Source organism: Domibacillus sp. 8LH (genome assembly GCF_038806185.1).
Lineage (GTDB): Bacteria > Bacillota > Bacilli > Bacillales > Domibacillaceae > Domibacillus > Domibacillus indicus_A.
Window position 1 is genome coordinate 1 of record NZ_JAVJNG010000006.1, and the last position, 115,343, is coordinate 115,343.

General features: G+C 41.6%; 99 protein-coding genes, 2 pseudogenes and 1 riboswitch (1 of these 102 running past the window's edge). Of the genes and pseudogenes, 63 read left to right on the top strand and 38 right to left on the bottom strand.

What is annotated here, in order from left to right:
* Positions 1–660: 660 nt before the first annotated feature.
* From RG959_RS10175 to RG959_RS10195, 5 genes are all read right to left on the bottom strand, one after another.
* The gene (locus RG959_RS10175) at positions 661–924 is read right to left on the bottom strand and encodes a DUF1292 domain-containing protein (protein WP_342797019.1); all 264 of its coding nucleotides are present in this window, start codon (positions 922–924) and stop codon (positions 661–663) included.
* A 145-nt stretch (positions 925–1,069) separates the two neighbouring features.
* A complete protein-coding gene (locus tag RG959_RS10180) occupies positions 1,070–1,324 on the bottom strand; it encodes a YczF family membrane protein (protein ID WP_342797020.1) in 255 nt (84 codons plus the stop codon).
* A gap of 25 nt (positions 1,325–1,349) precedes the next feature.
* Complete coding sequence (locus RG959_RS10185; protein WP_342797021.1) at positions 1,350–2,462, bottom strand: GerAB/ArcD/ProY family transporter; 1,113 nt, start codon at positions 2,460–2,462, stop codon at positions 1,350–1,352.
* A 17-nt stretch (positions 2,463–2,479) separates the two neighbouring features.
* Complete coding sequence (locus tag RG959_RS10190; RefSeq protein WP_342797022.1) at positions 2,480–3,709, bottom strand: Ger(x)C family spore germination protein; 1,230 nt, start codon at positions 3,707–3,709, stop codon at positions 2,480–2,482.
* Positions 3,699–5,309, bottom strand: coding sequence for a spore germination protein (locus RG959_RS10195; protein WP_483298874.1), 1,611 nt, complete (start codon positions 5,307–5,309; stop codon positions 3,699–3,701). Before RG959_RS10195 ends, RG959_RS10190 begins: the two co-directional genes overlap by 11 nt.
* A 751-nt stretch (positions 5,310–6,060) precedes the next feature.
* Between RG959_RS10195 and RG959_RS10200 the strand changes: the two genes are divergently transcribed.
* Positions 6,061–7,467, top strand: a complete 1,407-nt coding sequence (locus tag RG959_RS10200; protein WP_342797023.1) for an alanine/glycine:cation symporter family protein — start codon at positions 6,061–6,063, stop codon at positions 7,465–7,467.
* An 89-nt stretch (positions 7,468–7,556) separates the two neighbouring features.
* On the opposite strand, the gene ggt is transcribed toward RG959_RS10200, so the two are convergent.
* A complete protein-coding gene (ggt, locus tag RG959_RS10205; protein WP_342797024.1) occupies positions 7,557–9,212 on the bottom strand; it encodes a gamma-glutamyltransferase in 1,656 nt (551 codons plus the stop codon).
* A 288-nt stretch (positions 9,213–9,500) separates the two neighbouring features.
* Complete coding sequence (locus RG959_RS10210) at positions 9,501–10,124, bottom strand: GntR family transcriptional regulator (RefSeq protein ID WP_342797125.1); 624 nt, start codon at positions 10,122–10,124, stop codon at positions 9,501–9,503.
* 422 nt (positions 10,125–10,546) lie between these two features.
* On the opposite strand from RG959_RS10210, the gene RG959_RS10215 reads away from it, so the two are divergent.
* On the top strand, positions 10,547–11,086 hold the full coding sequence (locus RG959_RS10215; RefSeq protein ID WP_342797025.1) for a tyrosine-type recombinase/integrase: 540 nt from the start codon (positions 10,547–10,549) through the stop codon (positions 11,084–11,086).
* A 62-nt stretch (positions 11,087–11,148) separates the two neighbouring features.
* Here RG959_RS10215 and RG959_RS10220 read toward each other — a convergent pair whose 3' ends face one another.
* A complete protein-coding gene (locus RG959_RS10220) occupies positions 11,149–11,835 on the bottom strand; it encodes a universal stress protein (protein ID WP_342797026.1) in 687 nt (228 codons plus the stop codon).
* Between the two features lie 225 nt (positions 11,836–12,060).
* Between RG959_RS10220 and RG959_RS10225 the strand changes: the two genes are divergently transcribed.
* From RG959_RS10225 to RG959_RS10255, 7 genes are read left to right on the top strand one after another with little or no spacing between them, the layout of a single operon-like run.
* Positions 12,061–14,475, top strand: a complete 2,415-nt coding sequence (locus RG959_RS10225) for a Na+/H+ antiporter subunit A (RefSeq protein ID WP_342797027.1) — start codon at positions 12,061–12,063, stop codon at positions 14,473–14,475.
* The gene (locus tag RG959_RS10230) at positions 14,462–14,884 is read left to right on the top strand and encodes a Na(+)/H(+) antiporter subunit B (RefSeq protein ID WP_315691763.1); all 423 of its coding nucleotides are present in this window, start codon (positions 14,462–14,464) and stop codon (positions 14,882–14,884) included. Before RG959_RS10225 ends, RG959_RS10230 begins: the two co-directional genes overlap by 14 nt.
* A 1-nt stretch (position 14,885) precedes the next feature.
* A complete protein-coding gene (locus RG959_RS10235) occupies positions 14,886–15,224 on the top strand; it encodes a Na(+)/H(+) antiporter subunit C (RefSeq protein WP_342797028.1) in 339 nt (112 codons plus the stop codon).
* On the top strand, positions 15,217–16,698 hold the full coding sequence (locus RG959_RS10240; protein ID WP_342797029.1) for a Na+/H+ antiporter subunit D: 1,482 nt from the start codon (positions 15,217–15,219) through the stop codon (positions 16,696–16,698). Before RG959_RS10235 ends, RG959_RS10240 begins: the two co-directional genes overlap by 8 nt.
* A gap of 30 nt (positions 16,699–16,728) precedes the next feature.
* Entirely contained in the window at positions 16,729–17,214 is a 486-nt protein-coding gene (locus RG959_RS10245) for a Na+/H+ antiporter subunit E (protein ID WP_342797030.1), read from the top strand.
* Complete coding sequence (locus tag RG959_RS10250) at positions 17,211–17,495, top strand: Na(+)/H(+) antiporter subunit F1 (protein ID WP_242237562.1); 285 nt, start codon at positions 17,211–17,213, stop codon at positions 17,493–17,495. The genes RG959_RS10245 and RG959_RS10250 overlap by 4 nt, the downstream gene beginning before the upstream one ends.
* Positions 17,473–17,844 (top strand): Na+/H+ antiporter subunit G, encoded by a 372-nt coding sequence (locus RG959_RS10255; protein ID WP_315691758.1) that lies wholly within the window; start codon positions 17,473–17,475, stop codon positions 17,842–17,844. The genes RG959_RS10250 and RG959_RS10255 overlap by 23 nt, the downstream gene beginning before the upstream one ends.
* Positions 17,845–18,005: 161 nt before the next feature.
* Here RG959_RS10255 and RG959_RS10260 read toward each other — a convergent pair whose 3' ends face one another.
* From RG959_RS10260 to RG959_RS10315, 12 genes are all read right to left on the bottom strand, one after another.
* Positions 18,006–19,004 (bottom strand): carbohydrate kinase family protein, encoded by a 999-nt coding sequence (locus tag RG959_RS10260; RefSeq protein ID WP_342797031.1) that lies wholly within the window; start codon positions 19,002–19,004, stop codon positions 18,006–18,008.
* A 15-nt stretch (positions 19,005–19,019) separates the two neighbouring features.
* Positions 19,020–20,006 (bottom strand): LacI family DNA-binding transcriptional regulator, encoded by a 987-nt coding sequence (locus RG959_RS10265; protein WP_342797032.1) that lies wholly within the window; start codon positions 20,004–20,006, stop codon positions 19,020–19,022.
* 71 nt (positions 20,007–20,077) lie between these two features.
* Positions 20,078–21,697, bottom strand: a complete 1,620-nt coding sequence (locus tag RG959_RS10270) for an ABC transporter substrate-binding protein (RefSeq protein WP_342797033.1) — start codon at positions 21,695–21,697, stop codon at positions 20,078–20,080.
* A gap of 17 nt (positions 21,698–21,714) precedes the next feature.
* A complete protein-coding gene (locus RG959_RS10275; protein ID WP_342797034.1) occupies positions 21,715–22,596 on the bottom strand; it encodes a carbohydrate ABC transporter permease in 882 nt (293 codons plus the stop codon).
* A gap of 13 nt (positions 22,597–22,609) precedes the next feature.
* A complete protein-coding gene (locus tag RG959_RS10280) occupies positions 22,610–23,491 on the bottom strand; it encodes an ABC transporter permease (RefSeq protein ID WP_342797126.1) in 882 nt (293 codons plus the stop codon).
* Between the two features lie 162 nt (positions 23,492–23,653).
* Complete coding sequence (locus tag RG959_RS10285; RefSeq protein ID WP_342797035.1) at positions 23,654–25,147, bottom strand: glycoside hydrolase family 32 protein; 1,494 nt, start codon at positions 25,145–25,147, stop codon at positions 23,654–23,656.
* A gap of 267 nt (positions 25,148–25,414) precedes the next feature.
* Positions 25,415–26,389 (bottom strand): LacI family DNA-binding transcriptional regulator, encoded by a 975-nt coding sequence (locus tag RG959_RS10290; protein ID WP_342797036.1) that lies wholly within the window; start codon positions 26,387–26,389, stop codon positions 25,415–25,417.
* A 160-nt stretch (positions 26,390–26,549) separates the two neighbouring features.
* Positions 26,550–27,908, bottom strand: coding sequence for a GntT/GntP/DsdX family permease (locus tag RG959_RS10295; RefSeq protein ID WP_342797037.1), 1,359 nt, complete (start codon positions 27,906–27,908; stop codon positions 26,550–26,552).
* 110 nt (positions 27,909–28,018) lie between these two features.
* Positions 28,019–29,458 carry a four-carbon acid sugar kinase family protein gene (locus RG959_RS10300; protein ID WP_342797038.1) on the bottom strand — a complete coding sequence of 480 codons (1,440 nt, stop codon included), beginning with the start codon at positions 29,456–29,458 and terminating at the stop codon, positions 28,019–28,021.
* Positions 29,459–29,464: 6 nt separating this feature from the next.
* The gene (gene garR / locus RG959_RS10305; RefSeq protein WP_342797039.1) at positions 29,465–30,355 is read right to left on the bottom strand and encodes a 2-hydroxy-3-oxopropionate reductase; all 891 of its coding nucleotides are present in this window, start codon (positions 30,353–30,355) and stop codon (positions 29,465–29,467) included.
* A gap of 229 nt (positions 30,356–30,584) precedes the next feature.
* The gene (locus RG959_RS10310) at positions 30,585–31,196 is read right to left on the bottom strand and encodes a GntR family transcriptional regulator (RefSeq protein ID WP_342797040.1); all 612 of its coding nucleotides are present in this window, start codon (positions 31,194–31,196) and stop codon (positions 30,585–30,587) included.
* Positions 31,197–31,376: 180 nt separating this feature from the next.
* The gene (locus RG959_RS10315) at positions 31,377–33,104 is read right to left on the bottom strand and encodes a methyl-accepting chemotaxis protein (RefSeq protein WP_342797041.1); all 1,728 of its coding nucleotides are present in this window, start codon (positions 33,102–33,104) and stop codon (positions 31,377–31,379) included.
* A gap of 454 nt (positions 33,105–33,558) precedes the next feature.
* Here RG959_RS10315 and RG959_RS10320 point away from each other — a divergent pair, with 454 nt between their 5' ends.
* On the top strand, positions 33,559–34,245 hold the full coding sequence (locus RG959_RS10320; RefSeq protein WP_342797042.1) for a C40 family peptidase: 687 nt from the start codon (positions 33,559–33,561) through the stop codon (positions 34,243–34,245).
* A gap of 276 nt (positions 34,246–34,521) precedes the next feature.
* Here RG959_RS10320 and RG959_RS10325 read toward each other — a convergent pair whose 3' ends face one another.
* From RG959_RS10325 to RG959_RS10355, 7 genes and pseudogenes are all read right to left on the bottom strand, one after another.
* The gene (locus RG959_RS10325; RefSeq protein WP_342797043.1) at positions 34,522–34,743 is read right to left on the bottom strand and encodes a hypothetical protein; all 222 of its coding nucleotides are present in this window, start codon (positions 34,741–34,743) and stop codon (positions 34,522–34,524) included.
* A gap of 1,451 nt (positions 34,744–36,194) precedes the next feature.
* On the bottom strand, positions 36,195–37,295 hold the full coding sequence (locus RG959_RS10330; RefSeq protein WP_342797044.1) for a tartrate dehydrogenase: 1,101 nt from the start codon (positions 37,293–37,295) through the stop codon (positions 36,195–36,197).
* Between the two features lie 177 nt (positions 37,296–37,472).
* Positions 37,473–38,135, bottom strand: a complete 663-nt coding sequence (locus RG959_RS10335) for a GntR family transcriptional regulator (protein WP_342797045.1) — start codon at positions 38,133–38,135, stop codon at positions 37,473–37,475.
* Between the two features lie 22 nt (positions 38,136–38,157).
* Positions 38,158–38,484 carry a GNAT family N-acetyltransferase gene (locus RG959_RS10340; RefSeq protein ID WP_342797127.1) on the bottom strand — a complete coding sequence of 109 codons (327 nt, stop codon included), beginning with the start codon at positions 38,482–38,484 and terminating at the stop codon, positions 38,158–38,160.
* Between the two features lie 228 nt (positions 38,485–38,712).
* Positions 38,713–40,155 (bottom strand): annotated as a pseudogene (locus tag RG959_RS10345) (MBOAT family O-acyltransferase).
* A 273-nt stretch (positions 40,156–40,428) separates the two neighbouring features.
* Complete coding sequence (locus RG959_RS10350) at positions 40,429–40,776, bottom strand: hypothetical protein (protein WP_342797046.1); 348 nt, start codon at positions 40,774–40,776, stop codon at positions 40,429–40,431.
* Positions 40,760–41,548, bottom strand: coding sequence for a ParA family protein (locus tag RG959_RS10355; RefSeq protein WP_315691739.1), 789 nt, complete (start codon positions 41,546–41,548; stop codon positions 40,760–40,762). Before RG959_RS10355 ends, RG959_RS10350 begins: the two co-directional genes overlap by 17 nt.
* A 1,120-nt stretch (positions 41,549–42,668) precedes the next feature.
* Between RG959_RS10355 and RG959_RS10360 the strand changes: the two genes are divergently transcribed.
* The 14 genes from RG959_RS10360 (at position 42,669) to RG959_RS10425 (ending at position 57,430) form a co-directional block, all read left to right on the top strand.
* A complete protein-coding gene (locus RG959_RS10360; RefSeq protein WP_342797047.1) occupies positions 42,669–42,953 on the top strand; it encodes a helix-turn-helix domain-containing protein in 285 nt (94 codons plus the stop codon).
* On the top strand, positions 42,932–43,102 hold the full coding sequence (locus tag RG959_RS10365) for a hypothetical protein (protein ID WP_342797048.1): 171 nt from the start codon (positions 42,932–42,934) through the stop codon (positions 43,100–43,102). Before RG959_RS10360 ends, RG959_RS10365 begins: the two co-directional genes overlap by 22 nt.
* 2,591 nt (positions 43,103–45,693) lie before the next feature.
* Entirely contained in the window at positions 45,694–46,521 is an 828-nt protein-coding gene (locus RG959_RS10370) for a ParA family protein (protein ID WP_251272584.1), read from the top strand.
* A complete protein-coding gene (locus RG959_RS10375) occupies positions 46,514–46,876 on the top strand; it encodes a DUF5388 domain-containing protein (protein ID WP_315691734.1) in 363 nt (120 codons plus the stop codon). The genes RG959_RS10370 and RG959_RS10375 overlap by 8 nt, the downstream gene beginning before the upstream one ends.
* A 677-nt stretch (positions 46,877–47,553) precedes the next feature.
* A complete protein-coding gene (locus tag RG959_RS10380) occupies positions 47,554–48,549 on the top strand; it encodes a transcriptional regulator (RefSeq protein ID WP_342797049.1) in 996 nt (331 codons plus the stop codon).
* 1,554 nt (positions 48,550–50,103) lie between these two features.
* Entirely contained in the window at positions 50,104–51,117 is a 1,014-nt protein-coding gene (locus tag RG959_RS10385; protein ID WP_342797050.1) for an SIS domain-containing protein, read from the top strand.
* A gap of 60 nt (positions 51,118–51,177) precedes the next feature.
* Positions 51,178–51,972 carry a substrate-binding periplasmic protein gene (locus RG959_RS10390; RefSeq protein ID WP_342797051.1) on the top strand — a complete coding sequence of 265 codons (795 nt, stop codon included), beginning with the start codon at positions 51,178–51,180 and terminating at the stop codon, positions 51,970–51,972.
* 89 nt (positions 51,973–52,061) lie between these two features.
* Positions 52,062–52,736, top strand: coding sequence for an amino acid ABC transporter permease (locus RG959_RS10395; protein ID WP_242234328.1), 675 nt, complete (start codon positions 52,062–52,064; stop codon positions 52,734–52,736).
* Entirely contained in the window at positions 52,714–53,481 is a 768-nt protein-coding gene (locus RG959_RS10400; RefSeq protein WP_342797052.1) for an amino acid ABC transporter ATP-binding protein, read from the top strand. Before RG959_RS10395 ends, RG959_RS10400 begins: the two co-directional genes overlap by 23 nt.
* A 47-nt stretch (positions 53,482–53,528) precedes the next feature.
* Positions 53,529–54,365, top strand: a complete 837-nt coding sequence (locus RG959_RS10405; RefSeq protein WP_342797053.1) for a PfkB family carbohydrate kinase — start codon at positions 53,529–53,531, stop codon at positions 54,363–54,365.
* A gap of 56 nt (positions 54,366–54,421) precedes the next feature.
* Positions 54,422–55,150: a GntR family transcriptional regulator gene (locus tag RG959_RS10410; protein ID WP_342797054.1), complete on the top strand. Its 729-nt coding sequence runs from the start codon at positions 54,422–54,424 to the stop codon at positions 55,148–55,150.
* 113 nt (positions 55,151–55,263) lie between these two features.
* Positions 55,264–56,046, top strand: a complete 783-nt coding sequence (locus RG959_RS10415; RefSeq protein ID WP_342797128.1) for a YitT family protein — start codon at positions 55,264–55,266, stop codon at positions 56,044–56,046.
* A gap of 180 nt (positions 56,047–56,226) precedes the next feature.
* A complete protein-coding gene (locus tag RG959_RS10420) occupies positions 56,227–56,961 on the top strand; it encodes a GntR family transcriptional regulator (protein WP_342797055.1) in 735 nt (244 codons plus the stop codon).
* A 268-nt stretch (positions 56,962–57,229) separates the two neighbouring features.
* Positions 57,230–57,430: a hypothetical protein gene (locus RG959_RS10425; protein WP_342797056.1), complete on the top strand. Its 201-nt coding sequence runs from the start codon at positions 57,230–57,232 to the stop codon at positions 57,428–57,430.
* A 1,161-nt stretch (positions 57,431–58,591) separates the two neighbouring features.
* Here RG959_RS10425 and sda read toward each other — a convergent pair.
* Positions 58,592–58,765 (bottom strand): sporulation histidine kinase inhibitor Sda, encoded by a 174-nt coding sequence (sda, locus tag RG959_RS10430; RefSeq protein ID WP_251272573.1) that lies wholly within the window; start codon positions 58,763–58,765, stop codon positions 58,592–58,594.
* A 25-nt stretch (positions 58,766–58,790) separates the two neighbouring features.
* A riboswitch (cyclic di-GMP riboswitch) is annotated at positions 58,791–58,875 on the bottom strand.
* Between the two features lie 187 nt (positions 58,876–59,062).
* On the opposite strand from sda, the gene RG959_RS10435 reads away from it, so the two are divergent.
* From RG959_RS10435 to RG959_RS10445, 3 genes are all read left to right on the top strand, one after another.
* Positions 59,063–59,302 carry an alpha/beta fold hydrolase gene (locus RG959_RS10435; protein ID WP_342797057.1) on the top strand — a complete coding sequence of 80 codons (240 nt, stop codon included), beginning with the start codon at positions 59,063–59,065 and terminating at the stop codon, positions 59,300–59,302.
* A 5-nt stretch (positions 59,303–59,307) separates the two neighbouring features.
* Positions 59,308–59,952 carry an alpha/beta fold hydrolase gene (locus RG959_RS10440; protein ID WP_342797129.1) on the top strand — a complete coding sequence of 215 codons (645 nt, stop codon included), beginning with the start codon at positions 59,308–59,310 and terminating at the stop codon, positions 59,950–59,952.
* A gap of 638 nt (positions 59,953–60,590) precedes the next feature.
* Complete coding sequence (locus tag RG959_RS10445) at positions 60,591–61,919, top strand: GntT/GntP/DsdX family permease (RefSeq protein WP_342797058.1); 1,329 nt, start codon at positions 60,591–60,593, stop codon at positions 61,917–61,919.
* A gap of 82 nt (positions 61,920–62,001) precedes the next feature.
* Here the strand turns inward: RG959_RS10445 and RG959_RS10450 are convergent, their stop codons facing one another.
* On the bottom strand, positions 62,002–62,553 hold the full coding sequence (locus tag RG959_RS10450; protein WP_342797059.1) for a ClpX C4-type zinc finger protein: 552 nt from the start codon (positions 62,551–62,553) through the stop codon (positions 62,002–62,004).
* A gap of 333 nt (positions 62,554–62,886) precedes the next feature.
* Positions 62,887–63,732: a MurR/RpiR family transcriptional regulator gene (locus RG959_RS10455; RefSeq protein ID WP_251272567.1), complete on the bottom strand. Its 846-nt coding sequence runs from the start codon at positions 63,730–63,732 to the stop codon at positions 62,887–62,889.
* A 149-nt stretch (positions 63,733–63,881) separates the two neighbouring features.
* Between RG959_RS10455 and gnd the strand changes: the two genes are divergently transcribed.
* The 5 genes from gnd (at position 63,882) to tatC (ending at position 68,289) form a co-directional block, all read left to right on the top strand.
* A complete protein-coding gene (gnd, locus tag RG959_RS10460; RefSeq protein ID WP_315691720.1) occupies positions 63,882–64,781 on the top strand; it encodes a phosphogluconate dehydrogenase (NAD(+)-dependent, decarboxylating) in 900 nt (299 codons plus the stop codon).
* A gap of 266 nt (positions 64,782–65,047) precedes the next feature.
* On the top strand, positions 65,048–66,670 hold the full coding sequence (locus RG959_RS10465) for a flavin monoamine oxidase family protein (RefSeq protein WP_342797060.1): 1,623 nt from the start codon (positions 65,048–65,050) through the stop codon (positions 66,668–66,670).
* A gap of 47 nt (positions 66,671–66,717) precedes the next feature.
* Positions 66,718–67,260 (top strand): RidA family protein, encoded by a 543-nt coding sequence (locus RG959_RS10470; RefSeq protein WP_342797061.1) that lies wholly within the window; start codon positions 66,718–66,720, stop codon positions 67,258–67,260.
* 28 nt (positions 67,261–67,288) lie between these two features.
* Positions 67,289–67,501 (top strand): twin-arginine translocase TatA/TatE family subunit, encoded by a 213-nt coding sequence (locus RG959_RS10475; RefSeq protein ID WP_050183140.1) that lies wholly within the window; start codon positions 67,289–67,291, stop codon positions 67,499–67,501.
* 62 nt (positions 67,502–67,563) lie between these two features.
* The gene (gene tatC, locus RG959_RS10480) at positions 67,564–68,289 is read left to right on the top strand and encodes a twin-arginine translocase subunit TatC (protein ID WP_342797062.1); all 726 of its coding nucleotides are present in this window, start codon (positions 67,564–67,566) and stop codon (positions 68,287–68,289) included.
* A gap of 73 nt (positions 68,290–68,362) precedes the next feature.
* On the opposite strand, the gene gntK is transcribed toward tatC, so the two are convergent.
* On the bottom strand, positions 68,363–69,907 hold the full coding sequence (gntK, locus tag RG959_RS10485; RefSeq protein WP_342797063.1) for a gluconokinase: 1,545 nt from the start codon (positions 69,905–69,907) through the stop codon (positions 68,363–68,365).
* Between the two features lie 500 nt (positions 69,908–70,407).
* On the opposite strand from gntK, the gene RG959_RS10490 reads away from it, so the two are divergent.
* The 9 genes from RG959_RS10490 to RG959_RS10530 all read left to right on the top strand — a co-directional run bounded on the left by RG959_RS10490 (position 70,408) and on the right by RG959_RS10530 (position 81,470).
* Positions 70,408–72,018: an ATP-binding protein gene (locus RG959_RS10490; protein ID WP_342797064.1), complete on the top strand. Its 1,611-nt coding sequence runs from the start codon at positions 70,408–70,410 to the stop codon at positions 72,016–72,018.
* Positions 72,005–72,694, top strand: coding sequence for a response regulator (locus tag RG959_RS10495; RefSeq protein ID WP_342797065.1), 690 nt, complete (start codon positions 72,005–72,007; stop codon positions 72,692–72,694). Before RG959_RS10490 ends, RG959_RS10495 begins: the two co-directional genes overlap by 14 nt.
* A gap of 170 nt (positions 72,695–72,864) precedes the next feature.
* Entirely contained in the window at positions 72,865–74,169 is a 1,305-nt protein-coding gene (locus RG959_RS10500; RefSeq protein ID WP_342797066.1) for a CitMHS family transporter, read from the top strand.
* Positions 74,170–74,447: 278 nt separating this feature from the next.
* The gene (locus RG959_RS10505; RefSeq protein WP_342797067.1) at positions 74,448–75,422 is read left to right on the top strand and encodes a sugar-binding protein; all 975 of its coding nucleotides are present in this window, start codon (positions 74,448–74,450) and stop codon (positions 75,420–75,422) included.
* Positions 75,419–76,852: a sensor histidine kinase gene (locus tag RG959_RS10510; protein ID WP_342797068.1), complete on the top strand. Its 1,434-nt coding sequence runs from the start codon at positions 75,419–75,421 to the stop codon at positions 76,850–76,852. Before RG959_RS10505 ends, RG959_RS10510 begins: the two co-directional genes overlap by 4 nt.
* A complete protein-coding gene (locus RG959_RS10515; RefSeq protein ID WP_342797069.1) occupies positions 76,849–78,216 on the top strand; it encodes a response regulator transcription factor in 1,368 nt (455 codons plus the stop codon). The genes RG959_RS10510 and RG959_RS10515 overlap by 4 nt, the downstream gene beginning before the upstream one ends.
* 132 nt (positions 78,217–78,348) lie before the next feature.
* Complete coding sequence (locus RG959_RS10520; protein ID WP_342797070.1) at positions 78,349–79,641, top strand: ABC transporter substrate-binding protein; 1,293 nt, start codon at positions 78,349–78,351, stop codon at positions 79,639–79,641.
* Positions 79,642–79,762: 121 nt separating this feature from the next.
* Entirely contained in the window at positions 79,763–80,647 is an 885-nt protein-coding gene (locus RG959_RS10525) for a carbohydrate ABC transporter permease (RefSeq protein WP_483298875.1), read from the top strand.
* Between the two features lies 1 nt (position 80,648).
* The gene (locus RG959_RS10530; protein ID WP_251272552.1) at positions 80,649–81,470 is read left to right on the top strand and encodes a carbohydrate ABC transporter permease; all 822 of its coding nucleotides are present in this window, start codon (positions 80,649–80,651) and stop codon (positions 81,468–81,470) included.
* A 659-nt stretch (positions 81,471–82,129) separates the two neighbouring features.
* Here the strand turns inward: RG959_RS10530 and RG959_RS10535 are convergent.
* Positions 82,130–83,461 (bottom strand): prolyl oligopeptidase family serine peptidase, encoded by a 1,332-nt coding sequence (locus tag RG959_RS10535; protein ID WP_342797072.1) that lies wholly within the window; start codon positions 83,459–83,461, stop codon positions 82,130–82,132.
* Between the two features lie 88 nt (positions 83,462–83,549).
* On the bottom strand, positions 83,550–85,937 hold the full coding sequence (locus RG959_RS10540; protein ID WP_342797073.1) for a glycoside hydrolase family 3 N-terminal domain-containing protein: 2,388 nt from the start codon (positions 85,935–85,937) through the stop codon (positions 83,550–83,552).
* Between the two features lie 446 nt (positions 85,938–86,383).
* Between RG959_RS10540 and RG959_RS10545 the strand changes: the two genes are divergently transcribed.
* From RG959_RS10545 to RG959_RS10560, 4 genes are all read left to right on the top strand, one after another.
* Positions 86,384–86,962: a TetR/AcrR family transcriptional regulator gene (locus tag RG959_RS10545; RefSeq protein ID WP_342797074.1), complete on the top strand. Its 579-nt coding sequence runs from the start codon at positions 86,384–86,386 to the stop codon at positions 86,960–86,962.
* 39 nt (positions 86,963–87,001) lie between these two features.
* Positions 87,002–88,450 (top strand): DHA2 family efflux MFS transporter permease subunit, encoded by a 1,449-nt coding sequence (locus tag RG959_RS10550; protein ID WP_342797075.1) that lies wholly within the window; start codon positions 87,002–87,004, stop codon positions 88,448–88,450.
* 371 nt (positions 88,451–88,821) lie between these two features.
* Positions 88,822–89,463, top strand: coding sequence for an NAD(P)-dependent oxidoreductase (locus tag RG959_RS10555; protein WP_342797076.1), 642 nt, complete (start codon positions 88,822–88,824; stop codon positions 89,461–89,463).
* Positions 89,464–90,002: 539 nt separating this feature from the next.
* Positions 90,003–90,962 carry an aldolase catalytic domain-containing protein gene (locus tag RG959_RS10560; protein WP_251272546.1) on the top strand — a complete coding sequence of 320 codons (960 nt, stop codon included), beginning with the start codon at positions 90,003–90,005 and terminating at the stop codon, positions 90,960–90,962.
* A 240-nt stretch (positions 90,963–91,202) separates the two neighbouring features.
* Here the strand turns inward: RG959_RS10560 and RG959_RS10565 are convergent.
* Positions 91,203–91,397: pseudogene (locus RG959_RS10565) on the bottom strand (MFS transporter); the annotation flags it as partial.
* Between the two features lie 336 nt (positions 91,398–91,733).
* Between RG959_RS10565 and RG959_RS10570 the strand changes: the two are divergent.
* The 4 genes from RG959_RS10570 (at position 91,734) to RG959_RS10585 (ending at position 96,298) form a co-directional block, all read left to right on the top strand.
* Entirely contained in the window at positions 91,734–93,734 is a 2,001-nt protein-coding gene (locus tag RG959_RS10570; protein ID WP_342797077.1) for a TRAP transporter permease, read from the top strand.
* Between the two features lie 142 nt (positions 93,735–93,876).
* A complete protein-coding gene (locus RG959_RS10575; RefSeq protein WP_342797078.1) occupies positions 93,877–94,881 on the top strand; it encodes a TAXI family TRAP transporter solute-binding subunit in 1,005 nt (334 codons plus the stop codon).
* Positions 94,882–94,946: 65 nt separating this feature from the next.
* Positions 94,947–95,456 carry a DUF1850 domain-containing protein gene (locus RG959_RS10580; protein ID WP_342797079.1) on the top strand — a complete coding sequence of 170 codons (510 nt, stop codon included), beginning with the start codon at positions 94,947–94,949 and terminating at the stop codon, positions 95,454–95,456.
* 80 nt (positions 95,457–95,536) lie between these two features.
* Entirely contained in the window at positions 95,537–96,298 is a 762-nt protein-coding gene (locus tag RG959_RS10585; protein WP_342797080.1) for an SDR family NAD(P)-dependent oxidoreductase, read from the top strand.
* Positions 96,299–96,332: 34 nt separating this feature from the next.
* On the opposite strand, the gene RG959_RS10590 is transcribed toward RG959_RS10585, so the two are convergent.
* The gene (locus RG959_RS10590) at positions 96,333–96,482 is read right to left on the bottom strand and encodes a hypothetical protein (RefSeq protein WP_251272541.1); all 150 of its coding nucleotides are present in this window, start codon (positions 96,480–96,482) and stop codon (positions 96,333–96,335) included.
* 203 nt (positions 96,483–96,685) lie between these two features.
* On the opposite strand from RG959_RS10590, the gene RG959_RS10595 reads away from it, so the two are divergent.
* The 9 genes from RG959_RS10595 (at position 96,686) to RG959_RS10635 (ending at position 105,586) form a co-directional block, all read left to right on the top strand.
* On the top strand, positions 96,686–97,492 hold the full coding sequence (locus RG959_RS10595; RefSeq protein WP_342797081.1) for a carbonic anhydrase: 807 nt from the start codon (positions 96,686–96,688) through the stop codon (positions 97,490–97,492).
* A gap of 330 nt (positions 97,493–97,822) precedes the next feature.
* A complete protein-coding gene (locus RG959_RS10600; RefSeq protein WP_342797082.1) occupies positions 97,823–98,557 on the top strand; it encodes a UTRA domain-containing protein in 735 nt (244 codons plus the stop codon).
* Between the two features lie 380 nt (positions 98,558–98,937).
* On the top strand, positions 98,938–99,813 hold the full coding sequence (locus tag RG959_RS10605) for a PfkB family carbohydrate kinase (RefSeq protein ID WP_342797083.1): 876 nt from the start codon (positions 98,938–98,940) through the stop codon (positions 99,811–99,813).
* Positions 99,814–100,061: 248 nt separating this feature from the next.
* Positions 100,062–100,931, top strand: a complete 870-nt coding sequence (locus tag RG959_RS10610) for a transporter substrate-binding domain-containing protein (RefSeq protein ID WP_342797084.1) — start codon at positions 100,062–100,064, stop codon at positions 100,929–100,931.
* Between the two features lie 22 nt (positions 100,932–100,953).
* Positions 100,954–101,697, top strand: coding sequence for an amino acid ABC transporter ATP-binding protein (locus RG959_RS10615; protein ID WP_342797085.1), 744 nt, complete (start codon positions 100,954–100,956; stop codon positions 101,695–101,697).
* A 24-nt stretch (positions 101,698–101,721) separates the two neighbouring features.
* Positions 101,722–102,453 carry an amino acid ABC transporter permease gene (locus RG959_RS10620; RefSeq protein WP_342797086.1) on the top strand — a complete coding sequence of 244 codons (732 nt, stop codon included), beginning with the start codon at positions 101,722–101,724 and terminating at the stop codon, positions 102,451–102,453.
* Positions 102,401–103,042, top strand: coding sequence for an amino acid ABC transporter permease (locus RG959_RS10625; RefSeq protein WP_342797087.1), 642 nt, complete (start codon positions 102,401–102,403; stop codon positions 103,040–103,042). The genes RG959_RS10620 and RG959_RS10625 overlap by 53 nt, the downstream gene beginning before the upstream one ends.
* A gap of 263 nt (positions 103,043–103,305) precedes the next feature.
* Entirely contained in the window at positions 103,306–104,310 is a 1,005-nt protein-coding gene (locus tag RG959_RS10630) for an SIS domain-containing protein (protein ID WP_342797088.1), read from the top strand.
* Positions 104,311–104,476: 166 nt separating this feature from the next.
* Positions 104,477–105,586, top strand: a complete 1,110-nt coding sequence (locus RG959_RS10635) for a type II asparaginase (protein ID WP_342797089.1) — start codon at positions 104,477–104,479, stop codon at positions 105,584–105,586.
* 77 nt (positions 105,587–105,663) lie between these two features.
* Here RG959_RS10635 and RG959_RS10640 read toward each other — a convergent pair whose 3' ends face one another.
* Complete coding sequence (locus RG959_RS10640) at positions 105,664–107,961, bottom strand: glycoside hydrolase family 3 C-terminal domain-containing protein (RefSeq protein ID WP_342797090.1); 2,298 nt, start codon at positions 107,959–107,961, stop codon at positions 105,664–105,666.
* A 99-nt stretch (positions 107,962–108,060) separates the two neighbouring features.
* Here RG959_RS10640 and RG959_RS10645 point away from each other — a divergent pair, with 99 nt between their 5' ends.
* Complete coding sequence (locus RG959_RS10645) at positions 108,061–109,245, top strand: AraC family transcriptional regulator (protein ID WP_342797091.1); 1,185 nt, start codon at positions 108,061–108,063, stop codon at positions 109,243–109,245.
* Between the two features lie 44 nt (positions 109,246–109,289).
* On the opposite strand, the gene RG959_RS10650 is transcribed toward RG959_RS10645, so the two are convergent.
* The gene (locus tag RG959_RS10650; RefSeq protein WP_342797092.1) at positions 109,290–109,925 is read right to left on the bottom strand and encodes an FMN-dependent NADH-azoreductase; all 636 of its coding nucleotides are present in this window, start codon (positions 109,923–109,925) and stop codon (positions 109,290–109,292) included.
* Between the two features lie 409 nt (positions 109,926–110,334).
* Here RG959_RS10650 and RG959_RS10655 point away from each other — a divergent pair, with 409 nt between their 5' ends.
* Genes RG959_RS10655 through RG959_RS10665 form a run of 3 tightly spaced genes read left to right on the top strand, consistent with a single transcriptional unit; the run spans position 110,335 to position 112,644 of the window.
* On the top strand, positions 110,335–111,141 hold the full coding sequence (locus RG959_RS10655; protein WP_342797093.1) for a carbon-nitrogen hydrolase family protein: 807 nt from the start codon (positions 110,335–110,337) through the stop codon (positions 111,139–111,141).
* Complete coding sequence (locus tag RG959_RS10660; protein ID WP_342797094.1) at positions 111,142–111,963, top strand: sodium:solute symporter family transporter; 822 nt, start codon at positions 111,142–111,144, stop codon at positions 111,961–111,963.
* 6 nt (positions 111,964–111,969) lie between these two features.
* Positions 111,970–112,644 carry an SLC5/6 family protein gene (locus RG959_RS10665; protein ID WP_342797095.1) on the top strand — a complete coding sequence of 225 codons (675 nt, stop codon included), beginning with the start codon at positions 111,970–111,972 and terminating at the stop codon, positions 112,642–112,644.
* 226 nt (positions 112,645–112,870) lie between these two features.
* On the opposite strand, the gene RG959_RS10670 is transcribed toward RG959_RS10665, so the two are convergent.
* The gene (locus RG959_RS10670) at positions 112,871–114,508 is read right to left on the bottom strand and encodes a PucR family transcriptional regulator (RefSeq protein WP_342797096.1); all 1,638 of its coding nucleotides are present in this window, start codon (positions 114,506–114,508) and stop codon (positions 112,871–112,873) included.
* Between the two features lie 223 nt (positions 114,509–114,731).
* On the opposite strand from RG959_RS10670, the gene RG959_RS10675 reads away from it, so the two are divergent.
* Positions 114,732–115,343, top strand: the beginning of a protein-coding gene (locus tag RG959_RS10675; protein ID WP_342797097.1) for an aspartate aminotransferase family protein. Its footprint extends 744 nt past the window's final position; only the first 612 of its 1,356 coding nucleotides appear in the window; the start codon lies at positions 114,732–114,734; the stop codon falls past the right edge of the window.

The following is a 115,343-nucleotide window of genomic DNA, read 5'->3' on the forward strand; positions in this document are numbered from 1 at the left end:
CTGAGCCAGGATCAAACTCTCCAAAAAGTGTTTGATTGCTCATTTGTTTCCATTAAAACACGGGGTGTTTTTAATGGTAGATAAAAAATTAAAACGTTGACGTTTTTATTGATTTTGTTCAGTTTTCAATGTTCAATTCGTTCAAGCCGTCTCTGCGACAACTAAAAAATCATATCATTAAATCTAATTCTTTGTCAACGTTTTTTTATACGTTGGTCTTAGAACTCTTCTGCTTTCATATTTTCAAAAGCTAATGGACTTTTATGATCTACAATGTATTAAGCAAATGTTGAAGATTTGCCCGCCGTTTCAGCGACGAATAATAATATAACACGCATTTAACACCATTACAATATGTTTTTTTGTTTTTCTTTTATTTTTTTCGATATGCAATACTATTCCATTTTGAATAGCGATTTTCATGCAGATTAAAAAATAATGATTTCTTTAAACAGCACCTGTTTTTTCCTGTTTCTTCTATAGTATTTGTTAATCTTCCTGCCCTGGCATGAAGCTGCTTAGCCGCTCTACATGTTTATTCGAATAGCGATCTTGCTGTAATGAACAAAAAACAAGCGCTATTCTTTTTTAGAAAAGAATAGCGCTTGTTATGTAGTTCTTACAAAACAAATGTATGATCATAGGAAGCCATTCCGTTGATCAGCCTTGCTCAGCCTCTTGAAACGCAGCGGCTACTTTTTCAAATTCCTCATCATCTTCAATAACGGTTAACTGATCAACACTTTCGCCTTTCAAAAAGAACACATTGATGTCTTCGTCTGAGGCTTCGTCAAGCTCTTCCACCAAACTAACAGCTGCATATTGAGTTCCGTCAATCTTCAATGTCCCAAGCACTTCAATTTCCTCTTCTTGGTCATTTTCATCTGCCAATGTAAAGATATCGCCTACTTGAATCTCTTCCATACTAATTCCTCCTCTGTTTCTGTTAGTGGGTTCGTTCCCTCAAATAGTATCTCCACAAGGTCATTGTTTATTTCTCCCCATTTGTTCCAACATACGCAAAACAAACCGGTACCACATGTCTATACCTCTTTTTCAAAAGAGAATCTTACTTTTCATCCGTATTTTCTTCTGCTTTTTTCGCTTGTGAAAGCACCTTCCAATAGTAGACAATCAACAAAACAGAAAGCAGAGCGAAAATAAACCCTTCAGCAGGTCTCATAATCGAAAACGGATTAAGTATGTGGTTTATAGAATGTTTCATGCTATACCCTTGAATGATATCCAGCAGCAGCATTAAGCCAAATAACATCGCCGCCACTAATACCGGAACACCAATCATTTTTAAAGCAACGCTCTTCATTGTTATTCACCCAGCCTCTCGATTGTTATTTCGTTGCCGGTTGCTTTTTTTGTTTCTTCCTATTTACTAAAACGGCACTCACCAGCAAAAGAAGCGGAAAAATCACTTGAAACGGCAAATGCAGATAGAGCGGCACAATGTCCAGTCCTTCCCGAATATGCTCCGGAAAATTGCTCGCTATTCCTACAGATAGAAACAGCGTAATAAACCCTAGAGGAAAAACAAGATGAGACGATTCTTTTACCTTGAATAAACTCGCTGCCCCCATAATGGCTACATAAACGAAAATCGTGATTTTAAAGAACCCGCCAATGATAACACCTATCATAAAAAATACATCTAAACGCTCAATGAATTCTGCAATCTCGATTGTTTGTATAGTGGAGAGCAGCGGAAATTGGGAACGTGAAAGCAGGCTGAAACCGAGGACGCTTAAATTGACTGCCATCGATACGGATAGAACGAGCCCGCTAACCAGCAAAGCATAAATGCCTACACGCTTTGCTTTGTTTAATTGATTTAAGTATGGATAAATCATTGTGAAGACAACGATTTCGCCGAAAGGAAAAAACACAGATTCTCCCATTGCTTTTAGCACCGTGACGGTTCCCTCCTCAAAGAGGGGCTGCAAATTCTTTGTATCAATAGAGCCATTAAATATAAGGAGCATCAAAGAAGTAACCGCAAGGATTAGCACAACGACAAAAAGAATTTCGCCTGTTCTTGCCATCGTCTCGATACCTTTTCTAATCGTATAAACAACCAAAACCATCCACAATAAGTTAATAATGAATAAAGGGGTTTCCGGATATGCGAACATAACAAGCATTTCTCCAAAGTCCCGCAGTACCCGTGCAGCAAGGTAGAACAGATACAGAACATATAAAAAGGCAAAAATCTTTCCAAAGAAAGGACCCCAGAGTTTCGGCATATATTCTGTCGGTACAAGTCCCGGATAGTAAGAGCCAACCTTATAGTAGAGTAAAAATAAAAGTAATCCTCCCACCATGCCGCCTAGAATGGCCAGCCAGGCGTCCTGTTTTGCTGTTAATCCGACCGGAATGATAATCGAACTTCCGAGTTGAAATAATATAATAAGCACAAACAGCTGGCGGGGACTGATTTTTGCTTTCTCCATTGCCCTTCACTTCCTTTTTATTCCTTTCCTTTTTTCATTTCTGATAGGTAGGAATTATTTCTTAGACCTGTTCGGCGGATATAGGATTCCACTGATACATCTACAGCCAGATTGGGGAAGACCTCATCCTCCCACTTCTTTTCAATCTTTTTCCATTCTTTTGGTTCAGCGCGGTGAAATACCTCTCCAAATCCAAAGATATCTGTTTTCCTCTTTTTTGTATGACGGATAGATGTTTCAATTTCCTTCTTTAGCTGTTTGCTTATATCGTTCTCTATTTTATCCAGCGTCTCTGGATCTTTCAGGTTAACAGGCACCGTTACTTCTCCAATATCGCCTTCCATATGAACAGCAACAGAAACATGCGGTTTTCCGTTTTTCATATCTGCCGATACATTTGTTTTTTGACGAACCACACGATAAGAAATAGCGTCTTTTTGACCTGCCCATGCTGTCGTGATAGTCGTGCTCTGAATCCGGTCCAAAACCCAAAGGGCGCTTCTCGCATCTATGCCCTCAATCCAGCCCACTAACTTTCCATTTTTAAAGATGGCATTACCATCTGCCTCAATAGACGTTGGTATCTCGGTTGCTTGAAGGCTCTCCTGCTTAGTTCCTGCTTTTGGATCACCTTTTAACGTAAAGCCGCTAATTATCGGCTCTCGGCCAGGCGATACAAGTGCGGTAATGGTTTCTTGTAAGTCAATGTTTATATTCTCACCCAGTGCTTTTTCTGTTGATTCCAATGTCTGCATGATTTTTTGGGAGGGGACTTTATCCAGAGCGGCTAGCGTTGTGACGAGATCCTTTGCCTTTACACCATGGGCAATTACGACAGACGTCGTTACGCGGAATTGGGAACCTCTGTCAAATGCCTCTAATGCAGGCGCAATGCCTTCTTTTTTGGCTACCTCTTCGCCAATCACCACAAGATTGGTGTGGGAATAATATGGTTCCCGTGAAATTTTCCTTGACATATTCCCATGGACTTCCATAATCGTATCACCTGTAGCCGTATAAACAGCAACAGGCGGACTTTGGCCTCCGCCTCCTCCCTGCAGACCGCCGGCAATATTCCCCGGGTTAAAGAATTGGTACGAAGCCTCATATTGCCCTTCTTCGTTTAGGTCAATTGCTACAGCAGCCACCATCGCTATATCGGTCAACTGCCTTTCACTCCAGCAGCCTGATGTAAAAACAGATAAACTAGCCAGTATCCCAAACAGAAAAGTGCGTTTACGATTCATTTTGATTCCCCTTTTCTGTGCTTTCGTTTTTAATCGTTCTCGGCTGAGGAGGAGCTGGCATTTGATTTTTCCCCTCACGCTTAACGTTGCCAGGACTGAAAAGGCTCGGACGCTTTTTCGTTGCCCACCATGGTGTGCGAATAAGAGTATCGCCATTTTCAACAGCTCTGAATGGACCGAGTGGCGCCATATATGGAACACCAAATGAGCGTAAGCTGCATAAATGAACAGTCAGCATAATTAAGCCAATGATAATACCGTAGAAGCCAAATGTAGCAGCAAGCCCCATAAAAATAAATCGAAGCAGGCGTACAGAGATCGCAATGGAGAATGAAGGCGTGGCAAAACTCGCGATCGCTGTAATGGCTACAACAATAACCATTGGCGGCGAGACAATACCAGCCTGTACGGCAGCCTGGCCAATAACAAGACCTCCGACAATAGATACGGTTGATCCAATCGCTTTAGGCAGCCTTAAACCAGCTTCCCGCAAAACTTCAAAGGCCAGCTCCATAATTAACGCTTCAACAACAGCCGGAAAAGGCACCGTCTCCCGCTGGGCAGCTATGATCAGGACTAACTGTGTCGGTATCATTTCTTGATGAAACGTGGTAGCGGCAATATACACGGCTGGCCCGATAAGGGAGATAAAAAAAATAAAAATCCGTAAAAAGCGGGTGAATGTCGCAATATCAAAGCGGAAATAATAATCATCAGGAGTTTGGAAAAATTGTATAAAAACAACTGGTACCAATAGAACAAACGGTGTACCATTTACAAAAATAGCCACACGTCCTTCCAGCAAGTTTCCAGCGATTACATCTGGCTTTTCCGTATGATAAATTTGTGGAAATGGACTGGCCGGCTGGTCTTCAATTAACTGTTCAATATAGCCCGATTCCAAAATGCTGTCGATTTTTATTTTCTTTAATCTTTTTTTGACCTCTTTAACAACATCGTGATCGACGACGTTATTTAGATACATAATTGAAACATTTGTATTGGTCTGGGTGCCTATTTTCATCGATTCTACCCATAAATCCGGCGTTCTAATGATTCTGCGGACCATCGAAATGTTTGTGGAAATGTTTTCGGTGAAGGCTTCTTTTGATCCCCGGATTACGTTTTGAGTAGTTGGCTCTGAAATCGAACGGCCTTCGCCGCCCTGTGTACTTGCGACAGTAAATGCTTTGTCCGTTCCATCAATAAAAATGAGTGTTGCCCCGACCAATAAAGATTCGAGCAGCTTACTCCATTCTGTTTGTTTTTTTACACCACCCATAGGGATTACCAGGTCGTATATGTTATCCAGCATTTCCGGCTTTGTTTCATTCTGTGAAGAAGATTGATACTGCATCAACGATTCGATCAAAAAGTCGTTTAATAATTGGTTATCCACCAATCCCTGTACGTAAATCACAGCCGCCTTAGCTTTTGAAGAACCGATTTTTATTTCGCGGATGATAATATCAGGACTGTTTCCGAATTTTTGCTTCACTAAAGAGAGATTGTCCTGTAAGTTGCTCGTTATCGACCCAGGCATCGGGTCAACTGGCTCGTTTGGTGCTGCTTGTTTTTTGCCTTTAAAAAATGGGGACATAGCGCTGCCGACCTTTCTGCTCTTTTTATCTTCAGATTTGCCTAAAAAAGATTTTTTATACGTATCTTTTCTTAAGCTTTATAGGCCGGCTGCCCACCCTGAAATGAGTCATGTACTGAATTCGTTACATGCTAAATGAAAAATAAGTGGAGTTGAAAAACAATACAGAGGAGCAACGAAGAACAAACATTGTAGGTTGATTTTTCTTGTCGTAAAGGAATAAACCGGGAAAATTCAGCTTTTATTCGATAGCCAAATCAGTCACTGGAAACCTCAAATCTTCACCTTAACACTCAATTATTATCCTTTATTTACCTAAAAATATCATTTATCATCTTTAGTCTATGCTAAGTGTATAAATTCTTACATTATAAATATTAATAGAGACCCTCCACTCAATTACTTAAGAAACCAAGTGTGGTCTAGACTTTTTATATAACCAGACTTTATTTTTATTCAGTTTTTTTAGAAAATACCGAATAAATAAACAAGTCATTCAGTATTGACAATTTAACTTTGCGTCTAATAATATGTAATATATTATACAGAGTGTTAGAATCGCCGGGATTATAGCTGCTTTCTGTATATACCGCACGACCATATTAACATAGGAAATAATGTTTTTACATATTTTCCCTGAAAAGAGCTTGTTATTATCGTTACATAGGCGGTTTTTTACATCCCCTTAGGTTATTTGAAATGACATAAGGGATAAACAGCTTTATAGGTAAGGACAAAAGGAGGAAATGAAATGGAGCAATTTATATCAACTCTAGTCGGGCAGATCAATGAGCTTTTATGGTCCAACATTCTGATTATTCTGCTTGTTGGAACGGGTCTTTATTTTACCTTCCGCTCACGCTTTTTACAATTTCGTCTTTTAAAGGAAATGGTATCTGTTCTAAAAGAAGGAAAAACGGGCGGTTCTGTTGGCCTTTCGCCGTTCCAGGCGTTTTGTATTAGTATGGCAGCCCGTGTAGGAACGGGTAATATTACCGGTATTGCGATTGCCATTGCTCTTGGCGGCCCGGGAGCGATCTTCTGGATGTGGGTGATCGCGCTGATCGGAGCTACATCCGGCTTTGTAGAAAGTACGCTGGCTCAAATCTACAAAGTGAAAGACAACGAAGGCTTCCGTGGCGGCCCTGCCTACTATATGGAAAGAGGCTTGAAAAAACGCTGGATGGGTGTCCTTTTTGCGATTCTTATTACTTTGTCATTCGGTCTTGTGTTTAATGCAGTACAATCCAATACGATTACAGTTGCGTTTGAAAATTCATTCGGCATAAGCCGCTTGACGCTTGGTATTATTATGACGATCGCTTTTGCCATTATTATCTTTGGCGGCATTAAGCGGATCGCTAAAGCATCAGAATACATCGTCGTTGTATTAGCTGTTCTTTATATCGGTGTGGCTCTCTTTATTACCCTTATGAATATTAGTGACGTACCAGACGTTTTAGCTCTTATCGTGAAAAGTGCCTTTGGACTTGAACAAGCAGTGGGCGGAACGTTTGGCGCTATTATTATGAACGGTGTAAAGCGTGGATTGTTCTCTAACGAAGCGGGTATGGGAAGTGCACCAAATGCAGCTGCTGCCGCTGTAACAAGCCACCCTGTTAAGCAGGGGCTTATTCAAGCTTTAGGTGTTTTAATTGACACAGGTATCATTTGTACAAGCTCTGCCTTTATTATTCTGCTTTCTCCGGTATATAAACAAACTGACCTAAGCGGAATTGAACTGACACAAGCATCACTGGCTACACACATCGGTTCATGGGCACCAGGATTTTTAGCGTTCATGATTCTCTTGTTTGCTTTCAGTACACTAATCGGCAACTATTACTATGGCGAAACAAACATTGAGTTTTTAAATACAAGCAAAACGTGGCTGATGGTATACCGTTTAGCGGTCCTGGGCATGATTCTTTTCGGCGCTGTAGCCAAAGTACAGCTTGTATGGGACCTTGCCGACTTGTTTATGGGCTTCATGGTTATCGTCAACCTGATTGCCATTTTGCTTCTATCTAAAATTGCTTTCTCCGCTTTAAGCGATTATACAGCACAAAGGAAAGCCGGGAAAAATCCGCAATTTTACAAAGACACGATTAAAGATCTGGATGGGGTCGAATGCTGGCCTTCTTCCAAAGAAAAATAACTATATGTAATTGAGATTTGTTTTTCGATACATCAAACAGCCGCTCTTTCTTTCTAAGAAGAGCGGCTGTTTTTTTATCACGCGGCGTCTCAAAAGCCCGATGCAGCTCCATCTCCTCGGGGATCTGCCCCGCCAAACATTACCTTCGTGTCCGGGTCGATTAAAATGGCGCCTGCATGCCCCATCGTATCGCTAAAGTCTTCTACAAATTCAAGCGAATGCCCTTTATCTCTTAACTGCTCCACTACTGCTTCAGGAATTCGCGCCTCTACTTTTAAGCTGTTAGAATCAGATCCCCACGTACGCCCATACAGCCACCTCGGTGCTTCGATAGCGGCTTGAACGCTATATCCGTAATCAACAATCCGAGTGACAAGAGCTGCCTGCGTCTGCGGCTGTCCTTCACCGCCCATTGTGCCGTAAACAAGGTAAGGGGCGCCGTTTTTAAACAGCATGGCAGGATTTAACGTATGAAATGTTCGCTTATTAGGCTCGAGCCGGTTGATATGTGCGGGGTCCAGTGAGAAGAAGCTTCCCCGGTTTTGCAGTGTTACACCTGTTCCCTCTGGAATGATTCCAGAGCCGAAATCATGATAAATACTTTGAATAAAAGAAACCGCATTTCCTTCTTTGTCTACCACGCCCAGCCAAACGGTATCTCCTTTCGGCTCAAGCTGTTTGTTTAAATGATTAGCACGTGTAAAATCAATTTGCGCTGCCAGCCGTTCTCCCCGTTCAACTGACAACAGTTTCCGGAGTGGAATATGAAGGAATTCCGGATCTGTCAGCCATTCATCCCGATCAGCAAATGCCAGCTTAGTCGCTTCGACCAGCAGATGATAATACTCCGCGGATCCTTCTTCAATAAAACGCAGATCAAACTGATTTAAAATATTTAAAATTGAGAGCGACGCAAACCCTTGTGTGTTAGGCGGTAAATTGTAAGCTGTATAGTCTCGGTAATTGACCGAAATAGGCCGCACCCAATCGGAGCGATGTCGCTGAAAATCTTCCATGGTCAAGAGACCGCCGTTTTCCTGAACCTCTTTGACAATTTGTTCACCCATTCTTCCATCGTAAAGAACCCGGCTGCCTTCTTTGGCAATGGCCTCCAGTGTTTCGGCTAAATCCGGCTGCTTCATGATTTCTCCTGTCCGGTAAGCCGTCCCGTCTTCTTTTAAAAAGGTTTCTCGAAACCCTTTGAACCGTTGAAGGTTTCTAAATTCTTGATCATGTTCATCTAAATTGACGTTCGTCCAATATTCCTGGCTAGGCGTAACAGGAAATCCATGTTTTGCATAAGAGATCGCTGGAGCCAAAAGCTCTTCCCAGGACAAGCTTCCTTCCATATGCTTTTTTGAGTACTTGTACGCTTCTTCCCACCCAGCAACTGCTCCGGGAACAGTCAGCGCTGCCAAATACCCGCGGGAAGGAATAGAAGTGAGGCCTTGATTACGATAAAAGTCAATGGTTGCATGCTGCCCAGCGCGCCCGCTGCTGTTTAATGCGTTGATCTCTTTTGTTTTTTCATTGGAAATCAGCCAGAAATTATCTCCACCGATGCTGTTCATATGAGGGTATACAACAGATAAAGTAGAAGCAACAGCAATTGTAGCTTCAATTGCATTTCCTCCTTTTTGTAAAACAGCGAGACCCGCTTGGGTGGCCAGATAATGAGGTGCTGTTACCATGCCGTTAGAAGCTAATGTAGTTGGGCGATACGAATTCATCGTTTGACTTGTCATACAAAAACCCCCTTTTATCAATATATGTATATGTGGTTTTTACAAAGACACATACGCTGTTATGTATTCTAAACTTATGCAGAAAATCAGTGTCTTGATTGCTATAGCATTACAGCTATTAAACTACAGCAGGCAGCATTTGGAATGATTAATGTAAGAAAATGTAACATAATTTATCAAATACCAGGAAATTAGCTTTCTGATTCCCTTATCAAGCCTGTATCAGCCAGGTTTGACATAAAAAAACGGCCCTTAACAAATGTTAAGAGCCGTTTTTTTATGTTGATTTTACTCGATATACAGCCGAATGCGTTCGAGGCTGTTTTTCCAATTATCCCGCAGGGCTTCTTTTGCCTGGGCCGGATTTTTTCTCTTTAATGCATCAATAATTTGTTTATGTTCCTCATAGGAGGAAAGTTTTCTGACGTTTAAACGAAAATAATGAAGTTCCATTCTTTTAATTTTCACCTTTACACCTTCAAGTATTTTCGTCAGCTCTGCATTACCTGAAAGCTGAATAATCTTATTGTGAAACTCGTTGTCTGCCTGGATAGCCGCAAGCTTATCATCACTGCGAAGTATTCGATAAAAGCGTTCATTTAGTGCTTCTAGCTCCGCAATGTCTTTTGAAGAAATAAACGCTGTACCCTGCTCTAAAGCCAGACATTCAAGTGTCCAGCCAATAGAGTAAATGTTTTCTGCTTCCACAGGGTTAATAGGCGCTACCTGCGTCCAGCGATTTGCTTTTGTGACAACTAATCCTTCATCTTCAAGCTTAAGCAATGCTTCCCGGACAGGTGTCCGGCTAATTCCCAGCATTTCTGACAACTCTTGATCCTTTAACTTTGCATCCGGTTCCAATTCACCAAGTACAATCCACTCTTGAAGTGTGTTGTAAGCTTCATCCCGCATGAATGTACGTTTAACCTTTCTTACCTCGTTTTTATCTATGTTCAACGTAAAACACCCCCAGTTTGTCGCATTGTATAACCTATGTATCCATCTCTTTAAGAAAAAATAATAATGGACCTCCATTTTATCTGCTATAGCGGAGAGTGGGCCTTCCTAAATTATAAGACGAAACAAACCCCTATTTTATTCTTTTTATATGATATGTAATATACCACATCTTGTTTGGCAATCAAGCTATTTTTGTTCTTCGAAATTTTAAACATTGTTGTTTTTTCATCAAAAAGTGATTGCTATACCTATGTCTCTCTTCTCTGTAGTATAGCCTCTCTATTCTTTTTCCGTTTAATTTGCCCTCCCTTATCGTTTGAATGTAACACAAATGCATGTTAGGCTATATTTAAGTAACATAAGAGGTGAAAAAAGTGGAGTTTGTCAACCCAATCAAAAATGTGCAGGACATCCAACTAATGAAGGCTGTATTACAAGAACGCTCTAGCCGAGATTTTGTTTTGTTTGTTCTAGGTATTAATACAGGGCTTAAAATTAGTACCCTTTTGTCTTTAAAAGTGAATCAGCTCGTGGAGGAATCTGGTGCCATTCAATCTTTTCTATTAATAGAAGACCAAAAAATTTACATTAATGACCAGGTAAAAGCGGCTCTGTCTTTTCATTTGGAGCAAACAGAACCGCCGCTTGACAGCTATCTGTTCAAATCGCCTAAAAGTGATGCCCCGATCACACGGCAGCAAGCATACCGCGTTATAAATGAAGCTGCCCGAAAAGTCGGGATTGCCGATCAAATTGGCACTCATACTTTGCGAAAAACGTTTGGCTATCATGCTTACTTAAAAGGAGTAGCCATCTCTCTTATTCAAGAAAGATTTCACCACGCCTCTCCGTCTGAGACATTCCGCTATATTGGAATGGATGAAAGAGACCAGAAGATCGATGTGAACCTGTAAAAAACACACAAAAAAGCCCTCAGAAGGAGAACACGCTCTCTTCTGAAGGCCTTCCCTGCGATTTAGTTTTCAAATTTTTCTTCTTTGATCGAAGAGTGAATCGATGTTGGTTCCGTAATCCTTTCATCTGTCACATGAAGCTGGCACGTTTTGTTTTCTTTAATGTATGTGAATACCCCGTTGTTAAAATCCGTACCGGTTTCTTTATAAAAAATTCCTTCATGAATCACATGGTCTGAGTGCGTAAAGGTAATTCGATGTCCGTCTTCTCCTTTTACGAGATACGCTCTTGTACCATTTTCAAAAAGATTTTCGTTGTCTTCGACAGACCGGTCGATGGACACAATATGAAAATCAACAAATGAAATTTCACGCAACAGTGTATTTACAAAAGAACCCTTTTTAATTTCTTGCCAGCGGCTCTGCGGAGACTGTCCCAAAATAATCTGGGTAATATTCAGCTCACGGGCCACTTCTGCGATCACTTTCGCGGCCGGCCTCTTTTCATTGTAGCGAATAATAAACTCTTCCGCCCCTAGTTCTTCGGCAAGAACTTTCCATTCTTGGATGTACGCCGCTTTGTCTGCGCCTACTTCGTCTTTCGGAGACGGATCAACCGTTAAAATATAAAGCGGGCAGTCCAGCATATCGGCAATTTTACATCCACGCTTAATAAGCCGCTCACCGTTTGGGCCATAATAGGCACACACTAATATACTTTCATCCATACGGGCTCTTGCTTTTTTCATAACCGTTTCACCTCTAGTATGATTTCCTGCTCCATTCGCCTGGGGACGTTTAAAACCAGGCTGAAAAAAGGAAAGAACCATTTTCTCACTTATCTTTAGTTAGGATAAAGGTCTATCCTGAAATTTTCAACCCCTAATCCAGGAATCTGGGCACTTTTCCTTTTAAAAGGCTTTTGCCTTTTTTAAAACTGATTGCGTTTATTTACTAAGTCAGGAGGGATTTATTTGACACTGATTCATCTGTTTGTTCTCGTTCCGATCCTGTCAGCGCTGCTGATCCCCTTTATCGGAAAATGGTTTCCGAAACTTCATCTTGGCTGGGCCGCTCTTTTTGTTCCCATTTTATTATTTGTTTGTTTTTGTACAGCCATTCCGAAAGTGGCGGCTGGAGGATCCGTCTTTGGATCGATGACCTGGTCACAGGCATTGGATCTTGCTTTTTCCGTGCATCTAGACGGACTCAGCTTGATTTTCACGCTGCTCATTACCGGCATTGGCAGCTTGGTCGTTCTTTATTCCATTTTTTATTTATCAAGAGAGCGGGAGTCTCTCTCTCACTTTTACGCCTATCTGCTTTTGTTTATGGGCGCGATGCTCGGGGTCGTTCTCTCAGATAACATGATCATGCTGTACGTATTCTGGGAACTGACCAGTATTTCGTCTTTCCTGCTCATCGCTTTTTGGTTCCGGCGGAAAAAATCCCGCTACGGGGCGCAAAAATCTTTTTTAATTACGGTTGGCGGCGGGCTTTTTATGCTGGTCGGCTTCATTATGCTGCATGTCATAACAGGGACAAACAGCATACAAGAAATCATTTCCATGGATGATTCTATCCGGGAACACGCGTTGTTTGTGCCAGCGCTCATTCTGATTTTAATTGGCGCATTCACCAAGTCCGCCCAATTCCCTTTTCATATCTGGCTCCCTGATGCAATGGAAGCGCCGACGCCTGTCAGTGCTTATCTTCATTCTGCCACAATGGTGAAAGCCGGCCTGTTCCTGGTCGCACGTTTTACACCCATTTTTGGCGGGGAAGCCGTTTGGTTCTGGCTGGTCAGTGGAATCGGAATGTTTACGATGTTTTGGGGTTCTTTTTCCGCTGTCCGTCAAAAAGATTTAAAAGCCCTGCTTGCGTATTCAACCATCAGCCAGCTCGGTTTGATTATGTTTTTGTTTGGAATGGGTTCTGCTGCGCTGCAGGGGGGCGCTTCCACAGAGTCTGTCATTTATACGAAAGCAATTTTTGCTGCTCTTTTCCATCTTGTGAATCATTCTACGTTTAAAGGCGCCCTATTTATGGTAGTGGGCATTGTTGACCATGAAGTCGGCACCCGGGATATCCGGAAGCTCGGCGGACTGCTGCCTTTTATGCCGGTTACGTTTACTTTAGCCGTCATCAGCAGTTTTTCTATGGCGGGACTTCCCCCGTTTAATGGCTTTTTAAGCAAAGAAATGTTTTTCACCGCTTCTCTACAGGCAGGCAGCATGAACATCTTTTCCATGGATACATGGGGACCGCTTTTCCCCATTATCGCATGGGCCGGCAGTGTGTTTACGTTCGTTTATTCTATGTTTATCGTATTTCGGACGTTTCTTGGTCCGTACCGCCGCGAGCGGCTCGAAAAAACCCCTCATGAAGCACCTCTGGGTATGTTGATTTCTCCGATTGTGCTTTGTGCGATCATTATAACGTTATTTTTTGTTCCAAATGGGCTGAGTCATTACCTGCTGGCTCCGGCCATGCACAGCATTCTTCCTTCTTATCAAGGCATGAAAGGTTTGATTCCGCATATTTCAGCCTGGCACGGCTTTAACCCAGAACTGATTATGACAGCAGGTGTTGTCGTAATCGGTGCACTGCTGGCGAGAATGTACCGCGCCTGGCAGGATGTGTACGAGCTCTTTCCGGCAAGCCGGAGTCTTGACCGCGGTTATCAGTGGCTGCTGGCCGGAAGTGAAATAGGCTCAAAAAAAGTAACCAATCTCTATATGACCGGATTTTTGCGCCATTACTTGTATTATATTTATGGCTTTTTGATTTTCTTGACGGGCGGCACTCTTCTTTTTTCAGGCGGGCTTTCCCTTCGTTTTTCTCACGATGTGCCCGCTGCTCCATATGAAATGCTGCTCGTACTCATTATGGCAGCAGCAGGCGTCGGCATTCTTTTTACCAAGTCACGGATGACGGCCGCGCTGCTTAATGGCATCCTTGGATACTCGATTGCGATTTTCTTTGTGCTTTTTCGGGCACCCGATCTTGCTTTAACACAACTCGTAGTAGAAACCGTTACAACCGTTTTGTTTCTGCTTTGCTTTTATCATCTGCCGGAATGGCCAAAAGAAGATCGTTCCTTTAAAGTACGTGTCCCTAAAATACTCATCTCTATCGGTATGGGTATGTTAACGGTGCTGCTTGCTCTTTCGGTACAAGGAAATAAATTATTTGATTCCATTTCTTCTTATTTTGAAGATTCTTATGATCTTGCAGGCGGACGTAATATTGTGAATGCTATTTTAGGAGATTTCCGGGCGTTTGATACGATGCTTGAAGTTGTTGTGTTATTCATTGCCGGAGTGGGCGTCTATACACTGGTGAAGCTGAAAATACCGAAAGGAGCGGATGATCATGAGAGAAAATGATTTGATTTTACAAACGGTCTCAAAAGTTGCCGTCTTTATTATTCTGACTTTCGGTGTATACCTGTTTTTAGCCGGACATCATCATCCGGGAGGCGGTTTTATCGGCGGGCTGACTCTTTCATCCGCTTTCGTTCTTTTATATTTAGCGTTTGATGTAGAAACCATTAATAAAGGCCTTCCTTTTGATTACAAAAAAGTCGCTGCGCTCGGTGTAATCATTGCCACTCTTACCGGCACAGGTTCTTTGCTGTTTGGCAGCTCTTTTTTAAGCCAGACGTTTGCTTATTTTAACCTCCCTATTTTCGGTAAAACAGAGCTTGCGACCGTCATGCTGTTTGAGTCCGGAGTGGCGCTCGGTGTGATCGGCGTAGTGGTCACGATTATTATCAGTATTAGTGAGGATGTGTAAGATGGAAACCATGATTATTCTTTTAGTTGGCGTTCTTGTTTCAACAGCCACCTATCTGCTGCTTTCTAAAAATATGATTCGAATTGTGCTTGGAACTGCCATTTTATCACACGCTATTCATCTGCTGCTCATGACAATGGGCGGACTGAAAAAAGGCAGGGTTCCTATTTTAGGCGGCCAGGCTGATACCTACACAGATGCCTTGCCCCAGGCATTGATCTTAACAGCCATTGTCATCAGTTTTGCTGTGACTGCTTTTTTTCTTGTTCTTGTATATCGTACGTATCAAACGACAGGTGCCGATAATCTGTACGATCTGAAAGGGCCTCACGATGAATAACATATTGGTTTTCCCGATGATTGTGCCGATTTTAGCGGCCATGCTGCTTCTTTTCTTTCGATCAAACCGTGCCATTCAGCGCTGGGGCAGCGTTGGAGCGATGACGGCCGTGTTTTTGATCAGTATATGGATTCTGCAGCAGGTGATGCGCCGCGGTATCCTCCGGCTCGACTTTGGTGAATGGCTGCCTCCGTTTGGGATTACCTTTGTAGCGGATGTATTTGCGATGCTGCTTGTCACAGCTTCTTCTCTTGTCACCGTTCTTTGTTTAGTGTATGCCGCTTTTGTGAAAGATGAAAAACGCGAATCTTTCTTTCTGTATCCTTTTTCACTGCTTCTCGCTGCTGGCGTAAACGGCTCGTTTTTAACGGGAGACTTGTTTAATTTGTTTGTCTGCTTTGAAGTCATGCTGCTCGCTTCTTACGCCCTGATGACACTCGGCGGGGAAAAAAAGCAGCTGACCGAAGGCATTAAATACATGCTGATCAATATTTTATCATCCTGGCTGTTTCTGCTCGGGATCGCGTATCTTTATGGAACACTCGGAACTTTAAATATGGCTCATTTGTCCCTGCGGATCGCAGAGGCTGGACAGCCGCCTATTTTAACCACGATCAGCATGCTGTTTTTAGTGGTCTTCTCCTTAAAAGCAGGACTCGTTCTTTATTTCTGGCTTCCGGGCTCCTACAGCGCACTGCCGGCAGCCATCTCCGCCCTGTTTGCCGCTCTTTTAACGAAAGTAGGCGTTTATGCGCTGTTCCGAACCTTTACCCTGCTGTTTTACCATGAGCCTTCTTTTACGCATACGATCATCGGATATATGGCGGCTGCGACTATGATTGGCGGCAGTATAGGAGCACTTGCCCACCGGGATGTAAGGAAAATTGCTTCTTATAATGTTGTCATTGCGATCGGCTTTATCCTGGTCGGTCTTGCTTCTTACAATGAAGCGGGGATTCAAGGCTCTATTTATTACTTGATTCATGACATTGTCATAAAAGGCCTGCTGTTTCTGCTTGTTGGGACGATTGTTCATTTAACCGGTAAATCCCGGTTTGACGAGGAAAGTGGCTTGATCACCAACTATCCGCTGTTTGGCTGGCTTTTCTTTATTATGATTCTCTCGCTCGGCGGCATTCCCCCGTTCAGCGGATTTGCAGGCAAGCTGTTCATTGGAGAAGGAGCCGTTGGGGCAGGGCATTACGGATTAACGGCTGTTGCGTTTCTATCGAGCCTGTTTGTCCTGTACTCCCTTTTACGGGTGTTTCTCATTATGTTTTGGGGAGAATCGACCATTACGTCGAAAAATCAAGTGCCTTTATCGAAAGGAATGCTTGCATCCCTTTTGGCTTTAGGGATTCTGACGACCGTGCTTGGGCTTGGAATGGATCTTCTTTCTCCTTATATTTCAGAAGCCGCTGATGTATTGGTGAATCCAGATTTGTATATTGAAGGAGCCATGCAAAATGATTAATACTGGCGCTTGTCAAGGAGGTGCAGTCTCGTGCCGGTTCAATTTCTATTAAATATATTAATCGCCGTTTTATGGGTGATGTTAAAAGATGAAGACAGCTTTCAGCTCGATACGTTTGCCGGCGGTTTTCTGCTTGGCATCGTGATTATTTTTTTGATGCACCGATTTTTCGGTACGCCTTTTTACTTGAAACGTGCCTATTCCATGCTGAAACTGTTTCTTATTTTCAATTATGAGCTCTGGACATCCAGCCTTATCATTATGAAGCAAATTTTAATTCCGGGCGTGACTTTCGAGCCCGGTACGTTCTCGTATCAAACAAAGCTTAAAAGTGAATGGGAAATAACTGCTCTTGCGCTTCTGCTTATGCTGACGCCCGGCTCTACCGTTCTGCGCATTTCGCCTGAAGGAAATGAGTTTTTTATCCATGCAATGGACATGAAGAAAACGAAGCCCATGGTTTTACAATCCATTCAAACGTACGAAAAAATCATTTTGGAGGTGACCCGGCCATGATCTATTCTATTTTTACTGCGGCGGTTGTGCTTTTCAGCCTGGCGATCGGACTTTGTCTTCTTCGTATCCTTAAGGGGCCTACACTGCCAGACCGAGTCGTCGCATTTGATGTGATCGGCGTTAATTTAATGTCAATGGTAGCTGTTCTTAGTGCCCTGCTTCAAACGAAAGCCTATTTAGAAGTGATTTTAATTATTGCGATCCTTGCCTTTATCAGCACAGTCGCTTTTTCAAAATACATGGAAAGAGGGATCATCATTGACAGAAAACCAAATCGTTGAGCTGGCTGCAGCGTTGATGGTTCTGCTTGGCGGCATTATCGCCCTGATCAGCGCTTATGGCGTTTTAACTCTTCCTGATGTGTACACACGCTCACATGCCGGAACCAAAAGCTCTACACTCGCTGTTCTGCTGGCGCTGACCGGCGTATTTATTTATTTCTGGTCGACAGAGCATTATATTAGTATTCGTCTTGTTCTGGGCATTGTGTTTTTATATTTAACTGCACCGGTCGCTGGACACCTGATTTGCCGGGCTGCTTATAATTCAGAAGCAAAAATGGTAGAGGAGCCGGTGGAAAGCAGCTTGAAAAACATAACCGAAACGGATCATGAAAAACCTGTCCCTTAAGAAAAAGACTGCTCACACATGTATTTATGTAGATGTGTGAGCAGTCTTTTTTGTTATTCTATTCATCTCTGGCATTCCCTTTTTTCTTTTATATCATGTCCTCAAAAGATCTATTGCCACCCTCTGATGCAATTAAAACAATAGCGTAAATATACTCATGGTCACTCTATAAAAATATTTTTATTACGCTGTGCAGCAGCCCAATTCAATACATACTTTTTTTCAGGTGCTGCGCAAATCGCCCCTTTGACAGCAGCAGTCAGTGCACCGCTTGCATTCGCAAAAGAAAGAAGAGATTTGTAATGAATGTTGATGGTTTCAGCGAGCCCCTTACTATGGACGTTCAGCTCCAAAATTTTTGATAAAAAGCCTCCAACAAATGCATCACCAGCGCCTGTCGTATCCATGACTGCTACCTTAAAACCTGGATCGTGAAATTGCTGGCCGCTTTTCAAAAAAAGGGAGGCGCCATTTTTACCTTTTGTGAAAATGACTGCTTTTACATTTCCGGTGAACAAAGAAGCAATGGCTCTTTCTTCTTCCTCAATACCCGTAATAAAAAAAAGTTCTTCATCTGAAATTTTCAGCAAGTCCGCCATCGGTATAAATGCTCTGATCGCTTCGCGGCAGCTTGTTTCATCCGGCCAAAGAGGCAGGCGTACATTCGGATCAAAGCTGATGATTCCCCCCTTTTCACGGCAGCCGTTGATCGCTTTTTTGTGTGCTGACCGAATCTCATCATGAGTTAAATTGACCGAGCAAAAGTGAAGTACATCTCCTGACTGGAACCAGCTTTCCTCTATCTCTTTTTCCTCAAGCAGCAAATCTGCTGCGTTTTCCCTATAAAAAGTAAAACTTCTTTCACCTGTTTTATCCACTGAAACGAATGCCAGCCCTGTTTCTCCTTTGTCACTGCGCACGATGTGTGACGTGTCAACGTGATATTCTTCGAGGATATCCATGAGATGATCTCCAAAATGGTCATTTGCGATTTTTGTGATGATGGCTGCTTCCCCGCCGTATTTTGCGACGGTAATCGCTACATTCATCGGAGCGCCGCCGGCTACTCTCTCAAAACAGGCTGCATCTTTTAAGGATATGTTTTTTTGGACCGGAATAAAGTCAATCAATGCTTCTCCTATACAAAATACTTTTCCCATTTTGCACCTCTCTTTTTATGTTGTTTTTCCTTCAATCAGCTTCACTGGAAAAATAAATTCTTTTGTGTCGACCAGGTTATACTGTCCTTCGATTTCCTGGATGAGTGTATGAACCGCTTTTTGGGCCATTGCATGGAGCGGCTGCTGAATAGTTGTCAGTTCGGGCAGAATGGTCCGCATGCTTTCTGTACCATCATATCCGATGATTTTTAACCGTTCCGGCACGGAAATCTTTCTTCGTTTTGCTTCTGTTAATACACGGGCAGCGAGGTGGTCATCACTTGCGAAAATCCCATCAACCTCAGGATTTTCATCGAAGAGACGCTTGATCAGCAATTGAATTTGCCTTTCGCTGGACCTTGCCAGTATTTCATACGTCAAGTGAGGCATGCCCGCCTTTTTTAACACATCTTCATAGGCATCCCTGCGTTTGTTAGCCGGTGTTTCTAATTCCCTGGGGCCATTTATATGAATAATGGATATACAGCCTTTTTGAACAAGCAATTCTGTTGCCAGCCGGCCGCCTTGATAATTATCACTGGAAACGACTGGAATGTTTTTGGATAAGTAGCGGTCAATGCCTACAACCGGCAAGTTGGATCGCTGATAATCTTTAATCCCTCGATTGTGTGCCCCGCTAATAATGCCATCCACTTGATTCCGAAGCAGCATGTCGACATATAATTCTTCTTTTTCCGGATGGTTAGAACTGTTGCATAAAAGAACCTTATATCCTAACTCAAAACAAATATTTTCCATGAGCGCGATCAGTTCCCCGTAAAATGCATTCGCCGTTGAAGGAAAAACAAATCCAATCAGATTGGTTTTTTTTGTATAAAGCGATCGGGCAAGGTCATTCGGTATATAGTTTAATTCCATCACGGCCTCTCCCACTTTTAAACGAGTTTGTTCACTCAAGTACCCCCGGTTGTTTAGTACCCTGGATACCGTTGCAGGGGAGACGCCGGCCCGCTCGGCAACATCTTTTATTTTCGGCTTCACGATGATCCCCTTTTCTTTAAACAAAAAAGGAAACGAGCTTTTCAGACCCGTTCCTTTTTTGCATTTTTGCTTTACTCTGCACTTGCTGCATTTCGGTCATAGCCATCCTGCTTGATGCTAAGCCATGTTTTTAAGCCAAGGCGGTCAAGCTCCGCTAAATAATCCTGCCATTCTTCTTCTACTTTTCCTGTTTTAATCCATTCCGCGCGCTTCCGGTGCACGTAAGCAAACAAGTCTGTTTCAATTTTTGACAGCTTTTCTAATTCTTCTAATGAGAAGAACACTTTCGGATAAATATTGTCTGCTTTCATATGCGGTACCATAACATTTTTCATCAGCCCAAGTCGCCACGCTGCATCATCTGGTTGTGTTGTGAACTTTCCGTAATATTCATCGAGAATTGCCAGCGGGCCGCCGATATTTGTTTTTTGTCTTAACTCTGCCGGTGCTGCGCCTTCAAGCGGAAGATGCTTCAGCATATTTTTTTCTTCATCATACTCAAAAATATTTTGCTGTTTGTTATCCCCGTATGTGCCCCAGTTGTTTTGAACAGACTGAATCGGGTCGTACAATTGGTCAATCCACTTCGCTGTCAGCTCCATATTTTGGTTCGCGCTTGTAATGACCATCCGGCCGCGGTCAAATCCCATTCCATTCGTACGGGCCACATTGATTTCGCCGCTTGGTCCTGCAAGCGGATTCATTAGCTCGTATTTTTCATTCATGCCGGTAATATTCGCTTTATCCCAAGTGAAATAAAGACCATACCGTTCATCTTTTCCTTTAGATAAATACGTGTTAAAGTCCTGTTCAAATGCTTCCTCGTCAATTAATCCTTCTTGATACAGCTCATTAAAGTACTTCATGGCTTCTTTGTAACCGTCCTGATTCGCTGTAAAAGTCACTTTTCCATCATTGGTTACAACGGTATGATCCCAGTTGTCTCCGAGTCCGAATGACCCGAATAAAAAGGCTAAATCTTCTCCTCCTTTATTAATAATAAAAGACATTGGAATTTCATCTGCCTTGCCATTTCCGTTTGGATCCTGTGTTTTAAATGCGATTAATACTTTCTTTAGTTCTTCTGTTGTTTTTGGCATGTCCAGCCCCAAATTATTCAGCCATTCCTGATTAATCCATGGAAAAGTATCAACAGAGTGAATACTTTTCTTGCCGGAACCAAGCTCTTCAATCCATGGGAACGCATAAATATGGCCGTCTGGTGCCGTAATCATAGCCCGGTATTCCGGTGCCTGCTCAAGTACTTTTTTGAGGTTTGGCATATGCTCTTCAATCAAATCCTCAACTGGGATGATCGCCTCATCATCTGCCAGCTGCAGCAGCTCATAATCGCTGTAGGCCGCATCCATAATAGCATCGGGCAGATCACCGCTCGCCATTGCTAAATTCCGCTTTTCAATAAAGGAGTCATTCGTGTAGTTTTTCCAGTCAATGTGTACACCTGTTTTATCTTCAAGACGCTGATAAATCAATTTTTCGTTTGGATCCTCCGGTGCCAGAGGAGAGCTTTGCGTCATAAATTTTAAGGTTACTTTTTCTTTTAACGGAAATTCAATATTTTCAAGGTTCAAAGCCTCACTTGAGCTGCTCGAGCTTCCCCCATTTCCGCAGGCTGAGAGTAGTACTGCGGAGATCGATAGCGCTGACATTACCTTGTATACTTTTTTCATTCCAATCCCTCACTTTTTTATTTAATAGAACCAACCATGGCTCCTTTTTCAAAATACTTTTGAAAAAACGGGTACATAATAAGCAGCGGCAGGCTTGAAATAATAATAGATGAATACTTAATCATCTCTGATACTTTTTTCAGTTCAGCCATGGCCAGCTGGTCACTGATCATGCCCGGCTGTACTTCGTTTTGGATCAGGATGGAACGAAGAACGAGCTGCAGCGGATGCGTCGACGGATCTTCCAAATAAATCATCGCGTCGAAGTAAGAATTCCACTGTGCGACAAAAGCATATAGGGCAAGAACGAGAATAATAGGCTTAGACAACGGCACAACGATTTTAAAGAAAATGTGCAGGTCCGAAGCGCCGTCGATCCGGGCTGCTTCAAACAGCTCTTTTGGAATCGCTTTAAAATACGTTCTGGCTAAAATAATATTAAACACGCTGACGGCGCCTGGAAGGACAATCGCCCAAATGGTGTTCAGCATGCCAAGATCTTTAATAACGAGGTAGGTTGGGATCAGCCCGCCATTAAAAAACATGGTAATAATAAAGAACATCATAAAGATCTGCTTTCCTTTAAAGCCATCAATCGCCAGTGGATATGCGGCCAAAATCGATGTCAAAACGGTCACGAGTGCAAATAAGCCGGAGTAAAGAAATGCGTTAAAAAATCCCCGCACAATGGCATCATTTTGGAAAATTCGTCTATACCCTTCCAGTGTCCAATCAGAGGTACTCAATGCCAGCCCTTTTTGAAGCAGCACGTTTGGGTCTAAAAACGACGCCAGCAAAATATAAGCAAGTGGAATTAAAATAATAAGCGTAAATAATACAAGCATGACTTTATTGGCCAGCAGCAGCACCCGGTCAGACTTGGTGTATTGGAAATTCACACTGACTCCTCCTTTAGTAGAGACCTTCGCCTTCATTAAGCCGTTTCACGACAAAGTTCACAAATACAAGCAAAATTAAGTTAATCACCGAGTTAAACAGGCCAATAGCGGTTGAATATGCATAGTCACCAGCCTGCAGGCCTACTTTGTACACGTACGTCGGCAAAATTTCTGATGTTGGAATATTCATATCCGTCTGCATCAGATACGCTTTTTCAAATCCAATCCCCATGATGCCCCCGGCAGCTAATATAAATAAAACGGCCATAACGGGTTTCAGGGCTGGAAGATCAATATGCCAGATTCGCTGCAGAAGCGATGCCCCGTCAATGGTCGCCGCATCATGAAGCTGCGGATCCACATTGGCGAGTGCTGCTACGTAAATAATCGATGACCAGCCGGCCGCCTGCCAGATGCCGGACAAAATATAAACAGAACGGAAATACTCAGGCTCTGTCATAAAGGAAACCGGCTTATCCATAATCAGTGTGATAAGTGTATTCACCATGCCGTTTGGCGATAAAAAGATAAAAAGCATCCCGGTAATGACAACAACCGAAATAAAGTTAGGCGCGTATAAAATAAGCTGAAGGTTTTTTTTTACGCGCTGGCGCCTGATTTGATTCAGCATAAGTGCCAATAAAATAGGTACTGGAAATCCCAATACAAGGCCATAAAAGCTAAGCTTTAATGTATTCATAAAAATGTCATAAAAGTTTGGTGATGTGAGAAAGCTTTGAAAGTGTTCAAGCCCGACCCATTCACTCTCCCAGATCCCTTTTATCGGGCTGAAATCCTTAAAAGCGATAATGGCTCCGTACATCGGTACATATTTAAAAATGATCGTTAATAGCACGGCCGGCAGCAAAAACAAGTAAAGCAGATAGTTTTGCATGATATATTGCAGCACTTTATGACGCTCTTTTTTAGCCGTCTTCTCCAGCACAGACGTATTTTCCACCTTTCTCCCTCCTCGATTTGTTCAACTCGTTTCTTCCGTAATTGCTTGGTATGTCAACCGGTTTCACAATTAGGTTAAAAAATAATTTGCCCGCTTTTATTTCCAGATTGTTTGTAACGGATGGACGACGAGTGAAACAAGTGTCACTTTTCCGTTCTCTGTGAATAACTCGACAGTACGGCTATCGCTGTCTGGAAAAATCAAATCAGTCATAGCTACTTCTCCGTCGTTCGCAAATACTTCCACCGATGACCAGTCAACAAAAATCCGCAGCTTTATTTTTCCTTCTTTAGGTGAAAGTACAGCTTGATGCTTGGCGGCGAAGCCCTCATGAAAACCAATCTGTCCGGAAGCCGTACGATCCATAAATAACTGTTCATTTTTCACATCATATCCTACAATCGTTTTTTCCGTGGAGGAAGTGCATAATGAAAAGCCAAATACGGCGATATCACCTATGTGAAACTCTGCTTCCAGCTCATATGAATTTGCCTCTGGCATATACACCACTTCTGTTTGATCGATAACTTTATTTTCTTTTAATAAAATGCTCTGTGACCGGAGTGCTTTTAATTCCTCCACCGGCGATTGAACGAGCCGTATTCCCTGCTCGCTTGATGCAAGCGACAATGTCCGCGGGAGTGTCATAGCTCCCCGCCACTTTGTAGATGGTGTCAGGTTCGCGTATTTCCAATTGCTCATCCAGCCGATATACACTCTTCTGCTGTCTGAATGCGGAATATCCGACCAGCTGACACCCGCATAGTTATCTCTGCCATAATCCAGCCATAGTATTGTATCTTTTGAATTTTCATTTCTAAATACTTTTCCGTCAAATTCACCAATAAAGTATTGTGTTCTCGATCCTTCTGCAAAACCGGGATTATCGCCTACACTGACAAGCAGTACCCACTTGCTTGCTGATGGATCTCCGTCAACCGGAAGCTCGAATAAATCCGGGCATTCCCATACGCCTTCATGAAATCCCTGATTTTCACCAAACTCACTCGCAAATGTCCATTCTTTTAAATCGGGTGATGTATAGATGCTGATGGTTTGTCCCGTTGCCAGTACCATCACCCAGCGATTCGTTTCAGTATGCCAGAACACTTTTGGGTCCCGGAAATCCGGTTTTGATTCATCACTTAAGACAGGATTTCCTTCATACAGCTGCCACGTTCTTCCGTTGTCTTTGCTGTAAGCAATGCTCTGTACTTGCCTTGGACGATCCGAATCCGGGTATGTGCCTGCATGTGTGAAAATGGCTACCAGCCCGCTTTCACCATCGAAAAAGCCAGTTGTATCCTGCCAATCAACAACTGCGCTGCCAGAGAAAATGGCTCCGATGGAATCCGGCTCCAGCGCTACAGGCAGATGCTCCCAGGATACAAGATCACTTGAAACCGCATGCCCCCAGTGCATTGGCCCCCATGTCGTTCCATGCGGGTGATATTGATAAAATAAGTGATACTCTCCGTTGTAATAAACCATTCCATTCGGATCATTCAGCCAGTTTGATTCCGGCGAATAATGAAATTGTGGACGATAGGGTTCCGTATAATAAACATCTTTTATAGGTATTTGTGTCATGGGCTTATTCCCTTTCTGTCAGTTATTAAAGCGCTTTCTATAAATTGAATTGTATGTCATCCGGTTTCATATGTCAACCGGATGACAGAAAATATTTTTGCTTTCTGATCTGCTTATCTGACTGATGAAAAACCGATTATGTATGCTTCTAATAGCTTTTGAAAATACAAAAGAACTGTCTCTCGTTTGAGGCAGTTCTTTTTTGTATAAACCGTATTTTCAACATATTCTCCGCTGTCTTTGAAACTACGAAACGTTTTTTTGCTTCTAAGTGCTGGCCCCTTCAATAAGCTGAACCGGAAAGACGTATTCTTTTTCGGTCTCTTTTTTAGGCGTTCCTTCAATCTCTTCTATTAAGAGAGCAACTGCTTTGTCTGCTATCGACACAATCGGCTGTTGGATTGTCGTTAATTCCGGAAAGATATCTCTAACAAAGCTTGTGCCGTCATATCCGACAACTTTTAACTGCTCCGGTACGCTTTTATTTCTTCGCCTGGCTTCCGCTATAACCCGTGAAGCAAGATAATCATCACTTGCAAAAATGCCGTCTACATCCGGCTCTTCATCAAAGAGGCTGTTTATGATTTTTTCCGCAGGACCCATTACCGGTATTTCATATGTTTTATATTCCATCCCGTTTTCTTTCATCACATCTTCATATGCATCTCTGCGTTTATTCGCAGGACTGGCCATTTCCCTTGAACCATTAATGTGAATAATCCGCTTACATTTTTTTCGAACGAGGAGCTCACTTGCCAAACGGCCGCCTTGATAATTGTCGCTTGATACAACCGGAATCGTTTCAGATAAATAACGGTCAATCGCAATAATAGGAAGAGAATGCTGATACGCTTTAATCCCCAAGTTATGGGCCCCGCTAATAATACCGTCCACTTGATTGCGAAGCAGCATTTCCACATACTGCTCTTCCTTTTCCGGCTGGTTTGAGCTGTTGCAAAGAAGTACTTTATATCCTTGTTCAAAGCAAGCGTTTTCCATATGAAAAATAAGCTCTCCGTAGAATGGGTTTGAGGTTGTTGGAAAAATAAAACCAATCAGGTTCGTGCGCTGCGTAAAAAGAGAGCGGGCTAAATCATTCGGAACGTAATTTAATTCTTTCATTGCCTCCGCTACTTTCTTGCGTACCTCCTGGCTTAAATAGCCTCGATTATTGAGAACCCGCGATACCGTTGTAGGCGATACCCCGGCTAACTTTGCTACATCTTTTATTTTCGGCTTCACTGATTACACGTCCTTAAATCACTATCTTTTTTTGTATTGTCTCATTGAAAGGACATAGCAGGCAAGAATTACACGTTATAAAAGAAAAGAGGCGGAAAAGCTATGCAAGCAGCTCTTCCGCCTCTTTTTACGGTCTTCTCCATCCTTTATTAACGGAACATTAAATAAATAAATCGACGATTAATACCATTCCAAAAGCGACAAAAGCCAAAATCGTTTCCATGACCGTCCATGTTTTAAGTGTCTGGGTCACTGACATATTGAAAAACTCTTTAATCAGCCAGAAACCAGAATCATTTACATGCGACAGCATAATGGAACCTGCTCCTGTAGCAAGAACAAGCAGCTCCGGGCTTACTCCCGGTGTCATAGCCGCAATGGGTGCGACAATTCCAGCAGCCGTCGTCATGGCAACCGTGGCAGAACCGACGGCTGCGCGGATCAGGCCGGCAATCATAAATGCCAGCACAATGGGTGAAAGATGTGCGTCTGTCGCCAGTTCTGCAATTGCTTCACCAACTCCGCTTGCCGTTAATACTTTGTTAAAGCCGCCGCCTGCTCCGATCAAAAGGATGATCGATGCAACCGGGCCGAGGCAGTCATTTGTAAAAGTTAAAATGTCTTTACCATTAAAGCCGCGGGCAAACCCGAATGAATAGAAAGCGAATAAAAGCGATAGCAACAAAGCGACAACAGGGCTTCCAATAAAGTCAACGACCTGACGGAATGAACTTTCAGGCGGATAGCGTAAATCGACAATCGTTGCAACCAGCATTAAAATAACCGGCAGCAAGATCGTGAAAATCGTAATGCCGAAGCCTGGCAGATCCTTATGCTTAGATTCTGTCAGCTGCTCGACAAGCTCTCCTGTTGGCTCTACTTTAATTTTTTTCGCAATATATGATCCGTAAATTGGACCTGCAACTGCTGCAGCCGGCAGAGCAACAAGTAGAGAAAGGAAAATGGTTTTCCCTAGGTTTGCTTCAAAAATACCGACCGCAAGCATCGCTGCCGGATGCGGCGGAACAAGACTATGCACGACCGCAAGCCCGGCCACAAGTGATAAACCAATTTTCAAAAGCGGTGTGCCCGTATGTTTCGCAATCACAAAAACAAGTGGAATTAACAGAACAACACCAACCTGGAAAAAGACCGGAATTCCGCAGATAAGCGCTACAACCATCATAGCCCAGTGTACATTTTTTTCTCCGAATACATTTACAAGCGTCCGGGCAACACGCTCGGCCCCGCCCGATTCCGCCATCATCTTTCCAAGCATCGTACCGAGCCCAAGAACAATCGCAATAAAGCCTAAAACACCGGCAACTCCTTCTTGAAAGGCTGTTAAAATATCCGGCAGTTTCATACCTGAAATTAAGCCCATAAATAAAGCAGCCATAATCAATGCAACAAACGGATTCACATTAAATTTTGCGATCAGAACAATCAACCCTACAATTGAAATAATCGCGAATAAGAGCAAACTGACATTATGGCTCAAGCCAAAAATCGAATCCATGTTTTTTCCTCCTTCACCCTTCTCTTGATGTTTCGGCAAGTAAATACATTCACTTACCAGCCTGGTTGTATTCGCTTACAATAAGTGTAAGCGGCAGATGCCGCACCCTCTTATTGGTGCAGCAGTTCTGCTACTTCTTTTAGCGTTGTTTTTGTTCCTACATTCCCAGGGAAAATCACATACGCCATTCCCGGAAACTTGCTTTCATCACCTGTCCACCAAATCGGGATACCCGGCTTGATCTGTCCCGCTACAACAGCCCGTTTTACACCAAGACCATTGGTTCCAATATCGCTGGACGTAATGCCTCCTTTGGCAATAAGAAAACGCGGACGTACACTGAGCTGCTTCACGATACTCGTTACAGCATCAGAAATTTGAACGGACAGCTTTAATTCTTCTTCCTGCTTGTTTTCGCCAAGATCCAGCCGTTCCCGTTTTGTGTAAACAGCAACCGTCTGTCCTGCCCGAATGAGACGTTCGCTCGTTTCGATCACCCGCTGAATTTCCGCTTGGAATTCCTCTGGCTGCAAAACAAGATGAACGTTAAATTCGATGAACTCGATAAAATCACATGTTTTAAGCGCTTCAAATTGTTCAGTTGTTTTCTTTACATGAGAGCCAATCATGATCAGCCCGCCATAATCTGATTCTTCTTTTATCAGTTCTTCTTTCGTTAAAAGCCCTCTGTCACTCACACCGCCGATTATTTTCGTCAACGCCGCGGCACTTCGGAACATAAAACGCTTTCCAGCTTTCATAGCACGAACAAGCGCGATTACCACTACTTTTGCATCTACATAGTCCACCGCATTTACGATAACTTTGTTAAAGTTTTCAACTGTCATCAATTGCTGTACAAGGCGATCAATATGGAGAGCACGAATATCTTCCAAGGACAGGTACACAGCATCTGATGCTTTAAAAACGCCAGCTGATTTTTCTTCTGCCCATTCCCCAAGATGGGAGGAGCGGTAGCCAAATGTCCGATCTTTCGCAAACTCCGTTTCCCCTGCCGGCACCAGCTGATGTTCATCCTGTACATAGTGAATGTTTTCGATAGTAAAACGGCCGCCTTCTTTGAAAAAAGGCATAATCACTTCTCCATCAAACGCTGCGTCCGACTGTGACTCAATGGTGTTTTTTAACACCTCGGTCTCAAGCGGATAATGCCCGCGCAGCGTAGAATCCCCCCGGCTGATGATAATAAACTCTCTCCCAAATTTTTCGGCTGTCTTTTGAACGGTTGTGGCGATTTCTTTATGAGCCTGCTCCGTTTGGGCAGCTGTAAATCCTCTTGAATTCGTTAAAATAAAAAACATTGCATTTTCTTCTGCAAAACCAGCTTCTATACTTTCAGGCGACCAGTCTGTGTAAACGGAAATGCCGTGGACCGTTTGAACTCCGGTAGGATCATCATCAAGCACAATAATTTTCCGGCCGAATTCCTTAAGCTCCTGTGCAAGCAGATCGTTTACAGTGCTTTCATCTGGAACGTTTGGCAGATGGGCGAATGTATCTTGTGCATTTAAAATGTTTGAATGAGTCATGATACATTACGCCTTTCTTACTTCAACATTTGCTAATTTTTCATAGTACTGAACAATGCCGCCATGGTCGTCGCCTGCTTTTCCATCGACTTTTAGGGCATGGAAAATCTCCAGCAGCTGGCTTGATAATGGGAGCGGAACACCAATTTCATGAGCCGTTTCCATTACATTTGTGAGATCTTTTAAGTTGATATCAATCCGGCCGCCTGCTACAAAGTTCCGGTCTAAAATCAATGGCACTTTGGCGTCAAGCACCGCGCTTCCCGCAAGACCGCCCCGGATTGCCTGATACATTTTTTCTACATCAATTCCTGCTTTTGCAGCTAATACAAGCGCTTCCGACATAGCTGCAATGTTTAAATTCACAATAATTTGATTGGCTAATTTAGCTGTGACACCGCTGCCATTTTTGCCGACCAATGTTACATCTGATCCAACCGCCTGCAGTACATCCTTTACGGATTCGAATGCGCTTTCTTTTCCACCTGCCATAATAGCCAGTGTGCCATCAATGGCTTTTGGCTCACCGCCGCTGACCGGTGCGTCGATCATGTCTACTCCTTTTTTGGCCGCCTCTTCAGCAATTTCTACTGAAGCTACCGGCGAAATCGAGCTCATATCAATAATAACGGTTCCTTCTGTAGCCGTTTCCAAAATACCGCCTTCACCAAGCACTACTTGTTTAACATGCTGGGAAGCAGGAAGCATCGTAATAATGACGTCACAAGTTTCTCCCATTTCGGTAGGTGCTGCCGCTTTTCCGCCTGCTTCTACAAGCGCTTCCACTGCTTTTGTATTTAAATCGTAAACGCTTACGTTAAAGCCTGCTTTTAATAGATTTAGTGACATTGGTTTTCCCATAATGCCTAAGCCGATAAATCCAATTGTTTTAGTCATATGAAATCTCTCCTTTTTCTTAATGACTTTATTGTTTTATAGAACGCTTTCATTACTTCACGACTTCATTGTACACATTTATTTTATTTTTGTATACAAAAATATTTAAAATGTATACATTTATTTTGATCGTTCCTTAAAATACTAAGCTCTCCCCCTTTGGCTGATTTCTTCTAACCTGCAATCAAATATGTAAAAATAAAAAGCAGCTAATCTGCTTAGCCGCTTTTTACATTCTATTCAAACAAAATTCTAAATCCAGCTGTAGATGTTTTTTCATTAATTCTTCTGCCTGGTCACCATCATGCTGCATAATCGCGTTGTAAATTTCTTCATGCTCATCAATTAAAAATGGCCGTTTGTGGTATACAACCGTTTTTCGAAACAAATAAATAATAGACTGCATGCGGTCCAAAATATCTATCATGACTGGATTGTGTGTAGCCTTTACAATAAGCTCATGAAACTCCTTATTGGCGGACATAATCTCTTCTACTGTACCCGTCCGGCCGATATCCACACATTGCTTCAGCTTCTCCAGTGCTTCTTCCGTCATATAACTGGCACAGTGACGCGCGGCGTACCCTTCAAGCAACATACGCACTTGAAAAATGTGGCGAAGATCCATATCGCTTGGATTAACCACCCGTTTTTGCTTAATCAGTCCTTCCTGCTCCAGTTTTCGTATAGATTCTCTGACAGGTGTCCGGCTGATGCCCATTTCTTCTGCAAGTCTTTCTTCTACCAGCTTCGTTCCCCGCTCGAGCTCTCCGCTTAAAATTTTATCCCGAACATATTCATATGCCTGCACATAAGCAAGTCTTGATTCCTTTTTTTCCACACTATCGTCTCCTGTAGCTTCTTTCCTTTATTCTAACCGATAATCCAGCAGACGTACATGTGAACGAAACCCAGTAAAATCAAACTTTTAATAATATGTATACGAGTATATTTATATACTTGTATACTAGTATATGTGTATATATGTATATGTGTATATTTGTATATCTGCATACTCACATCAGCCAATATAGTATTGTTCTGTTAACGCATTAAGCTCCCGGCTTAGGTTTGTCATCGCTTCAGCTGAAAGGGCCAGCTGAGCGATAGCTTGAACTTGTTCATCAATAGATGCAATAATTTCCTCTACTGATGCTGCTGTCTGCTCTGAAACGTAAGACGCTTTTTGGACAGCTTCAGAAATGTCTTTGCTTTGAATCATCACTTTTTGCAGTTCGCTGTTTAATAATTGAACCCCCTCTGCTGTCTGCGAGATCACTTCTGAAATGCGTACAAAGCCTTCTTCCGTTCCTTTTACGGCTGCGTCGAGCTGCTGTGAACGGTCAATGGTTTGGGATACGGCCAGCACCGTTTTTTCTGTTTCTGCTTCAATACCCAGAATCATTCCTTGAATCTGCTTGGTGGATTGATTAGACTGTTCGGCCAGCTTTCTTACTTCGCTCGCTACGACCGCAAAACCTTTTCCATGTTCGCCTGCCCTTGCTGCTTCAATGCTTGCATTGAGCGCCAGCAGATTTGTTTCAGCTGCTATGCTTTCAATCGTATCTGTAATACGCGAGATTTCCGTAATTTTCAGATATAAACTAGAAATGTTTTTACTTACTTCATTTGAAGAGGACAGGGACTCTTCGTTCGATTGTTTGAGCTGGCGAACCATTGCCTGACCCTGTGATACGGCTTTTTGTGAGTGTTCCGTCATTTCTTTAATCTGCTCATTCTGGTTATTCATTGATTGAATCGAATGGTTAAGCTGATTTAAGCTGGAATTTGTCGTATCGAGGTCGGCCGCCTGCTCTACAGTACCCGAAGCAATACTCGTAATCGCTCTCTCCACTTCTTCGCTGCCCGCTGCGGTTTCTTCTGATATAGCAGATACCGAAGCTGAAGCATCAACAACTTGGCTGCTTGTTTCCTGCAGCCGGCCAACCAAATGGCGCAGCTGCTTATTCATTTCATTAAAGGATGTGCCCAGCCGGCCGATTTCATCTTTTGACTCGGGCAGCTTCTGATCATTTAGCTTCTTACTGGAAATAGCCGCAAAAGCAGCCGCAATTTGCTCCAAAAGCTTGATTTTTTTACGGGATGCCGCATAAAATACGAGAACGCTGGCGGCTGTCATGCCGATTCCTGCTGCGATCATATACCATTTTAGCTTGGCCAGCTCCTGATAAAATTGATCATCCAGCACAATCATCCCAACCGACCATTGCCATGGCTCAAAGTAAGACATATAGGCCGTTTTCGTTACGGATGTTCCATCGTCTAACGTATCAGGAAAGTATACATACCGGTTTTGTGCCTCTGTTTGTTTTGAAGCTTGGACCATATTTTTCCGGTTAGTCGTATCATCCGGTATATCTCCAACCGGGTTTTTTGGATGGAGTTCGGAAGAAAAGTCCTGCCCATACGCAACAAGATAGCCGTCCTGCTTATAAAGGAAGCTGGACTGTGTGTGATCATATATATCCCCTTTTTTTGGCCCTATCAGGAGAACCCTTGCCCTCTCTTTTGCCTCTTCAAGGCTTAGAGCTCCCGCCTCAACCTGCTCGTTTAATAAAGTAAGAGTCACAAGCGAAGTTTCTACAAGATGCCTCATATCTTCTTTCCCTGCTTCGGTCAATTCTTTTTTTGTTAAATAGTAGCTTATACTGCTGACAACAAAAGCAGTCACAAAAATCATAACCGTAATGAAAAGCATCAACTTTAAGAAAACGCTTTCTTTTCGCACCATACATCCCCCTTTTATAATGGTTCTTTTTATCTATTCTATAAGAAGAAGAGACAAAAAAATAGATTATGTTCATAAATTCCACAAACTTTTTTATTAATAAAGAAGGTTTATCTATTATACTTACTCTTCTCACCTTCAAATATCTTCCTTTTATCCCCACCTTCATTCAAACATAAAGCGAAAAAAAGTATTTTACAGGGTCATTATTTCCATATATATCCTGTTTATATTTTGTTTTCTCTCTTTTCATTGGTATTACAGTGATCAGATATTTTCATCAGAAAACTTTCCTTTATTCATAAAATTTACCAAAAACATCGATAATCCCCTATTTTTGTTGTAAAAATGAAATATTTCTGCAACTAAGTTGTTATACTTCCAAAATATAATAAAGGTAACAAAATATTAAACTATAAAATAATGAGAAACGGATTCCAGGAGGAAAATAAACTTGAAAAAATTGATAGCGGCATTGACAGTCACTGGCATTTTGCTTAGCGGGCCACTTAACAGTGAAGCAGCGTTAGGCGACCGGACACTAAAAGCAAATATGAAACATCAAGACGTAATCCAATTACAAGGTTTACTCCAGAAGAAAGGTTTCTTTAATTCAAGCCACCGAAATGCTTATTTTGGAAAAAGCACCAAAAGAGCCGTTATGAATTTCCAAAGAAAGAACGGCTTGCGGGCTGACGGAATTGTTGGAGCTAATACATACAAAGCATTAGGTGTAACCAAAACAACATCATCAAAAGTGAAATCTGCTTCTTATGGCAGTGTTTCAAGCGTGATCAGCGAAGCGAAAAAACATACGGGTACGCCATATAAATGGGGCGGAACCACTCCAAGCGGCTTTGACTGCAGCGGATTTTTACAATACGCATTCAAAAAGGGCGCAGGTGTCAGCATCCCAAGAACGGTTGCGGAAATCTATAAAACCGGCACAAAAGTATCTTCACTGAAAAAAGGCGATCTTGTATTCTTTGAAACGTATAAAAAAGGCGCTTCTCATGCCGGTATTTATCTTGGTGGAAACCAATTTATCCATGCTTCTTCTTCAAACGGAGTAAGCATTTCATCGATGAACAATTCTTATTGGTCTAAACGGTACATTGGAGCAAAACGAATTATGAATTAACAAAAAACACCGCTTTTTCAATGAAAAGGCGGTGTTTTTACGTATGCTCTTTGCTGACATAGCCTTTCTGCACTACTTGTTCTTTCAATCATCTAGATTCTCCTTTGCTGTTGTTTCTGCCGCTAGATTTATGCCTGCCACCGAAAAGCAAATGCAATTTAATTTATTAATACAGGAATATGGAGAAGAAGCAGCACAAGGATTTTATGTTGTGTAAAATACAAAAAAGCCTGCAGTCCTTGCCTGCAGGCTGAAACGTTTTTTGCGTGAATCGCTTTATAAAGACGATAGTTCTTTGCGGAGCAGCGATGTGTCTACATCGTCTTCTACTACAATGTGAAGCGGCTTGTTAAACGGAAGTGTATACAAAGCTAGAAGGGTTTTTGCATCAAACAGCTGATTGTCGCTCTGCACCCATATATCAAATGAATGGCTTTGCGCAATTTGATTCAATTTCTGTACATCGTCTTTATCTCTTAATTGAAAATCGATTAACACCTGAACCGCCTCCTTTTCTACTATTATAGAATACTAGCAGGTGATCGACGATAAAAAAGTGGAAAATCAGTTATTTGTTTTCTCTTTATGATACCGAAGTAAAGCCGGCATATGCCGGCTTTATCTATCGATGTTATGTTTTATCTTTCTAATTCAACTTCTTTTCTTCTTTTTCACTTACTTCAAGATGTTTCAACAGCAGGCCGAAGCGGTCTTTTTGGGATAGTTCTCTTGCTTCTACAAGTTTCTCTACTTTTTTCAATTTTTTCTGCTCTGTGAGTTGACTATATTTCTTTGTATGGCATTCTATATTTTTTCCAGTAAGGTATCGATCATACATGGCGCCCACATAGAAAGACATCATTTCTTCAAGGCTTTTTTGATATCTCCCGCAACTGAATTTGTGATCTTTCCGATCTCCGTTGGTTCCCTGCCAAAGTATTTTAAATACTTGCCAGCAGTCGTTAAAATTGTACGATCTCGCTCTGTCTTCTCAATAGGAATGAGATCAGGGTTTTTGATCTGCTCCTGTTTTGATTCAATACTTTTTTTGTATTTAAGCCTAATGCTCTTCTTCCTATTCGGCAAGTAATTCTTGCTCACTCATCTCTTGGCAAGTTTTTTTACTCAATCTGTAAATACATCCCTTGTTTGCAAAAACACCCAGTTTAAATTTTATCATACTCTTTTAAGAGGTCTGTGATTCTAAAAAATCATTTCTCTCTATCTTTTAGACGTTGATAAAAGCTGAAAATCGACTTTTTATTAATGCTGTAATCTATCATTTTAGATAAATAAGACACTTAAAGGCCTTTTTTGTTAAAAAAAATACACGAAAAAACACACCTATGCGGTATGTCAAAGTTGTTTCCTATAGAAATGATTATTTACTGTTTCTACGTTACGCTGTATTTTATTGTACAATTGTAAACTCTGCCGCTACAGATACAGACTGCTTTGTGCCTTCGTTCCCTGAAGAATAAAAGTATGTCTCACTCTGTATTTTCCGGCTGTCATTATCGTTTTAAAATGGTCGAATGAAATGGTTAGTTTCTCGCTTTTCCTTGCTTCGATTATAAGCATATCTGTAAAAAATGATACTTCAAGATTATTACATGGGTTATTAAAACAAATAGAGGTGAGAATGGTGCTGTAATCATTGGATTTAACAGGCGGAAAAAATAGGCAAAAAAATTGATGTCACACTTCAGATGGACGAGTTTCTTCTATTATATATAACTGGCTGTTTCTACGGCAGAACGGATGGCATGTTTAATTTGAAGAAGGTCATCCAGCTCGTTGTAAATAAAGGAGGAAGGCCTCCTGCTTGCTTTTACTTACTTACAATATTTTCACATAAAGAAACACCCCGATCGTTGATTTTTTGTTCAACCATCGGGATGCATTTCAGTGCCTTTTCCGTAATCCTATTGTGTATGAGAAAAAGGCGTTCAGTTCTTCTCCTTTAATGAAGAATCCCATTTTCCTTTTCGGTCAACTTCTTTCAATCGCTTTATCACTTGGGCTGTCACTTCATTTGTGGTACTGCTTCCGCCGATATCTGGCGTTAAGATGCCGTCATTTGTCACACTTTCTACTACATCCAGCAGCACAGCTCCAAGATCTTCTTCCCCAAAGTGATCCAGCATCAGTTTAGCTGTCCAAATCTGGCCAATCGGGTTGGCCGTTCTCTTTCCAACGATATCAGGTGCCGACCCGTGAACGGGTTCAAACATAGACGGATATTTCCCGTTCACATTAATATTAGCTGCCGGCGCAATGCCAATACTGCCCATAATGGCTGCACCCAAGTCTGTCAGAATATCACCGAATAAATTGCTCGCTACAATCACATCAAAACGTTCAGGACGTGTAACAAAAAAAGCAGACAAAGCATCAATATGCTGGGAATCATGCTGAATATCCGGATAATCTTTAGCTACTTCTTTAAAAACGCTATCCCAAAATGGCATAGAGAATGTAATGCCATTTGATTTCGTTGCACTGGTTACATGCTTTTTTCGCTTTGCAGCTAATTCAAATGCGTAGCGCATCGCTTTTTCAGTTGCTTTTCGGGAGAAGACCGCATTTTGAATTGCAATTTCATCTTCACCTCTGTACATATTTCCGCCAACCGAGCTGTATTCGCCTTCACTATTTTCTCTGACTACAATCAGATCAAAATCTTTTGGGTTTACAAGCGGCGATCGAACACCTTTCATGACTTTGGCAGGGCGTATGTTGATCTGCTGTTCAAATTCACGTCGTATTTTAATCAGCAGCCCCCATAGTGATATATGATCCGGAACGAGCTGTAAATTTCCCACCGCTCCTAAAAAAATCGAATCAAAATCTTTTAGTTTGTCCATTCCGTCTTCCGGCATCATGTGTCCGTGCTCCAGATAGTATTCACAGCTCCAAGGAAACTCTTTAAATTCAAAAGATAATCCGCCATGAATTTCTGCGATCGTTTTCAACACATCGGTTGCTGCTGGCACTACTTCTTTCCCAATCCCGTCTCCTGGAATACTGGCTATTTTCAGCTTTTTCATGCTTGCGCCCCTTTTCACTATTTTACTAAGTATCTGCTTGGTCGACGGTCGACCGTTTATAAAATGATCATATAAAATAACCTGTAACAACGCAAGCGTTTTATCTTTTAAAAATAAAAAAGCTGCGGCTTTTATGGCCGGCAGCTTACCAAACTAGACTTATTTTTGGCTTTCTGTTCATTCTGGCAGCACTTCTTTTAAATGATTCAGATCCAGCTTGAGGTGGCTGATCATTTCTTCCGCTGCTTTTTTTCCTTCTCTGTTCTGTATGTAGCCAAAAATTTTATGATGCTGTTCCAAAATGACCTCAGCCCTGTTTTCTCCTTCAAGATTTAAAATCCGAAAAAAGTGCGTAAGAGATTTTAAACCATCCAGCTGTTTCTGCAGGCGCTTATTTTGTGTGTATGCAATAATCAAATGATGGAACCGCTCATTTAATGTGACGACCACTTCCGCTGATCTTTCATTTTCAATGGCTTCGGCGGTCTCTTGAAGCACTTGGCGGATGGATTGAATTTCTTCCTCTGTTGCCATGCTTGTCATTCGTTCAACCGCAAATGATTCCAGAGCCATTCGGCAAAAATAAATTTCTTCTACGTCCTGAATCGTCGGTTCATACACTTTTACTCTTGATTTTTCATCTGTTACGACTAACCCTTCATTTTCCAGCATTCGGATGGCTTCCCGGATTGGGCTTTTGCTCACTCCAAATTCTTTGGCCAGCTGATTTTCGACAATTCGCTCACCCGGCTTGAATGTTCCCTCAAAAATCATTTTTTTAATTGAATGATAAAACTGTTCATAATACGGGATTGGCTTTTGAATTGAAAAATCGTTCATTTTCTCACTCGTTTCCTATTTGTTAGTAAAAGACCTTTTCCATCACCATGTATTTCTTCTGATCTCGTTGAAAACATTGCCCTGTCTCAACCAGGCCGAACTTCTGGTAAAACGGCGCTTTTTCTTTTCTTGCGTTGCACCATATTCTTTTTACGCCCCGCTTTTGTGCTTCATTTAAAAGAAAATGAAGCAGTTCGCTGCCATACCCTTTTCCCTGCTCTTCCTGGAGGGTCGCAAATTTACGAAACTGCATTTCAGCATCCTTTTCAAATGACGATACAACAGAGACGAGTTTATTACCGCTGTATAGGCCGTAGTGAAGACCTTTACCATCGTCTTTTAATTGAATATATTCGAGTTCCCGTTCAGGCTACATTACAACGTGCCTGATTTCCCATGCCTGCTCTTTTGAAATCGCCTGTATCTTCACATTCATACTCCCTGTTCATGACTTCGTTTCATTTATTATGACAATTCATCACATATGGGTCAATCACTGTTCGTTAAACAAATAGCGGGCGGGCACAGCCATGATTTTTTCTATCAAAAAAAGCTGCCATAGCGGCAGCTTTTCCTTTTAAAAGTTAGAGTACAGAAATTCTGATACATATTGTAATTGAAGAACCGAATAAATAACCAGGACAGCCAGATAAACAGCTGTCGGCCAATTTGGCTTAAATGCATCTTTCAGCTGAATAGAGTTTTTAGCAAAAACAGCAATCCCAAATGCAATGATAAGCAGAAGTGCTCCTTTTACGAAGCTATCCATAATCGTAAAATCATAATGTGGAAGGTTCAAGGTGTTAAACACTTTGTTCTGCAAATCATCTGGCAGGCTGAATCCGTTTAAACCGACCATACTTTTTAAAACCTGAAGAGCGACTTCCACCAATGGAGCACGGAAGAACACCCATGCCACATTGACAAATTGGAAAGTAATAAACCATGCCAGCAGTTTAGGAAGCTTAAAGCCTGCCCGATTCCACAATCGGTTGATCACATTTGCTACACCGTGCATAATACCCCAAATAATAAATGTCCACCCGGCTCCATGCCAAATTCCGCTGATAAAAAAGACAGCTAAAATGTTTAGATAGGTTCTGACAGCTCCTTTACGATTTCCTCCAAGCGGGATATAGATATAATTCGTTGAAAATCTGGAAAGTGTCATATGCCATCTTCTCCAGAAATCCTGAATACTGAGCGCTTTTTATGGGGAATTAAAGTTGACCGGCAGCACAATATTAAACAACAAAGCTGCCCCAATGGCCATATCAGAGTATCCGCTGAAATCAAAGTAAAGCTGGAATGTATAGGATAGCGATGTCACCCACGAATCCACAAATGTTAGGTTTTCCGGTTTGCTGTATCCGGCATTCGCCCATACAGCAAACGTATCTGCAATTCCTACTTTTTTAAACAGCCCGATTCCAAAGATAAAAAGACCGGTTGCAATATTGTTATAGTTTATTTTCCGATTTTCTTTATCTTCAAATTGAACCATTATATCATTATGCTGAACAATCGGTCCGGCAATCAGCTGCGGGAAAAAGGTAAGAAACAAGCCATAGTTTAATGGATTGTAGTCTTTTGTTTCTCCACGGTAGGAATCAACAAGATAAGGAATCTTTTGAAACGTGTAAAAGCTGATCGCCAGCGGAAGAACCAAATTTAAAATCACAAAATCAGTGCCAAAAACGGCATTTACATTTTCCACAAAGAAATCATGATATTTAAAGTAGCCCAGCAAACTAATATTAAACAAAATCCCAACTGTGAGCAGAATCTTTTTGCTCTTTTGATTATGCATTTTTCCCAGGTTGGTACCGATAATATAGTTAACTGTTAAAGAAAGCAAAAGCAGCGGCAGATAAATCGGATTCCACCAGCCGTAGAAAAATAAAAAAGCTAAAAACAACCAGGTTTTTGATAACGTGAAATTAATTTTGTTTAAAGCAAAGTAAACAATAAACACAACCGGAAGAAACATAAAAATAAATTCAAACGAATTAAAAATCAAGAAGCTTACTCTGTTAATAATGTTCTGTACAAATGCCCCCTACACTCTCTAAACCGTTCACAAACAACAATACTTTAACGAAAATGTACAAAAATATTTATTATTTTCTTTTATTCTTATAGAGCTAAATGCAAAAAAGCTGCTCTTAAGAACAAGCAGCAGATGCTGTCTTCTCTAAAAGCAGCTTTTCATTTTCGTATATAAGTTCCTTACTTTCATATACACATATACTCATATATTTATATACATATATATAAATATACATGTATACTTCTACTTTAGTACGCTTTTTAAAAAATTATTGATTAACTCAGACTTGGCTCCCTTCCCGTGTTCCTTCCCAAACTTGTCCAATTTCTTTGCCACATCTTCATCAATATAAGCACTGATCTGCCGCTTAAGAACAGGCTTGGGCTTTTTAGTAACAGAGTGGAGAATGTCCCCTACACTATTACTCAATGCATCTTGCTGTTTTGCTTCTCTTATCTGCTCTGTATTCTCCATGCTGTGGATCTCTTCCACCTTAGCTTCAGGCTGTTTTTCTCTCTCTGGCTGTACCCTTGCACCGGCTGTTGCGGCGACGGCTCCGAACCCTGCTAATCCTTTACCTTGCTTGCTCATTTTCTTTAATCTCCTTCCATAATTCAAAGTAGCTTTTCGCAATATCAGTGGACTTTTTTGCAAGTGTAGCTGGCACTTTTTCGTATGCTACACTGCTGGCAAATCGAATGCTTCTTGGAATATAGGAATCAAATAAATGAATCTGGCTTTCGGCGCAATATCTTCGTGTTTCCTGCATCACTTCCTGATGTAAAATCGTCTGGAAATTAACCATTGTTCCAACAACTCCAAGCACCCGCAGCTCAGGGTTAAACTGTTCTTTAAAATCATCAATGGTTCCCAATACTTTTACTAATGAACGCATGGAATAACTCTCCGGAGAAAATGGAATTAAAACGGAATCTGCAAAAGCAAATACATTTCCGACCATTAAAGAAAGAGACGGCGGCGTATCAATTAAAATATATTCATAGTCATCCCGCAAAGAGCTGCATGTTTTCTGCATAATCGAGAAAGGTGCGCGATACTTTTTGCTTTTGCCAATCACCTCAAAATCAAATCCAATTAAATCATCATTGGCTGGGAGGATATCTAAGTTTTCATAGACGTTTTGAACCGCTTTTTTTGGATCCAGCTGATTGATCAGCACATCATACAAGCTAACTTCAAACTCATCTGGATTTTTCCCAAACGACAAAGCCACATTGCTTTGATTGTCTGCATCAATGATTAACACTCGTTTTCCCTCGGCTGCCAAAACGCCGGCCAGGTTTGTTGCTGTCGTCGTCTTTAAAGACCCGCCTTTATTATTGTTGACAGCAATTACTCTCATTTTCTAACCACCCTTTCTCTCTGTTTAAGCTGATTCTTTTTATATAGAAACCCACTAATATATATTCTATTAGCGAGGCCTGCTCATTATTCATAGCAATAAACATTTCAACGTCAATAGCTGCTTGATGTTTAAAAGAGAGTCGTGATTCATATGAAAGTTAATCTAAGTGCCGTACAAAACTTAAGCTCCTTGTTGATGCCGTTTCCGTTTTTAATTCAAACTCTTTACCTCAGTTAATCCTTATATTGAATAGGTTATTTTATTAAAGAAGTATTTATTCTTAGTACATTTTTTAAAAATGAAGTACGTATCTTTTTTGATAGAGATATGGCAATGAATGCAGTATGACTGCTCATATTCATGTCAGTACTAATGTTAGTATTGATACTAGTACTAACATTGATATTGAAAAATTGTCCCTGTGGAAGTCAAGTTACATATTCAATCAGTAAAAATATTTATATGAGAAATAATACCCATTATGCTTTTACCTCTATTTCAGTTGAGCTATTATATGATTTGTTAGTGCTTTTATGGAAGATGAATTCCGTATTGGTTTTGTAACCCTATTATATAGAAAGAACTCATCAGGATGAGCCCGGACATTCACCCTAATATTTTCATTGCAGGGGATATAACCACCCCGTTTAATCTAATAACTTTTGACACATTATTGTACATGTTAAATGGATCGAATGATTATATGATTAAAAACAAACAGAAAATAAATGATGATATGAATACTCGTTTTACCGGTCTTGATCGTGTAAATATTTTATAAGAGAACGGAAGAACAAAGGGAAATGACGTGCAGTAACCGCACTGGTAGCAATATTGATTTACTACAGAATATTTTTCATTCATATACACATATATCAATATACAATAATACTTGTATATTGATATATGTGTATATATGTATATTCACTTTGTACCGAAAATAAGCTTAATGATAAGATTGCCCGCCTCCTCTTTTCAATATCTATGTTAGTACTAATATTAATATTTAAAACAATGATAATAGAAAACAAACCATGATTTCGGGAGAGCTGCTCTTAGCAATATGAAGCAAATAATTTCCCTCCACATTCGATATGATGGTTTTGAGGTGAGTGGAATGTATGATAGCGAGGTTACACAAAAAGCGATTGCTTTCGTCGAGAGAAACTTAACAGAGGATCTGCACTTGGGTTCTTTTCCAGCTGTAACGGGATACTCTAAATATCATTTGCTGCGTGTCTTTAAACAAGAAACAGGTAAGTCAATTGGTGAATATATTCGCATTCGCCGGCTCGCTATGGCTGCAACGCTATTATTGCATTCTGAGAAGCTCCTTATCACAATCGCTTTTTATTTCACTTTCAATCACAGGAAGCATTCATGCAGGCATTTAAAGAAATAGGTGTACAACTTGCCTCCAGGAAAGTATCGCAAATTAATGAAAAACTATGGATCGAAGAGGAGGAACAAGCGATGAGTATGACTGAATCCATTAAAGGCTGGTATTTAAGTGGTTCAAACCCCCACCCAAGCTATATGATATTTCTGTAGATACGAATGTTTTTCACACAGGAACTAAAGCCGGGCTGCTCGCCGCAAAAAGTGAAGCAAACGTACAGCAGTTTGGGACGATGACGCAAGGTTTTTAAGCCGGGCAATTTGTAGGGAAGCGTTTAAAATTGTCCTGTTATTTAAAAACAGAAAATGCTACCAAATGTGCAGCTTGGCTGCGGGTAGACAATGCAGACGATGACGACTACAATTTGATAATATGAACGATCGCTCAATTGAAGGGACAACTGACTGGAATCATTATTCTATCGTATTGGATATTCCTAAATAAAGCGCCTCGATTTTCTTTGGTGTTTTACTCATTGGAAAGGAAAAGTATGGACAGATGGGTTTTGTTTAGAGGAAGTAGACAAGAAAGTACCTGTAACCAATATGCTGGTCATTGAAAAACTCTTCAAGCAGCCAAGCAACTTGGATTTTAGCGAATAACAAACCTCCTTACTTTTTCTCACTGCTTCCTATTCGCTCTACGTTCATTACGTTCACCATATAATAGAAGAAACACGGTAAAAGATTGTTTCAAAAACAAACTATAGAGGAGATGAAGAGAGTCCGTTTTACTTGTTCTGTAAGTAAAAGAGGGGCTTTTTTTATATTCTATTGAAGGCTGCCCAATTGATTTAACTTTTGCTTGAGTGATATAAAAGACTGTAAGCTCTTCTCATTACGATAACTGAGGTATATTGAGTGGTGAGAGAGAAGGAACAATCCCCTTGCTTTAAAAATTTATCACTTCACTAAACATGGTCATGAACGGAGAGGCCTACCGAGGAAGAAATTAAACTTTTTTAGAACTGTGACCTGTATAAAATGTTTTGCTACAAGAGATAAATAGAGCAGGTGTGGCTATAATGTATACTTATAGATATATATACGTGTATACTTATTTACAGATATACTCATATACAAGAATACAAATATACTTGTATATTTGTAATTTGCTTAGCTTATGATTAAGATGAACCTTCTATATTACCTGCATAAAGAATGGTTCGTTTCACAAGCAGAAATTGATTTTCCTCTTAAGCGGATTTAAGATCCCTGCCAGCAGTTCACCTCTCTATACTGTTTTTCAGTTTTACTCCTTACTCTCCTCATGTTTCTTTTTCCCAATGAACAATTGTATATTTCTTAGCCTTTAACAAATGGCCCCATAAGGCGTATGATCGTCTTCTTTAGCCCGTTAGCTTTTTATATGAAAGGGAAGGGGAGCAAGCAGCCTGGTAACAAGCCCAGGAACATATAGAAAGACCCACATGAACGTGAGTTAAGCTGAATGTTGAAACATACTACCGCAATATCAAAGAAGCTAACTACGTAATCTTTTCTATTTATTTGCTGATAAAGCTCTTGGTTGTAAGAAAAGCAAAGCTCCTGCCCGTATTTACTTTCCTTTTAATCGTGTATATGAGTATATAAATAGATTAGTATACACATATATTTGTATATGTGTATACATATATACTTGCATATTCGCGAAGCTTCTATGGTCAGGCTATTATTTTTATTTTTTGTCTGCCTCTCTTTCTTAAATGCCTTACATTCATAAAGACTTTTTCCTGCTCAAAGAAATAAAGATATCTGGCAAGTGGAATTTACTGGTTCTCTACTATATTTTTCAATTTGGTTCTTGTATAAGAATGTCCGACGTGCGATATGAATGTTTAAACTGTTCTACTTGATCTTGCTTATTACTTCCTTAGTGATTCGCTTTTATCCCTTAAAGAAGGAAGCAGAAAGAACAAAAAGTAGAATTCAATGTATATTCGTATGTGTATATACATATATATTTGTATATCCATCTATGTGTATACCTATTTACTTTGCCCAAGGGAATAAGGGATTTCTTTTCTGATCTCCCCAAAAAAGTGATAATACAAGGCCATGCTTAAAGAAAAGGATTAATCCAGTTTTATTTAACAAGAGTAACTTAATCTATCTACAAATAAATATGTATATTCGTATACAAGTATATTTATATACTTGTATACGAAGTATTTCTAAGCTTACTATGAAGTTTGGCAAAGAGTTTTATTCCCGCTTCTCCTCTTAACAGTTCCAGATTAAAACTCTTGTATAAAGTATTTAACGCAGTAAGTAACTGGTTACGCCTTTCCTGCTCAGGCAGTTGTTTTTAACAATCGTTTTGGCAGCCAGCTTTCTTACAAAAACAGATCCAATCACTCAACTTAAACTCTTTTAACACGTATTTAAAGAGGGGGTAGACGATACCTCTCCATTACTTGTACACGAGTATGCTAACTTACTTAGATTTTAATGACATAGGAACATAAAAGTCAGACTAGCAGTCGTTTATGGTCACGGCTCAGAGGGGAACCTTACTCATTTCTTCATTCAAAAGTACGTATACAAGTAGATGGATATACGAGTATACATGTATTTTTGTATATAAATATATTTGTATATATGTATATTCGGCTTTTTTGCAGCCCACTTACTATAAAAAAACTCAATTATAACAAGACTTAGCAATAAAAAAGTGATATGATGATTTTAACTATAACAAATGTCTACATGTATATTGTAGATAAAAAGGGAGAGTGCCTACAATGTCGAGACCATGTACTGTCGTTACTTTTGGGAATTTTAAAGGTGGGACGGGCAAAACAACGAACAGCACGATGATTGCTTACACACTATCAAACATGGGATATAAAGTTTTACTCAGCGACCAGGATCCCCAAGCGAATGCAACGAGCCTTTATTTGCGTACAAAAGCGCTTATATCGGATGAAATTGTTTCTTTTGACAGGACTCTTATGACAGCTATTCAAGCAGAAGATTTATCTAGTATTGTGACAGAAGTAAAGGAAAATCTATATTTGCTGCCAAGCTTCAGTGACTTTGCCCTTTATCCAAAGTTTCTGGAAAAGAAATTCCCTAATAATTTAGACCGTGTACAATATTTTTCTACATTATTAGAACCATTAAAGAAAGATTTTGATTTTATCTTTATTGATGTACCGCCAACGATCTCGGATATTACGGATTCGGCTCTTTACGCTTCTGATTTCGTAGTAGTCGTTCTTCAAACCCAGGAGCGCAGCTTACAGGGTGCTGAAATGTTTACAAAATATCTTCAATCATTGATTGATGACTACGATGCACATATGGATATCCTAGGTATCCTGCCTGTTTTATTGAAAAACGGCGCGCCTGTGGATATTGCTACACTTGAAAACGCAAAAGAGATTTTTGGTGAGCACAATATTTTTGAAACGCTCGTAAAAAATATGGAACGCTTGAAACGCTACGATATTACCGGGATTTCAGATGAAGACATGCACGACAAAAAAGTCATGAAAAGCTATCGCGAAGTAACAGAAGAATTTCTTAAGCGCTGGGAACAAGAAGTAGGAGTGACTAATAATGTCTGATTTATTAAAGAAAAAACCCAATAAGCTCTTAAACAGAGGCAAGCAAATTACGCCTAACACGACTTTTTCTCTTGATAATGATAGTTTTAATAAACCTAGCATCGCTACAGACACAACGCCGCCGGAAAAGAAAGAAACGCAGACAAAAAGAGTGCAGCAGCCGGGAACGACAACCGTTCGGGTTAGTACGACAACAAAAGAAAAGCTGAATGGCCTTGTTACATTAGGGATTGCAGAAAGCGTCGACAGTCTATTGGAAATCTTAGTAGAAGAATATCAGTCGAACTACCTTACTAAAGAACAAAAGAAGCAGTATTCTTTAATACTCGACATCTATGCCAGCCGAAAAAAATAAAAGATACCCCCAGATAATTGGGGGTATCTTTTATTTTTTTCATCAAAATCGCCCAAAAAAGGCTCTTTTTTTATCCACAAGTGAATAAAAATAAAACGGTAGATTTATAGATGTGTGGATAAGTAGATTTATCTACTTATACTTTTGTAGACTTATCTACAATGTTAAAAGATGAGCAAAGTTATCCACAGTGGAAAACCCTATTGTACCAAGGGTTGAAGCGTCTTAATGTATACATGTATACATTTTTCAATCATTCTATTTTATATACATAGTTACTCATATACATGTATTTGCATATACATATCTACCATATTGCAAAACCGCCCAAAACCCTATTGCAGTGCGGGTTTTTATTGTTTACAATTTGAAATATCAACAGTTGTCCACAACCAAACAACAACATGGGCAGCAGAGAATCTACAAAAATGAAAACTAAAAAAATAAAAAGGCAAAAGCGTGTTGCAAAGATGCTACCAACATCTTTACAACCATTCACCGTGAACCACCCACGGTAAACACCTGCTTTTACCTTCTTGAATACCTCTATTTATATGTTTATTTTACGATAAATAGACGGTATTTTCAAGAGGTATCTTTCTGTTGCAGATCGACGGCGTGTTTACCGATAAACGGTAAATGCGCCTTTTTGTTTTCTGGAAACGGAGGCAAATAGCATGACTGCAAGTGTAGTAATTTCAGTGAGTGAATTTAAAGAGATGAACGATTATGTTCCGTTCGCTAAAACACATCAGGAACAGCAGGATATGAAGTTAACACTTTTAAAAATGGTTGAAGCCATCTACGGTGATCGGTATTACCGCTTAAAAGAAGGGACCAGAAAAGCGATCGATATGATGTGCTGGTTTGCAGCAGAGAAAGGCTTCTTTTTTGCCAGCGATGACTACTTGGCCGCTCGGTATGGCGTTACGGATAAAACAGTCCGCAATATTTCGAAAAAACTTCGGGATCATGGGGTGATTCAAACGATCTACCGGCGCTCCAGCACACAAAACGGTCTTAGTGCACCCATTCATTTATTCACAGCTCATCCTTATTTCGATCACTGGAAACAAGTTCTTCAACTGTCAGATTTCCAAGCTGATTTCCAAGCTGAAAAAGATGAAACCCCTTGTGAGAGTAAGGATGAACAGCCAAAAAAAGTTTCTACCAAGTATTTATCTTTTAATAAAAATCTTTTAAAGATCTTACGTAAGGAAAATCGTCTCGGTTACACCTTTACACCGAAAAACGTTCCACAAACATTTATCAAAGCTGTAAAACCGTTTTTTGATGAAGCAGCGGACATCTACCATTTGTGGGGCAAAGCTATACTTGCTTATAAGAAGTTTGATCTTTCTCAAGTGCTTGAGTCTTATGAGGAAATGGTGATTGAAGCATTTAAACAATCTGTATTCGCTCATAAGCAAAGAAAAATTAGAAAAGATTTTAATGGTTATTTCTATGGTACGCTCGTACGCATGTTTACATACAAAAAACGCGAAGAAACGTTCACCAGTCATCCAACGATTTTTAACTGGCTGGAAGAAGAGGAAGAAAGCACAATTCCTCCTAAGAAAGTCAGTAGACAAAGCTGGCAGGAACAAATTAATCAGTTAATGCAAAAAGAAGATCAGCGTATTCAATTTCATCCAGACGAAATTCCTTATTAACAGCAGAGTATAGAAATTAACTATTTGCTTTTATAATGGTTTCTTAACAGAGAAAATATGTTTGCATATGAAGTGGTTCGTGGCTGCATGTTTACGAGAAAAGCATATGGTTATTTACAGCTGCTCATTTTAATCGTGAAACGAGAGTAAAAGTGGCTGCTTTTCAATAGAATGCTGGCTTTTACAAGAAGTATAGAACGGTTTTGTGTCTGTAGTAGAGTAGTTCACGCTTGTTTTCTTTGGAGAAAACGAGGATATAGCCGTGTTTCATAAACAATGTAATAAGAAAGCGTCATTTTATTATGGCCTACTATGAAGCAGGTTTATTGAGGGTGCAAATAAGATAGGAACCCGTCATGTTTTTTGGATGAGAAAAATACAGTTTTTTAAATAGTTACTTTATTTAGAATACAATATTTTACTGTTATTTTTCAACTAAAAATTCTGCATTTATGTTTAAAATTTACTGACAAAAGCAGAAGGACGCGTCAGATCAGCTATTTTTTGAAACAAGCTGAACTTAGCCTGCTTAATAAAGAAATGATGATTCTTAAAATGCTCCCTTTGACTATAAGCATAGGGGAAAGTATTACGCAATAAGATATGGCGCGGACCTTATTTGTTGTACTTAAGTATAAAGTCAAAGCCAGGCTGTAGGTGCAGAGCGTCGTGTTTACCAGGTTCTTTATCCACAAAGAGTGAAGAAGATCCTTACTTAAGGCCGCACTGTAAAATGGGACAGTATACGCATGTAAGAAATCGTTCTGCTTCTTTTTTTATATTCAATAGCAAGAGAATAATTCCGTTTTCCAATAAAGTTTAAACAGTTTATTGGCGTATGGACATCATGGTGTGCTAATCGTGACAAATAGTTTTTGATTTTCTCTCGTTTAGAAAATATCTGATCGTCCGCTTTTTGTTCTTTCACTCGTTCGAGACGAGAGGAGATATAGAGGCGTTAGGCAGCATTCTATTTTTAAAAAAGAGACGATTACGATTCCATTCGTATAAGAAAGTTCCCGGATTAAATCTACATAATCAGAAAAGCAGAGCAGCTATGCTTGCATGCCAAGGATACAGGTACCAGCAGCAGGTCACTTTTCTATAGCAGCTCAAGAGTGATTCAGCCCTTTATCCAAACAGATCCGCCAGTTTTCTTTTCGCTAATATACAATGATACATATATACTCATTTACAAGTATTATTGTATATAAGTGTACGTGTATATATGTATATATGTATATATATGTATATATGTATATTGATATACATATATACACGATCTGTGCTACTTCCTTTTTCCTTTACACAAAAAAATATTGCAAAAAAGAAAGCGCTTTAATATAATGTGTTCAACACCAAGTCCTTTAAACAGTTTCTAGTTTTCAGAAATAACGTCAGTAAATCTGACAAATTCATTGTGCACGCTTATCGACCTCTGCATAATGAAGGTATTCCTTAAAAAAACGGAAGCAAAGAATTTCAAATGGGAATTGTGGTATATACCAAAATGGATTTTCTGGTATATACCAAAAAATAAAAGGAGTGGATAATATGTTGAATTTCAGTCAAGAAAGGTACTTAAAGGTTACGGAAGGAGCGCTTTCCTTAAGAAGCGAGATTGAGCAGGCTGCTGATGGGATTTCAAAAAAAGGTTTTAAAAACATTTTTCTTCTTGGATCAGGCGGATCCATTGCTATCATGTATCCTTTTGAATACATGCTCAACTCACTTTCAACGATTCCTTCTTATGCTGAAATTGCGTCAGAATTCATGCTTCAAAACCATAAACAGTTTACAAAAGAGTCGCTCGTTATTTTATCTTCTTTATCTGGTACAACAGAAGAAACTGTAGCCGCTGCGGAATATTGTAAACGGCATGGGGTAACCTCTATTGGGTTAGTCGGTGAAATGGGAACACCGCTTGCCGGCCTTGTGGATTATCCAATTGCCAACTATGCAGAAAACGATTTTGCTGCCGATTCAATTAATTTACAAATGTATATGCTTGTTTTTCGTCTTATTCATAATCATGGTGAATTTGAGCAGTATGAGACATTTATCGACCAGCTTCAAACCATTCCACAGCAGCTGATTAAAGTAAAAGAATTAACAGATCCTAAAGCAGCAGACTTTGCAGCTCGTTATAAAAATGAAGACTATCATATGCTCGTTGGATCGGGTACTGCCTGGGGCCGTACATATGCTTATGCGATGTGCGTGCTGGAGGAAATGCAGTGGATTCGCACAAAGTCCATTCATGCCGCTGAATTTTTCCATGGCACAATCGAATTAGTAGAAGAAGACTTAAGTATGATTCTCTTGAAATGTGAAGATGAAACACGCCCATTAATGGAGCGCGTGGAGCGGTTTGCGGAGAAATATACAAAGAAGTTGAGCATTTTTGATACAGCTGATTACCCGCTGGATGGAATCAGCCAGGAATTTAGAAAATATTTAGCTCCGCTCGTATTGGCCACCGCTTTGCAGCGAGTCAGCATTCATTTAGAAAAGCAAAGAGGGCATTCGTTAGAAACACGCCGCTATTATCGTACGGTAGCGTATTAAACACTTTCCCACTTTGGTCTATACCAAAGTGGGGGATATAAATGTAGAGGAGGATGGAAAATGAAAAAGGTACGTTTGGCTTCTTTACTATTGATGGTCGGGATACTCGCCGCCTGCGGAAATACGGAAGAAAAAGCAGAGCAAGCGTCAGCGAGCGGTGATACGCTGAAAGTCATTACAACAGCCGGTGGATATCCGTTTAATGCAACAAACCCAAGCACGAATGAGATAGAAGGATTTATGATTGACATTGCCAAGGAAGCAACAAAGCGGGCTGATATGGACATGGAAATTGTAACAGGTGAATGGAATTCACTCATTCCTTCTCTGCAATCAGGCAAAGCGGATGTGATTGTGGATGGCATGTATATTACCGATGAACGAAAAAAAGAAATTAACTTCACCGATCCGGTTTTTGGATTTGGAGAAGGGCTGATTGTTCAAGAAGGCGACAAAACCACTGCTTCTCTTGAAGACTTAAAAAATAAAACGATCGGCGTTCAAATGGGCACATCGTTTAAAGACATGCTGGAAGAACAAAGTCCTGAATTGAATCTCGAAGTTAAAACCTACCAAACATTGGCTGATTTGCTGAAAGATATTGAATCGAAACGTATTGATGCTGCTCTTGCCGATAAACCGGCTTTTACGTACATGAAAAGCCAAAATCCAAACATGACCTATCGCATTGTAGACGAGTATGTACCTTCTTTATCTGGTGAAATCGGACTTGGTGTGGCAAAAGAGAATACCGCTCTTGTTGAAAAGCTGAATACATCTATTGCAGAGATGAAAGAAGATGGAACGCTGACCTCCATCTATGAAAAATGGGGAGTAGAATGGGAGCAGCCGTAAGTATAGCAAAACGGGTATTGAGCAGGAAAATCCTTTCTGTCATCAGGAAGGGTTCTGCCTGCTGTAATCTATAAAAGGAGCGGATAGATATGCAGGAAATCTGGTCAAATATTGTTCTTTTTAGCCCCAGACTGCTTGAGGGCACCCTGATTACAATTCAGTTAACAGCCATCTCTTTAATTTTTTCCTTGATCATCGGACTTGCCGTTGCATTAGGTAAAATCACACATAACAAAACCATCAACCGAATTTGCAATTTCTATATTAGTATTGTCCGCGGCACACCTCTTCTTGTCCAACTGCTTTATGTGTACTTTGTTTTTCCGGATATCGGCATATCCTTAACTGCTTTTCAAGCGGCGATTGTCGCTCTTTCTATTAATGAAAGTGCGTATTTAGCTGAAACATTTCGAGCTGGCATCAAATCAATTCCAAAAGGACAGATGGAAGCTGCCCAGGCAATTGGGATGGACTACTCCCTGGCTATGCGCCGGATCATTCTGCCACAGGCCATTCGAAATGTGATTCCGGCGATTGGAAATTCGGCCATTGTGTTAATTAAAAACTCTTCTCTTGCTGCGGTTATCACAGTGACGGAACTGATGCATAATGGAAACCTGCTTGCTGCTTCTACGTATCAAAACATTCAAATCTTTACGATGGTCGCTATTGTGTACTGGGTTCTTCACTATCCATTGTCTTTGTTTGTGGATTATTTAGAAAAGAGAGGGGCGGCTCACCATGTTACAAGTAACCAACATTAATAAATCTTTTCATGGCAAAGAAGTGATTAAAGGCATTGATCTCTCTATTCAAAAAGGAGAGGTCGTCGTGATTATTGGGCCGAGCGGAAGCGGAAAAAGTACGTTTTTGCGTATGATGAATGCGCTGGAATTTCCGACAGAAGGAGACGTATTGCTTGAAGGCGAATCGATTCTGTATCGAACCGTTGGAAACAAAAAAGTACCAAGAAAAGAAAAAGAGCTGAGCAAATTTCGGGCAGAAGTAGGCATGGTATTTCAAGGATTTCATTTGTTTGCTCATAAAACCGTATTAGAAAATATCATTGAAGGGCCTATGCGCGTACGCAAAGTCAACAAAGAAACGGCTATTTTAGAAGCGGAGCGTCTTTTACAAAAAGTAGGGCTTGCGGATAAACGCGATCAATACCCCCATGCTCTTTCGGGCGGCCAGCAGCAGCGTATTGCCATCGCGAGGGCCCTTGCCATGAAACCGAAAATCCTTCTTTTTGATGAGCCAACTTCCGCTTTGGACCCTGAATTGGTCGGCGAAGTGCTGCTGGTAATGAAAGAACTGGCGAATGAAGGAATGACCATGGCCGTTGTGACACATGAAATGGGCTTTGCACGAGAAGTGGGCGACCGGATTATTTTTATCGACCAGGGCGTCATCGTACAGGATGAACCGGCCCATCATTTTTTCCATATCAATAACAACAATGACCGGATTAAGCGATTTTTAAATACCATTTCCAGAAATGTTGTGTAACATTTTATAGCTGTTTAAATGAATGATTAAAAAATGAGGTGCTGAACATGAAAATTATTGGAGTGGGCGATAACGTTGTCGATTATTACAAAGACCGTGAGGAAATTTTCCCTGGAGGCAATGCAGTGAATGTAGCTGTGCTGGCCAAGAGATACGGAGCCGGCGCTGCTTCCTATATGGGGATTGTCGGAAATGACCGCTCCGCGGCACATTTACTGGAGAGCTTAACAGCAGAAAACATTGATATCTCGACCGTCCGGCAGGTATGTGGACCAAATGGCGAATCCGTCATTGCCTTAACAGAAGAGCTGGACCGGGTATTTGTTGGATCGAATAAGGGAGGCGTTCAGTCATCGGTCAGACTGAATTTTAATGAACAGGATCTTGCCTACATCGCGCAGCATGATATTCTGCATAGCAGTATGTACAGTCATACAGAAACTGATATTGCTTTACTATCCCGGCACATTCCGGTCTCGTTTGATTTTTCATTTAAATATGAAGAAGACTACCTGGAGCTTCTCTGCCCGCATGTAACTTACGCGTTTTTTTCGGGGAGTGAGCTGACAGAAGAAGAAGGCATTCGTCTGCTTCACCGGGCAAACGAGTTAGGCGCAGCTGTTTGTGTTATGACAAGAGGAGAAAAAGGAGCGATCGCTTTGGCAGATGGAAAGCTGTACAAGCAGGGAATCGTCCCGGCAGCTGTCGTCGATACACTCGGAGCAGGCGATTCTTTTATTGCTATGACATTGGTTGACTATTACGAGAAGCGGGATATGGCCTCTGCTTTACAAAAAGCCGCTCAAGCTGCAGCCGCTACTTGTGAATTCTATGGCGCTTTCGGATATGGCGTTCCTAAAAAAGAAGCAGAAAACATTTTATAAAAGTACACATGCTGTGAGTAGAATGCAAAGCCGTGCTTTCGTGGAAGGAGGACATCATGAAAAGCGAGGGAGCAGACATTCCTTATTACCAGCAGTTAAAAAAAATCTTTATTAACCATATTAAAAACGGGAAATTGGGCTACGGAGATAAAATTCCTTCTGAAAGAGAGCTTGCAGATATCTATCAAGTAAGCCGGATGACAGCCCGGCATGCGGTTATGATGCTTGAAAGAGAAGGCTTTGTAGAAAGAAGGGTAGGGGCGGGAACTTTTATTACAAATGAACGAATCCGGTGGAACACCGTTACCGTTAACAGCTTTACAAAAGGCATGCAGGATAAAGGGCGGGCTCCCTCCACCAAAACATTAATTATGGAGGAAAGAGAAGCAGACGCACAGACGGCAAAGCAATTAAAAGTGTCAGAAGGTGAGCGGCTTTTTTACTTGAAACGGCTTCGCAAAGTGGACAATATTCCGTTAGCCATTGAAGTCAGCCAAATCCCTTATCGATACTGCCCTCAAATTGAACATTATATGGAAGATAATGTTTCTCTCTATCATGTACTCCATCAATATTTTGATATCCAGCTTATCCGCCAAAAACAATATATGAAAATATCTCTGGCTGCCCAGTTCGAAAGTACATTGTTGGGAGTTCCTGATTTAAGTCCTTGTATATCCATAGAAGGGCAGGCATTTGCAGAATCAGGTCAACCGATTGAAGTTTCACAAACGCTTGCAAGAGGAGACTTAGTGGAATTTTACTCGGAACCTTCAAACCCATAAGGAAGTGTAAATTCATTTTGATGAAAAGGAGGTGGGCATGACGATGAAATCTTTATTTTTTCAGTAAACCGATCCACCACTTTAAAATAGCAGGGGAACTGACAGGCCTGACAATTGCCTGCTTCTTATTTGCATTCGGCACCAATCGGCTGCTGACGCCAGCTGAACTTCTGGCTGGCGGGCTGGGTGGTGTTTGTGTGATTTTTTATCATTTGTTTGGGTGGCCAATTGGTACCCAGTATTTTTTATTCAATGTACCGCTGCTTGTACTTGGGTATCTTCATATTGGCAAAAAGTTTATTGTATACACCATTTATTCGGTAATCGTTTCTTCCATTTTCTTTGATTGGATACCGGTTGGGCCGATATGGACAGAAGATGTGATGCTGAATGCGGTTTTCGGTGCTATTATTTCAGGAATCGGCGCTGCCGTTATTTTGAGGCTGGGTGGATCTGTTGGCGGTTTGGACATTTTATCCCGGGTGATGGCCAAGTACTTTAATATAACGATAGGAAAGTTCGGGCTGATTTTCAGTGCGTGCATTGTTCTGATTTCAGCGCTCCTATTCGATGCCCAGTCTGCTATGTATACCATTATTTCTTTTTTTGTCGGCACGAAAACATATGATGCGATTTTGAGTATTGCTGAAAAAAGCACGGTGTTGATTGTGACGGACCAGGGGGATGAAATTTCTTCTACATTAAACCATCTTTTTAACCGGGGTATCACTTCCTGGAAGGCATATAGTGATGCGGAAAGAACGGTGCTGCTGTGTGTGATTATTAATATTGAATGGTCGGAATTAATTCGTGTCGTAAAAGAAGTAGATGCAGATTCATTTGTAACGTCTGTTCCTACCCGAAAAACATTCGGCCGTTTTCATGTGAATTGGTAAGGGGAAAGAATAAACCAGCATAAGAAAAAGCAGAGCGGCTCCTTATTCCAAAGGAACCGCTTTTTTCTAACACTTATCCTTTTTCCAATAAACCGTTTTCTTTCTCAATATGTTCTATCTAATATATACTGATATAACAAGAAAGTCATTTTTATATAATGGACAAAGTTGGTGGTAAAGATGTTGAATAAATCAGAAGAGAATACGCCTTATTATCAGCAAATAAGAGAAATGCTGCTCGAGGAAATCAAAAGCGGAAAGTTAAAACACGGTGATAAAATCCCTTCTGAAAGAGAGCTGTCCGAAACATTAAAAATCAGCAGAATGACCATCCGCCATGCCATTGACCTTTTAGAAAGAGAAGGGGTTGTCGAGCGCCGTCCGCGGGTCGGCACGTTTGTGGCAAACCGCCGGATCAGATGGAACTTTATCACCGTCAACAGCTTTACAAAAGGAATGATTGATAAAGGGTTTAAGCCTTCTACAAAAAAAATACATATGCTTTTCGAAAAAGCAGATGAACATCTGGCAAAAGCTCTTAATATCGATGTAGGGGAAGAAGTTTTTTCTTTGAAACGGCTGAGAATCGTAGATGAAATTCCCATTGCGATTGAATTGAGCCAGATTCCTTATAAATACTGCGAAGGAATTGAGAAATACATGGAGGATAATGCTTCTTTGTACGAGGTATTAGCCCAGAAATATGGAATCCAATTGAAAAAACAAAAACAACGCATGAAAATTTCCTACTCTAACTCATCTGAAAGCAAACTGCTGCAGCTTAAACCGGAAAGCCCATGTTTATGGATTCAAGGCACAACCCATGATATGTCAGGCCGTATTATCGAATACACAAATGGATTAGCAAGAGGAGATCTGGTTGAATTTTACTCAGAGCCGACCAATCCTTCTTAAACTGCCTGCAGGACAGACAAGAAAGAATAGCTGTTTTAATCTTTCGTATACATATATATGTGTATACAAATATACATGTATATTTGTATTCGTGTAGATTTGGAAGGCGATATAAAGATATGAAAAGAAGCTCCTATTTAGCCAGGGGCTTTTTTGTGTGAACATTTATCATTGGGCATAAGAAGAGGATTTACTGCAATGAAAATGAATAGTAAATAAAAGTCTAGCATATAAATGAAATAAGCTGAAAACAATAGGGGGAAGTGTAATGAATGTTCAGAGTGAAAAGCCTGTATACTATAACGGTTACGGCTTAGACAAATTAGCACCAATAAATAAAAAAGCCTACAAAGAGTTTATAGATAAACCTTACCATATACGAGACGAAGGAAGCTTCTCTTCTTTTCCCTATTTCCCTTATATGAAGAAGTTAACGTTTGATAAAGAATTCCCATATACGATTTCTTGAAAATAAACAGGGGCTATCCAAAACCATTCTTATTTAAAAGAAATGTAAAAAGCTGCAGCAGCCACTGCAGCTTTTTTTTATTTCTGCTACATGGTTTGACATTTCTACAAACTGCGTAGACTTTTTATAAAATACTACTCCTGCCTTCATAAGGGCCCCGTTTGATCAGCTAGTAAACCAGTGGGGTCTTCTGTTGCTTAATGGAATGTCAGAACATTGATTTACTAGAAGGCCCATCGTGAGACTCTCATTAACAAAAGTAAAAAAATTTTAATTTAAGCAGAGCTTTTTTCTGCTGAGCCTGTCGTTTGTCTTCAGTGTCCAGTAAATCGTGCACGGCAGTGTAAGAGAGTGGCTTCACATTTTGTACGCAGAAGAGATATGAATGGAAGGCACTTCTTTTTAAACAGACAGCAGGCAAGAAAAGCTCTTTCAGTGAAAACAGCATTAGGTTATCCTTATCCCTCAATAACAAGACATTATAGGACAGCTATTTCTTAATGCTGAGGCGAAAGTGACAAAATGGGAAAGAGAAACAGGGCTTGGTTTATATACAAGTACCTGTTTCTGCGACCAGGGGTAAATCTCTTCTAAGGTGCCGTTTTATGGGATAAATAAAAAGGATATAGCTGGTGTGCTTCTATGTAAGGATTATATATGTAGGGAGTGCTTAATTTTCTCTGTTTATTGGATGATGACACCACGATCGCTTAAAAGAAATTTTGATTAGTTGTTAACATGTCGGCATAGCGCGTGCAGCAAATATACTTTAATTATTGTTTTCATCAGCCATTCCCATTCGTAAAGGCCGCATCTTTTCACGGTGTTACTGACTATTAAGAACAGCCATATTTTAAAATGTAATATACTAGATTCGGGAGCTGGAAGATCTGTATTTTCTGTCGATATTTGACGAGATGATGTATAAATCCATGAATCCTTATCAAAAAACGTGTCTTATCTTTAAAGAATGAACATTTAATCCATTGCAAAGCCTTTCTCCAATAACGGTTTTCCTCTATTAAATAATAAATCTCTTAAAATATGTTTCACGTGAAACAATTTTGATAGATTTATAGATTTGAAACCTTTACAGTACAACAAACCAGGTTTCTTAGTTGTCTGAAAAGGTGAGGCTGCTTACGAGAGAGAAAAGGCAAACTACCTGCTAGTTACCGCTACATAAGCTTCTAAAGAGGGCGGGCCTACAAAAATAAGTCCTCTTGCCGCCATTTCTGTTTCAAGCAGATAAATAAAATCAGGCGTTAATTTTAAACGTAATGCATCCATGTAAGCTTCTATTAAATACTCATCTGCAATGTCTATTTTACGCAACGTGCCTACTCCTCCTCTATGATTACGAGGCAGTTCAGCCATCTTAGTCTTTCGACCGTAGATCTGAAACTTTGCGTCCCAGCCTTTCGACTGGTTTGCCTTTTTCTGCTTTTCTTAATAAAAAGGTAAACAAAAATAAATCAACAAAAGTCTATTTATCATTTTACAAAAACAGCTCCAAAATGTCATTTTTTTAAATGAAAATTCACAAAAAAGTAAACGATTCACCTTTTTAACAGATATGTAGCAGAAAAAAGAATAAAATGAGCAGAGAAAGAAGGCGAAAGGAGAAAGGGAATGCAAGAGAACATGATGACTCTGGCGGATGGAAGAAAACTTGGCTTTTGGGAGTATGGGGACAAACAGGGGGTTCCGGTTTTTTTGTTTCATGGCACACCGGGTTCAAGAATTTGGTTTTTAAAAGATGATGATATAGCGAATACGCTTGGTATCCGTTTTATAGCGACCGATAGGCCAGGATACGGGTTATCCGATCAAAAAAGCATCGTAGTCTTCTCGACTGGGCAGCCGATATAGCCGAACTGGCTGATTTTTTAAAGACAGAGTCGTTTTCTGTTTTAGGGGTGTCTGGAGGAGGTGCTTATGCAGCAGCTGTTTCTTATCGCTTTCCTGAACGAACTCGATTGTGTGTACTTGTTTCATCAGCGACCCCTTTTCATGCGGGTAAACCCCCTAAAAATATGTCAAAAGAAAACCGAATTGCTTTTTTTCTGTCTAAGCATGCTCCATGGATATTAAAAAAGATCAATAGTTTCCAGAAAAAAATGATAGATCGTGATCCTGACAAGTATAAAGCAGCCCTTCAAAAAGGAGGACGGCATTTACCGGAATGGGACAACCGCCAGCTAACGCAAGAGGAGGTACTCGACAGTACGATTCTTCATTTAAAAGAAGCCTACCGTCAAGGAGTTGAAGGTGCTTTATACGAAACAAGGCTGCTGACGGAAAACTGGGGATTCAACCTTAGCAATATTCAGGTTCCGGTTCATATTTGGCATGGTGAAGAGGATACATTGTCACCTGTCAGTGAAGTGAAAAAGATGGCTGGCCGATTTTCAACTGTTACATCACGGTATATAAAAGATGGGGGTCATTTTCTTACAGAAGAAGAAAAGATATGGCGTGAAATCCTCCAAACCATTGTAAAAGAAGCAGCGTTTAAATAGCATGGGTATCCTCATTTCAATATGCTTCTCGCATTTTAGTCCAGCTCATAACCGGGAATTGATTTAGTCGTTAAAACACAAAGGACGGATACTCGAGAAGGAAACAAATATAAGCGCTTGTTGGAAGATTGCTGGCGGCATGGCTGCTCTGTTAACACTAAGCGGATTAGCCGGGTGTGGGAGGGGAAGATCTGGATAACGGCATTAATGACAGTGAAGCAGATGACCAGATTGATCCAGAAAATGATCCGATAAATGAAAAGCAAACAAACGAAATACTTTTTTTCATTTGAAAAGGCCCTGGCGTATGTTTATTACGCAGGGGCCTTTTTGGATGATCAAAAATAAAGGTAGAAATGCAACTGAAAAGAGGTGCTCCATTCATTCTCTTAGAGGAACGATGAATAAAAAATGAGTTGCAAATTGAAGCACTTTTTTCCTGCACGAGCATCCAGGCAGCAGAAAGGAGAGAAATCAAAAAAATTTTTCATTATTTCACCTTTTAAGCCCAAAATAAAGAAATATTTTTTCTGTATTATTGTTGATTTCAAAAATATTTTTTCGTATAATGAGTTCATCGGTTGAAAATGCTTACATTATCAACCGGAAATGTATTACAGTATAAAGGTGGTATTTCAATGGACGCTTATTTATTAATTGTAACGCTGCTATCAATTGTTCTCGTTATTATCGGCGTTTCTTGGTTTAAATGGCATGCGTTTATAAGTTTAACCGTAGCCAGTTTGTTTTTAGCTGTTCTTTCCGGTTTATCATGGGACAAAATTGTAAGCGCTTATGAGACGGGAGTCGGCGGGGTACTGGGGCATTTAGTTGGTATTTTAGCTCTCGGTACAATCTTGGGGAAAATGCTTTCTGAATCCGGTGCCGGACTGCAGATTGCAAACTATTTTGTAAAGGTTTTCGGTGAGAAAAAACTTCCGTGGGCGATGTTTTTCTCAGGGTTTATCATTGGGATTCCTGTCTTTTTTGAGGTCGGCATTTTAATTTTGCTGCCGCTTGTCATTTCAATTCAAAAAGCTACAAAGAAAAATATTTTATTAATTGCACTGCCAGGGATCGCTGGCTTATCTATTGTGCACGGCCTTGTGCCTCCGCATCCAGGCGCGATTGCAGCAATCGGCATTTATGGCGCTGATTTAGGAAAGGTACTGCTGTACTCTTTAATCATTGCACTGCCAGCTGGTATTATCAGTGGTCCTTTGTTTGCAAAGTTCATTTACAAGCGGGTTATGCCAAAAGGAGAGCCGAGCTTAGTAACGGTAGAACAAAAAGATCCTGCTTCTCTTCCAAGCGTAGGAATTTCATTCTTATCTATTTTACTGCCTGTTATTTTGATGATCATTGGTACCGCAGCGCCGTATACCGGACTGCCTGGCCAAGCCGAACAAATTTTAGCTTTTATCGGCAGTCCGCTTGTTGCCCTTTTAATTTCTTGTTTCGCTGCTTACTATTTCCTCGGTTTCCGTCAGGGGATGGAGCGCGATACAATCAAGAGATTTACAGAAGAATGCATTCTGCCAGTTGGCTCTATTCTTTTAATTATTGGAGCGGGCGGTGCGTTTAAACAAATTCTGATTGACAGCGGAGTAGGCGCAACAATTGGTGATATGTCACAAGGATTATCTCTGTCGCCGCTTTTACTGGCGTTTATGATTGCTGGCTTAATCCGGATTGCAACCGGCTCTGCCACGGTAGCTCTTACAACGGCAGCAGGTATCGTATCACCGATCATTGCCGGTATGCCGGATGTAAACCTTGAACTGCTTGTTATTGCAACAGGCGCTGGTTCCTTAATGTTCTCTCATGTAAATGATGCAGGCTTCTGGATGGTAAAAGAATATTTAGGATTAACTGTCGAAGAAACGTTTAAAACATGGACGGTTCTTGAAACCGTTCTTTCTTTTACGGCATTTGCCGGTGTCTTGATCGTCAGCATGTTCGTTTAATAAAAGTGAAGAGTGAAGATCGAAAAAAGCCCTGGGAATCCAGGGCTTTTTTTATGATTTTACATACATATAATGAATTTGGTTAAATCACGTTTTTGCCAAATTCCAAACAGCCCGCACAAATCGAAACACCTGGCCCGACCGCTAATACACCCACTTCACTGATGCTTTTTTGGCAAAAAGAACAAGTTTCCGTATAAGATGTGTTTGCTGCTGGTGTGTTTTCTACAGCTTGCTGGGGTTGTGACTCAATCACTTCTTTGCCGAAATCCAGACACTCTATACAGATGGAAACTCCGGGTCCTAATGCTAACGCATCCACTTCATTTCTGTTTTTTTCACAAAAAGAACAAGTTTCCGTATAATCATGCTTCGCTGATGGTGTATTTTCTACTTTAGTCATGGCATCAAACAAACGTTCAATAAATTCAGGCTGTATATACTCTGCATGTCCCTTTACCTTCTGCTCAATCGTCGAGTAGGCAAGTGCCATTCCTTCATAAAAAGATTTTCTTTCCGGCACTTCACTTTTAGCGGCTTCATCCTCACATAATTGCTGCAGCATTTGCAATCCCTCTACTGTGGCTTTTACTTCCGTGCCCTGGAACATGTTCATTCGAATATGTTGGTCCATTTCAGCCGCCCTTTCCCCAAGGAATCGTGCAAACAGAATCGCTTGCACAGCTATTTATTTCTTGGTGAATGGGAAAATTCCTTCTTATTTAAACGAAAAGAGCTGCTATGGGGATCAAGCAAAACATTGGTCAGACAGAAGTACTTTCTTTTTAACGCAGTTGCATGCAAAGCTCCTGCATGAAAACAAATACCACTGTACATAATGTAAGTAGTAAAGAAACCACTTTTATCTGTGAGAGTTGTTTGAAAGAAAAGCCACATTTTTTTCCTATGGCCTCTCTGGTGGAAAGGGCTTTCATTTTGACGGTTGAGTAACCGTCTGCTAAGCCGGTTAAATTCTCGTTTCAGAAATGGAGTCGCGGATTTTATCGAGTGCTTTATTCGCATTGTATTTGTTGAGTACCATGATATTTACATAAAGGGCATCAATAATGCTCAGCTGTCCAATCCGGGAAGAAAGGGCTTCAGAACGAAAATCCGTTTCTTCGGAGCTTGTGAATAGCGCAACATCGACATTCTGGCCGATAAACGACTTCGGGTAGCCTGTGATACCGATCGTTTTTGCCCCGTTTTTTTTCGCTGTTTTTAAAATATTAATCGTATCTTTGTTCGTTCCGGAATGCGAAATCACAACAGCTACGTCCTTTTCTGTCAGTTGGGAAGCGGACATCAGCTGGTAGTGGGAATCGACGAATGAGAACGCTTTAATTCCTGTGCGGATAAATTTATGATAAGCGTCCATGGCAATGACCATAGAGCCGCCGACACCGTAAAATTCTATTTTCGCTGCATGAAGAAGCAGGGACACAGCTTGATGAAGCGCATTTTCATTGAGCAAATGCAGTGTGTTTTCGAGCGTCTGGATATTGGATTGAAAAATCTTTTTTGTGATGGTCTGTTCATCATCATTTTCTGAAATTTCTTCATGTATTTGTTGAATCGGTTCCATAATTTCAGAAGCGAGGGCAATTTTCATCGCCTGATATCCTTTAAATCCAATTCGTTTGCAAAACCGAAATACCGTTGCATCCGCAACATGCAGATCTTCTGCCAGTTCGTTAATCGTAATATGAATAATTTTTTCAGGGTTTTGTAAAATGTAATCCGCTACCTTTTTTTCTTTTGCACTTAACCTTGCATAATAGGAGCGAATTCTTGCCATACATTGTTGTGCCACTGAAGTCCCTCCTTACAAACTGTTTTATAACATCAGTATAGCATAAGAAAAGAAGTAAAAAATATTTCTTGAAAGGGTTTTATTTAAGAAAAAAATTTTATATAATTTAGGAGAAGGATGAAAATTATTTTCAAAGGAGCTTATCACATATGCATATTGGTTTAGTCGGGCTCGGCAAAATGGGCTTTCAGTTAGGGTTGAACTTAATGGAGCATGGTCATGAAATTACGGCTTTTGATGTAAACCAGGAAGCAAGAGAAAAAATGAGTGGAGAAGGGGCACAGACAGCTTCTTCTATTGAAGAGCTGGTTGCCAGCCTGCCAAGTCCGAAAGTGGTCTGGATCATGGTGCCATCCGGCAAGATTACAGAAGGAGTCGTTCATGAAGCAGCGTCCCTGTTAACTGAAGGCGATATTGTCGTTGAAGGCGGAAACTCTCATTACAAAGATTCTATGCAGCGCGCAGAACAGTTAGCAAAGCGCGGTATTCACTTTTTAGACGTCGGCACAAGCGGCGGCACGTCCGGTGCAAGAAATGGGGCCTGTATGATGGTCGGTGGTGAACAGTCCGCTTTTGAACAGTTAGAATCTGTATTCCGGGACATTTGCGTTGAAAATGGCTATTTGTATACAGGAAAGAGCGGCAGCGGACACTTTTTGAAAATGATCCACAATGGAGTGGAATATGGGATGATGCAGGCGATCGCGGAAGGCTTTGAGCTGCTGGAAAAAAGCGATTTCGGCTATGACCACGAACAGGTGGCCAGAGTGTGGAACCACGGCTCTGTTATTCGTTCATGGCTGATGGAACTCACACAAAATGCATTTTCAAAAGATCCGAAGCTTGAAGGCATTAAAGGCATTATGCATTCATCTGGAGAAGGAAAATGGACAGTTGAAACGGCCCTTGAGATGCAGGCAGCCGCACCTATTACGGCTTTGTCTTTAATGATGCGCTACCGCTCGCTTGAAGAAGACACATTCTCAGGAAAAGTTGTCGCTTCTTTGCGAAACGAATTCGGCGGACACAGCGTTGAAAAAAGCAATTAATCACGTAAAGTAAATGTGCAAATAAAAATCATATTCATATACAAGAAAAAGCTTTTTCTCTGTTCTAGATGAGAATTGCTTTTTCTTTTTTTGTTCATTTAGGACTTATTTTATAAGCCTTAAAGTGATTTGTTTTACATATTTTCACTATTTATAATAATTATAGCTTTTTAGAAAAATTGTGATATTTTCTAACAAATGTGTAGATATGGAAAAATATAACCTCTATTATACTCTTATTCCAAGTGATAAAAGGAGGAAACAAAGTGACAAAAGAACAAAAAAGCTTAACAAGGAGAGATTTCCTGAATCAAGTAGGAAAAGTAGGAGGAGCCGTTGCCGTGTTTGGAGCAATGGAATCCTTAGGGTTTTTTGCTTCTCCTGTGATGGCAAGCGCCAGCAGCTATCGCCCTCCGTCCAAAAGTGACCTTTCCCAGTCAGGGAAAATGGGCAAAAAAGTCATTATCCTCGGAGCCGGTATTGCCGGAATGACAGCCGCTTATGAACTTGGAAAAGCAGGATACGATTGTCATATTCTAGAAGCGAGAGGCCGAACAGGAGGACGGAACTGGACCGTGCGAAACGGAACACAAGAAACCGAAATCGGCGGGGTTAAACAAACAGCTAAATTTGACAAAGGCCTTTATTTTAACGCCGGCCCTGCCCGAATTCCCCAGCATCATGTAACCATGGATTATTGTAAAGAGCTCGGGGTTCCACTTGAAGTGTTTTGTAACGTAAATGAATATGCTTATTATTATCAGGAAAATGTGGGTGGTCTCGCAAACCAGAGAATTCGGAAGCAGGCCATTAAAGCAGACACACGCGGATTTGTATCCGAGCTGTTAGCAAAAGCAGTCAATAAGTCTGCACTTGACCAGGAGCTAACGAAAGAAGATAGGGAAAAATTAATGGATTACCTGAAACGTGAAGGTGATTTGTCTTCCGAGTACATCTACAAAGGCTCGAGCCGCCGCGGATATACAGAACTCCCAGGTGCAGGCCTCCACCCAGGAACTGTCGGCACACCCTATACATCTAGTGAACTTCTTCAATCAGGAATGATGAACAACTTCAACTCAGAATACTCCTTTACTCAACAACCTATGATGTTCCAGCCCGTAGGTGGGATGGATCAGATTCCAAAAGCACTTGAACGACAGCTTCCAGGCAAAATTACGTTTGAAGCGGAAGTACAGGAAATTCGGCAGTCCCCAGAGGGCACGCGGGTGGTATACAAGACCAAAGGAAAAACACAAGAAATAAGCGGAGATTACTGCATCTGTACGATCCCGCTGCCTGTTCTAAAAAATATAAAAGCAGATTTCACAGGCGAAATGAAAAATGCGATCCAAAGCATCAACTACGCAACAACAGGCAAAATCGGCCTTCAATTTAAAAATCGTTTCTGGGAGCAGGAAGACCGCATTCTGGGCGGCATTACAACAACCAACATGGATATCTCACAAATTTGGTATCCATCTTCTGACTTTTTAACACAAAAAGGAATTGTAGTCGGCTACTATAATTTCGGTCAAAATGCAGTCGATGTGGGTAACCGATCCATCGCCCAGCGTCAATCCCATGCTTTGGCTCAGGGTGGAAAAATACATAAGCAATATGCTGATGAATTTGAAACCTCTTTCTCACTTGCATGGCACAAAATCAAATACAACGAAGGTGGATGGGCAGAATACTCTGCTTCTGATTTGAAAAATTATTATCCAATTTTAAATCAGCCGCAAGGCCGTATTTACCTTGCCGGTGAACACCTCAGCTACATGACGGGATGGATGGCTGGTGCCTTTGAATCGGCAAGAACAGTCGTCAGCCAGATTCATGAGAAAGTGCTGAAAGAAAGTGGTCCGGTACCTTCAATCGCAGGATAATGAATGATCCGGCTGTTATTTTACCTTTTATAAATGGAGGAAGAAAAATGAAAAAATCACTAAAAACCACGATTGCCTCGGTAGTAATTGGAGCAAACGTTATTGCCGGATTTTCGATTGCCTCGGCGGTGAGCGAAAAAGAAGAGTTAAAATCGAATGAAGTAACGTTTTTTGGCACCCCGTCTTCCTCTATTTCCAGTTCAGTGGCCATTCCTTCTTCTTATGGCCAGCTGCTGTTTAGTGGGACTGTTCCGCCTTTGTTGAATAAAGACGGTGCGACGACGTATGAAAGATACGGGGATACCAAAACGCAGGCTATCGGTATATTAAAGAATTTAGAAACGCAGCTGAAAGCGAAAGGACTCACGCTTGCGGATGTAACGTATTTGCGTGTGTATGTAGTATCAGATCCGAATAAGGGCGGAAAACCGGACTATCAAGGGTGGTTTGACGCGTACGGACAGTTTTTTAATACAAAAGAAAATCCAATTAAAACGGCACGTTCTACCGTGGGCGTCGACAGCCTGGTGAATTCAGACTGGCTCATTGAAATTGAAGCGGTTGTGGCTTACAAAAATAAAAACAAATAAAACATGTTTATGAGAGGAGCAGATTTGCATGCTGCAAAATATCGGTGTTCCAGGTTTAGTGTTAATCTTAATCATCGCCCTTGTAATCTTCGGCCCTTCGAAATTGCCGGAGATCGGCCGGGCGTTTGGCCGTACATTGAGCGAGTTTAAAAGTGCCACAAAAAATTTAGTGGAAGAGGAAGAAGAAAAAAAGCCTGAGCTGACAACGGTGGAGAAAAAAGAGAAATCAGCGGTTTCATAAGAGACATGTAGACGAGGAAACTCGTCTACATCTTTTTTTAGCAAAAGATAGGAGGTGGTTGGATGGAAAACAAGGATGCTCATCTAATCGAACATTTAGAAGAACTTCGTCAGAGGATTATTAGGACCTTAATTGCTTTTCTCCTTTTTCTTATTCTTGCTTTTGTTTTTGTGGAGGATATTTACAATTGGCTGATTAAAGACCTGGACGGAAAACTGGCAATCCTAGGGCCGAGTGATATTCTATGGGTCTATATGGTCATCTCGGGTGTATGTGCGATTGCTGCAACGATTCCTATTGCTGCCTATCAAACCTGGCGCTTTGTCGCTCCTGCTTTAACAAAGGAAGAAAGCCGGGTCGCCTTTCACTTTATACCGGGTTTATTTCTTCTGTTTCTTACCGGCATTGCATTTGGTTATCTTATTTTGTTTCCAATCGTGTTAAACTACCTGACTACGCTGTCATCCGGCCACTTTGAAGCGATGTTTACAGCGGATCGCTATTTCCGTTTTATGCTGCACTTAACACTGCCATTTGGCTTTTTATTCGAAATGCCTCTCGTTGTGATGTTTTTAACAAGACTCGGCATTATTAATCCAATGAGGCTGGCCAAAGCGAGAAAGCTTTGTTATTTTGCACTCATTGTCGTGTCCATTTTAATTACACCTCCTGATCTGATTTCAGACGTTTTGGTTATCATTCCCCTGCTGCTTTTATATGAAGTAAGCATCACGATTTCAAAAGTAGTTTATAGGAAACGGCTGATCAGTGAAGTCTCTGTTTCATAAAGGAAGAGCAGCAACACATAAATAAGTAAAGCGGCCTGTTTAAGAGAACAGGCCGCTTCTTTTTCAAGCACTATTATTTGATCCATTTCTGCTGGAACTCGGCAATAAGGCCGTATTCATTTTCAAGTGCACGTGCCACGCGAATATAAACCGACATAAGATCCTGATAAACCTCTACGTTTTCCGGATTTGGCTGGTGGCTGTGTGTGCTGCCGACCCACTCTGACATAATAGAGAAATCATCAATTTCCCCAAGCGCGTACATACCTAATACGATCGCACCAAGGCAGGAGCTTTCAAAGCTTTCCGGCACAGTCACTTCCTGATCGAAAATATCAGCCATCATCTGGCGCCATAGCTCAGAGCGGGCAAATCCGCCTGTTGCCTGAATTTGCTTCGGCACGCCAATGACTTCCTGAAGGGCAAGCATAACCGAATACAAGTTCAAGATCACCCCTTCTAAAACAGCGCGGATCATATGCTCGCGCTTGTGGTGCAGGCTGAGACCGAAAAAGGAGCCTCTTGCGTTTGGATTCCAAAGCGGTGCCCGCTCACCAGCCAAATAAGGATGAAACAGAAGACCATCCGAACCTGGTGCTACACGAGAAGCAATTTTGGTCAGCACTTCATACGGATCAATGCCAAGCCGCTTCGCTGTTTCAATTTCGGCTGCGGCAAATTCATCCCGCACCCATCTAAACGTCATGCCGCCATTATTAACCGGCCCGCCGACAACCCAGTGATTCTCGGTCAGCGCATAACAGAAAATGCGTCCTTTCGGGTCTGTGACCGGCTTGTCTGTTACAGTACGGATGGCACCGCTTGTGCCAATGGTTACGGCTACCACGCCCGGGTCAATGGCATTCACACCGAGGTTAGATAAAACCCCGTCACTTGCCCCTACAATAAATGGTATGTCATCAGAAATGCCGAGCTCTTCTTTATATACTGGCTTTAAGCCTTTTAAAAAGTGAGTCGTCGGAACCGCTTTTGACAGCCGGTCCGCTGAAATGCCTGCTACTTCGAGTGCTTCCTTATCCCACGCTAAGTCATGTAAATTAAACATACCCATCGCAGAGGCAATAGAATAATCAACGACATATTCACCAAACAGGTGGTAAAACACGTATTCTTTAATCCCGATAAATTTATCAGCGGCTGCAAACACATCCGGCTGATCGGTCCGCAGCCAGGCAATTTTGCAAAGAGGGGACATGGGGTGAATCGGTGTGCCGGTTCTTTTGTAAATCTCCAGCCCGTTCATTTCGTTTTTAATTTTCTCGGACCATTTGGTCGGCCGGCTGTCTGCCCAGGTGATGCAGCGTGTTAACGGTTTGCCGTTTTTGTCCATCGCAATCACACTGTGCATAGCAGAACTAAAGCTGACGAGCTTCAACTGAGCCGGGTCAACATGTCCTTTTGTCAGAACAGTTTTGATCGTTTCAAGCACAGCCCGGAAAATTTCGTCCGGATCCTGCTCAGCAATGGATGGGGAGGGGCTGTAAAGAGGATACTCTACATGGTGCATTTCCAGCACTTTGCCGGCTTCTCCAAATAAAACGGACTTTGTGCTGGTCGTTCCGATATCAACGCCTAGATAAAAAGATTGTTTTGACATACTCATAGTCTCCTTTATCAAATGATCCAATCTTTGCTGTGTGTATCAAACATGAGTTAATGAAAATTATTTATTTTTTTTGTTTTAAGCAAGAAAATTTTTTTCTTCTTTTTTATTCTACTAGAAAAGAAACGGTTTTGGAACTGTTTTCATAAAAGAGTGTACGTTACTTTGCTCTTTCTTTGTCAGCTGTTAAATGTTCTAGTGCTTATAGCTAGTATACCCTTTTTAAAAAGAATCAGCCGATTATGGAGCGGGAGGAAAACTGCCTTTACACAGGCATTCTTCGTTTGAGTCCAAACGTTTAAAGTAATGTACCCTTTTTCACACAATAAAAGGCATATGCAAAGGAAAGCGCTCTATATACGAATGAGAAATAGCCCTTGTCTGCTTTCTGCTAACAGGTATACTTAAAAAGAAAAATAGAGGTTCATTTTTTTATAGCTAAACATGTTAGCGCTTTAACAAAAGATAAGCAGCATAAAGGTGGGAGAAACATCATGCTTTTTAAACCGGTGCGATTGAGCCTGCTGACTCAAATTGCCCTTCTTTTAACGATAGTCGTAATCATTAGTACATTTTTGGTCAGTCTCCTTTTTTCTTACATGATCGATGAAATGGTTGAATCCTATATGGGAAAGCAGGCAATGACTGTGGCAAAACTTGCGGCCCAGAATGAAAAAATTATCGATGCCTTCCAAGAAAAAAATCCTACTGTAACGATGCAGCCGATTGCTGAGACAATACGTAAAACAACCGGAGCCAGTTATGTCACGATTGTCAATACGAAAGGAATTCGCTATACAAACCCGAATCCTGATTCGATTGGCAAACATACAGCGACTAGTAATGACGCTTCCCTTTTAAGAGAGCAATCGGTTATTTATAAAGATACGGGCATATCCGGCCCGGCAATCAAAGCAAAAACGCCTATATGGAACGAACAGGGAAGGGTTATTGGTGTTTCGTCCGTTGGGTTTTTATTAAATGATGTAGAAGAACAGACAGATGTTTATCGAACGAAAATTATCCAGCTCGCTATGATTCCGTTAGCCATTGGAGCTGTGGGAGCCATGATTATTGCACGAAGGATTCGAAAAGTTATTTTAGGGCTTGAACCGGAGGAAATTTCCTCTTTATTCAAAGAAAAAGAAGCTACACTGGAATCTATTCGGGATGCAACCATTGTGATCAATACACAGAATCAGGTTTCATCGATGAATAGGAAAGCCCGTCTGCTATTTGGCGGCCAAACAATCCAAAAAGGATATGTGATAAAAGAGAAGAAGCTTCAAACCCTTTTAAAAGAAGTGCTTACTTTTAAAGAAGAGAGGATCAATCAACCGGTTGTATTTGAAAACCAGCTTTTCATTGCGGATTTGTCTCCGTTTTTGAAGAATGGCCAGACAGAAGGCGTAGTACTGACAGCCCGGCCTATGTCAGAAGTTGAAAAGCTGACGGAAGAATTATCTCAGATGAAATCATTCTCTGAAAATATGCGTTCACAAAATCATGAATTTTTAAACAAGCTGAATACGCTTTATGGACTGCTGCGATTAGAGCAGTATGAGCGAGCGATGCAGTTGATTTCTCAAGAAGTCCAGGAGCGGCAGGATGTCATCTCCTTCTTGGTTTCATCTGTAGCGGACCCTATGATCGCTGCTTGTCTGCTGGGGAAATTGAATCGGGCAAAGGAACAGCAAGTATCTTTAACCATTGATGAAGAAAGCAGTTTATCTCTTTCACTTACTGCCCAAGAAGCCCAGCAGATGGTTTCGATCATTGGAAATATCATAGACAATGCACTGGAAGCGGCACGCACCGAAAAAGGAAGAGAAGGAAAAGTTTCTGTGTCATTTACGGACTTTGGAAAAGAAGTAGTGTTTGATATTGAAGACAATGGAGCGGGTGTTCCGGCTCATATGGAAGAGAGGATATTCCAAGAAGGGTATACGACCAAAACAGGAGAGAATCACGGCATTGGTTTGACGATTGTCCAGCATGCTCTGCAGCAGCTGGGGGGAGATCTTTACTTAAGTAAAAGTCAGCTTGGAGGCACCCGGTTTACCATTGTCGTGCCTAAAAAGGAGGAATTTGATGGAGACGATTAAAGTGATTATTGTAGAAGATGATTATGAAGCAGCAGGCGTTTATAAGCAATTTACAGACCAGCAGCCTGGTTTTGATGTGATTGCAACCGCTGGATCAGGCAGACAAGCATTGGATTTGTTAAAGGTGGTGCAGCCTCATTTGATTTTACTTGACGTTTTTCTGCCAGACACCAACGGTATTGAACTGCTAAAAGAAATCAGGAAACAGCATTGGGGAGTTGACGTCATTTTAATTACAGCGGCTAATGATACCGAAACAGTCAGCCAGGCGATTCGCGGGGGCGCATTTGGCTACTTAATAAAGCCAATTATGATTGATAAATTGATTGTAACTTTAGAGGAATACAAGCAGATGCGATCACAGCTTTATGAGCAGAAAAAAGTGGATCAGGATAAAGTAGACCGCATGTTTCGTATTGCTCAATTGAAAAAACAATCGGGCACTAGTACCGCCCAGCTGCCAAAAGGAATCGATAAACATACGCTAAAACTGGTCAGGGAGAAAATAAAAACGGTTGAGGAAAGCTTGAATGCGGATGAGTTTAGTCAGCTGTTCGGTATTAGCTATTCCACAACCCGGCGTTATTTAGAGTACCTTGTCTCTACTCATGAGATGGAGGTACAAGTGATTTACGGCAGCATCGGGCGGCCGGAGCGAAAATACAAATCTCTTTAAAACCGTAAAGCTGAAGCTGCGGTTTTTTTTTTGCTGTGAAAAATAAGAAAAAAACGATTATTACAATTAAAAGAGTAAAAACAATTTTTAACTACACGCAATATCAGAAGATTGATACTCTTTTCTAAAGAAAGCGCTATCAACAAATGAGAAGTAAAGGAGATGAATATATGTTAGCTGCATTGGGATTTTCGATGGTCGCGGTATTTATGTATTTAATTATGTCAAAAAAATTATCGGCTTTGGTGGCTATTATGCTTGTGCCGATCGTATTTGGTATTCTCGGCGGCTTTTTAACCGAACTGGGACCGATGATGCAGGAAGGCGTTGAAAGCATTGCCTCCACCGCTATCATGATTTTGTTTGCGATTTTGTATTTTGGCATTATGATTGACTCTGGCTTGTTTGACCCATTGATCGCCAAAATTTTAAAGATTGTAAAAGGCGATCCGCTTAAAATTGTACTGGGCACAGCGGTTCTTTCTATGACGGTTGCCCTTGATGGGGATGGGACGACTACCTATATTATTACGGTTTCTGCCCTGCTGCCATTGTATAAGCGGCTTGGCATGAATCGGCTTATTTTAGCCACAGTCGCTATGCTCTCGATGGGGGTAATGAATATGACTCCATGGGGAGGGGCTTCTGCGATGGCCATGGCTTCCCTCGGGCTGGATGCATCTGAATTGTTTATTCCTATGATTCCCGTAATGGGCATCGGCCTTGTCTGGGTTCTTACGGCCGCTTTTTTACTGGGCCGAAAAGAACGAAAACGGCTTGGTGTAATTGAGCTTGATTCTGCCCATCAATCAGCGGAGAACACAGGACTTGCCGCCACAACACTGAATGCGGATTATAAACGCCCAAAACTGGTTTGGTTTAATTTATTGTTAACAATTGTTTTAATGGCTTCTCTGATCATTGACTTTATGTCCTTGACTATTTTATTTATGATCGCCTTTGGTATTGCTCTTCTTGTGAACTACCCAGATTTAAAAGACCAGCAGGAACGGCTGGCTGCCCATTCTAAAAATGCATTAGCTGTTGTTTCCATCGTGATTGCAGCAGGAATTTTTACCGGGATTATGTCTGGAACAAAAATGATTGATGCCATGGCTGTAACGCTTGTATCTATTATTCCAGATTCATTCGGCCCGTTCTTGCCGGTGATCGTTGCTTTTTTAAGCGCCCCTTTCACATTTTTTATGTCTAATAACGCGTTTTATTTTGGGGTTCTTCCTATTATTGCACAGGCGGCGGAAGCATATGGGATTAGCGCTGTGGAAATTGGACGCGCTTCCTTGCTTGGCCAGCCTGTCCACGTTCTCAGTCCGCTTGTGGCAGCAGCCCACCTGTTGATTGGACTTGTGGGAACAGAGTTTGGCGACTTGCAGCGGTTTGCGGTTAAGTGGGCACTGGGCACTACAACCGTAATGACAGTGGCTGCCCTTCTTTTTGGGATTATCTCGATTTAATAAACGCCTGTGAACAGAATAAGATCCAAACAAAAGGCTGCTTTCGCGAAAGCAGCCTTTTGTCATAAACATCGGCAGGTCTTGATATTCTATGAGGGACTAAAAAGGGAAAGAAAACATAGGAAGTTTATTAGTTGAATGATAAATGCTGCTTGCTTTTATTTTTAATGGAAGATTAAAGGAAACAAAACGATACATAGAGAAGTAAATAGGAAAAGGCTAGATGGACAGATAAAGGCACTGAATAAATGAAAACGCTTACTACAAGGAGGAGATTTATGAAGCGGCTTGCATACGGCATCCTGCTCCTTGCTTTTCTCGCGGCATCAGCCTGTATGATTTACTATGGGAAACTAACATTTCATATGAAAAAAGCAGAAGCAGAGCATGATAAATCCATGTATCACTTTGTCTTGATTCCGGAAGAGCTGGATAACGAATATTGGCGTTTAGTTGAAAAAGGAGCAAGAGATGCAGCCAGCCTGTACGGTGTTTATTTAGAGTATGCAGGTCCCCGTCAGGCCGATTACAGCGAGCATTTAAAAACACTTGATACGGCCATCGCAGGTAAAGTAGACGGTATTTTAATGCAGGGTGGAAAAAGTGAAATGCTGACAACGTTAATATCAAAAGCACACGACAAAGGAATTCCAGTTATCACAGTGGACACAGATGCTCCGGAGACAGAACGGGCTGCATATGTAGGAACGAACAATTATTATTCAGGTTTTCTAGCGGGGCAGGCACTCTTGGCGGATACAACTGGTCCACAGCGAGTGGGTATCGTAACGGGCCGGTTTCAATCCGAAAATCAGAAACAGCGGGTAGAGGGCTTTAAAGAAGCGATTAAAAAAGAAGAACGGATTCAAATCGTTGGAATTGAAGAGTCTTCTATTACAAAGATCGGCGCCATTGAAGCGACATACCGCCTGTTTCATAACCGTCCTGACACCACGGCCATTTATGGTACCAGTGCTTTAGACGGGATCGGTATTGCCGGTGTAACCCGGTACTTTAATAAAAAAAATATTTATGTGATTGCATTTGATACACTTCCAGAAACCCTGTTTCTTTTAAATGAGCAGGCGATTCAGGCTACCGTAGCCCAGGATCCGTATGAGATGGGTTACAACGCAGTAGCGTCATTAATCAAGCTGAAAGCAGGAGAAACCATTCACCCTCTTCAGTATACGGATACATCTATTATTCGAAGAGAGGATTTACCAATTGTGGAAGGAGAAAGCGGATCATGATTACGATCAGGAAAAAGCTTCTTCTTTATTTTTTGGTGTTTGTAGTCTTGTTTAATGTCGTTTCATATTCTATCTACGCAAGCAGCCGGCAGCTTGTGAATGAATATCATAAAAGCTTCCAAGGATTTCTGCTTCTGAATGAAATATCCCAGCAGTCCGCTGCCCTGTATGAAGGAGTCAATTCATATGCGATTGAGCGGGAGAAGAGTTCCTTGGAAAAAGCAAAAGCGGCCCAAATGGTTTTACTTGAAAATAAAGAGAGGATAGAAGCAACCAATACAGCCGATATTCAGCCCGAGTCCATGACCATGTATCAGGAAATGATGGATACTCTTGTTGAAGAAAGCGATAAAACCATTCAAGCGATTCAGGCAGAGGCGGTAGATGAATACCCCGGCCATTTACGTGAAGTTCGGAATGTCTCCGGTTATGTACAAGAAGCCACGCTCGCCTACTTAAACTTAGAATTAAATGAATACCAGCGATTTTATGATCAAATGGAAAAGCGAAATACAGCTTTTAAGCATTTTATCATCAGTTTATTTGTCTCCACGCTGCTTCTTGCTGTTTTCATGGCTCTTTGGTTCTCAAGAGGGATTACAAAGCCCATACATACGTTAACGAAGGCGGCAGCCGAAATGTCTGCCGGGCGGCTCGATGGGCCGGATGTTTCCGTTCTAACCAGAGATGAAATTCATCAGCTCGGGGAGTCTTTTAACCAGATGAGAAGAGACATGCGCCGTTTTATTGAAGAAATCAAAGAAAAAGCAGCGCTCAACCAATGGCTGAAGGAACTGGAATTAAAGCAGCTTCAGAACCAAATTAATCCGCATTTTTTATTTAATACTTTAAACACCGTAAAGCAAATGTCATACCTGGAAGATGCTCCCATGACTACACAGCTGATTGAATCCGTGTCATCCCTTCTCCGGTACAGCCTTGGGGATTTGCAAAAATCCGTTACATTGGCGGATGAAATGGCAGCGGTAGAGAGTTATTTTGCCATACAAAAAACGAGATTTTCGGACCGTGTTTCTTTTCATTTATCTGTAGAAGAACAATGCCTTCCTATCTCTATGCCAGCATTGATCTTGCAGCCGATTGTAGAAAATGCTTTTATTCATGGGATTGAAAATAGAGAGGAAGGCGGAGAAATCTCTGTCGTTGTGACGAGCAGCCGCACACAGGCTGTTATTGAAGTAAAAGATAATGGGGCGGGCATAGACAAGGAAACCCTTCAAAAGCTAAAAGCAGGAGGGAAGGCAGCGGAACATACCGGACACTCGACTGGAATTGGTTTAGAAAATGTCATAAAGCGGCTGCATCTCTTCTATAAAGAAAAAGGATCTTTTTCTATTTCATCGACAGAAGGAATGGGAACCACCGTTCAAATTCGTATACCATTTTATGAAGGGAGAGGAGTAGGATGAAGGTGATTGTCGTTGACGATGAAATGATTGAACGAAAAGCGATGCGTAAGCTGCTTGAACAGCATATTCCACAGGTTCAGGTGGTAGGTGAGGCCGGAAATGGGCGGGTAGCGATTGAGCTTGCCGAATCGCTCCATCCGGATTTAATGCTGATGGATATTAAAATGCCGGGCATGAATGGTCTTGAAGCGATTCGCCATATTCGGTCAAAGCAGCCTTCCATTCGTTTTATTATGATGACAGCATATGCTTCTTTTGATTATGCAAGAGAAGCGATGATTGAGGGAGTAAAACACTATCTTGTTAAACCAGCTAAAAGAGATGAAACGATTCAAACGATTTTACAAGTACAAGAGGAAGTAAAGGAAGAACAGGCCTCAGAAGCTGCCCTTTGGCAGCTTGTACTCGCTAAAGTAATGCAGCAGGACATGAATGAAGAAGTGTGCAGGCGCCTGCGGATGCTTCACCCCGAGGCAAAAGCCGGTTTTATGCATATGTATGAATGTCCAGATGCAAATACAAGGGAGGACATTATCGAACAGCTTAACGAACACTCCCCGTTTCCTTTTTTGGCGGCTCATCCACAGGCCGGCGGGCTGGCTGTTTTATTTTTAAGCAAGGAATGCCAGAAGTCAGATGTGCTTCTTTTAGCCAAGTCTATCGTTCGCTCCTGGCCCGGCAAAATCACCGTAGGCACAAGTGTTCCTTACCCCTTAAAACAGCTGGGATCCTCTTATTCTGAGGCACTGCTTGCTTTTCAGCAGCTAAAAGCTGGACGCGGGGCATCATACGGGTTTGCGGATCAGAGCGCTTCTTTTTCGCATAATTCGGTTGAAAAAGCGATTATGAACCATCATCCTTTAGATACTCTTTTTACCCGCTATTCGCTTAATCAATTAAAAGAAGAATTGGTGCATGTCAAAAAAGAAATGACCGCCATCGGTGTTTACGTTGATGATGTAAATATTATGGAAGCCGCATCCACTGAAGACTGCCTTGCTTTTGGCAATGAATTGGCCAGCCGAGTCACTATGCATCGGCAGGGAAGAGAAATGATTGCAAAAGCAAAAACATTTATCCACACACACTTTCATCAGCAAATCAGCCTGGAGGATGTGGCGGATCACGTGCAGCTAAGCCCAACGTATTTTACGAAACTGTTTAAAGAAAAAATGAACGAAACCTTTATTGGCTACTTAACCAATTATAGAATTCGAACGGCTAAAAAGCTGCTTCAGCACACCAATTTAGGGCTGAAAGAAATTGCGGATCGAACAGGGTACAATGATCCGAATTACTTCAGCCGTGTATTTAAGAAAGCAGCTGGCTGTTCACCAAAGGAATACCGGAAATCTTTTTCTTAAGCAGGGGCTGGAGCCGCTGTTTTTCTTTTGCATAAAAAAGTACAGAAAATCATAAAAGATTTCAGAAAAGTCACCTTCTTAAGAGGGATATACTTATTTGTGTTAACGCTTACAATAAAGGGGGCTAAAGGCATGAAGAAAAGACTGGGGCTTATCTTAATGATGATTTTAACGCTCGTTTTATCTGCCTGCGGATCTAACACACAGACGGAAGAAGGAAGCCAGGGCAGCAGCGGGGGAAGCGGGGAAAAAGGAAAACTTGATATTTTCAGCTGGTGGACGGGTGCAGGAGAGGAAGACGGCTTAAAAGCACTTCTTGCCCTGTTCAAAGAGAAATACCCGGATATTCCAATTGAAAACGCTGCTGTAGCCGGAGGGGCTGGAACCAATGCGAAAGCCGTATTGGCGAGCCGGATGCAGGGAAATGATCCGCCCGCTACTTTCCAGGTGCATGGCGGTTCAGAGCTGAATGACAGCTGGGTAGCAGCGGATAAAATGGAGCCGCTTAATGATCTGTATGAGCAGGAAGGATGGAATGATAAATTTCCAAAAGAATTAATTGAACTTGTCAGCAAAGACGGCAATATGTATTCGGTGCCGGTCAATATTCACCGTGCGAATGTTCTTTGGTATAACAAGAAAGTCTTCGAGGAAAATGGCATTGCTGTTCCAACAACGTTTGATGAGTTCTTTGAAGCTGCAGACACTTTAAAAGAAAAAGGCATTACGCCGCTTGCACTTGGAGACAAAGAGCCGTGGGCAGCCACACACTTATTTGAAACTGTCCTGCTTGGCGAGCTGGGCGCAGAAGACTATAAAAAGCTTTGGACAGGCGAACTGGCTTTTGACGATCCAAAAGTTAAAAAAGCAGCCGAAACGTTTAAAAAGATGCTTACTTATGTAAATGAAGATCACAGTTCCCGCAACTGGCAGGATGCTGCGCAGCTTGTTGGAAGTGGAGAAGCAGCGATGAACGTTATGGGTGACTGGGCAAAAGGATACTTTACAAATGATTTGAAACTGGCTGTCAATAAAGATTTTGGCTATGCACCAACACCTGGAACAGAGGGAACATTCGGTGTTATTACGGATACTTTTGGTCTTCCGAAAGGGTTAAACAATTCAGAAGATGTAAAGAAATTCCTTAGTGTACTTGGATCGGTTGAAGGCCAGGATGCTTTTAACCCATTAAAAGGTTCTATTCCAGCTCGTATTGACGCAGACGTATCAAAATACGATCAATATGGAAAAGACACAATGGAGGATTTTAAATCTGCCGCGCTTGTGCCAAGCTTAGCGCACGGCTCAGCAGCACCAGAAGGATTTGTAACGAAGGTCAATCAAGCGGTTAATATTTTTGTTACACAGGGAGATGTCGATCAGCTTGTTCGTACGCTTCAATCGGCAGGAACCGAATTAAAATAAAGCAGAAACCCTCCGTACGGGGGGTTTTCTTTACAAGGAGGCATCTACTATGGAAGCAGTAAGAAAAGAAACAGCCAAGGGAGAAAAAGCGTCTAAAAAAAGCTATTCCTCTGACCAATGGATGGCGCTTGCTTTTTTGCTGCCTTCTTTTTTGCTGATCGTCATTTTTGTATACGGATTTATCGGCTGGACAGGATATGTGTCACTGAGCAACTGGAATTCACTTATTCCTGATTTCTCTTTTGCCGGCTTGAAAAATTACATGTATTTATTCAGTGATTTTCGTTTTCAAGCTGATTTACGCAATACTCTCTTCTTTACGATTCTCTTTATCGGCCTGGTGATTTTATTCGGGCTGTCACTGGCTATTCTGCTTGATCAAAAGCTAAAAGGAGAATCCATTTTCAGAAATATTTTCTTTTTCCCTATGGCGTTGTCGTTTGTTGTGACCGGCGTCGTGTGGCAGTGGTTATTAAATCCTTCAACAGGAATTAACTTATTTTTAAACACATTCGGGATTACACCTAAGTGGTACACAGATACCAATATTTTAGCGGGCTTTCAATGGGGACAGATTGAATTTGGCCTGCCGGCTGCGCTGATTGCCGTAGGGATTGCGGCTGTCTGGCAAATGACCGGGTTTTCATTGGCTATGTATATTGCAGGGCTTCGGGCGATCCCGGATGAAACAAAAGAAGCGGCCCGTATGGATGGGGCTTCTGAATTTCAAATTTACCGGCAGATTATTTTGCCCCAGCTTCGCCCGATTACAGTGAGTGTCATTATTATCATGGCGCACATTTCCTTAAAAATCTTTGATTTGATTTATTCGATGACAGGTCCTGGTGCAAACTTTGTAACGGACGTTCCAGGTGTTTATATGTTTGAAACCACATTCCGGGGTAATTATTATGCGAACGGAGCTGCGATTGCGATTATTATGCTTCTCAGTGTTGCCATATTTATCGTTCCATACTTACTAAACAGCCGAAAGGGGGAAGCGTAATATGGTCATCAGGGCGTTTACAAAACCGGCCAGCTACTTCGTGCTGATTGCGGTCAGCTTATTCTTTTTGATGCCGGTTTATGTCATGATCATTACGAGTTTAAAGCCGCTGGATGAAATTACGCTGGACCAAATGTGGACGCTGCCATCCTCGCTGGATTTCAGCAGCTATGGAGAAGCTTTTTCCAAACTTGCGCCAAACTTGATGAACTCTTTTTATCTCGTTATACCAGCTACTTTGCTGTCTGCTCTATTAGGGGCGATGAGCGGGTATGTACTTTCGAAGTGGCGGTTTAGAGGGTCGGAGATCTTATTTACTCTTATGCTGTTCGGTATGTTTATCCCTTATCAAAGTATTTTGATTCCGCTGATTCAGTTTTTACGAGAAGCGGGGCTGTATAACTCTATACCCGGGCTGATTTTTGTTCATGTTGTGTATGGCATCCCGATTACCACGCTGATGTTTCGAAACTTTTATGTGAATATTCCCGATGAAATGATTGAATCTGCCAAAATTGATGGAGCTAACTTTCTTGGCGTGTTCCGGCATATTATGATTCCGTTATCGGTCTCAGGATTTGTCGTAGTGGCTATTTGGCAGTTTACAAACATCTGGAATGAATTTTTATTTGCAGTTACCATTACAACCGCTGATCAGCAGCCGGTCATGGTCGCGCTGCAAAACTTATCGGGAAGCCAGATTGTCCAGTGGAATGTTCAAATGGCGGGAGCGCTGCTGGCTGCACTGCCTACGCTGTTGGTTTATATTCTTCTCGGGAAGTATTTTGTGAGAGGTCTGCTGGCCGGATCAGTAAAAGGATAAAAGGAAAAGCCGCTAGTGAAAGAGCGGCTTTTTTTAATTTCCTCTTTATTATCCTCTGCAAATTATGCTTTAGTGACTGTCTCCATTGCCGATAAGCCTTTTTGACGTTTAGTTCAGGGAAGGTAGTTAAGGCACAGCATACCTTTAAGAAAAACATAAAAAGGGCAAGTCACAAAAAGTGAATCTTGCCGCAGAGTGTAGACAAATGATATGGATGACCGTGCACATGAATGGGATGGATCGGCAGCGTCCAGGCAGCTCCGCTTTCCATGGGGCAGGCGCTGAGCCCGACTTCGCCTGGCGGCTCTACCGGTCTCAGCTGTCCGCTAGTCCCATAGGAGTCTACGCTGCCTTCCCGCCGCCAAGTGGCTCGCGACAAGATGGCATAGAGTTAATAAGGATTTAAAAAAGAGAAAATGTCTGTTCAGCCTTGCTTAGGGATCTTCCATACCACTTAGTGAAGCCTGCCGGACGAAGACTCCTGCGGGAAGTACAGTGAGTCGGGAGACCCCGCAGGCGCAGCCGAGGAGGCTCCCGCACTGCCCGTGGAAAGCGCAGTCCGGCCGGCTTCACTTATCGGCTCTTTTTAAAAGTGAAAGACTTTATCTACAGTCTGGGTTAAGCTCACAACAAGTGAATCTTGCCACAAAGTTCGATTTTTAGTTTTGAAGAGATTGTTCAGCCAGCCAATCCATGAGGGTAGTCGTGTTTCCGTTTATTACGGTATCTACTTCATTGTTAAATACATAGATCCATGACCAGTGACCGTTATATTCATACGGTGTACCATCTGCATTCGTATACAAACCAGACGTATCATGGACATCCTCAAATAAAGACAGGTGAACATTTTCCGCTCCAGCAGCAACGAAGCGCTCATACGTTGGCACTGTATGAAGAGAAGGAGGCAATATTGTATCATTTTCTGCCGTCACGAACCAAGTTGGTGTTTGTTTCATGCTTTGAATGTCCTCGTCAGAGATAAGTGAGTCGTTTAACCCTTCACATATCGGGAATGCCGCTGCAAAGTACCCAGGGTAATCTCGCGTCATCAGCATGGTCATATATCCTCCATTAGAAGCGCCGCCAATGTAAATTCGGCTTGGATCAATATCTGGGTTAGCAGCCACCTGTTCTTGAATTAACGCCATCAACGCTTCCTCATATTTGGATGTTCCGTCTGCTCTGCCAGTGATTCCATCCATCCAGTAAGTCGGTGCCTGCGGTGCTAAAACATACGCTCCGTCAAAATGGTCTTGAATATCTTCTGTGGCAAAGTTAACCGCTTTATTTGCAGACAGCGGAATCGTACCATCTGTACCGCCTTCACCGCCACCATGCAGCCAAATGATCAGCGGATTTTTCTCTTTATCTTTCTCGGGAGCGTAGTTCGCATAGGATAGTGTTATATGATTATATGTGGCTTGGCCGGTAGAGAAATCCTCTACTAGCTCTTTTGTTTCTCCCGCAAATTGGTTAATAACCAAACCCGAAATGACTCCAGCGTTTGTTTGGATATCTTTTTGCTGCGTAATGGTGTATTTATTTTCTGTCCAGTCATTAAATCCTGTTCCGGCTGCATCATAGTTTAGGGCAGAACTCAAAGAGCTTGCTGGGCTTACTTCCATTTCCAGAACGGCGTATCTGCCTGTTTTAACGGCAGGATTGCCTTTTTTATCTGAAACGTAAACATTGGTAATCTTCCGGCTGCCTTCCTCCAAAAACGGTGTTTTTAAGCGGTGATCGCTTCTTTTTACATGCACAGAAAATGTATCAGGTGTGATAGAACCTTTTGGAACAGATCTTCCTAAATCTACAATTAGTTTTGTGTTGACTGCTCCCCAATCTTTAATTTCAGTAACAGTCTGGTAAGAAGCCGGCTGTGTTTTTACTTCTTGAGCCGCTGCTCCTGTACTGTAAGAAAGCAGTGCGCCGGCTGCTAATGTAGAGATCATGGCTGTTTTTGCTTGTGTTTTTATTTTTTTCAACATATCCTTTGGCCACCTTTATTCGTATTAATTTTGAAAGCATTTTTATAAAATTCTGCTGCTAATGATTACTTGCTTTTATAGAAAGTCGTTACCTTTTTGAAAGACGTTCGATAGCTGTTTCAGGTTCTAGTACATCACTGACCTTTTCAACAATGATATCTTCTGCAACTGTAAAAGTGGCCGTGTCTTTAATATCCTCAGAAGAAGCGCCCACTTGAATGGTGTACGTGCCTTTTTCAAGCACCCAGGCAGAAAGTTCTTCACTGAATGATGCTAAATCCTTTGCACCCAGTCCAAACGTTACTTTTTCTTTTTTTCCTGGCTTCAGTTCGGCCGTTTTAGTGAATGCTTTCAGCTCTAGAGAAGGCTTCTCCAGTTTTCCGTCAGGCGCAGACACGTATACTTGGACTACTTCTCTTCCTGGTACTTTTCCAGTGTTTTTTACGGTCGTACTAATAGATAGTGTGTCTTTGAATTTCTTTGTGGCTTTCACTTTGTCGTAATCAAATGTAGTGTAAGACAAGCCATAGCCAAATTCATAAGAAGGTTTTACATTAAAGGTAGTATTGTAGCGGTAACCAACATAAATATCCTCTTCATAAGGGAATCCATCCGGTGAGCCAGGATAGCGGTCCGCATACGGAAGATCGGTATAATCAACCGGAAATGTTTGAGCTAGTTTACCAGATGGATTTACTTTACCAGTCAAAACATCCGCAACGGCGTTTCCAAGCTCCTGCCCCGGTTGCCAGGAAAGAAGGATGCCATCTACTTTTTCTTTCCAGCTTTCCACTTCAACAGGACCTTCTACGTTTAAGACAGCAATCACTTTCTTGCCTTGATCGCGGTACGCTTTGGACACTTTTTCTACCATTTCTTTTTGTGAAGGAGACAAATAAAAATCTTCTTTGGCGCGATCGACAGCATAAGAACCAGGAGCAGTGCCAATTACAACGATTCCAATATCCGTGTTGGCTGCTGCTGTTTGCACATCCTCGGTAATGTCCATCTCAGGAAGCTTCGGTCCAACAGAACCGAAAGTGCCCGGTGTTCCTTTGTACGCATCCTGGCTCCGTAAGTCTGCTGCATATTGGTCGTATTTTGTAAGCAGAGATTCATTCAACGTCAGGCCGGCATTTCGCAGCCCTTCTGCAATGCCAAGCTGATAAGGCGCATAAACGAGAGCACTTCCTCTTCCACCTGTGTTGATTTCACTAACGGGGACACCAAATAAAGAAGCGCTTACATTGTTTTTGATAGGCAGAGCCTGATTCTTGTTTTGCAGAAGCACCATTCCCTGGGCAGCTGCCGTTCTCGCTACTTTTGCTCCCGCTGCAAGGTCTGGTGAGTTTGTTGGCTCTGCTCCTTTGAAGGTAGGGGACTGCACAACAATTTGAAGAATTTCTTTAACATTTCGATCTAAAATTTTTTCATCTAAAAGCCCACTTTCAACAGCTGCGATAATAGCTTCCGATTGCGCTGCTCTTCCTGGCATTAATAAGTTTGTACCTGCTTCCATTTGCTTGACGATGTCCCGGTCGGCAAACTCCCAGTCTGTCATCGCAAATCCAGTAAAGCCAAAATCATTTCGTAACACATCTGTTAGTAATTCTTTGTTTTCGGTTGCGTATGTGCCATTAATTTTATTGTAGGAATCCATTATCGACCAAGGCTTCGCTTCTTTTACTGTCATTTCAAATCCTTTTAAGTAAATTTCCCGTAATGCTCTTTGACTGACGATCATATTTCCGTTATTGTTTGTCCGCTGATTGAAAGCCGCAAAATGTTTAATCGTTGTGCCCACACCATTTTCTTCTACACCATTAACGAAAGCTGTGGCTAATTTACCCGTAACAACCGGATCCTCTGAAAAATATTCAAAATTCCTTCCATTTAGTAGATAACTTTGAATATTCATGCCGGGAGCAAGAAGGAGGTCGATCCCATAGGCCTTCATTTCTTCACTAGTCGCGTCTCCGACTTCTTTTACCAAATCAGCATCCCAGGTAGAGGCGAGAACCGTTGGGGAAGGAAACTTCGTTGCGTAGTATGTTTTTGCATCATTTTCTCTCGTTGGACTAATCCGTACACCCATTGGTCCGTCTGCCAATACGATAGCTGGAATACCTAAACGCGGAATGGCCTGTGTTTGGCCGGCAGCACCCGGAACTTTGGTTGATTGGCCGCCGATTACTTCTCCATTTTCAGAAGTTAATCCTCCTTTATTGCCGCCTACCAATAAAAAGGCTTTTTCTTGTAAGGTCATAGCGTTTATAACCGCATCGATTGACTCTGCATTAACCAGTTTTGGAACTGTATTTGCGGCTTTAACAAACCCTTCTTTTTGCTGTATTTGATCAGTAGAGATTGTTTCAGAGGCAGACACATAAAGATTAGTACCAGAAAGAAGAAGCCCGCTTGCAAGTACAGCAACTACTAATTTATTACCTGTGTCTTTCTTTGAACGTTTTTTCACCATTTATCCCCCTCAATCCTTATTGTTTGAAGCGCTTTCATAAAATGAGAAACTTGGCTTTTTCTCAGTGTAGCGCTTTAAAACAGGAAGCCTTTCTAAACTTTCTTATGATTATCTGCAATTTTTTAAGCTGCTAGGAAAAAAGAACTGGATATATTGCCTGCTTTTCCGCTTTGTTATAGTTGTTTTGAACGGGTAGGCTCGCTATATGCTTCATAAACTGTTAACCGCTTAACGAGTTCTATGATCCTCTGTTAAACAGCAGCCATCCCAAGCAAATATGTACAAAGCTTTGAATAAAATTCTGCTTCTGTATTTTAAATAAACGGTCCGTCTCCGACTTGAGCATTTAGGTAATAAATAAGTTAATGAAGTTTTCTACATTGACAAATGTAAAATAATGCATTATATTAGACCGGTCGGTTTAATTTGTGAAGAGGTGAACTATGACCAAAAAGCTTAATACGAAAGGGATGCTGATTGAAACAGCTTCCAGGCTGTTTCGTATGCGTGGATATGACGGAGTTGGCCTTAATGACATTTTGAAAGAAAGCGGGATTCCAAAAGGATCGCTTTATCACTATTTTCCTGATGGAAAAGAAGGGCTGGCTGTTGAAGCCATTCGTCACACAAAGGGCGTAGTAATTGGTTTTATTGAAGAAGTGTTCGAGCGAACTGAAGATCCAATCAAAGCTGTTCAGGACCATATTTGCGAATTGGTCGAGGTAATGCGGGATGAAAAAGAGCCAGTTGGATTTCCAATCGGAGCAATTGCATCTGAAAAACATTCGACGAGCGAGCCTATTCAAAAAGCCTGTCATTCAGCATTTGAAGAGTGGAAGGAAACGTATTCTAGAAAGTTCATAAAGGCTGGGTACAGTGAAAAGCAGGCAGAGGATTTTGGTATCATCATTCTTGCCGTCATAGAAGGAGGCATTCTTCTTTCTCTTACAGCCAAGAGTGATAAGCCTCTTCGTGTGATCGCGGAGCAGATACCGATGCTGCTGACTAAGAAAAGCGGGTAATTTGGAGAAGGCTTAGCCTTTAAAGGGAGGAATGGATAGATGGCAGCAAGTACTGCAGCAAAGCAACAAGAAAATGTGAAAACGATCCCTATTTTAATTTCCTTTTTAATCGCGGGATTTATTGGGTTATTTAGTGAAACAGCGCTTAATATGGCGCTTGGAGATTTGATTCAGCAGTTCAATGTAGGATCTGCAACGATCCAGTGGCTGACTACGGGCTACTTATTAACACTGGGGATATTAGTTCCGGTGACGGGCCTTTTGCTGCAATGGTACAGCACAAGGCAGCTGTTTATGGCAGCTTTGCTTTTTTCGATTATCGGAACGCTCATAGCGGCATTAGCACCCAGCTTTAGCATACTGATGGTGGCACGGGTCATTCAGGCGCTTGGAACAGGCCTGCTTCTGCCGCTCATGTTTAACACGATTTTATTGATTTTCCCTATTCATCGAAGAGGCGCCATTATGGGGCTGATGGGCTTAGTAATTATGTTCGCTCCGGCGATCGGGCCTACGATTTCTGGTTTATTGATTGAAAACTTGACCTGGCACTGGATTTTCTGGCTGTCTTTGCCGTTTTTAGTGTTTGCGCTGTTTTTTGGCATGGTGTACATGCAAAACGTATCCACGATTACAAAGCCGAAGATTGACGCCATTTCTGTTGTTTTATCCTCTCTTGGTTTTGGAGGCATTGTTTATGGCTTCAGTACAGCCGGCGAAGACGGATGGTCGAGTTCTATCGTAATGATCGCTCTTGCGGTTGGATGTGTGGCGCTTGTTTTGTTTTCTCTTAGACAATTTAAGATGGAGCAGCCAATGATTGATTTACGTGTGTTTAAATACCCGATGTTTACGCTTGGGCTTTTCATTGTTTTTATCGCTTTTATGGTGATTTTGTCTTCCGCGATCCTGCTGCCTTTATACTTGCAGACAGGACTGGGATTAGCAGCTTTTACAGCCGGCCTTGTTCTTTTGCCGGGCGGAGTGCTGAACGGTTTAATGTCTCCGCTGACAGGTCGTATTTTTGATAAATATGGACCAAAGGGATTAGTGATTCCCGGGTTTATTCTTGTCATTGTTACCTTATGGAGTTTATCCCGTGTGACAACGGAAACATCTATGTTAGCGGTTATCGTAATGCATTCTCTTCTCATGATCGGCATTTCCTTGATCATGATGCCGGCCCAGACAAACGGCTTAAACCAGCTGCCAAAAAACCTGTATCCGGATGGAACCGCACTGATGAACACGTTACAGCAGGTGTCTGGAGCGATCGGTACGGCTGTGGCGATTACGATTATGTCTTCGGCACAGCTTGATTTCATGAAGAACATAAAAGACCCAACGGATCCGTCTGTGATTGGAGAAGCGTTAACCGCAGGCGTGCAGAATGCTTTTACTTTCGGTTGGATCCTGGCTGTTATTGGTTTGGTTCTTGCTTTCTTCCTTAAGACTGCGGGCTTTAAGCAAGCAGAATCAAACAAATAAATGCTTTATGAATCTTCCTAAAGCGCAAAAAGCGGCCGTTTGACCGCTTTGAGACTGACGATTTTGTCGTCAGTCTTTTTTTGTGAGAGCTTTCACTGTCCAAAACGGGCAGGAGACTTTTCGGGAAATATCGCTTCTTAAAAAGAGCCGACAGGGAAGCTGCGCGCCCTGCGCCTTATCGGCTTTTCTCAAAACAGCCGTACTCCTTACGTGTGAAGGTATGTAAAAAAAGAAGGAGCAAGAGTTGACTTTTCTATTTGTAACATATATAGTTACAAATAGAACGAATCACTGCTTTTTGCAGTTTCTTTTTTAGTTTAAATGTAATTAAAGTTGTTACAAATATTATGATAAGCTCAGGAGGAAAAAAGATGAAAATCGGAGTAATTGGCGCAAGTGGGAAAGCGGGAAGTTTCATTTTAAAAGAAGCGTTCTCAAGAGGACATGAAGTAACCGCCATTGTCCGCAACGCTTCAAACGTACAAGATGAAAAAGCAGCCGTCATCGAAAAAGACATTTTTGATTTGAAAGCAGAGGATATAAAGGTATTTGATGTAGTTGTGAATGCCTTTAATGCCGCTCCAGGCGAAGAGCATCTGCATGTGGAAGCGGGTCAAGTACTGATTGAAGCGCTAAAAGGCGCGCCGAAAACAAAATTAGTTGTCGTTGGGGGTGCCGGCAGCTTATTCGTAGATGAAGCAAAAACAGTCCGAGTATTCGAAACACCTGACTTTCCAGAAGCCTATCTTCCAACAGCGGTGAATATGGGAAAAAATCTGGCTGAACTGGAACGCACAAGCGGTATTACGTGGACATACATCAGCCCAGCTGGATTCTTTGACCCGGCAGGCAAGCGTACGGGTACGTACCAAAAAGGTCAGGACAATCTGATTTTAAATGCAAAAGGTGAAAGCTACATCAGCTATGCAGACTATGCGATTGCTGTATTAGATGAAATGGAAAATCCAGAGCATGTAAATGCACGTTTCTCGGTTGTAGGGGAATCCGAATAATCGCTTTTTTAAATAACATCATTTAGCTGATCATTCTGCAAAGCAGAACAAATGAGCACCTTTAAGTTGAAAACAGGTATGGAATCCCTGAATCAACTTGAAGGTGCTTTTTCTATGGGGACGAAAGTGAGTTAGACAGCAAAAGTAAAAGAGAATGGCTGCCAGAACATCCTCATCCATCTACAGCTGTTGAATGGGGAAATGAACTTATATCATCACGGATTATTTTGGGACATCGCTGGAGAAGTTAAAAGCATAGGGTGAGGTAGCAATAAAGAATTCGTTCCGTTAAATCCCCGTTTTCTATGTACAGAAGAGCACCCTTGGGATACAATAGCAGAAACAAACGGGGAAAAAGGAAAAAAACAGATGATTTTTGACGAAAAGTATCAAATGTTGAAAAAAGTATTGACAGTCTAATGGAAAACATGATATAAACATAACAAGATACTTTATCACATAAAAGCATAAAAGCATAAAAGCGTAAAAGCGCGAAAGCGAATATGCTTTACACAGAAGAAACAGGAGGAACGACGACTATGGAACAACGCAGCAAGATTATCGACTGTACAATTCGTGACGGCGGTTTAGTTAATAACTGGGATTTCAGCATTGAATTTGTTCAAGACCTATACAATGGTTTGAGCGAAGCAGGTGTTGAATATATGGAAATCGGATATAAAAATTCCGCGAGACTTTTAAATGCGACTGAACCTAATCCGTGGAGATTTCTTGATGATAACTTTTTAAAAGAAATTTTACCGGAGAAAAAATTCACGAAGCTGTCTGCGCTGGTTGACATTGGCCGTGTCGATCCGAATGACGTTCTTCCGCGCGAAGAAAGCCCTCTGGATATGATCCGGGTAGCCTGCTACATCCGTGAAGTAGATAAAGGCTTGGAGCTTGTACAAATGTTCCATGACTTAGGCTACGAAACGTCTTTGAATATTATGGCACTATCAAGTGTGCCTGAACATCAACTGATCGAAGCCTTTGAAATGGTAAAAGAAAGCCCGGTTGATGTGGTATATATTGTAGACTCATTTGGAAGCCTTGACCCTGCTGACATTGAGCATCAGGTAAAAAAATTCAAATCGATGATTCCAAACAAACAGCTTGGCATTCATACTCACAATAACATGCAGCTGGCATTTGCGAACACGCTAACAGCTCTGCGCAATGGTGTAACGTTCCTTGATTCTTCTGTATACGGCATGGGCCGCGCAGCAGGAAACTGCAACACAGAACTTCTTGTGAGCCATATTCAAAAGCCAAGCTACGAAATGAAGCCTGTATTAAAAGTGATTGAAGACCATATGCTGGAAATGCGCCAGAAATGGGAGTGGGGCTACATTATTCCTTACATGATCTCAGGCGTTTTAAACGAACATCCACGTGTGGCAATGGCATACCGTAACAGTGAAGACCGTGATAAATATGTTCAGTTCTACGACAATGTCACGTCTCCAGAAGCGAGCCTTGCGCCGACATCCAAATAATCTTTGTACGTTATAAAAAAGGCCGGGAAGCAGAATGCTTCCCGGCCTTTTTGCTTTTTAATTTAAAATACGAATTTTCATTTCTACTAAATAAGCCTCGGGCCGCGGTGGTGAATAGTAGATAGGCATGAACAGCTCATACACATCGCTTAAGACGGTAATTTGCTGTTGAATGATCCTCTTCACTAGTTTACGATAACTTTCCCAATACGTTTCTGGATCAAACTCGTAAGCGATAAGCACACACTTTCCTGCTGGAGGAGGGTCTATAAGCTGTGTTACCGCGAACGCAGCAACCATACAACCGACGATCGCTCCATTTATATTCAGCTCGTTCATAATAGTAGGCGTTACCGGCACTACAAGACCGATCCCCAAAAACGCAATAAACAAATTCATCAATAAAATGGTTAATACCATTCCATAACTTCGCATTTCATTCTGCCCTTTCTATCAAGAATTGTACAGTTCATACTACAAAGCCTCCCCTAGGAGGAGAGTCAACAGTGATAGGCAGCCTTCTTATGTTCTGGAAAAATTCCATTTAGCAGCACGGCATCTTCACTCCGTACATGAAAAGCCAGAGGAATATTTAGATGGACAAGCGCATAAAATAAATAACATTTTTTATAAAGTATGGAAGAAAATCTTACAAAAAAAGGCTTTGGGCATTTTGGTTCATCTATAGTTAAAATTGTAAAAAATGTTTTTTTTTAAAGAACTTCAACTAAAAAGTTTCATAGTGAAACGAATGAAAGGAGAAGATGTGGATTGACAACCAAGCATGAAGCAAGCTATTTATCAGAAGAAGAACAACAGAAGCTGCTTGAAAAATATGATCCAGAAGCAGGAACAAGAAAGTTAACCGGCCTGCTCGGGTATATTGCTTTTTTTGGCCTTTTGGCTTTTTCCCTGTTTCAGCTTTATACAGCTGTTTTTGGTGTTTTCACAGCTCAAATTCAGCGCACCGTACATTTAGGCTTTGCCCTTTCCTTAATATTTCTGCTGTTTCCGGCTAACCGAAAAAAGAGACAAAGAGGAAAGCTTCAGGTAGCCTGGTATGACTTAATTTTCTCTATCTTAAGCATCGGTGTAGGTGCGTATTGGCCGCTCCGTTTTGAAGAACTGGTCATGAGTGTCGGCCGTCTCGAGCCGCTGGATTTCGCGGTTGGTGTGACAGCGATTGTGCTTGTATTGGAAGCAACCAGGAGAACGGTTGGTCTGCCGATTATGATGATTGCGCTCCTTTTTATGCTTTATGGACTTTTTGGCTCGTACATGCCGGGCTTTTTGTCTCACCGCGGATTGACCCTGGAGCGTATGGTTCAAACGATGTTTTTCACAACAGAAGGAATTTTAGGCACGCCACTGGCTGTTTCATCTACTTTTATCTTTTTATTTCTGTTATTTGGCGCTTTCTTAATACGGACAGGCGTTGGGCAGTATTTTAATGATCTTTCCATTGCCATTGCCGGCAGAAGCATTGGCGGGCCTGCGAAAGTAGCGATTTTTTCAAGTGCCCTTCAAGGAACGATCAGTGGAAGTTCTGTTGCGAATGTGGTAACGTCTGGTGCTTTTACGATCCCAATGATGAAAAACCTTGGTTACAAGAAAGAATTCGCTGGAGCTGTCGAAGCGTCAGCTTCAACAGGCGGGCAGCTGATGCCGCCTATTATGGGTGCAGCGGCTTTTTTGATGGTTGAGTTTATCGGAAACGGCATTACATACTGGGATATCGCCAAAGCAGCTGCCATCCCGGCGATTCTGTACTTTTCAGGCATTTGGATTATGACCCACTTTGAAGCAAAACGGCTTGGGCTGCGCGGGCTGACAAAAGAAGAAATGCCAAGCAGAAAAGAAGTATTCGGAAAAGTATATTTACTCATTCCAATTATCGCGATTATTTTGCTGCTGATGTCTAATATAACCGTTACGCATGCCGCGCTTTATTCCATTGTCATTTCCATTATTGTTGGTTTTATTAATAAAGACGGGGGAATGAAAGCTGTTGATATTGTGCATGCACTCGTAGACGGCGCACGCACAGCCCTTGCTGTAGCGGCAGCGACGGCAGCAGCCGGAATTATCGTAGGCATTGTGACAAAAACAGGACTGGGATTAAAACTGGCCAATGGCTTAATTGATCTTGCAGGCGGTTACTTAATCCCTACGCTTATCCTGACGATGATCGCTGCACTTGTACTTGGGATGGGTTCACCGACAACAGCGAACTACGTGATCACTTCCACAATCGCAGCGCCGGCCATGATTTTACTCGGTGTACCTGATTTATCTGCTCATTTGTTTGTATTTTACTTTGGTATTATCGCTGACATTACACCGCCTGTAGCACTGGCCGCCTTTGCCGCAGCCGGCGTGTCGGGAGGAGAACCGATTAAAACCGGGATTGAATCGTCGAAGCTGGCCATTGCCGCTTTTATCATCCCGTATATTTTTGTTCTTTCACCTGAAATGTTAATGATCAATACGAGCTGGGGAGAGGTCGTTTGGGTTATGCTGACGGCGATGATTGGCATGATTGCCATCGGAGCCGGTGTGATCGGCCACTGGATGAGAAACATGCACTGGCTTGAACGAATCACCGCCTGCATTGTAGGGCTGCTACTTATTTACCCGGAAACTATCTCTGATATTACAGGGTTAGTGATGTTTGGCGTACTGCTGGCCTTACAGTATGTATGGAAGCAGGACAAAGGGGGCAGAAACGCCTTGCAAGACAAGCCTGAAACAGGTTATCCAAAAGTAAAATGATCGGCTGTTATCGAGCCATTTTTGCTCAATCAAAGACAGGAAACAAAGCAAAAAGATTCATTTGTTCCTGCTCTTCTATATATAAGAAAGGTTTGTTCAATTTGTACTGCTGTGATTAAGGAGAAAAAGGGAGGATGTATGTATGAAAAAATCTCGTTTTAGCGTATTATTCGGCACAGTTTTAATGACGGCTGCCATCACGGCTGCCTGTGGTGAAAGCAGCGACGGCGGCACGGCCGACACAGGCGAAGGAAGTGGAGGCGGCGGAAGCGCAAGCCAGGATTTGAGCTTGCTAACGGGCGGCACAGGGGGGACGTATTATCCGCTTGGCGGACAAATCGCTAATATTATTTCCGATAAAACGGATGCAAATATCACTCCGCAGACATCCGGTGCTTCTGCAGAGAATATGGAAACACTGCGGGCCGGAGAAGCAGAGCTGGCTTTTTCTCAAACAGATATTGCCGCTTATGCCATTGAAGGAAAAGAAATGTTTGAAGGAGACCCCATTGATAATGTCCAGGCGATCGCTTCCCTATACCCGGAAACGGTGCAGCTTGTGACAACCGCTAAAAGCGGCATCAAATCGGTTGAAGATTTGGAAGGAAAAACGGTCTCTGTTGGAGCACCTGGATCGGGCGCTTACATTAATGCCATGCAGGTGTTAGAGATTCATGGAATGTCGGACAAAGACATTAAAGCCCAAAATCTTTCTTTTGATGAATCGACGGACGGGATTCAATCTGGAAACATTGACGCAGCGTTTATCACAGCTGGAACACCTACTGGTGCCGTAGAAGCGTTGTCCGCACAAAATGACGTCGTGCTCATCCCGATTGCTGACGATAAAATCCAGGAGCTTGTTGAAAAGTATCCATATTATGCAGAAGACACAGTCCCAAGCGGAACTTATAAAATTAAGGAAGATGTAAAAACGGTTGCTGTTAAAGCTATGCTTGTAGCGTCAAAAGACGTCGATGAAGATCTTGTGTACGAAATGACAAAAGCGCTTTATGAAAACACCGATCAAATCACTCACGCCAAAGGAGAATTTATTACACCGGAAACGGCTCTTGAAGGTTTAGGCGATATGGAGCTGCACCCAGGGGCAGCTAAATATTTTGAAGAAGCAGGCGTTTCTAAGTAAACACCTTTTAGTCGATAGGCTGCACTGCGGCCTGTCGACTTCATTTTTTTAAAGGGGTGATTCGGTTGAAAGCTAAAGTAATCAGTGCGGCAGCACTAACGATTCTGTTCGTTTCCACCCTCGTTTTTTTCTATCCGTACAGGCAGGTGATCGCGCTGACTTATGAAAATAAAGACAGCCTGCTCGCCTACGTGCCATTAAAAGGAGCAGAAACCTTTCAAATTCAGTACACACACTCGATTCATTTGTCGGACGTAGTCGAGTCCTATCAATTATCACATGATCAAATCGTTCAAACAGAGCTTTCCTACAAAGACTTTGCGGTAGGAATGCCTTCAAATGCAGAAGGTGAAGAAGTATTTGAAGAAAAAAACGGCACATATTACATAAAAAATATGAACCGCGGTTTTCCTTATCTTGATTTAAGAATCGGCCAGGTACGGGCAAATCATCGGCTTATATATGAAAATCATGTTTATACGTTGTCCAAGTCCGTAAAGCCGGGGACATGGATTCGAATATCAGAGCGCAGGTTAACCTTATGGGAGCAATGGAAGGCAGCCAAAGTCAAATGACCTATTATCTTGGACAATCGGAAAGAAAAAGAGCTAAGATAAAACCGTAGAAGCAAATCAAGCAAACAGGGGATGATGAAGTGGATTTACAATTAAAAGGCAAGCATGTTTTGATCACAGGAGGCTCAAAAGGAATCGGACGGGCGATTGCAGAAACGCTTATAGAAGAAGGAGCAAACGTGTCCATTGCAGCCCGTGGAATAGAAGCACTCCAACAAACAAAAGAAGAACTAGGCGGAAGCGTATCCATCTTTCAAACAGATTTACTGAAGGCCGACGAGCGGGAAGCGCTTATCCACTCGTTTATGGAACAGCACGGAACGATCGATGTGCTCATCAACAATGCCGGCGGCAGCAATGGCGGAAAAGCAGCCGAAACCGATATGGATTTATTTTATGAAGCGATGGAGCTGAACTACTTCTCAGCCGTGCATTTAAGCAAATTAGCGGTTGAAGAGATGAAGAAAAAGCAGTCAGGAGCGATCATTAATATCACATCTGTATTTGGCAGAGAAAGCGGAGGTAAGGTGACTTATAATAACGCGAAAGCGGCGTTGATTAGTTTCACGAAATCGATGGCTGACGAAGTGATCCGGGATGGTATCCGTGTAAACAGTGTGGCACCGGGCAGTATTTTGCACGAAAGCGGCAACTGGAAAAGACGTCTGGAAGAAAACCCGGAGAAAATCAACGCGTTTGTTCAAAATGAGATTCCGGCGGGCCGTTTTGGAACAGCTGAAGAAGTCGCAAATGTGGTTGCTTTTCTTGCTTCAGAAAAAGCATCCTGGCTGGTCGGGACAAGCATTAATGTCGATGGCGGGCAATCGAGGATGAACTTTTAAAAAGTATTTCAGGCAGCTTAGAAGCTGCCTTTTTTCATACCAAATCCACTGGCTGTTCCGTTACATGCGGGAGCTCATTTTGACGCTCATACGCAATAAGGGTACATTCCAGCTCTCTTTCAAGCTGCTGGATTTTTTTGGTTTGCTCGGATGACAGCTCGGCAATTTCAAATCCTTTATACATTCCCCTCACCCCCTAAAAAGCAGTGTGCCCCCAATCCCTTATTTAAACCAGTTTAGATTTAACATGGCTTCCAATTTAAAGGTTCCTTTATACACTTTGTCTATATTTTCGCATCATACAATAAAAAACAGCTCAAAAGATTCATTTCCTTTTTCGGTGATTATGGTAAATATAAAAGCAGAAAGATGAAATGGAGGATAAATATGTTAAAGAAGAAAATAGCTATACCTGTGTCATTTACATATTTTACACTTGCCCTAGCCTCATATACGTTTCTTCCATCGCAGTTTGCGAATGGAGAAGAAGGCATCCTGGCAGAAACGGGACATGAGTGGTCTTATGAAGGAGAAACCGGTCCAAGCCATTGGGCAGAGCTGGATCCATTAAACTCTGCATGTGCAAATGGCACGGAACAGTCTCCAATCAACATTCAAAAAGCACAAGCGAAAGAGGCAGCCAAGCTTGAGAATTTAGAAATTAACTATACACCAAGTGCTTTCTCACTCATGAATAATGGGCACACTGTACAGGGGAATATTCAAACAGATAAGAATTCCATTCTATTAAATGGAAAGGGATACACACTGGCACAATTTCATTTCCACACACCAAGTGAACACCTGATTAATGGAAATTCCTATGATATGGAGCTGCATCTTGTTCATAAAGATAAAGACGGCCAGCTTGCAGTGCTGGGCGTACTGATCAAAGAAGGCAAGACAAATACAGTATTAGAGCAGACATGGAACGCTATACCAAAAGAAAAAACAACCGAAGAAATAAGCGTATCGGAGCCGATTGATCTGGCGCATATTTTGCCCAAAAATCAGCACACTTACCAATATGCAGGTTCTTTAACAACACCTCCATGTTCTGAAGGAGTGCAATGGGTGGTCTTCAAGCAGCCCATTGAAATGTCTAAAGAACAAATCAATACTTTCCGCCACATTTTCCCTGATGACCACCGCCCTGTCCAGGCAATAGGGGAGCGGGAAGTGATAAAGAACTAAATATCGTAGAAAGCAGAAGAATTTTTTCAGGTCTTCTGCTTTTTTATCTTTTATGACACTTATTCCAGTGATTAGGGTTCTTTTTGCATCTCTAGAAAAACTAAATCCTTTTGTGTCTTTATTTTCGGCATGGTATGTTAAAATAGTTCAAATACAAACAACCTAATCTTGTAATCGCTTTCTATCGTTTGTATAGGAATATATATTCAGACATATTCTATAATAAAAATGGATTACCAACAAAAGCTATTCATTTCTTGCAGAACATAATATATGATATATTATAATTAAGTATTACAAATATAAAAGTGAGGAAAAGGGGGCATCTATATGAAATTAAATAACACAAGCGAAAAACCATTGTATTTTCAGTTAAAGCAGGTTTTAAAAGAAGATATATTGAGGGGAAAATATAAGCCGGGAGAAAAGCTGCCTCCTGAATCTGAAATCTGTAAAGCATACGGAGTAAGCCGCATTACGTCACGAAGAGCAATTACCGACTTAGTTCAAGAAGGCATTTTATATAGTATGCAGGGCAAAGGAACCTTTGTAAAAGAATTAAAAGAAAAGCGTGAGCTCATTTCTGTAGGAGGATTTTCTGAATTAACAACCGCTTCTGGAAAGCAGCCGAGTTCGCAAATTTTATCAAGCCAAATTATACAGGCACCAGAAGATTTAAGTGGAAAATTTCGCATTGCTATGGGAGATCCTGTGTTAAAGCTTCACCGCCTTCTTTTTGTTGAAGAAAAACTGCCCTTCATTATCGAAACATCCTTTTTCCCGCTCAACCACTTTCCTGATCTTGAAAAGTATATTGGTGCACCATCTACTTATCAAATACTAAAAGAAAAATACGGTGTTGAATTTTCACGTTCTCAAAAAACGTTAGAAGTGGTTTCAGCGTCTGAGTACGAAGCAAATTTATTTCAATGTGATTTAGGGTTTCCGCTTTTTTCAATAGAGAAATTAACGTATGATCGCCAAAGCCGGCCCATCCATTTTTCTCAATCTCTATATATGACAAACCGGGTTGTCTTTAACATTGATGTAGACAATGACATATAAGGGCCTGACGAAAGCTGTTTCTTGCTTTAAACAGCAAATATTATATTAAAGAAACGCAGAAGACAACTTGTTCTTCTGTTTTTTTATTTTACCCGGCATAACATGAGGAAAGATAGTAGTCGGAAGAGTTAGAATTTTTAAATTTATTATTGACTTTGGCTTACTTAGGTAGTATATATAATATATTATAACTTTATATGATATGTGTGGAAGGTACCATAACCATTGAACAGGAAATAGCAAAAGGTAAGAAAGCGCTTTAATTGATTATATGAAAGGATCAATGATTTATCTTACCGTGAAAACTGTGAATGCACAACACCTTTTAAACAAACAAGCTTTAGTAATCTTCAAATATTTAAAAAGGAAGGGTGATTAAAATGAAACTGATCGCTATTGGTGATAATGTGGTGGATTATTACCAAAATCAAAATGTGTTATATCCTGGGGGAAATGCAGTCAATGTAGCAGTAGCCGCTAAAAGGATGGGAGCGGCTTCAAGTGCTTATTTAGGTATCATAGGAAATGATGAAGCTGCTGAGCATGTCACAAATTGTCTTGTGTCAGAAAACATTGATTTATATCGCAGCCGTACAGTGTATGGAGAAAGCGGGAAAGCAACGGTATCCATTACGGAAGACGGAGATCGGATTTTTATAGGAACAAATAAAGGCACACGCGTTCAATCATTAGTAAAGCTTTCTTTAACGGAACAGGATATTGACTACATTAATCAGTTCGATTTGGTTCATATGAGTGTCAACAGTGAGACAGATCATGAACTATCCCGACTGGCCCATAAGTCGATCTCTTTTGATTTTTCTACCTCTAATCGGTGGAGTGAAGAGTATTTAAAGCAAATTTGTCCTTATATAGAATTCGCTTTTTTCTCAGGAAGCGATCTGTCGCTTGAAGACATTGATGTATTAATAGAAGAAGTTCATCAGCTGGGTGTGAAAGTAGTAGGTGTAACAAGAGGAGAAAAACCTGCTGTGTTCTCTGAAGAAGGAAGAAGGGTTGAACAACAGCCTTTGCAAACAACAGTCATTGATACGATGGGGGCTGGAGACTCATTTATTGGAACATTCCTTTCCGCCTATTATGATAATCACAACCTTAAAACAGCTCTTTATGAAGCGGCAAAAGCAGCAGCTAAAACATGCCGATGCCAGGGGGCATTTGGATATGGAATTGAGGAGGATTTTATTTCTCAAGTATCTTACACAGAAACAGTTGTACCAAAGATTCTTATGTAAGATTATCTCTCATAAGAATGGTGAAGTCGGGACTTACATGTTATATAATAATATATAATTAAATATAATAAATAAAAGGGTGATGCATCATTTTAAGAGAAATAGACTTAGCAATATTTATCTGTACTTTTTAAGACTTCTTTTTATTTCTTAAGCCGATTGAATACCGCTTTACCTTTCTTCATAAAAAATGCAATTCAGTTTCTAACATTGATTTTAAAAATCTATGGAAAAGTGAGGAGAAGAGGATGAAACGTCGTTTTTCGATCATGCTGGCTGTTATTTTGGTATTTGTTTTCTCGGCTCTTGCAGGATGCAGCAATTCAAGTACAACAGCTGGAGAAGCAGAAAATGAAAAAAAGATTAATACAAACCTTCCAGCCCTGCCTGAAGAAATAAAAGAAAGAGGCAAGTTCGTCGTTGGTGTCAAAGTTGATTATCCACCACTTGGTTACTTAGATGAAACAGGAAAGAATGCTGGTTATGAAATTGATGTAGTAAGAAAAATGGCTGAGTACGCATTTGGTTCGCAGGATGCAGTTGAATTTGTGGCCGTTAACGCAACAAATCGTATTCCATTTTTAACATCTAAAAAGATCGACTTCATTGCTGCTACGCTGGGGACAACGGAAGAACGGAAAAAGGAAATTGATTTTACTACTCCGTTTTTTGAAGGGGGAGCCATTACAGTAGTGCCAAAAGGAAGCGACATTAAGGGGCCGGCAGATTTAGCAGGTAAAAAAGTTATTGTGATTAAAGGATCTACAGCTTCTCTTTATTTAGACGCCGAAGTACCAACAGCTAAGCAAATTAAAATTGAAAGCATTGCGGATGCATTCCGTGCATTTAAAGATGGCCGGGCAGATGCCGTCCTTCATGATGTAGTACTGATGTCGGAACTAATTAAAAATTCAGATGATTATACGATGGTAGGGGAACAAGTGGCAGTGGATTCGCCAATGGCGATTGGTGTACGTAAAAATGAGCCGAAGATGCTGGATTTCTTAAATGGTGCATTGGAAGAAATGAGAAAAGAAGATTATTTTAAATCTGTCATTGAAAAGTATATGGAGCCAACAGGTGACCTGGATCCGCTGGAAATGGTACCGCGCCCGTAAACAAAGAAATGGAGGAGACACAATGGAAAAAATACAGCCAAAATTGAGCATTCGAAATTTGCATAAACACTTTGGGGATCTATCGATCCTCAAAGGTGTTAACTTTGATGTTTTTCCAAAAGAAGTCATTGTTGTGATCGGGCCGAGCGGATCTGGAAAAAGCACTTTGCTTCGCTGTATTAACGGTCTCGAAAGCATTAATGAAGGTGAAGTTTATTTAGACAGCGACCAAAAAATTGACTATACACCTGCTTCCCTGCAAAAAGTGCGGCAAAAAATCGGCATGGTATTTCAAAGCTACAATTTATTCCCTCATATGACGGTAATCGAAAATTTGCTGCTTGCCCCAATAAAAGTGCAGAAACGGTCTAAAAGCGAAGTGCTGCCGCAGGCGACGGCTTTATTAGAACAAGTAGGAATGCTGGATAAAGCAGACAGCTATCCAAATCAATTATCAGGCGGACAGCAGCAGCGTATTGCAATTGCAAGGTCTCTCGTGATGAATCCAGAAGTGATTTTATTTGATGAAGTCACATCGGCTCTTGACCCAGAGAGAGTAAGAGACGTTTTAGAGGTTATGAAAGATTTAGCGTCAAGAGGAACAACCATGATGATTGTGACGCATGAAATGGGATTTGCAAAAGAAGTAAGCGATCGTGTGATTTTTATGGATGGGGGAGTTGTAGTAGAGGAAGGTCCTCCGGAAGAGCTTTTCGCCAATCCGAAAGAAGAGCGCACGAAGCAATTTTTGAAAAATGCCATGTAATAAACGATGAAAGGAGGAAAAACAATGGGACTTGATTTTGCTTATATGGCGGACATATTTCCACTTCTGCTGACAGGTTTAAAATTAACACTCTGGATCAGCGGACTGGCCATTTTGTTTGCCCTGTTAATTGGAATTACAGGCGCTATTATTAGGACTTTAAATATACCCATTTTATCGCAGCTTGTAACAATATTTGTTGAAGTAACACGGAACACTCCTCTTTTAGTACATGTTTTCTTTTTGTACTTTGGCCTTCCGACCATTGGCATTACTTTACCCGCTGTTACTGTTGGTATTTTAACGTTATCTATTTGGGGCGGTGCCTATGCAGTTGAAAACTTCCGCAGCGGTACAGATGCGGTTTCTAAATCGCTTATTGAATCTGGTCAATCTCTCGGATTGAGCATTGGACAAATCGTCCGTTACATTATCATTCCATTAGGATTCCGAATTAGCTTTCCCTCTTTTTCAAACACAGCCATTTCTCTTATTAAAAACTCGGCTTATATGACAAGTATTGGGGCCGCTGAAATGACATTCGTGGCAATGGACCGTATGGCTTATGATTTTAAAACATACGAGATCTTAATTTCAGTCGCCGTTATTTATCTTGCTGTTATCTGGGGCGCTTCATTCCTGTTCAGCCAGATTGAACGCAAATTAAACTTTAATAAAACACCAAAAGAAAGGATGAGCAGCCGTGGCAGGTTATCAAATTTTATTAGACGGTTTAGTGAAAACACTGCTTCTTAGTGCAAGCTGCATTGTCATTTCACTCGTGATCGGTGTCATCATCGGGGTGATGCAAACCTCTAAACACGTACTCGCACGAAGTATAGCAAAAGGGTATGCTGAGTTGTTTCGCGGCCTGCCGATTGTTATTACACTTTTTCTCGTTTTTTTCATCCTGCCGGAAGCAGGAATTGAAGTAAACAGCTACATTTCTGCCATGATTGGCCTTAGCTTATGGAGCAGCGCAAATATCTCTGTTACGGTCCGTGGTGCGATTCAATCGATTCCTCCTACACAGGTGGAAGCGAGTTTGGCGCTTGGCATGAGCAGTCTGCAAACGATGCGTTATGTAATTTTCCCTCAGGCATTCCGCCGGATGATTCCATCCATTATAGGGCTGATTTCTAACTTGGTTCAAACAACTTCTTTATCCGTTTTAATTGGCAACATGGACTTGTTAAAGTCGGCACAGATTTTGATTGAACGAGTGGAGATATTAGAAGGGGGCGCCATTGCGTTCCAAGTATATTCACTGTTATTAGTTGTTTATTTCATCATTTGTTATCCTTTGTCACTGTTATCAAGAAAAATGGAAAAGAAGCTTGTTTAAAATCCATCACTAATATGTATGGATCTTTAAAACACGATCCAGACAAAGGTGGTGCTAAACTACCTTTGTCTGGATCTTCATAGCTGTTTCTTTTGAAAAAGTCCAAATCAGCAGCTACTGTTTGGAATGTATGACTGGTTCTTTTTTTTGCAGATACTTATCATAATAAAATTTATATAAATATATAACAAGTGTTGACGGTTACCTTAACTTATTATATATTTATATATAATAAAACATTACAATTTCAGGAGGGTTTAACCATGACAGTCACAAGTGTTTGTTCAACTGCTCAATCGCAAATCGAAGAGATTTTGGAAGCATTCAAAGGCAGAACCATTGACCACGTATTTTATGTAGCATGCGGTGGATCCTCGGCTTTAATGTATCCGAGCAAGTATTTCCTTGACCGGGAATCAAGCAATGTCACAGCTGAAGTGTATAACTCAAATGAATTTATTTACCGCAATCCTAGAACACTTGGTGAAAACTCTTTGGTTATTCTTTGCTCACACAAAGGAAAAACGCCAGAAACAACAGAAGCAGCAAAATTTGCAAAAAGCAAAGGAGCATTGGTTGTTTCTCTCATGTACGTTGAAACAGCACCGCTGGCAGATGAATCCGACTTTATCGTGAATTACAGCTGGGCACCTCCAGGAGAACTTGATCCTCATCCAGAATTTATGAACTATGCTGTCCTTTACCGCCTTACAGCAGGTCTGCTGTACGTAAAAGAAGGCAACAAGCAGTATGAAAAAATCGTAAGCAGCCTGGAAAATATGGATGAAGTGCTTCGCAAGGTAAAAGCCCAATACACGGAAAAAGCAAAAGCATATGCGCAGGAGTACAAAGACGAAACAACGATTTATACTATGGCGAGCGGCTCGAATTATGGAATTGCTTACTCATTCGCGATTTGTATCTTGATGGAAATGCAGTGGATCAATTCCCATGCAATCCATGCAGGAGAATTCTTCCATGGCCCATTTGAAATTTTAGATAAAAAATGCCCGTTTATTTTGTTAATGGGACTTGATGAAACCCGTCCAATGGAAGAGCGAGCATTGAAATTCCTTCAAGAGCACGGTGGAAAACTGCTGATTCTTGATGCAAAAGACTTTGATTTAACGGGCTTTGATGAAGAGGTAAAAAAATATATGGTGCCATTAGTGCTTAATTTCGTTTTACGTGTGTACGCTGTTGAATTGGCTGAAGCCCGTAATCATCCTCTTGAAGTTAGACGCTATATGTTTAAAGTTCCTTACTAATAAAAACGTAAAGTGAAAAGAAGAAAACCCCAGGAGGGATCATTTAATTCCCTTTTTGGGGTTTCTTTTATAAAAAAGTAGAAAAAGCCGTAAGAAGTGAGGCAGTTGATTGTAAGGGCCGTGTTATGCAAGATGGAAATTGAAGAGAACAAGGAGAGAGTAAAATATGAAATTGAAAAGAACATTAAAAGTAGCAGCAGCGACTACATTTTTGTTAATGCCGGGTTCAATGATGACTTCCGCTCAGGCGTCTTCTGTTACGAAAACAGCCATACAAAGTACAGAGACGGACTTGCCTAATGTGAAGATTTTAGCTACCGGCGGCACGATCGCTGGATCTTCTGCCAGCAATACGGATACTACGGATTACAATGCGGGAGAGCTTGGCGTTGAAACATTAATTAAAGCAGTGCCAGAAATGAAAAAGCTGGCAGATGTCAGTGGGGAACAAGTGGCGAATGTAGGAAGTTCAGAAATCAATAATGAAATCCTATTGAAGCTTGGCAAACGAATTAATACCCTGCTTGCTTCCGATGATGTAGATGGAATTGTGGTTACACATGGTACGGATACATTAGAAGAAACGGCGTATTTCCTTAACCTTGTGGTGAAAAGTACAAAACCAGTGGTAGTTGTCGGAGCGATGCGGCCGGCTACTGCGATCAGTGCAGACGGTCCAATGAACCTATATAACGCTGTTAAACTTGCGGCAAATCCGGCTGCACAGAAAAAAGGTGTGATGGTTGCATTCAATGATCGAATTGGCGCGGCCCGTTACATAACCAAAACCCACACGACAGCACTAGATACGTTTAAATCTGTAGAACAAGGATATTTAGGCGGATTTGCCGGTGAAAGTACGTACTTCAGCTCCGCTATTACAAAAAAACATACGACACAAACAGCTTTTGATATCTCTAAGATTGAAAAACTGCCACAAGTCGATATTTTGTACTCTCATCAAAATGAGGGCCGATATTTATTTGATGCCGCTGTTGAAGCAGGAAGTAAAGGAATTATTGTCGCAGGATCCGGTAATGGATCAATGTCCAATACAGCGATGGCTGCAGCCAAAGATGCAAGTAAAGCTGGAGTCACGGTCGTCCGCTCTACACGTGTAGGAAGTGGAGTTGTCACTCACAAAGCGTCTGATGATACTGAGGGCCTGGTTTCTGCCGATTCTCTTAACCCACAAAAAGCCCGTATTTTGTTAATGCTTACATTAACAAAAACACATGATCCAAAGAAAATCCAACAATACTTTGATAAGTATTAATAGTTAATCGTTTGAAAAAAGATTTTTAAAATTCATACAAAAACAGCACGCAAGACTGCGTGCTGTTTTTGTCGTAATTACATACTCTTATGGCTCAACGCAAAAGGTTCCTTTTCTAAAGAAGCATTCGCTTCTTCAATAAAAGCATACATTTCTTCTTCAGTGACTGTGTTCGGATTAAAGGCAAGAATGGCCCGCAGCGGCAGGAATTTAAGCATAGCCGTCAGCATGTCATCCTGATTATCTTCTGATAGAGCAAATGGTCCGCCGGCTGTGGCTCTTTCTACAAATACTTTCGCAAGCGGTTCTGTTGCTGGGTGACCCAGTAAATCACCAACAGTCGTATTGCGGTGTACACGTTTTACAAAAGGAACAGTTGAGGTAACATGTACCGATTCTTCTAGAACGATGTCGGCAGAGGACTTGCCAATTAAGATCGTAAAGTCGCCTGTTTCAACGTGCCAGTCTTCTAAATCAACATTATAGTAAGCAAATGCACGTTTGCCGAGTAAGAACGTGACCGTTGTTTCTTCACCAGGCTGCAAGTATACTTTTTCAAAGCCTTTTAGTTCTTTTTCCGGACGGATGACGGTGCTTTCTGTATCTTTTACATACAGCTGCACCACTTCCTGGCCCGCAACGCTGCCTGTGTTTTTGACGGTAACGGACACATTTACCATTTCTTCATCTGTGAACTGTTTTTTATCGACAGTCAAATTAGCATACTCGAATGTTGTATAGCTTAATCCGAAGCCAAACGGGAAAAGAGGCTCGATTTGCTTTGTATCATAATAACGATAGCCGACAAACAATCCTTCCTTGTATTCCACTTTGTCACTCTCACCTGGAAAATTCAAGTGGGATGGGTTATGGCTGAGCTTTTGCGGGAATGTTTCAGCTAGTTTGCCGCTTGGGCTTGCATAGCCAAATAAAAGATCTGCAATCGCACCGCCAAGCGCCTGACCGCCAAGATATCCTTCCAGGACGGCTGCTGCCTGATCAAGCCATGGCATTTCAACAGGAGCCCCGTTGCTCAGTACAACAACCACGTTTTTTTGAACAGAGGCAACCGCTTGGATAAGGGCAATGTGATTAGCCGGCAGACTCAAATGTTCACGATCATATCCTTCCGATTCGTACCGATCCGGCAGTCCGACAAACAGGACAGCTGTCTCTGCATTCTGTGCCGCTCGTTTCGCTTCTTCCAAAAGTGTTTCATCCACATCGTCACTCATCAAATCGTAGCCGCGGGCATAGACAGCATCGGCTTCTTTTTGAATTTCCTCGTAAATGCTTTCTAGTTTCGTTGGCTTAATATGAGAGCTGCCGCCGCCCTGGTAGCGTGCTTTTTGAGCAAATTCTCCGATAACAGCGAGTTTGGCTTCTTTTGCAAGAGGCAGGAGAGCCCCTTCGTTTTTCAGCAGCACCATACTTTCGCACGCCGCTTCGCGGGCAAGCTGGTGGTGGGCTTCTTTATCGTAAGAAGCATTTTCTTTCTTGTTCTCAACCGCTTTAAAGATAATGTTAAGAATACGCTCGACTGCCTGGTTTAATATGTCTTCAGACAGAGCTCCATTTTGAACCGCTTGAATAATTTTCTTTTCGCCGGCACCGTGGCTGGATGGCATTTCAAGCTCAAGGCCGGCTTGAAGTCCATCCGCTCGTTCGTTCACAGCACCCCAGTCAGACACCACAAAGCCTTCAAATCCCCATTCATCTTTTAAAATATCCGTAAGAAGCCGTTTGTTTTCAGATGCATATTCGCCGTTTACTTTATTGTAAGAACACATCACAGTCCATGGCTGTGCCTGCTTAACGGCTTCTTCAAAGCTGGCCAGGTAAATTTCACGCAATGTCCGCTCGTCAACAATCGCATCGACTGACATGCGGCGGTTTTCCTGGTTATTGACAGCGAAGTGTTTTAAAGAAGTGCCAACTCCCTGGCTTTGCACACCTTTAATATGATTTGCTGCCATTTCCGAAGACAGATAAGGGTCCTCGGAAAAGTATTCAAAGTTTCGTCCGCAAAGAGGTGAACGCTTAATGTTAGCGCCAGGCCCGAGTAGCACGCTCACGTCTTCTGCCTGGCATTCTTCACCAAGCGCAGCCCCGACTTTTTCGATAAGAGAACGATTCCAAGAGCTGGCGATACCAGCTGCAGAAGGAAAGCATGTAGCAGGAACACTGTCAAAAAGACCTAAGTGATCAGCGCTTGTATCTTGTTTGCGAAGTCCATGAGGTCCATCCGTTACCATAATAGATGGAATGCCAAGCCGCTCAACACCTTTTAAATGCCAGAAATCAAGGCCTGAACACATACCTGCTTTTTCTTCAAGTGTCATTTGCTCAATTAATGCGTTTACATTTTGTTTCATGCCATAACGCCTCCATTTCATTTTCTGTTTTTATGATAGAAAAATAAAAGGTATAATGATGGTAGATTTTTTTGATTTTTAGTTCTTTTTTACGAAAGAGTGAGAAAAATAGAAAAACTTATTTCAGTCTGCCGGCTTGTGTGGGAAGCTTTTGGCCTGCCTGTTTTTATCGTCAATCACCGTAATGAAATCGTCTTTGAACAAGCTCCGCTGCCGGCACATCCATATGCTGCGTCGCCTATCAGCTTTTTGTCAGAAGCGCCTGAAATCCTTGATTTTCCTTATGTGCATACAACGACATACTTAGAGAATTTCTTTTACTTTAAAGCAAGTGACACCCTGATTCTGGCAGGCGGTCCCTGCCTGTATGAAGAAATGAATGATCTGCGCCTTGGGGGTCTGACTAATGATCTCACCGCTAATCAGACAAAGCTTGCCGACTACTACCGTCAGCTGCCCGTGTTAACAAAAAGAGAATTAAAGTCGGCAGCCCGCATTGCGTATTTTATGATTTATGGACGGGAAGAGGAGGTGGCCGAGAAGAAAATAGGGATTACAGTAGAAAATCCAGCTGCCCATGTGTCACGGCGCAAGCAATCATTGTCATTTCATCATGATCCATTTCATGAGAAAAAACTGATGAATGCAATTAAAAAGGGTGTCAGGAAAGAAGTGGTTAAGCTTGTACAGGAAGGTCCGGAAGATGGGGGAGAGTATGGAGTTTTATCCAAGTCCAGTTATGTGCGCAGCCAGAAAAACCTGGCGATTGCTTCGATCACCATGGCAACAAGAGCTGCGATGGATGGAGGGCTTGATTCAGAGCTGGCATATACCCTCAGTGATCTATACATTCAGCGTTTAGAAGATTTGCATGATGTAAGGCAGGTACAGCAACTGATAGAAGATGCTCTTGGCACTTTTGCGGATCGTGTAAAGGAAGCGAAAACAAATGCCGTTTCTTTTGTTATCTCCCGGTGCCAGCATTATATTCTTCAGCACGTTTATGATGAAATCCGCTTGAAGGATCTGGCTGACTATGTAAAATTGTCTCCTTCTTACTTATCGTCCTGCTTTAAAAAAGAAACAGGAACATCGATCAGCGAATGGATTCAAAAAGCACGCATCGAAGAAGCGGAAAGCCTCCTTCTTCTGTCGAGCTATACGATTGCAGATATTTGTTCATGGCTTCATTTTCCGGACCAGAGCTACTTTACAAAAGTATTTAAGAAGCACACGGGTTTGACGCCCAAAAGATATCGGGAAAGTGGACCCCCCTCATCATAAAAAAGCAGGAACCTGTTGGCTCCCGCTTTTTATCATTATATTTATTAAAACGATTTTGCCAGCTCTTTTGCCTGCTGGATTCCTGCTTCTTTAATTTCCTGCGCCCGGTCTGGGAACTGGTTGTGGCCTTCGATAAACAGCCCGTCGAAAGAAGGGACGCCGAAAAATTGCATAATAATGCTTATATAACGGTGGCCCATTTCCATATCAGCCGCTGGTCCTTCTGAATAAATACCACCGCGTGCCTGAATGTGCAGTGCTTTTTTATCAGTCATTAAACCAACTGGCCCTTGTTCTGTGTATTTAAATGTTTTGCCCGCCACACAAACGGAATCAAGATAGGCCTTCATCACTGGAGGGAACGAGAAGTTCCACATTGGTGTAACGAACACATATTTATCAGCTTTCACAAACTGATCGGACAACTCATTCAGCCGGCCTACTTTTGATTGCTCATCACTGGATAACTGATCAAATGCGTTTCCTCCCTGGAGTTTCCCCCAGCCGCTGAAAACATCATTGTCGATGTGAGGAATGTTTTCTTTGTATAGATCAAGATGAGTCACTTCGTCATCTTGGTTTGCTTCCCGGTAAGCGTTAATAAAAGCCTGCCCCGCTGCCATACTAAATGAGTTGGATTCATCATGCGGATGTGCTGTAATATAAAGAACTTGTGCCATTAGTGAACTCGTCCCTTTCTCTTTTGAGTAGTGGTATGGAATTTATGCTGTACTAATTCCTTCGTTTTATTCTCCCTAAACCTTTATTTTAGAAGCGAAGCATTTCTTTGCATTTTTACATTATTTTCAAGCGTGTTTCTTTTGTTGAAATCAGCAATTATAAACGGACCACATGTAAAAAATCGTTTTTACCACAGCCTGGTTTAGCCGGGCCCATTTTCTCTGTAAGAAACGGAATCTTCGGTTATCCTGCCCGTTTTCACAATGTCTATTCTGCTTTGTTTAGTTATGGACATTATGTCTAGTTACTTTTTTCAGAATATTTGATATATTTCCGTTATTATTCTTCAAGATTATTGTAATGCCAATAAATGCAAGGAAACAGGCAAGAAAAAAAGGGGGATGCTGCATGAAAGTAAAGATTGCGTTAGCTCAGTTTCAGCCGGTGTTATACGACAAAGAAGCCAATTTGGAGAAAATGGTCCAGTTCATTAAAGAAGCAGCTGAGCAGGAATGTGATATCGTGTTGTTTCCCGAAATGGCGACAACCGGTTATTTTACGCGTGAGAAAACGGCAGAGCTTGCTGAACAAGCAGAAGGCAGAAGTATTGGAGTGTTAAGGCAGTCAGCACGTGAGCATGGAATCATGGTTATTGCGGGATTTCCAGAAAAAAAAGACGGACAGTTGTTTAATTCTGCGGCTATTATTGACCAGAAAGGTACGCTGTTAGGCACCTATCAGAAAGTCCATTTGTGGGATGAAGAATATAAATATTTTTCCGCAGGAAGCGCTTTTCCAGTTTGGAAAACAACATTTGGTACAATCGGTGTCATGATTTGCTACGATACAGAATTTCCAGAAACAGCGCGAAGCCTGGCCGATAAAGGAGCAGAAATGATTTTAGCCCCAACAGCTAATATGAAACCGCTTGAACACTTTCAAAATATTTACATTCAAAGCCGGGCTGCTGAGAATCAAGTGTTCGTGGCGACAACCAATCGAATTGGTGTGGAGGAAACGACTCACTTTTTTGGTGAAAGCGCCGCTGCCAGCCCGTTTGGGAAGCTGCTTGTAAAAGGCTCTGGAGATGAGCAGCTTTATATAACGGAATTGGATTTAGCCCAGATTGAAGAAGCCAGGTCCTCTTTTTTCTATTTAAAAGACCGCCGGCCGGATTTATATATACCGGAAGCAGCGGGAAAGGAGAGGATATAAATGAATAGTGCCTTAGCTGGATACGGAATCATTTTGGGATTTACGCTTATTCTTATTTTGATCTCTCTTATAATCAGCCGAAATGAGTCCTCTAAGCGTGTAGATGAAATGCTTACAGCCGGCCGCAGCGTCCCGTTTGGCCTGGTGGCTGCTAGTGTATGTGTTGCCTGGATTTGGACAGGCACCATTATGGCTTCAGCAGAAGCAGGTGTATGGTACGGTGTAAACGGAGGCTTTAACTATGCGTGGGGAGCGGTTGTCCCATTTATGATTTTTATTCCGATTGCTTTGCGGCTTCGTAACATTATGCCGCGGACTACGACGTTTATTGAATTTATTCGGGAACGGTTTGACAGCCGGCTCGCAAATATTTACTTAGTCTTTGGTATTGCTCTTGTCTTGTATGTATGTGTCATGCAGGCGGTCGGCATTGCGTATGCATTTGAATATACGTTTCATTTAAACTACAAGGTAGTGGCTCTTTTATCCGCCATTTTATTTTCTGGTTTTATTGCCATTGCTGGTTTAAAAGGCTCTATTTACAATTCCGTATTTCAATTTTTTGTGATTATGATTGTAATCTTTATTACGATGCCGTTGATTGTGAAAGCGGTCGGACTTGAAAACATGTATTACGGCATGCTGGATGCGGTAACGAATACTGATCATCCACAGCATAATCCGGATGCTTTAAACTTTTTTGGACCGGCTGGGTGGCGCTATGGCTTATCGGCTGTTGTAATTGCGATGGGACAAGTTGTCCTGAGCCAGGGATATTACTCCACTGCCGCCGCTGCATCCAGCTCAAAAGGATTGTTCTAGGCATATATGATTGGAACGATTATTGCCTGGCTGCCTATTCCGATCATTTTTGGGAATGTGATTGGCGGAAGCGTTTATTTCCTTCAATTAACCCCAGAAGATTTAGGCGTATCAACGGGTGTAGCGCCTTATATATTTGAGCATTTTCTTGGAAGTGTTGGTGCGGTCGTCTTTGTTATTATGATTTTTATGGCGGGATTAACCACTGGAGGAAATGGGCTCGCAGGTGTACAGGCGATGCTGACATTAGACTTTTATAAGCGGTATGTCAATAAGAAAGCTGATGAAAGAAAACAAATGCGCTTTGGCCGTCTCGTGACGTTTGCTGCCGGTATTGTTATCGGCATTGCCGCTATGTTCTTAGACGGCATGTCTCTTTTAGAAATTGACATTTTCAGCGGCATTTTATTTGCAGCACCGACCGCTTCACTCATTATCGGCCTTTGGTCAAAAAGGTTAAACAGCACCATTGCCATTTGCTCAATGGTGGTCGGTTTGGCCGGCGGCTTATCCGCGTACTTTATGATTGATAATCCGGATTTAAATTGGTTTATCGGCAACATCTTATCGCTTGCATTGCCATTTCTTGTGATCTTAATCGGTTTACCGTTTTCAAGAAAGCAGTATGATTTTGCTCCGTTGAAAGAGTATGAGCCAGAGCATGAAATCCAGAAGATATAAGAGGGGAGACGGATCACATGTCGCTTGAGGTGTTTAAACTATTTTACGGATTTTTGTTTGTCTGGTGCGCCGCAGGCATGCTGTTTATTGCCGCTGCCTGCATAAAAGATATCTTTTTTCGTAGGCCGGCTGTAGCTGAGAAAAATCCCGAGCAGCCAGAGAAAAACCAAGAACTTACATCTTGATATAAGAAGAAACGCCCTGGACATTCGTCTGGGGCGTTTTTTTACAGTACATCATGCTGGAAAGAGGGATTTTGAGGCACTTGGCCGGTCTGCCACTTATAAGCTTGTACAGCTGCCTCTATAGCAAGCCGATTTACAGGTTTCATAAAATCCTCACCGAGCAGCGATTCTAATTTGGAGAGCCGGTGATAAAGAGTCTGGCGGACAATAAATAATTTTTGGGCCGCTTCTTTTTTAGAGCCGCCACATTCTAAATAAACTGCTAATGTTTCCAGTAGACTGGAATTTGTTTTAGCATCATATTCGAGTACGGGAAAGAGGTAGTCATGAACATACCGATCGAGCAGCCCGCTTTTCTGCAAAGCAAAAAGCATCCGATAAATACCTAACTTTTCATAAAAAGGGCTGACTGTAATGCCGGATAATTGCAGTTCCAGGCTTTCTTTCGCTTCATCATAGGCTTCCTTCGTTTTGGAAAGATGCGTAAAAACACTGCTCACACCAATACAGACAGTAGAAGAAATAAAGTCTTTCATCTGGCCGATCGTTGCTGTAATGCGGCCGAACTTATCATAAGTGCCCGTTTCAGACGGTCTAAAAAAAGCAAGCACGGCAATTTCATGATTACTTGTAGAAAGAGCCGGTATACATCCATGCTTTTGAAACAAAGAGCGGATTTGCATTGTCTGCTGAAGTTTCCATTCTTCCCAATCCATTTTATTTGACTGACTGGCATTCAAATGAATCACGCATACACGATAATGCATCTGGTGAACCGCTGCAGATACATACGTGCTTAAATGTTCAGCCCGGACTTCTTTCCCATGCAAAAGACTGCGCACAAGTTCGTCTTCTGCATGCTGTTTTCGTTCCTCAAGTGTTTGGGAGCGAAGCAAAATTTGTGAAACAGCCAGCCCAGCACGATCAAGAACAAGCAAGAAAAAATCATCATAAAAAGAATCGCTGATTTGCAGGCAAAGATATCCCCGAATCTGCTCAAACACTTGAACAGGTTTTACCGCAAAGACCGTTCCATTTACAGTGAGAAGACGGCCGGATAGAATCTCCGGCTGCTCGCTGTACAGTACTGATCGAAGAATGGATTCCTGGGCTTTCATATCAGCTGGGCAATAAAAAGATTTGCTTTCTTCAGAGAGAAAGAAAACAGGCTGCTGAAAATAACCATGCATCTCCTGCAGGATTTTAAAGATACCATTTGGTGCTAAGGAAAGGCTCATAAACTGCCTCGATAATTGATCCAGGTCAGACAGCATCTGCTGATGCCGGTTGATGATCATGGTATGCAGATCATGGGTGATATCAACAAATTTAACCGTTTTCTCAAAAGCAATAATCGGGAAATGCTGTTGATCAGCAAATGCTAATATTTCTGGCGGCAGACTGGTTATGGAAGAGCCAAATTCAATACATAAGCCGGCTGCTTTTCTAGCAACGAGCCTGCTTATATATGTAAGCTGTGTCTGGACGTCGTCGGGAAAGCTAATGCCTGTTGTTAAGATCAGCTCGCCGCCATTAATGAGCATATCAAAGTCCTTTACCTCTAAAATATGAGACCATTTAATGGGACGATGCAGCCCTTTTTCTCCGGCAAGAAGCTTGGCATCGCGAAAAGTCTCCCGCTTTAACATTTCATCGATCGTCAATTCAATTTTTTTCATATGGCTACCCCCAATGCGTCCACTTTAGTAGGTTGATCATTTTACACTATGTCACATGAAAATTATTCGAATAATTTGTAAATTAAATTATGACAGAAATTCAATCAGCATTCATCTATTTATGTAAGATTTTCTGCCAACCTGTTTTTTTTCAAAGAGACAATGTGTCAAATGGAACGGAAAAGAACTTTTCTGGCGGTATCAAGATAAAGGAGCGATAAACATGGAAACAGCAAAAACAGATGTATCGTCACTGATTGAAAAAGACCGGGCGAATGTTTGGCATCATATTTCTCCTTATATTGAAGAAAAACCGCCTATGGTCATTCAAAGCGGTCAAGGTGCCTGGATTACAGATCACCAGGGGGACCGTTATTTAGATGGGATGTCGGGGCTTTGGTGTGTCAATGTGGGTTATGGCAGGGAAGAGCTGGCGAAAGCCGCATATGACCAAATGGTAGAAATGGCGTATGTACCCATGACACAAAGTCATGTTCCGGCTATTGAACTGGCCGAAAAGCTGAATGAGCTGCTGGACGGAGGATATATGATTTTTTATTCCAACAGCGGTTCCGATGCAAACGAAGTAGCGTTTAAGCTTGCCCGCCAGTTTCATCAGCAAAATGGAGAGCCGTCCCGGTTTAAATTCTTATCACGGCACCGGGCTTATCACGGTAGTTCAATGGGTGCCCTGTCCGCTACAGGACAGGCGCTTCGCAAATTTAAATATGAACCGCTTGCACCTGGCTTTTTGCATGTTTCGCCGCCGGATTCTTACCGCCGGCCAGCCGGGATGTCTGTTGAAGACTATAATATCATGCGGGCAGAAGAATTT

Excerpts from the sequence above, each read along its gene's own strand:
- RG959_RS10560 (WP_251272546.1), top strand. The coding sequence starts at position 90,003 with ATGGAACAACGCAGCAAGATTATCGACTGTACAATTCGTGACGGCGGT.
- RG959_RS10295 (WP_342797037.1), bottom strand. The coding sequence starts at position 27,908 with ATGGATTCGATTTTTGGCTTGAGCCATAATGTCAGTTTGCTCTTATTC.
- RG959_RS10550 (WP_342797075.1), top strand. The coding sequence starts at position 87,002 with ATGGCAGCAAGTACTGCAGCAAAGCAACAAGAAAATGTGAAAACGATC.
- RG959_RS10665 (WP_342797095.1), top strand. The coding sequence starts at position 111,970 with ATGATTGGAACGATTATTGCCTGGCTGCCTATTCCGATCATTTTTGGG.
- RG959_RS10360 (WP_342797047.1), top strand. The coding sequence starts at position 42,669 with ATGTATGATAGCGAGGTTACACAAAAAGCGATTGCTTTCGTCGAGAGA.
- RG959_RS10425 (WP_342797056.1), top strand. The coding sequence starts at position 57,230 with ATGAATGTTCAGAGTGAAAAGCCTGTATACTATAACGGTTACGGCTTA.
- RG959_RS10505 (WP_342797067.1), top strand. The coding sequence starts at position 74,448 with ATGAAGCGGCTTGCATACGGCATCCTGCTCCTTGCTTTTCTCGCGGCA.
- RG959_RS10500 (WP_342797066.1), top strand. The coding sequence starts at position 72,865 with ATGTTAGCTGCATTGGGATTTTCGATGGTCGCGGTATTTATGTATTTA.
- RG959_RS10180 (WP_342797020.1), bottom strand. The coding sequence starts at position 1,324 with ATGAAGAGCGTTGCTTTAAAAATGATTGGTGTTCCGGTATTAGTGGCG.
- RG959_RS10370 (WP_251272584.1), top strand. The coding sequence starts at position 45,694 with ATGTCGAGACCATGTACTGTCGTTACTTTTGGGAATTTTAAAGGTGGG.
- RG959_RS10260 (WP_342797031.1), bottom strand. The coding sequence starts at position 19,004 with ATGGGAAAAGTATTTTGTATAGGAGAAGCATTGATTGACTTTATTCCG.
- garR (WP_342797039.1), bottom strand. The coding sequence starts at position 30,355 with ATGACTAAAACAATTGGATTTATCGGCTTAGGCATTATGGGAAAACCA.
- RG959_RS10250 (WP_242237562.1), top strand. The coding sequence starts at position 17,211 with ATGATCTATTCTATTTTTACTGCGGCGGTTGTGCTTTTCAGCCTGGCG.
- RG959_RS10575 (WP_342797078.1), top strand. The coding sequence starts at position 93,877 with ATGAAAAAATCTCGTTTTAGCGTATTATTCGGCACAGTTTTAATGACG.
- RG959_RS10600 (WP_342797082.1), top strand. The coding sequence starts at position 97,823 with ATGAAATTAAATAACACAAGCGAAAAACCATTGTATTTTCAGTTAAAG.
- RG959_RS10510 (WP_342797068.1), top strand. The coding sequence starts at position 75,419 with ATGATTACGATCAGGAAAAAGCTTCTTCTTTATTTTTTGGTGTTTGTA.
- RG959_RS10285 (WP_342797035.1), bottom strand. The coding sequence starts at position 25,147 with ATGACACAAATACCTATAAAAGATGTTTATTATACGGAACCCTATCGT.
- RG959_RS10395 (WP_242234328.1), top strand. The coding sequence starts at position 52,062 with ATGCAGGAAATCTGGTCAAATATTGTTCTTTTTAGCCCCAGACTGCTT.
- RG959_RS10350 (WP_342797046.1), bottom strand. The coding sequence starts at position 40,776 with ATGAGCAAGCAAGGTAAAGGATTAGCAGGGTTCGGAGCCGTCGCCGCA.
- RG959_RS10365 (WP_342797048.1), top strand. The coding sequence starts at position 42,932 with ATGCAGGCATTTAAAGAAATAGGTGTACAACTTGCCTCCAGGAAAGTA.
- RG959_RS10450 (WP_342797059.1), bottom strand. The coding sequence starts at position 62,553 with ATGGACCAACATATTCGAATGAACATGTTCCAGGGCACGGAAGTAAAA.
- RG959_RS10620 (WP_342797086.1), top strand. The coding sequence starts at position 101,722 with ATGGGACTTGATTTTGCTTATATGGCGGACATATTTCCACTTCTGCTG.
- RG959_RS10195 (WP_483298874.1), bottom strand. The coding sequence starts at position 5,309 with ATGTCCCCATTTTTTAAAGGCAAAAAACAAGCAGCACCAAACGAGCCA.
- RG959_RS10400 (WP_342797052.1), top strand. The coding sequence starts at position 52,714 with ATGTTACAAGTAACCAACATTAATAAATCTTTTCATGGCAAAGAAGTG.
- RG959_RS10380 (WP_342797049.1), top strand. The coding sequence starts at position 47,554 with ATGACTGCAAGTGTAGTAATTTCAGTGAGTGAATTTAAAGAGATGAAC.
- RG959_RS10595 (WP_342797081.1), top strand. The coding sequence starts at position 96,686 with ATGTTAAAGAAGAAAATAGCTATACCTGTGTCATTTACATATTTTACA.
- RG959_RS10410 (WP_342797054.1), top strand. The coding sequence starts at position 54,422 with ATGAAAAGCGAGGGAGCAGACATTCCTTATTACCAGCAGTTAAAAAAA.
- RG959_RS10435 (WP_342797057.1), top strand. The coding sequence starts at position 59,063 with ATGCAAGAGAACATGATGACTCTGGCGGATGGAAGAAAACTTGGCTTT.
- gntK (WP_342797063.1), bottom strand. The coding sequence starts at position 69,907 with ATGTCAAAACAATCTTTTTATCTAGGCGTTGATATCGGAACGACCAGC.
- RG959_RS10280 (WP_342797126.1), bottom strand. The coding sequence starts at position 23,491 with ATGCAAAACTATCTGCTTTACTTGTTTTTGCTGCCGGCCGTGCTATTA.
- RG959_RS10635 (WP_342797089.1), top strand. The coding sequence starts at position 104,477 with ATGAAATTGAAAAGAACATTAAAAGTAGCAGCAGCGACTACATTTTTG.
- RG959_RS10475 (WP_050183140.1), top strand. The coding sequence starts at position 67,289 with ATGCTGCAAAATATCGGTGTTCCAGGTTTAGTGTTAATCTTAATCATC.
- RG959_RS10235 (WP_342797028.1), top strand. The coding sequence starts at position 14,886 with ATGGAAACCATGATTATTCTTTTAGTTGGCGTTCTTGTTTCAACAGCC.
- RG959_RS10200 (WP_342797023.1), top strand. The coding sequence starts at position 6,061 with ATGGAGCAATTTATATCAACTCTAGTCGGGCAGATCAATGAGCTTTTA.
- RG959_RS10525 (WP_483298875.1), top strand. The coding sequence starts at position 79,763 with ATGGCGCTTGCTTTTTTGCTGCCTTCTTTTTTGCTGATCGTCATTTTT.
- RG959_RS10375 (WP_315691734.1), top strand. The coding sequence starts at position 46,514 with ATGTCTGATTTATTAAAGAAAAAACCCAATAAGCTCTTAAACAGAGGC.
- RG959_RS10650 (WP_342797092.1), bottom strand. The coding sequence starts at position 109,925 with ATGGCACAAGTTCTTTATATTACAGCACATCCGCATGATGAATCCAAC.
- RG959_RS10240 (WP_342797029.1), top strand. The coding sequence starts at position 15,217 with ATGAATAACATATTGGTTTTCCCGATGATTGTGCCGATTTTAGCGGCC.
- RG959_RS10520 (WP_342797070.1), top strand. The coding sequence starts at position 78,349 with ATGAAGAAAAGACTGGGGCTTATCTTAATGATGATTTTAACGCTCGTT.
- RG959_RS10300 (WP_342797038.1), bottom strand. The coding sequence starts at position 29,458 with ATGACTCATTCAAACATTTTAAATGCACAAGATACATTCGCCCATCTG.
- RG959_RS10385 (WP_342797050.1), top strand. The coding sequence starts at position 50,104 with ATGTTGAATTTCAGTCAAGAAAGGTACTTAAAGGTTACGGAAGGAGCG.
- RG959_RS10405 (WP_342797053.1), top strand. The coding sequence starts at position 53,529 with ATGAAAATTATTGGAGTGGGCGATAACGTTGTCGATTATTACAAAGAC.
- RG959_RS10390 (WP_342797051.1), top strand. The coding sequence starts at position 51,178 with ATGAAAAAGGTACGTTTGGCTTCTTTACTATTGATGGTCGGGATACTC.
- RG959_RS10630 (WP_342797088.1), top strand. The coding sequence starts at position 103,306 with ATGACAGTCACAAGTGTTTGTTCAACTGCTCAATCGCAAATCGAAGAG.
- RG959_RS10355 (WP_315691739.1), bottom strand. The coding sequence starts at position 41,548 with ATGAGAGTAATTGCTGTCAACAATAATAAAGGCGGGTCTTTAAAGACG.
- RG959_RS10470 (WP_342797061.1), top strand. The coding sequence starts at position 66,718 with ATGAAAAAATCACTAAAAACCACGATTGCCTCGGTAGTAATTGGAGCA.
- RG959_RS10220 (WP_342797026.1), bottom strand. The coding sequence starts at position 11,835 with ATGAAAAAAGCAAGAGCCCGTATGGATGAAAGTATATTAGTGTGTGCC.
- RG959_RS10605 (WP_342797083.1), top strand. The coding sequence starts at position 98,938 with ATGAAACTGATCGCTATTGGTGATAATGTGGTGGATTATTACCAAAAT.
- RG959_RS10210 (WP_342797125.1), bottom strand. The coding sequence starts at position 10,124 with ATGCGGGATGAAGCTTACAACACACTTCAAGAGTGGATTGTACTTGGT.
- RG959_RS10655 (WP_342797093.1), top strand. The coding sequence starts at position 110,335 with ATGAAAGTAAAGATTGCGTTAGCTCAGTTTCAGCCGGTGTTATACGAC.
- RG959_RS10445 (WP_342797058.1), top strand. The coding sequence starts at position 60,591 with ATGGACGCTTATTTATTAATTGTAACGCTGCTATCAATTGTTCTCGTT.
- RG959_RS10535 (WP_342797072.1), bottom strand. The coding sequence starts at position 83,461 with ATGTTGAAAAAAATAAAAACACAAGCAAAAACAGCCATGATCTCTACA.
- RG959_RS10610 (WP_342797084.1), top strand. The coding sequence starts at position 100,062 with ATGAAACGTCGTTTTTCGATCATGCTGGCTGTTATTTTGGTATTTGTT.
- RG959_RS10590 (WP_251272541.1), bottom strand. The coding sequence starts at position 96,482 with ATGTATAAAGGATTTGAAATTGCCGAGCTGTCATCCGAGCAAACCAAA.
- RG959_RS10185 (WP_342797021.1), bottom strand. The coding sequence starts at position 2,462 with ATGGAGAAAGCAAAAATCAGTCCCCGCCAGCTGTTTGTGCTTATTATA.
- RG959_RS10640 (WP_342797090.1), bottom strand. The coding sequence starts at position 107,961 with ATGAAACAAAATGTAAACGCATTAATTGAGCAAATGACACTTGAAGAA.
- RG959_RS10230 (WP_315691763.1), top strand. The coding sequence starts at position 14,462 with ATGAGAGAAAATGATTTGATTTTACAAACGGTCTCAAAAGTTGCCGTC.
- ggt (WP_342797024.1), bottom strand. The coding sequence starts at position 9,212 with ATGACAAGTCAAACGATGAATTCGTATCGCCCAACTACATTAGCTTCT.
- RG959_RS10660 (WP_342797094.1), top strand. The coding sequence starts at position 111,142 with ATGAATAGTGCCTTAGCTGGATACGGAATCATTTTGGGATTTACGCTT.
- RG959_RS10530 (WP_251272552.1), top strand. The coding sequence starts at position 80,649 with ATGGTCATCAGGGCGTTTACAAAACCGGCCAGCTACTTCGTGCTGATT.
- RG959_RS10555 (WP_342797076.1), top strand. The coding sequence starts at position 88,822 with ATGAAAATCGGAGTAATTGGCGCAAGTGGGAAAGCGGGAAGTTTCATT.
- RG959_RS10420 (WP_342797055.1), top strand. The coding sequence starts at position 56,227 with ATGTTGAATAAATCAGAAGAGAATACGCCTTATTATCAGCAAATAAGA.
- RG959_RS10545 (WP_342797074.1), top strand. The coding sequence starts at position 86,384 with ATGACCAAAAAGCTTAATACGAAAGGGATGCTGATTGAAACAGCTTCC.
- RG959_RS10495 (WP_342797065.1), top strand. The coding sequence starts at position 72,005 with ATGGAGACGATTAAAGTGATTATTGTAGAAGATGATTATGAAGCAGCA.
- RG959_RS10330 (WP_342797044.1), bottom strand. The coding sequence starts at position 37,295 with ATGAAAAAGCTGAAAATAGCCAGTATTCCAGGAGACGGGATTGGGAAA.
- tatC (WP_342797062.1), top strand. The coding sequence starts at position 67,564 with ATGGAAAACAAGGATGCTCATCTAATCGAACATTTAGAAGAACTTCGT.
- RG959_RS10515 (WP_342797069.1), top strand. The coding sequence starts at position 76,849 with ATGAAGGTGATTGTCGTTGACGATGAAATGATTGAACGAAAAGCGATG.
- RG959_RS10270 (WP_342797033.1), bottom strand. The coding sequence starts at position 21,697 with ATGAAAAAAGTATACAAGGTAATGTCAGCGCTATCGATCTCCGCAGTA.
- RG959_RS10615 (WP_342797085.1), top strand. The coding sequence starts at position 100,954 with ATGGAAAAAATACAGCCAAAATTGAGCATTCGAAATTTGCATAAACAC.
- RG959_RS10175 (WP_342797019.1), bottom strand. The coding sequence starts at position 924 with ATGGAAGAGATTCAAGTAGGCGATATCTTTACATTGGCAGATGAAAAT.
- RG959_RS10190 (WP_342797022.1), bottom strand. The coding sequence starts at position 3,709 with ATGAATCGTAAACGCACTTTTCTGTTTGGGATACTGGCTAGTTTATCT.
- RG959_RS10335 (WP_342797045.1), bottom strand. The coding sequence starts at position 38,135 with ATGAACGATTTTTCAATTCAAAAGCCAATCCCGTATTATGAACAGTTT.
- RG959_RS10490 (WP_342797064.1), top strand. The coding sequence starts at position 70,408 with ATGCTTTTTAAACCGGTGCGATTGAGCCTGCTGACTCAAATTGCCCTT.
- gnd (WP_315691720.1), top strand. The coding sequence starts at position 63,882 with ATGCATATTGGTTTAGTCGGGCTCGGCAAAATGGGCTTTCAGTTAGGG.
- RG959_RS10670 (WP_342797096.1), bottom strand. The coding sequence starts at position 114,508 with ATGAAAAAAATTGAATTGACGATCGATGAAATGTTAAAGCGGGAGACT.